The organism is Ideonella oryzae, from assembly GCF_024055665.1.
GTDB classification, from domain to species: domain Bacteria; phylum Pseudomonadota; class Gammaproteobacteria; order Burkholderiales; family Burkholderiaceae_C; genus Ideonella; species Ideonella oryzae.
This window is the reverse complement of record NZ_JAMXMC010000007.1, coordinates 56,436-166,417: the sequence shown is the minus strand read 5'-3', so window position 1 is coordinate 166,417 and position 109,982 is coordinate 56,436. Positions and strand designations below refer to the sequence as shown.

General features: G+C 71.2%; 110 protein-coding genes and 1 pseudogene (2 of these 111 cut by a window edge). 53 read left to right on the top strand and 58 right to left on the bottom strand.

All coding sequences use genetic code 11. From position 1 onward, the window contains the following. The 4 genes from herA to M0L44_RS13415 form a co-directional block, all read right to left on the bottom strand. Positions 1-1,232, bottom strand: the 5' portion of a protein-coding gene (herA, locus tag M0L44_RS13430) for an anti-phage-associated helicase HerA (RefSeq protein ID WP_252770205.1). 538 nt of this gene lie to the left of the window's left edge; the window shows 1,232 of its 1,770 coding nt (coding positions 1-1,232); its start codon is at positions 1,230-1,232; the stop codon falls past the left edge of the window. After that, a complete protein-coding gene (locus M0L44_RS13425; RefSeq protein ID WP_252770204.1) occupies positions 1,229-2,464 on the bottom strand; it encodes a DUF4297 family anti-phage-associated protein in 1,236 nt (411 codons plus the stop codon). Before M0L44_RS13425 ends, herA begins: the two co-directional genes overlap by 4 nt. 30 nt (positions 2,465-2,494) lie before the next feature. Continuing rightward, a complete protein-coding gene (locus tag M0L44_RS13420; protein ID WP_252770203.1) occupies positions 2,495-3,247 on the bottom strand; it encodes a hypothetical protein in 753 nt (250 codons plus the stop codon). 118 nt (positions 3,248-3,365) lie between these two features. After that, positions 3,366-3,713, bottom strand: a complete 348-nt coding sequence (locus M0L44_RS13415; protein ID WP_252770202.1) for a low molecular weight protein tyrosine phosphatase family protein — start codon at positions 3,711-3,713, stop codon at positions 3,366-3,368. Between M0L44_RS13415 and M0L44_RS13410 the strand changes: the two genes are divergently transcribed. From M0L44_RS13410 to M0L44_RS13400, 3 genes are all read left to right on the top strand, one after another. After that, on the top strand, positions 3,712-4,089 hold the full coding sequence (locus M0L44_RS13410) for a VOC family protein (protein WP_252770201.1): 378 nt from the start codon (positions 3,712-3,714) through the stop codon (positions 4,087-4,089). The two genes, M0L44_RS13415 and M0L44_RS13410, sit on opposite strands and share 2 nt — an antisense overlap. A gap of 55 nt (positions 4,090-4,144) precedes the next feature. Then, positions 4,145-4,762 carry a TetR/AcrR family transcriptional regulator gene (locus M0L44_RS13405; protein ID WP_252770200.1) on the top strand — a complete coding sequence of 206 codons (618 nt, stop codon included), beginning with the start codon at positions 4,145-4,147 and terminating at the stop codon, positions 4,760-4,762. Between the two features lie 117 nt (positions 4,763-4,879). Continuing rightward, the gene (locus M0L44_RS13400; protein WP_252770199.1) at positions 4,880-5,767 is read left to right on the top strand and encodes an alpha/beta fold hydrolase; all 888 of its coding nucleotides are present in this window, start codon (positions 4,880-4,882) and stop codon (positions 5,765-5,767) included. A gap of 295 nt (positions 5,768-6,062) precedes the next feature. On the opposite strand, the gene M0L44_RS13395 is transcribed toward M0L44_RS13400, so the two are convergent. Beyond that, positions 6,063-6,566, bottom strand: coding sequence for a hypothetical protein (locus M0L44_RS13395; RefSeq protein WP_252770198.1), 504 nt, complete (start codon positions 6,564-6,566; stop codon positions 6,063-6,065). A gap of 74 nt (positions 6,567-6,640) precedes the next feature. Continuing rightward, positions 6,641-7,570 carry a LysR family transcriptional regulator gene (locus M0L44_RS13390; RefSeq protein WP_252770197.1) on the bottom strand — a complete coding sequence of 310 codons (930 nt, stop codon included), beginning with the start codon at positions 7,568-7,570 and terminating at the stop codon, positions 6,641-6,643. Positions 7,571-7,728: 158 nt separating this feature from the next. Here M0L44_RS13390 and M0L44_RS13385 point away from each other — a divergent pair, with 158 nt between their 5' ends. Together M0L44_RS13385 and M0L44_RS13380 are read left to right on the top strand one after the other, a co-directional pair. Further along, the gene (locus M0L44_RS13385) at positions 7,729-9,162 is read left to right on the top strand and encodes an MFS transporter (protein ID WP_252770196.1); all 1,434 of its coding nucleotides are present in this window, start codon (positions 7,729-7,731) and stop codon (positions 9,160-9,162) included. 2 nt (positions 9,163-9,164) lie between these two features. Further along, on the top strand, positions 9,165-9,986 hold the full coding sequence (locus M0L44_RS13380; protein ID WP_435526421.1) for an alpha/beta fold hydrolase: 822 nt from the start codon (positions 9,165-9,167) through the stop codon (positions 9,984-9,986). A 16-nt stretch (positions 9,987-10,002) separates the two neighbouring features. On the opposite strand, the gene M0L44_RS13375 is transcribed toward M0L44_RS13380, so the two are convergent. Beyond that, a complete protein-coding gene (locus M0L44_RS13375) occupies positions 10,003-10,335 on the bottom strand; it encodes a cupin domain-containing protein (RefSeq protein WP_252770194.1) in 333 nt (110 codons plus the stop codon). 239 nt (positions 10,336-10,574) lie between these two features. On the opposite strand from M0L44_RS13375, the gene M0L44_RS13370 reads away from it, so the two are divergent. Beyond that, entirely contained in the window at positions 10,575-12,572 is a 1,998-nt protein-coding gene (locus M0L44_RS13370) for a putative bifunctional diguanylate cyclase/phosphodiesterase (protein ID WP_252770193.1), read from the top strand. Here M0L44_RS13370 and M0L44_RS13365 read toward each other — a convergent pair. Next, positions 12,503-13,036, bottom strand: coding sequence for a BON domain-containing protein (locus tag M0L44_RS13365; RefSeq protein WP_252770192.1), 534 nt, complete (start codon positions 13,034-13,036; stop codon positions 12,503-12,505). The two genes, M0L44_RS13370 and M0L44_RS13365, sit on opposite strands and share 70 nt — an antisense overlap. A 7-nt stretch (positions 13,037-13,043) precedes the next feature. Further along, positions 13,044-13,490 carry an SRPBCC family protein gene (locus tag M0L44_RS13360; protein ID WP_252770191.1) on the bottom strand — a complete coding sequence of 149 codons (447 nt, stop codon included), beginning with the start codon at positions 13,488-13,490 and terminating at the stop codon, positions 13,044-13,046. A gap of 87 nt (positions 13,491-13,577) precedes the next feature. Here M0L44_RS13360 and M0L44_RS13355 point away from each other — a divergent pair, with 87 nt between their 5' ends. Beyond that, positions 13,578-13,964 (top strand): carboxymuconolactone decarboxylase family protein, encoded by a 387-nt coding sequence (locus M0L44_RS13355; RefSeq protein ID WP_252770190.1) that lies wholly within the window; start codon positions 13,578-13,580, stop codon positions 13,962-13,964. Positions 13,965-13,976: 12 nt separating this feature from the next. On the opposite strand, the gene M0L44_RS13350 is transcribed toward M0L44_RS13355, so the two are convergent. From M0L44_RS13350 to M0L44_RS13340, 3 genes are all read right to left on the bottom strand, one after another. Then, on the bottom strand, positions 13,977-15,356 hold the full coding sequence (locus M0L44_RS13350; RefSeq protein WP_252770189.1) for an MFS transporter: 1,380 nt from the start codon (positions 15,354-15,356) through the stop codon (positions 13,977-13,979). 69 nt (positions 15,357-15,425) lie between these two features. Beyond that, positions 15,426-16,568: an acyltransferase family protein gene (locus M0L44_RS13345; RefSeq protein ID WP_252770188.1), complete on the bottom strand. Its 1,143-nt coding sequence runs from the start codon at positions 16,566-16,568 to the stop codon at positions 15,426-15,428. A gap of 51 nt (positions 16,569-16,619) precedes the next feature. Next, positions 16,620-17,501, bottom strand: a complete 882-nt coding sequence (locus M0L44_RS13340; RefSeq protein ID WP_252770187.1) for an SDR family oxidoreductase — start codon at positions 17,499-17,501, stop codon at positions 16,620-16,622. Positions 17,502-17,610: 109 nt separating this feature from the next. Here M0L44_RS13340 and M0L44_RS13335 point away from each other — a divergent pair, with 109 nt between their 5' ends. The 13 genes from M0L44_RS13335 to M0L44_RS13275 all read left to right on the top strand — a co-directional run bounded on the left by M0L44_RS13335 (position 17,611) and on the right by M0L44_RS13275 (position 32,342). Further along, positions 17,611-18,018: a winged helix-turn-helix transcriptional regulator gene (locus M0L44_RS13335; RefSeq protein ID WP_252770186.1), complete on the top strand. Its 408-nt coding sequence runs from the start codon at positions 17,611-17,613 to the stop codon at positions 18,016-18,018. Further along, positions 18,015-18,668, top strand: a complete 654-nt coding sequence (locus M0L44_RS13330; protein ID WP_252770185.1) for a DsbA family protein — start codon at positions 18,015-18,017, stop codon at positions 18,666-18,668. Before M0L44_RS13335 ends, M0L44_RS13330 begins: the two co-directional genes overlap by 4 nt. Before the next feature lie 43 nt (positions 18,669-18,711). Then, positions 18,712-19,989 carry a D-serine ammonia-lyase gene (gene dsdA / locus M0L44_RS13325; RefSeq protein WP_252770184.1) on the top strand — a complete coding sequence of 426 codons (1,278 nt, stop codon included), beginning with the start codon at positions 18,712-18,714 and terminating at the stop codon, positions 19,987-19,989. An 85-nt stretch (positions 19,990-20,074) separates the two neighbouring features. Next, positions 20,075-21,307, top strand: a complete 1,233-nt coding sequence (locus tag M0L44_RS13320) for an FIST signal transduction protein (protein WP_252770183.1) — start codon at positions 20,075-20,077, stop codon at positions 21,305-21,307. Next, positions 21,304-23,595, top strand: coding sequence for a putative bifunctional diguanylate cyclase/phosphodiesterase (locus M0L44_RS13315; RefSeq protein ID WP_252770182.1), 2,292 nt, complete (start codon positions 21,304-21,306; stop codon positions 23,593-23,595). Before M0L44_RS13320 ends, M0L44_RS13315 begins: the two co-directional genes overlap by 4 nt. 115 nt (positions 23,596-23,710) lie before the next feature. Further along, the gene (locus M0L44_RS13310; protein WP_252770181.1) at positions 23,711-25,810 is read left to right on the top strand and encodes a S53 family peptidase; all 2,100 of its coding nucleotides are present in this window, start codon (positions 23,711-23,713) and stop codon (positions 25,808-25,810) included. A 92-nt stretch (positions 25,811-25,902) separates the two neighbouring features. Then, the gene (locus M0L44_RS13305) at positions 25,903-26,661 is read left to right on the top strand and encodes a DeoR/GlpR family DNA-binding transcription regulator (RefSeq protein ID WP_252770180.1); all 759 of its coding nucleotides are present in this window, start codon (positions 25,903-25,905) and stop codon (positions 26,659-26,661) included. 14 nt (positions 26,662-26,675) lie between these two features. Next, positions 26,676-27,656, top strand: a complete 981-nt coding sequence (locus tag M0L44_RS13300; protein WP_252770179.1) for an ABC transporter ATP-binding protein — start codon at positions 26,676-26,678, stop codon at positions 27,654-27,656. A gap of 43 nt (positions 27,657-27,699) precedes the next feature. Continuing rightward, positions 27,700-28,989 (top strand): ABC transporter substrate-binding protein, encoded by a 1,290-nt coding sequence (locus M0L44_RS13295; RefSeq protein WP_252770178.1) that lies wholly within the window; start codon positions 27,700-27,702, stop codon positions 28,987-28,989. A gap of 17 nt (positions 28,990-29,006) precedes the next feature. Beyond that, positions 29,007-29,903: a carbohydrate ABC transporter permease gene (locus M0L44_RS13290; RefSeq protein WP_252770177.1), complete on the top strand. Its 897-nt coding sequence runs from the start codon at positions 29,007-29,009 to the stop codon at positions 29,901-29,903. Between the two features lie 17 nt (positions 29,904-29,920). Then, complete coding sequence (locus tag M0L44_RS13285) at positions 29,921-30,730, top strand: carbohydrate ABC transporter permease (RefSeq protein WP_252770176.1); 810 nt, start codon at positions 29,921-29,923, stop codon at positions 30,728-30,730. 5 nt (positions 30,731-30,735) lie between these two features. Continuing rightward, complete coding sequence (locus tag M0L44_RS13280) at positions 30,736-31,530, top strand: HAD family hydrolase (protein ID WP_252770175.1); 795 nt, start codon at positions 30,736-30,738, stop codon at positions 31,528-31,530. After that, on the top strand, positions 31,524-32,342 hold the full coding sequence (locus M0L44_RS13275; protein WP_252770174.1) for a phosphodiesterase: 819 nt from the start codon (positions 31,524-31,526) through the stop codon (positions 32,340-32,342). Before M0L44_RS13280 ends, M0L44_RS13275 begins: the two co-directional genes overlap by 7 nt. A 19-nt stretch (positions 32,343-32,361) precedes the next feature. Here the strand turns inward: M0L44_RS13275 and M0L44_RS13270 are convergent, their stop codons facing one another. After that, the gene (locus M0L44_RS13270) at positions 32,362-32,664 is read right to left on the bottom strand and encodes a hypothetical protein (protein ID WP_252770173.1); all 303 of its coding nucleotides are present in this window, start codon (positions 32,662-32,664) and stop codon (positions 32,362-32,364) included. Positions 32,665-32,764: 100 nt separating this feature from the next. Between M0L44_RS13270 and M0L44_RS13265 the strand changes: the two genes are divergently transcribed. After that, positions 32,765-33,991 carry a lanthionine synthetase C family protein gene (locus M0L44_RS13265; protein ID WP_252770172.1) on the top strand — a complete coding sequence of 409 codons (1,227 nt, stop codon included), beginning with the start codon at positions 32,765-32,767 and terminating at the stop codon, positions 33,989-33,991. Between the two features lie 13 nt (positions 33,992-34,004). Here the strand turns inward: M0L44_RS13265 and M0L44_RS13260 are convergent, their stop codons facing one another. The 3 genes from M0L44_RS13260 to M0L44_RS13250 form a co-directional block, all read right to left on the bottom strand. After that, positions 34,005-34,367: a VOC family protein gene (locus tag M0L44_RS13260; RefSeq protein WP_252770171.1), complete on the bottom strand. Its 363-nt coding sequence runs from the start codon at positions 34,365-34,367 to the stop codon at positions 34,005-34,007. A 61-nt stretch (positions 34,368-34,428) separates the two neighbouring features. After that, a complete protein-coding gene (locus M0L44_RS13255) occupies positions 34,429-35,040 on the bottom strand; it encodes a MerR family transcriptional regulator (RefSeq protein WP_252770170.1) in 612 nt (203 codons plus the stop codon). Further along, positions 35,016-35,468 carry a hypothetical protein gene (locus M0L44_RS13250; RefSeq protein ID WP_252770169.1) on the bottom strand — a complete coding sequence of 151 codons (453 nt, stop codon included), beginning with the start codon at positions 35,466-35,468 and terminating at the stop codon, positions 35,016-35,018. The genes M0L44_RS13255 and M0L44_RS13250 overlap by 25 nt, the downstream gene beginning before the upstream one ends. Before the next feature lie 112 nt (positions 35,469-35,580). Here M0L44_RS13250 and M0L44_RS13245 point away from each other — a divergent pair, with 112 nt between their 5' ends. After that, the gene (locus M0L44_RS13245) at positions 35,581-36,813 is read left to right on the top strand and encodes an MGDG synthase family glycosyltransferase (protein ID WP_252770168.1); all 1,233 of its coding nucleotides are present in this window, start codon (positions 35,581-35,583) and stop codon (positions 36,811-36,813) included. 3 nt (positions 36,814-36,816) lie between these two features. Here M0L44_RS13245 and M0L44_RS13240 read toward each other — a convergent pair whose 3' ends face one another. Beyond that, positions 36,817-39,177 (bottom strand): hypothetical protein, encoded by a 2,361-nt coding sequence (locus M0L44_RS13240; protein ID WP_252770167.1) that lies wholly within the window; start codon positions 39,175-39,177, stop codon positions 36,817-36,819. Then, complete coding sequence (locus tag M0L44_RS13235; protein ID WP_252770166.1) at positions 39,132-39,968, bottom strand: hypothetical protein; 837 nt, start codon at positions 39,966-39,968, stop codon at positions 39,132-39,134. The genes M0L44_RS13240 and M0L44_RS13235 overlap by 46 nt, the downstream gene beginning before the upstream one ends. Before the next feature lie 173 nt (positions 39,969-40,141). Between M0L44_RS13235 and lplT the strand changes: the two genes are divergently transcribed. Continuing rightward, positions 40,142-41,362: a lysophospholipid transporter LplT gene (gene lplT / locus M0L44_RS13230; protein WP_252770165.1), complete on the top strand. Its 1,221-nt coding sequence runs from the start codon at positions 40,142-40,144 to the stop codon at positions 41,360-41,362. Here lplT and M0L44_RS13225 read toward each other — a convergent pair. Further along, positions 41,342-42,595, bottom strand: coding sequence for a glycosyltransferase family 4 protein (locus M0L44_RS13225; RefSeq protein WP_252770164.1), 1,254 nt, complete (start codon positions 42,593-42,595; stop codon positions 41,342-41,344). The genes lplT and M0L44_RS13225 overlap by 21 nt on opposite strands. 130 nt (positions 42,596-42,725) lie before the next feature. Here M0L44_RS13225 and M0L44_RS13220 point away from each other — a divergent pair, with 130 nt between their 5' ends. Next, on the top strand, positions 42,726-43,376 hold the full coding sequence (locus M0L44_RS13220) for a hypothetical protein (RefSeq protein WP_252770163.1): 651 nt from the start codon (positions 42,726-42,728) through the stop codon (positions 43,374-43,376). An 81-nt stretch (positions 43,377-43,457) separates the two neighbouring features. Here M0L44_RS13220 and M0L44_RS13215 read toward each other — a convergent pair whose 3' ends face one another. Genes M0L44_RS13215 through M0L44_RS13205 form a run of 3 tightly spaced genes read right to left on the bottom strand, consistent with a single transcriptional unit; the run spans position 43,458 to position 46,225 of the window. Next, the gene (locus M0L44_RS13215) at positions 43,458-44,042 is read right to left on the bottom strand and encodes a nucleotidyltransferase family protein (RefSeq protein WP_252770162.1); all 585 of its coding nucleotides are present in this window, start codon (positions 44,040-44,042) and stop codon (positions 43,458-43,460) included. Between the two features lie 10 nt (positions 44,043-44,052). Continuing rightward, positions 44,053-44,535 (bottom strand): GFA family protein, encoded by a 483-nt coding sequence (locus M0L44_RS13210; RefSeq protein ID WP_252770161.1) that lies wholly within the window; start codon positions 44,533-44,535, stop codon positions 44,053-44,055. A 34-nt stretch (positions 44,536-44,569) separates the two neighbouring features. Beyond that, positions 44,570-46,225 carry an aminotransferase class III-fold pyridoxal phosphate-dependent enzyme gene (locus M0L44_RS13205; protein ID WP_252770160.1) on the bottom strand — a complete coding sequence of 552 codons (1,656 nt, stop codon included), beginning with the start codon at positions 46,223-46,225 and terminating at the stop codon, positions 44,570-44,572. A 65-nt stretch (positions 46,226-46,290) separates the two neighbouring features. Between M0L44_RS13205 and asd the strand changes: the two genes are divergently transcribed. Beyond that, the gene (gene asd / locus M0L44_RS13200; RefSeq protein ID WP_252770159.1) at positions 46,291-47,157 is read left to right on the top strand and encodes an archaetidylserine decarboxylase; all 867 of its coding nucleotides are present in this window, start codon (positions 46,291-46,293) and stop codon (positions 47,155-47,157) included. 21 nt (positions 47,158-47,178) lie between these two features. Here the strand turns inward: asd and M0L44_RS13195 are convergent, their stop codons facing one another. Continuing rightward, complete coding sequence (locus tag M0L44_RS13195; protein WP_252770158.1) at positions 47,179-48,645, bottom strand: PKD domain-containing protein; 1,467 nt, start codon at positions 48,643-48,645, stop codon at positions 47,179-47,181. A 314-nt stretch (positions 48,646-48,959) separates the two neighbouring features. Here M0L44_RS13195 and M0L44_RS13190 point away from each other — a divergent pair, with 314 nt between their 5' ends. Further along, positions 48,960-49,904 carry a CysB family HTH-type transcriptional regulator gene (locus M0L44_RS13190; RefSeq protein ID WP_252770157.1) on the top strand — a complete coding sequence of 315 codons (945 nt, stop codon included), beginning with the start codon at positions 48,960-48,962 and terminating at the stop codon, positions 49,902-49,904. Between the two features lie 22 nt (positions 49,905-49,926). Here the strand turns inward: M0L44_RS13190 and M0L44_RS13185 are convergent, their stop codons facing one another. The 4 genes from M0L44_RS13185 to cysT all read right to left on the bottom strand — a co-directional run bounded on the left by M0L44_RS13185 (position 49,927) and on the right by cysT (position 55,314). Continuing rightward, positions 49,927-52,284 carry a PAS domain S-box protein gene (locus M0L44_RS13185; RefSeq protein WP_252770156.1) on the bottom strand — a complete coding sequence of 786 codons (2,358 nt, stop codon included), beginning with the start codon at positions 52,282-52,284 and terminating at the stop codon, positions 49,927-49,929. A 193-nt stretch (positions 52,285-52,477) separates the two neighbouring features. Further along, a complete protein-coding gene (locus M0L44_RS13180) occupies positions 52,478-53,494 on the bottom strand; it encodes a sulfate/molybdate ABC transporter ATP-binding protein (protein ID WP_252770155.1) in 1,017 nt (338 codons plus the stop codon). Beyond that, positions 53,491-54,390, bottom strand: a complete 900-nt coding sequence (gene cysW / locus M0L44_RS13175; RefSeq protein WP_252770154.1) for a sulfate ABC transporter permease subunit CysW — start codon at positions 54,388-54,390, stop codon at positions 53,491-53,493. Before cysW ends, M0L44_RS13180 begins: the two co-directional genes overlap by 4 nt. 18 nt (positions 54,391-54,408) lie before the next feature. Then, positions 54,409-55,314 carry a sulfate ABC transporter permease subunit CysT gene (cysT, locus tag M0L44_RS13170; RefSeq protein WP_252770153.1) on the bottom strand — a complete coding sequence of 302 codons (906 nt, stop codon included), beginning with the start codon at positions 55,312-55,314 and terminating at the stop codon, positions 54,409-54,411. 187 nt (positions 55,315-55,501) lie between these two features. On the opposite strand from cysT, the gene M0L44_RS13165 reads away from it, so the two are divergent. Further along, entirely contained in the window at positions 55,502-56,152 is a 651-nt protein-coding gene (locus M0L44_RS13165) for a glutathione S-transferase family protein (RefSeq protein ID WP_252770152.1), read from the top strand. Then, positions 56,149-56,637: a glutathione peroxidase gene (locus tag M0L44_RS13160; RefSeq protein WP_252770151.1), complete on the top strand. Its 489-nt coding sequence runs from the start codon at positions 56,149-56,151 to the stop codon at positions 56,635-56,637. The genes M0L44_RS13165 and M0L44_RS13160 overlap by 4 nt, the downstream gene beginning before the upstream one ends. Positions 56,638-56,646: 9 nt before the next feature. On the opposite strand, the gene M0L44_RS13155 is transcribed toward M0L44_RS13160, so the two are convergent. From M0L44_RS13155 to M0L44_RS13135, 5 genes are all read right to left on the bottom strand, one after another. Next, on the bottom strand, positions 56,647-57,672 hold the full coding sequence (locus M0L44_RS13155) for a sulfate ABC transporter substrate-binding protein (protein WP_252770150.1): 1,026 nt from the start codon (positions 57,670-57,672) through the stop codon (positions 56,647-56,649). Between the two features lie 130 nt (positions 57,673-57,802). Continuing rightward, positions 57,803-58,063, bottom strand: coding sequence for a hypothetical protein (locus M0L44_RS13150; RefSeq protein ID WP_252770149.1), 261 nt, complete (start codon positions 58,061-58,063; stop codon positions 57,803-57,805). 110 nt (positions 58,064-58,173) lie between these two features. Beyond that, positions 58,174-58,563: a thioredoxin domain-containing protein gene (locus M0L44_RS13145; protein WP_252770148.1), complete on the bottom strand. Its 390-nt coding sequence runs from the start codon at positions 58,561-58,563 to the stop codon at positions 58,174-58,176. Positions 58,564-58,591: 28 nt separating this feature from the next. Further along, positions 58,592-59,590, bottom strand: a complete 999-nt coding sequence (locus M0L44_RS13140) for an SLAC1 anion channel family protein (protein ID WP_252770147.1) — start codon at positions 59,588-59,590, stop codon at positions 58,592-58,594. A gap of 3 nt (positions 59,591-59,593) precedes the next feature. Further along, complete coding sequence (locus M0L44_RS13135) at positions 59,594-60,472, bottom strand: MBL fold metallo-hydrolase (RefSeq protein ID WP_252770146.1); 879 nt, start codon at positions 60,470-60,472, stop codon at positions 59,594-59,596. Positions 60,473-60,540: 68 nt separating this feature from the next. Here M0L44_RS13135 and M0L44_RS13130 point away from each other — a divergent pair, with 68 nt between their 5' ends. Together M0L44_RS13130 and M0L44_RS13125 are read left to right on the top strand one after the other, a co-directional pair. Beyond that, the gene (locus M0L44_RS13130) at positions 60,541-61,146 is read left to right on the top strand and encodes a class I SAM-dependent methyltransferase (protein ID WP_252770145.1); all 606 of its coding nucleotides are present in this window, start codon (positions 60,541-60,543) and stop codon (positions 61,144-61,146) included. 5 nt (positions 61,147-61,151) lie between these two features. Further along, positions 61,152-61,790: a DUF599 domain-containing protein gene (locus tag M0L44_RS13125; protein ID WP_252770144.1), complete on the top strand. Its 639-nt coding sequence runs from the start codon at positions 61,152-61,154 to the stop codon at positions 61,788-61,790. Between the two features lie 7 nt (positions 61,791-61,797). Here the strand turns inward: M0L44_RS13125 and M0L44_RS13120 are convergent, their stop codons facing one another. The 3 genes from M0L44_RS13120 to M0L44_RS13110 form a co-directional block, all read right to left on the bottom strand. After that, positions 61,798-62,229: a Fur family transcriptional regulator gene (locus tag M0L44_RS13120; protein ID WP_252770143.1), complete on the bottom strand. Its 432-nt coding sequence runs from the start codon at positions 62,227-62,229 to the stop codon at positions 61,798-61,800. Between the two features lie 14 nt (positions 62,230-62,243). After that, positions 62,244-63,242, bottom strand: coding sequence for a cytochrome-c peroxidase (locus tag M0L44_RS13115; RefSeq protein WP_252770142.1), 999 nt, complete (start codon positions 63,240-63,242; stop codon positions 62,244-62,246). 228 nt (positions 63,243-63,470) lie between these two features. Then, positions 63,471-64,082 (bottom strand): Spy/CpxP family protein refolding chaperone, encoded by a 612-nt coding sequence (locus M0L44_RS13110; RefSeq protein ID WP_252770141.1) that lies wholly within the window; start codon positions 64,080-64,082, stop codon positions 63,471-63,473. Positions 64,083-64,254: 172 nt separating this feature from the next. On the opposite strand from M0L44_RS13110, the gene M0L44_RS13105 reads away from it, so the two are divergent. Continuing rightward, positions 64,255-65,013 (top strand): response regulator, encoded by a 759-nt coding sequence (locus tag M0L44_RS13105; protein ID WP_252770140.1) that lies wholly within the window; start codon positions 64,255-64,257, stop codon positions 65,011-65,013. Then, positions 65,010-66,494: an ATP-binding protein gene (locus tag M0L44_RS13100; protein WP_252770139.1), complete on the top strand. Its 1,485-nt coding sequence runs from the start codon at positions 65,010-65,012 to the stop codon at positions 66,492-66,494. The genes M0L44_RS13105 and M0L44_RS13100 overlap by 4 nt, the downstream gene beginning before the upstream one ends. 18 nt (positions 66,495-66,512) lie before the next feature. Here the strand turns inward: M0L44_RS13100 and M0L44_RS13095 are convergent, their stop codons facing one another. The 7 genes from M0L44_RS13095 to M0L44_RS13065 form a co-directional block, all read right to left on the bottom strand. Continuing rightward, complete coding sequence (locus M0L44_RS13095; protein WP_252770138.1) at positions 66,513-66,794, bottom strand: rhodanese-like domain-containing protein; 282 nt, start codon at positions 66,792-66,794, stop codon at positions 66,513-66,515. After that, positions 66,791-67,237 (bottom strand): OsmC family protein, encoded by a 447-nt coding sequence (locus M0L44_RS13090; protein WP_252770137.1) that lies wholly within the window; start codon positions 67,235-67,237, stop codon positions 66,791-66,793. The genes M0L44_RS13095 and M0L44_RS13090 overlap by 4 nt, the downstream gene beginning before the upstream one ends. 37 nt (positions 67,238-67,274) lie before the next feature. Continuing rightward, a complete protein-coding gene (locus tag M0L44_RS13085; RefSeq protein ID WP_022980753.1) occupies positions 67,275-67,565 on the bottom strand; it encodes a metal-sensing transcriptional repressor in 291 nt (96 codons plus the stop codon). Positions 67,566-67,683: 118 nt separating this feature from the next. Then, complete coding sequence (locus M0L44_RS13080; RefSeq protein WP_252770136.1) at positions 67,684-67,914, bottom strand: YgaP family membrane protein; 231 nt, start codon at positions 67,912-67,914, stop codon at positions 67,684-67,686. Between the two features lie 34 nt (positions 67,915-67,948). Further along, entirely contained in the window at positions 67,949-69,238 is a 1,290-nt protein-coding gene (locus M0L44_RS13075) for an NAD(P)/FAD-dependent oxidoreductase (RefSeq protein ID WP_252770135.1), read from the bottom strand. Between the two features lie 35 nt (positions 69,239-69,273). Beyond that, positions 69,274-72,555, bottom strand: a complete 3,282-nt coding sequence (locus M0L44_RS13070; RefSeq protein ID WP_252770134.1) for an efflux RND transporter permease subunit — start codon at positions 72,553-72,555, stop codon at positions 69,274-69,276. A gap of 26 nt (positions 72,556-72,581) precedes the next feature. Further along, the gene (locus M0L44_RS13065) at positions 72,582-73,619 is read right to left on the bottom strand and encodes an efflux RND transporter periplasmic adaptor subunit (RefSeq protein WP_252770133.1); all 1,038 of its coding nucleotides are present in this window, start codon (positions 73,617-73,619) and stop codon (positions 72,582-72,584) included. A 212-nt stretch (positions 73,620-73,831) separates the two neighbouring features. Between M0L44_RS13065 and atpD the strand changes: the two genes are divergently transcribed. The 14 genes and pseudogenes from atpD (at position 73,832) to M0L44_RS12995 (ending at position 87,450) form a co-directional block, all read left to right on the top strand. Then, positions 73,832-75,262 carry a F0F1 ATP synthase subunit beta gene (gene atpD, locus M0L44_RS13060; protein ID WP_252770132.1) on the top strand — a complete coding sequence of 477 codons (1,431 nt, stop codon included), beginning with the start codon at positions 73,832-73,834 and terminating at the stop codon, positions 75,260-75,262. 16 nt (positions 75,263-75,278) lie between these two features. Continuing rightward, positions 75,279-75,722: an ATP synthase subunit epsilon domain-containing protein gene (locus tag M0L44_RS13055; RefSeq protein ID WP_252770131.1), complete on the top strand. Its 444-nt coding sequence runs from the start codon at positions 75,279-75,281 to the stop codon at positions 75,720-75,722. Continuing rightward, complete coding sequence (locus tag M0L44_RS13050; RefSeq protein ID WP_252770130.1) at positions 75,719-76,000, top strand: AtpZ/AtpI family protein; 282 nt, start codon at positions 75,719-75,721, stop codon at positions 75,998-76,000. The genes M0L44_RS13055 and M0L44_RS13050 overlap by 4 nt, the downstream gene beginning before the upstream one ends. A gap of 19 nt (positions 76,001-76,019) precedes the next feature. Beyond that, positions 76,020-76,742, top strand: a complete 723-nt coding sequence (locus tag M0L44_RS13045; protein ID WP_252770129.1) for a F0F1 ATP synthase subunit A — start codon at positions 76,020-76,022, stop codon at positions 76,740-76,742. After that, a complete protein-coding gene (locus M0L44_RS13040; RefSeq protein WP_022980745.1) occupies positions 76,739-77,005 on the top strand; it encodes a F0F1 ATP synthase subunit C in 267 nt (88 codons plus the stop codon). The genes M0L44_RS13045 and M0L44_RS13040 overlap by 4 nt, the downstream gene beginning before the upstream one ends. A gap of 31 nt (positions 77,006-77,036) precedes the next feature. After that, positions 77,037-77,825: a hypothetical protein gene (locus tag M0L44_RS13035; RefSeq protein WP_252770128.1), complete on the top strand. Its 789-nt coding sequence runs from the start codon at positions 77,037-77,039 to the stop codon at positions 77,823-77,825. A 1-nt stretch (position 77,826) separates the two neighbouring features. Continuing rightward, entirely contained in the window at positions 77,827-79,263 is a 1,437-nt protein-coding gene (locus M0L44_RS13030; RefSeq protein WP_252770127.1) for a F0F1 ATP synthase subunit alpha, read from the top strand. A gap of 6 nt (positions 79,264-79,269) precedes the next feature. Then, positions 79,270-80,163: a F0F1 ATP synthase subunit gamma gene (locus M0L44_RS13025; protein WP_252770126.1), complete on the top strand. Its 894-nt coding sequence runs from the start codon at positions 79,270-79,272 to the stop codon at positions 80,161-80,163. A gap of 100 nt (positions 80,164-80,263) precedes the next feature. Next, positions 80,264-80,722 carry a MarR family winged helix-turn-helix transcriptional regulator gene (locus M0L44_RS13020; RefSeq protein WP_252770125.1) on the top strand — a complete coding sequence of 153 codons (459 nt, stop codon included), beginning with the start codon at positions 80,264-80,266 and terminating at the stop codon, positions 80,720-80,722. 24 nt (positions 80,723-80,746) lie between these two features. After that, positions 80,747-82,801 carry an FUSC family protein gene (locus M0L44_RS13015; protein WP_354004130.1) on the top strand — a complete coding sequence of 685 codons (2,055 nt, stop codon included), beginning with the start codon at positions 80,747-80,749 and terminating at the stop codon, positions 82,799-82,801. Beyond that, a complete protein-coding gene (locus M0L44_RS13010) occupies positions 82,798-83,007 on the top strand; it encodes a DUF1656 domain-containing protein (protein WP_022980739.1) in 210 nt (69 codons plus the stop codon). Before M0L44_RS13015 ends, M0L44_RS13010 begins: the two co-directional genes overlap by 4 nt. A 10-nt stretch (positions 83,008-83,017) precedes the next feature. Beyond that, entirely contained in the window at positions 83,018-83,965 is a 948-nt protein-coding gene (locus M0L44_RS13005) for an efflux RND transporter periplasmic adaptor subunit (protein ID WP_252770124.1), read from the top strand. Positions 83,966-83,970: 5 nt separating this feature from the next. Beyond that, entirely contained in the window at positions 83,971-85,473 is a 1,503-nt protein-coding gene (locus M0L44_RS13000; RefSeq protein WP_252770123.1) for a TolC family protein, read from the top strand. Positions 85,474-85,748: 275 nt separating this feature from the next. Beyond that, positions 85,749-87,450: pseudogene (locus M0L44_RS12995) on the top strand (2-isopropylmalate synthase). Positions 87,451-87,457: 7 nt separating this feature from the next. Here the strand turns inward: M0L44_RS12995 and M0L44_RS12990 are convergent. The 7 genes from M0L44_RS12990 to cydP all read right to left on the bottom strand — a co-directional run bounded on the left by M0L44_RS12990 (position 87,458) and on the right by cydP (position 91,938). After that, positions 87,458-87,820, bottom strand: a complete 363-nt coding sequence (locus M0L44_RS12990; protein WP_252770122.1) for a carboxymuconolactone decarboxylase family protein — start codon at positions 87,818-87,820, stop codon at positions 87,458-87,460. Between the two features lie 72 nt (positions 87,821-87,892). Next, positions 87,893-88,516 carry an MBL fold metallo-hydrolase gene (locus M0L44_RS12985; protein WP_252770121.1) on the bottom strand — a complete coding sequence of 208 codons (624 nt, stop codon included), beginning with the start codon at positions 88,514-88,516 and terminating at the stop codon, positions 87,893-87,895. Positions 88,517-88,562: 46 nt separating this feature from the next. Next, complete coding sequence (locus M0L44_RS12980; RefSeq protein WP_252770120.1) at positions 88,563-88,862, bottom strand: cyd operon YbgE family protein; 300 nt, start codon at positions 88,860-88,862, stop codon at positions 88,563-88,565. Beyond that, complete coding sequence (cydX, locus tag M0L44_RS12975; protein WP_022980732.1) at positions 88,859-88,984, bottom strand: cytochrome bd-I oxidase subunit CydX; 126 nt, start codon at positions 88,982-88,984, stop codon at positions 88,859-88,861. Before cydX ends, M0L44_RS12980 begins: the two co-directional genes overlap by 4 nt. A gap of 32 nt (positions 88,985-89,016) precedes the next feature. Further along, on the bottom strand, positions 89,017-90,159 hold the full coding sequence (gene cydB, locus M0L44_RS12970) for a cytochrome d ubiquinol oxidase subunit II (RefSeq protein ID WP_252770119.1): 1,143 nt from the start codon (positions 90,157-90,159) through the stop codon (positions 89,017-89,019). Between the two features lie 19 nt (positions 90,160-90,178). Beyond that, the gene (locus M0L44_RS12965) at positions 90,179-91,750 is read right to left on the bottom strand and encodes a cytochrome ubiquinol oxidase subunit I (RefSeq protein WP_252770118.1); all 1,572 of its coding nucleotides are present in this window, start codon (positions 91,748-91,750) and stop codon (positions 90,179-90,181) included. Further along, a complete protein-coding gene (gene cydP / locus M0L44_RS12960) occupies positions 91,747-91,938 on the bottom strand; it encodes a cytochrome oxidase putative small subunit CydP (RefSeq protein ID WP_252770117.1) in 192 nt (63 codons plus the stop codon). The genes M0L44_RS12965 and cydP overlap by 4 nt, the downstream gene beginning before the upstream one ends. A gap of 171 nt (positions 91,939-92,109) precedes the next feature. On the opposite strand from cydP, the gene M0L44_RS12955 reads away from it, so the two are divergent. Continuing rightward, a complete protein-coding gene (locus M0L44_RS12955) occupies positions 92,110-93,498 on the top strand; it encodes a sigma-54 interaction domain-containing protein (RefSeq protein ID WP_252770116.1) in 1,389 nt (462 codons plus the stop codon). Positions 93,499-93,650: 152 nt separating this feature from the next. Beyond that, the gene (locus tag M0L44_RS12950) at positions 93,651-94,349 is read left to right on the top strand and encodes a fumarylacetoacetate hydrolase family protein (RefSeq protein WP_252770115.1); all 699 of its coding nucleotides are present in this window, start codon (positions 93,651-93,653) and stop codon (positions 94,347-94,349) included. Between the two features lie 60 nt (positions 94,350-94,409). On the opposite strand, the gene M0L44_RS12945 is transcribed toward M0L44_RS12950, so the two are convergent. The 6 genes from M0L44_RS12945 to M0L44_RS12920 form a co-directional block, all read right to left on the bottom strand. Next, entirely contained in the window at positions 94,410-95,597 is a 1,188-nt protein-coding gene (locus tag M0L44_RS12945) for a serine hydrolase domain-containing protein (protein ID WP_252770114.1), read from the bottom strand. Positions 95,598-95,617: 20 nt separating this feature from the next. Next, entirely contained in the window at positions 95,618-97,243 is a 1,626-nt protein-coding gene (locus M0L44_RS12940; protein WP_252770113.1) for a flavin-containing monooxygenase, read from the bottom strand. Between the two features lie 231 nt (positions 97,244-97,474). Next, a complete protein-coding gene (locus tag M0L44_RS12935; RefSeq protein WP_252770112.1) occupies positions 97,475-99,487 on the bottom strand; it encodes a sigma-54-dependent Fis family transcriptional regulator in 2,013 nt (670 codons plus the stop codon). A 120-nt stretch (positions 99,488-99,607) separates the two neighbouring features. Then, positions 99,608-101,173, bottom strand: a complete 1,566-nt coding sequence (locus M0L44_RS12930; RefSeq protein WP_252770111.1) for a tetratricopeptide repeat-containing sulfotransferase family protein — start codon at positions 101,171-101,173, stop codon at positions 99,608-99,610. 48 nt (positions 101,174-101,221) lie between these two features. After that, a complete protein-coding gene (gene ssb / locus M0L44_RS12925) occupies positions 101,222-101,737 on the bottom strand; it encodes a single-stranded DNA-binding protein (RefSeq protein WP_252770110.1) in 516 nt (171 codons plus the stop codon). A gap of 109 nt (positions 101,738-101,846) precedes the next feature. Continuing rightward, a complete protein-coding gene (locus M0L44_RS12920) occupies positions 101,847-102,767 on the bottom strand; it encodes a LysR substrate-binding domain-containing protein (RefSeq protein WP_252770109.1) in 921 nt (306 codons plus the stop codon). Positions 102,768-102,877: 110 nt separating this feature from the next. Between M0L44_RS12920 and M0L44_RS12915 the strand changes: the two genes are divergently transcribed. Both M0L44_RS12915 and M0L44_RS12910 read left to right on the top strand, forming a co-directional pair. Continuing rightward, entirely contained in the window at positions 102,878-103,975 is a 1,098-nt protein-coding gene (locus M0L44_RS12915) for a YeiH family protein (RefSeq protein ID WP_252770108.1), read from the top strand. A 144-nt stretch (positions 103,976-104,119) separates the two neighbouring features. After that, positions 104,120-104,536 (top strand): hypothetical protein, encoded by a 417-nt coding sequence (locus tag M0L44_RS12910; protein WP_252770107.1) that lies wholly within the window; start codon positions 104,120-104,122, stop codon positions 104,534-104,536. Here the strand turns inward: M0L44_RS12910 and M0L44_RS12905 are convergent. Next, the gene (locus M0L44_RS12905; RefSeq protein WP_252770106.1) at positions 104,515-105,009 is read right to left on the bottom strand and encodes a cupin domain-containing protein; all 495 of its coding nucleotides are present in this window, start codon (positions 105,007-105,009) and stop codon (positions 104,515-104,517) included. The genes M0L44_RS12910 and M0L44_RS12905 overlap by 22 nt on opposite strands. Positions 105,010-105,089: 80 nt before the next feature. Between M0L44_RS12905 and recQ the strand changes: the two genes are divergently transcribed. The 3 genes from recQ (at position 105,090) to M0L44_RS12890 (ending at position 108,343) form a co-directional block, all read left to right on the top strand. Then, the gene (gene recQ / locus M0L44_RS12900) at positions 105,090-106,976 is read left to right on the top strand and encodes a DNA helicase RecQ (protein WP_252770105.1); all 1,887 of its coding nucleotides are present in this window, start codon (positions 105,090-105,092) and stop codon (positions 106,974-106,976) included. Positions 106,977-107,141: 165 nt separating this feature from the next. After that, positions 107,142-107,357, top strand: a complete 216-nt coding sequence (locus M0L44_RS12895; RefSeq protein ID WP_252770104.1) for a hypothetical protein — start codon at positions 107,142-107,144, stop codon at positions 107,355-107,357. 8 nt (positions 107,358-107,365) lie between these two features. Further along, positions 107,366-108,343: a DUF6976 family protein gene (locus M0L44_RS12890; protein ID WP_252770103.1), complete on the top strand. Its 978-nt coding sequence runs from the start codon at positions 107,366-107,368 to the stop codon at positions 108,341-108,343. Positions 108,344-108,352: 9 nt separating this feature from the next. Here M0L44_RS12890 and M0L44_RS12885 read toward each other — a convergent pair whose 3' ends face one another. Together M0L44_RS12885 and mgtA are read right to left on the bottom strand one after the other, a co-directional pair. Further along, complete coding sequence (locus M0L44_RS12885; protein WP_252770102.1) at positions 108,353-108,841, bottom strand: hypothetical protein; 489 nt, start codon at positions 108,839-108,841, stop codon at positions 108,353-108,355. Positions 108,842-108,949: 108 nt separating this feature from the next. After that, a protein-coding gene (gene mgtA / locus M0L44_RS12880) for a magnesium-translocating P-type ATPase (protein ID WP_252770101.1) crosses the window boundary here: on the bottom strand, positions 108,950-109,982 show its 3' portion. 1,679 nt of this gene lie beyond the right edge of the window; 1,033 of the gene's 2,712 nt are visible here — the last part of the coding sequence; its start codon lies beyond the right edge, outside the window; it ends in the stop codon at positions 108,950-108,952.

The window sequence follows — 109,982 nt, the reverse complement described above, 5'->3', positions numbered from 1 at the left end:
ATCAATGACACGGTGATGCTGAGAACCTCGAAGGGGACGCCGCTCAAGTCGATGATCGTGACATTGGCCTGCTTATCGCCGTAGCCAATCAGGCGCTTCAGGGTTCCTTCGAGCGTGGCCGTGTCCGCGGATGGTCCGAAGAGGAACTGCAGGCGGTCTTGCGCTACCTTGGCTTCGAAGCGCGCGAAGAACTTGTCCAGTGACTTGTCAGCATAGCTGCCCGCAGTGATGCTCTGCGGCTTAGTCGCGTGGAACTCCAGTCGCTTGGTGAAGTACAGACTAAGCCGCTCGTCAGCGGAAAGCTGCAAGCCGTGGCTGGTGTCGGTCTTTCCGTCAGTTGGCAGGGTGTAGCTACCGTCCGCCACCATGTACCGCGCCTCGTTTTTCGAGTTCACGGTCTCGTTTTTGATGTTGTACAGCGCGTTGAGCACCTCATGGATGTTGAACTTCAGCGGGCTGTCGTAGAAGACGTTCTTCGCGCCTGTGTTGTGGCGCTTCTTGTTCTCTGTGACCAGTTGGCGGAACACGGCCGACTGGTTGTAGTTGTCGCGCTCGCCCGTATCCAGCAGCACCTCTTCAAGTTCCTCGCTGTTGAGCAGCCAGTAGGGCAAGGTCAGGGTGCTGGCGTCGAGAAAATTCGCATCAGGGAATGCTGTCCGATACTCAGAATGAATGTCAAAAATGATGACGTGGGAGTTGTTGAGCGCGTACTGTCCATCTTTCGCGCTCACCGCCGTTTGGATGATCTTGGCGATCGTGTGAGATTTGCCCGCTCCGGTGGAGCCCACCACGGCCAAATGCTTGTTGAAGAATCGGTTTCCATCTACCGGCACGGTGATCTTGTCGTTGGATACCAAGGCGCAGAAGGCGAATTTCTTGGCCGGCTCCACGGACTCTTCGAAGATCTTCTTGATGTCGGCATCCGTCGCCGGTGTCACGCCAGTCGGCGGAATGGTCAGCGTGTCGCCGCCGCGAATGAACTTGCCGTTAGCGATGATTCCCAGCGGGAGTGCCTCGATGATTTGGCGGCGCTCGGCCTTGTCGTTCACCTCAATGCAGAAGTTCTCGATGATGGCAATGAGTGCGCAGTCCTCGCTGTCGGTGATTCGCAGGTATGAGCCCACCTTGAGGCTCTTGTCGTTGGCGAACGCCGAGATGTTGCCCACCGAGATCTTCACCTTGTCCGGGAAGACGGCGATCACTTCGGCCCTGATGTCTTGAGAATCGCTCATGACTGCATCACCTCCTGAAGCAGATAGGCACTGTTGCTCTTGATTGAATGGAGCCCGCGGGCCTTTGGCACGAAGGTGCTGTCAAGCGGCGAGTCCTTATAGAAGTCGTAGACGTCGACGACCGATCCGGTGCAGGCGGCTATGGTCGGCGCGAGTTGTTGCTCACTGGGGACGAACTTGATCGTCCAAAGCTTTTCCTTGGTCGGGTCAGCCGCCAACATGGTGGGCAAGAACTCGGCGCCTTGGTAGGGGTAGCCATCGTTGAAGACCACGCCCTGCGCCCACAAACTGGCCTTAAGCTCGATCAATTGGTCGGGCGTCATGCCTCGCAGCAGTACGTAGGGGCAGAACCGGTCGGCCGCAGGCGTTCGCTGGAGTTCCTTGTGCGAGAAAAATTGACCGATTCGAACGAGCATGTGTGTGGCCCGTCCCACCTCGTACTCATTGGTCATGTCGATCACGAAGAACCTCGCGGCCTTGGGCATCTTTGTCCTGCCGAAGTAGAAGTACTTGCGGCGGACCATCCGAGCGAAGTATTCGCGCCCGAGATGTTCCCGTAGCCATGCACTGAAGACCACATCTTTGCGGTTGATGGCCTTCAAAAACTGATCTTTGGTGATCCTTCTCTTGACCTCATCCGCCTCGATGGCCAAACCCTGAACGACGTTGATCGCCATTGGGTAGAAGAAGATCAAGGCGTCATCGGAGGTGCATTCAGGGATCGCGGACGCCAGGAGATTGAGTAACTTGGCCTGCTGATCGCTGTAGGACAGCGCATTTAAGTCGATGTCCAGCAAGCCGCGAAAGTCGGCAAGCTGCGCATTGGTTATCTTCAGTTCCTCGTGTACCTGGTGGACCTTCTTTTCCTTCGTGTAGGTCAGGAAGTTCTCTTTCAGGAACTCGTCCGTCAGCGGGAGCGTGAGCTTGTGCTGACCGCCGCGGTAGTGGCCATGCAGCTTATACCTGAACGCCTGGTCGCTGGGGCAGCCTGCGGCATGGAAATGCCGCAGCATGTAAATGACCGCCTCCTTGATCACCGAGTGGTTGTACTCCGTGCCTTCGTAGTATTTGCACTGCACGAAGGCGCTCTCATCTCCATCGTCGAGATCGATGTCTTCCACCCCTTCGACCGTGACACTCCCGTGCTTGGTCGCCTCCAGCAATCGCACAATCGTCTGATCGAACTGGTAGAAGTAGCCTTTGATCGTCGTGGTTGCGCTGCGGTCAGTCACTTTCGGTCCTCGGACTCTTCTAGGCAGACATCAGTCATTGCTATTTGCCTTTAATATGAAAATCGCTTCCGCCCCCTCCCTCGCGAGGGAGTGAACCTTTCGCTCTTCTGGATCAAAGATCACAATGTGACTTACTGAACTGTCCAGCACATAACCGTTGGAAACGGTCTGTTCACCCTTTCGCAGAATCACGCATTTGGACTTGGATTTCTCGCATCCCTTTGCATAGTCCTCTTTGGCGCTCTCGGCCGTGGCCAATCCTGCAGTTTCGCCAACGACGCCAATGAAGACGGTGGCCAGCCAAACCAGGAGCAGGGCTACCACGCTGACCCAGACCGCAAGCCACGACAGGATGAGGCTCAAAATCAATCGCTTGGCCCAGGCACCCTTGCGCTTCAGCCACAACGTGATCGGGCCAGGTTCTCCTTCGCCAACCGGCGTCTTCAGTACGAAGAGGTACAGGCCCAGCGCTATCCAGACCACAGGCAACCAATACCAGTGCTGCCTTAGGAAGATCAGTCCCCAATTGGCGCGGTTGAACACACCATAGAAGCCGTACAGCATTAGCCAATCCGCTGACTTGGGAAACAGATCGGCATCCATGCCGAACTGCGCCAGAAAGACGTTGTGGCGGATGCTGCCAATGGCGTGCAGCAGCACGGCGCCCACGCCGACCGATGCGGTGGCAATGGCGGCGGCGGTTTGCCAGCTCAGCAGGGGTTTGGATGGCGGCTCTGCCGCAGGGACCGCCGCGGTGGCGGCCAAAGAGTTTTCTTCTGTCATGCCCGGGTTTCCCAACGGGCTGAGTTTGCGCGTGTATCGAATTGCAAACGAGGGGGTGCATCCTCTCTCGGGAGGATGAATCACCCAGGGGCCGTCAGGGTTTCCTTTTGGCGGTGCTTCAGCCCTTCGGCAAATGCCGCGTCACCCTGGCGCGCAACAGCGCCACCAGCGCCGAGTCCATGTAGCGGTAGCGGTCTGGAATGCCCAGGCACACCACCGTCTTGCCGGCCAGCTGCGGGCGAAAGCGCGCCTTCAGCCGCGCTTGATGGTCGCGCTCCATCACGAAGATCAGGTCGGCCCAATCCACCAGTTCCGCCGTCAGCGGGTTTTCGGCGTCGTGGTTCAGTCCGGCCGAGAGGCATTCCACGCCTGGCGCGTCGGCAAACACCGCCTCGGCGGTGGGGCTGCGCCACTGGTTGCGGCTGCAGATGAAAAGGACGCGGGTGGGGGCACACTGCGGGGTCATGTTCCACCATCTTTCCATCGCGGTATCCAACCTGCAACTCAGCGGCACCTTCTACGACGCCGCGCTGGGCGCCTTGGGCTACCGGCGTGTGTTTGAAGACGACATGGCCATTGGCTACGGGGTGGCGGACGGCCAGGACAAGCTCTGCCTGAAGCTGCGCACGCCGGTCATCGCGCCGGGGCCGGGCTTTCATGTGGCGTTTGCAGCGCCCAGCCGCGCGGCGGTGGACCGCTTCCACGCCGCCGCGCTGGCGGTGGGCGGGCAGTGCAACGGCGTGCCGGGCCTGCGGCCACACTACGGGCCGAACTACTACGCAGCTTTTCTCATCGACCCGGATGGGCATGCCATCGAGGCGGTGATCAACGGTCCGGCATAGCCACACGGGCCGGCAGGTCTGATGTTTGGAACCGATGTGTTCCATAATCGACGTCATGCCCGCATCCTTGTCCAAGCCCTCTGCCTCGCGCGGCCGCCCGCGCGAGTTCGATTACGACGAAGCGGTGGACCAGTTGGTGGATGTCTTCCGGCAACGCGGCTACACCGGCACGGCCATCACCGATCTGATGGCCGGCACCGGGCTGACTCGGGGCAGCTTCTACAAGGCTTTCGTCGACAAGCCCTCGGCCTTTGCACTGGCCTTCGAGCGCTATGTGACCCGTGGCCAGCGTGTGCTGGCCGACATCGTGAACGGCCCCGGCACGGGCAAGGAGCGGCTGCGGCAGGTGCTGCAGCACTACCTGGGCCAGGCCACCGGGGCGCAAGGGCGGCTAGGCTGCCTGGTGGTGGCCACCGCGGCCGAGGCCACGGTGATCGACCGGGACGCCGCGCAGCGCGTCGATCAGGCCCTGTCGCATGTGGAGGGGCTGTTCAAGACGCTGGTTCGCGCCGGTGTGGCCGATGGCTCGCTGCCGCGCACGCTGGATGCCGACGCCACGGCAGCGGCCTTGCTGTGCCTGGTGCAGGGCTTTCGGGTGGCGGGCAAGAGCCCGGCGTTGCGTAAGCGCCTGGGGGCCAGCCTGGTGGAAGCGGGCATGAAGCTGCTGGACTGATGCGGCCGGCGTGACGCCGCGAACACGGGGCGGGCAACCGCCCTCTTCTTTGACAATTTAGGAACCGATATGACTCTAAAAAGCGAATGCTGCGCTGAGGCCGACCAAGGTGACGCCGTGGCGGGCCTGGGCCCGGCCTTCCGCCACGGCATGGCGACGGTGCGCGGCGTGCGCCTGCACTACGTGGAAGGGGGCCACGGGCGCCCGCTGCTGCTCATTCCGGGGTGGCCGCAGAGCTGGTACGCCTGGCGTGCCGTGATGCCCGCGCTGGCGGCGGCCGGCCACCGCGTCATTGCGGTGGACCCGCGTGGCATGGGCGATTCGGACCACCCGCCCACCGGCTACGACACGGCCACGGTGGCGGCCGATCTGCATGCCCTGGTGCAGCACCTGGGCCTGACCGAAGGCGGGCCCATCGACGTGGTGGGCCACGATGTGGGCGGGTGGATTGCCTTTGCCTGTGCGGCGGATTGGCCGGCCGATGTGCGCCGCCTGGGTTTGATGGAGGCGGCGCTGCTGGGGGTGTCACCGCCCCCGCCGGCCGGCATTCCACCGGATGCGGTGAACGTGCGCACCTGGCACTTCGCCTTCAACCGCCTGCCCGATTTGCCGGAGATGCTGGTGGCGGGCCACGAGCGCGAATACCTGGGCTGGCTGTTCGCCCAGCGCGCCGCCAAGCCCTGGGTGTTCACACCCCAGGTGCTGGACGAATACACCCGCGTCTTCACCCAACCGGGCGGCGCGCGCACTGCCTTTGCCTACTACCGCGCCGGCGCCAGCGAAGAAGCCCTGGCCCAGAACCGCCAGCGTGCGGCCCGGGGCCTGCCCATGCCGGTGCTGGCCATCGGCGGGGAGCTGAGCGTAGGCGCCGCGCTGAAAGACACCCTGCGCCCCCTGGCACCTCAGCTGCAGGGCGAAGTCATCTCGGGCTGCGGCCACTTCGTCATGGAGGAATGCCCGGACGCGGTGCTGGCCCAGTTGCTGCCGTTTCTGGCGGGGGCTTGAGCACGCCTGTCGGCCTCAAGGCCGATGGTCTTCCACGCGCTGGTGCCGTGCGGCATCGAGAGCCTGTCCGCGTGCCTTGGCGCGGTCCAGTCGCTGTTGCAGTTCAGCGAGGATTTGATCCACCTCGTGACCACCGCCTTCCTGCCTCCAGCGATGAATGGCGGCTTCACCTCGGGCCACAAAGGCCGCTGCTTGAGGCGTGTTGTTCGCCCCGACTGGGGCTCCTGGGGCCATGGGGACGGCAGGCTTCTTGGCGGGGTGCATGGGCAGAGCGTATCGCGGGCCAGACAAGCTTCTACCGCCGAGCCAGAGCTTCCAGGCCCTTGATCAGCGCTTCGCGCTTGGCCTCGAAGTCATCGTCGTCTTGCCACTTCTTCACCCTGGCCAGCACATCGTCCACGCTGTGCTGCTTCGCCTTGATCTCGGAGATCTTGTCCGCCATGGCGAGGAAGTCATTCAGCGCATCCTGCTCCTTCGACCCCTTGAACTCGTCCTTGTGCTTGTCCAGGTACGGCTTGAGCACTTCCACGATACGCCCCAATTGGCGCCCGTAGCTGTAGTCGCGGCCAATGCGCTGTTCGGTCTGTGGGTCGGACGACCCGGCGATGTTGAAGTTGACCAGCCCCACCTGCCCGACGATCTCGCCCCAGGTCTTGATCCATTGGGTGACGTCGCCCGACAGGGGCAGGCGGTTGCCCTGCAGCAGCGCAATCTGCCAGGCCAGCCAGGCATCGCCCAGGTCGGCAAAGGTCTTGTGGCCGCTTTGGGACGAGTCCTGCTGCGTGGTGGCTGTCGCCATGGTGCTGCTCCCGGGCTGGGGCCCACGGGCGTGGGCGCTGCCCGCCATCGTGCATGAGGCTGGTGCAGGCGCCATCAGCAGTTCGAGGGGGGCGGCGCCTCACGGCACACCGCCAGCACCAGACCCCGCAGCCAGCGGTGGCCCGGGTCCCGCTCCAGCCGGGGGTGCCACATCTGGGAAATGACGATGGGCTCGGTGCTCACCGGCAGGGCAAAGGACACCAGCGTCTCGCTCTGCCCGCCCAGATGGGCGAAGAACGATGCGGGCACCAGGGCCACCAGGTCCGTCACCGCGGCAATGGACAGTGCGGCCCGAAAGCTGGGCACCATGGCCGCCACGGTGCGGCTCAGGCCGCGTTCGGCCAGGGCGTCGTCCACCGGCCCGGCGCCATGGCCCCGGCGCGAGGCCACGATGTGGCCGCAGGCGGCATAGCGTTCGGGGGTGAGGGGGCCGCCCTGCAGCAGCGGGTGGCCCGGGCGCACGGCACCCACAAAGTGGTCGCGGTAGATGGCCTGCACCCGCACCTCGGGCCCGGTGGCGGCGCCCAGCACGCCCAGGTCCAGGTCGATCAGGCCTTCGCGCAGGGGGCGCACGTCCTTGTCGGGCTTGGGCGCAAAGCGCAGGCGCACGCCGGGGGCCTCGCGGGCGGCGCGGGCCACCAGGGCGGGGGCAAAGGCTTCGATGAAGCCGTCGTTGGCGCGCAGGGTGAAGGTGCGTTCCAGCGTGGCCAGGTTCCAGTCTTCGCCCGCGGGCTGCAGCACGGTGGCGGCGTCCCTGGCCAGGGCCTGCACCTGCTCGCGCAGGGCCTGGGCGTGCGGGGTGAGCACCATGGCGCGGCCGGCGCGCACCAGCAGCGGGTCGCCGGTGGCGGCGCGCAGGCGGGCCAGGGTGCGGCTCATGGCCGATTCGCTGAGCTGCAGGCGCTCGGCGGCGCGGGTCACGCTGGCTTCGGAGAGCAGCGCGTCCAGCGCGGGCAGCAGGTTCAGGTCGGGGGCGGCGGGCATGGGTGCAAAGCTAGCATGGCGTGCCACGCCGGGGCTGGGTTTCAACCCTGGCGTGGTGTGCATGAATGACCTGCGCGCCACGCGCTGGGCAGGCGGGCGGCGCCTGCCTAAGCTGGCGGTGCCCTTCTTGCCGACCTTGTTGCTGAGCCTTGCCACCCATGTCCTCACCTGTTGCCGCGGCGTCGCCCGCCCTGCCGCCCGCTCCCTCTGCCGCCCCGGCCCCGGCCGATGGCCTGCCCACGCCGCGCCGCTGGGTGGCCATGGCCGCGCTGCTGGGCGGCATCGTGCTGGTGGTGCTGGACATGACCATCGCCAACGTGGCCTTGCCCCTCATCGCCCAGACCCTGCATGCCACGCCGGCCCAGGCGGTGTGGGTGGCCACGGCCTACCAGCTGGCGGTGGTGATGTGCCTGCTGCCGGCCGCCGCCCTGGGCGAGCGGGTGGGCTACCACCGGGTGTTTGCCGGCGGGCTGGCGCTGTTCATCGCGGCCTCGGCCCTGTGCGCGTCGGCGCCGTCGCTGCCCTGGCTGGTGGCCGGGCGCTGCCTGCAGGGCCTGGGCAGCGGGGCGGTCATGCCGGTGGGGCTGGCGCTGCTGCGCTTCACCTACCCGCGCCGGCTGCTGGGCCAGGCCATCGCCTGGAACGCGCTGACGGTGGCCGCGGCCTCGGCCGCCGGCCCGGCCGCGGGGGCGGCGCTGCTGACGGTGGCCAGCTGGCCCTGGCTCTTCGCCATCAACCTGCCGCTGGGGGCGCTGGTGCTGGCCGCCTGCGCCGGCCTGCCCCGGGTGCCGGGCACGCACCGGCCGCTGGATGTGGGCAGCATCGCGCTGAACGCCGGGCTGTTCGCCAGCTTCGTGCTGGGCTGCGACTGGCTGATGGACCGGCCCGCCCAGGGCGCCGCGCTGCTGGCGCTGGCCCTGGTGTGCGGCGTGGGCCTGGTGCGGCGCGAGCTGCCGCGCGCCGCGCCGCTCATTCCGCTGGACCTGCTGCGCAGCCACCCGTTTCGCATCTCCATCCTGGCCTCGGTCTGCTGCTTCACCGGGCAGATGGGCGCCACCGTGGCCATGCCCTTCTACCTGCAGCAGGGCCTGGGCCAGAGCACCCTGGCCACCGGCCTGCTGATGACGCCCTGGCCGCTGGCGGTGATGCTGGCCGCCCCGCTGGCCGGCCGCCTGTCGGACCGGCTGCCCACCGCCTGGCTGTGCGCGGGCGGCGGCGCGGTGCTGGCCCTGGGCCTGGCCCTGTGCGCGGCGGTGCCGCTGCAGGACCACCCCTGGCTGGGCGTGGGCCTGTTCACCGCGCTGGCCGGCGCGGGCTTCGGCTTCTTCCAGACGCCCAACAACCGCAACATGCTGCTCAACGCCCCGCAGGAGCGCAGCGGCGCGGCCGGCGGCGCCCAGGGCACGGCCCGCCTCACCGGGCAGACGCTGGGCAGCCTGATGATGGGCATGCTCTTCCACGCCCTGCCGGCCGGGCCGGCGGCCCGCTGGGGCCTGGCGGCATCGGCCGTGCTGGCGCTGGCGGCGGCGGGCATCAGCCTGCTGCGCAGCCCGGGGCGGGGTGCGGCCACAGCGCCTAGCATGGGGGCATGATGCTGCCGCAACTGCCCACCCACGACCACTGGATCCCCACGCCGCAGGGCCGGTTGTTCGCCCGCCGCTGGACGCCGCCACAGGCCGAGGGCGGGGTGCGCAGCCCCATCGTGCTGCTGCATGAATCGCTGGGCAGCGTCTCGGTCTGGCGGGATTTCCCCGCGCGGCTGGCGCGGGCCACCGGGCGTGAAGTGATCGCTTACGACCGCCTCGGCTTCGGCCGCTCGGACCCGCACCCCGGCACCCTGGCGCTGAGCTTTGTGCAGGACGAGGCCCGCGAGGGCTTTGCGGCGCTGCGCGCGCAGCTGGGCATCGACCGCTTCGTGGCCCTGGGCCACAGCGTGGGCGGCGGCATGGCGCTGGGCTGCGCCCACGCCTGGCCGGACGACTGCGAGGCCCTGGTGCTCGAATCGGCACAGGCCTTCGTGGAGCCGCTGACGCTGGCCGGCATCCGCGCGGCCGAAGCGCAATTCGCCGCCGTGGGGCCGGACGGCGCCTCGCCCGCCATGGCCCGGCTGGCGGCCCACCACGGCGACAAGGCGCCCTGGGTGCTGCGCGCCTGGGTGGACACCTGGCTGTCCCCGGCCTTTGCCGGCTGGAACCTGGACACCCTGCTGCCCGGCCTGCGCTGCCCGCTGCTGGTGCTGCACGGCGAGCAGGACGAATACGGCTCGCCCGCCCAGCCCCAGCGCTTCATCGCGCTGGCCGGTGGCCCCGCCACGCTGGCCCTGCTGCCCGGCTGCGGTCACGTGCCGCACCGCCAGCACCCGCAGCGGGTGCTGGACGCGGTGGCGGACTTTCTGGCCGGGCGGCCGGCGGCCTGAGCCGGGGGGAGGGCGTTCAAGCCCCGCAGTGCACCACCGTCAGCAGCAGCAGGCAGTCGCTGCGGGCGGTCACGGCATGGGGCTCGCCGCCGGGCACCACCACCAGCTGGCCGGCTTCCAGGCTGCATTCGCGCTCGGGGGTGGACACGTCCACCTCGCCGCGCAGGCACTGCACGGTGATCTCGCCGGGCACCCGGTGCTCGCGCAGCGTGGCGCCGGCTTTCAGCACCAGGCGCATCAGCTGCAGGTGGGGGGTGCGCAGCAGGCTGGCGCTCACCCCGATACCCAGTTCATCAATGCCGGCGTAGGGGTCGATGACCTCGTCGTGACAGGCGTGCTTGAGGGCCATGGCCATGCTCCTTGCATTCAGCGGACGCGCATGACGGGTTGATGCCACGGGGCGCCGTGCGAGTCAACCGGGTTGCTCCGGGGGAACCCTGGCCCGGGAGCCGCTGCCGGGCAGGATGCGGCACATGAGACGCCACGGCACCCAAGTCCCCATTAAGTCCCCCGGTCGGCGGTCGATACCGGGCCAGAGGGAGCAGCGCCACCGCTCGAAGTGGCCCGTTGAACCGCAGCAGTACCCGCATGACAGAAGACGAGAAGCGCTTGTGGCGCCAGACGCTGGTGCACCACCCCCGGGGGATGGTGGTCACCGTGGCTGCGGCCGTCGGGGTGGCGGTCAGCCTGGGTCACCAGGCCACCGAAGCCGTCTGGCTGTGGCTGGTGGGCATGCTGGGCTTCACGCTGGTGCGCGCGCTGTTGCACGTGCTGTGCATGGCCGACTTGCGCCAGGACGCGGCGCGCAGTCACTGGCGCGCGTTTCAGCGCTGGCATGCGGCCGGCATGCTGGTCACGGGCCTGCAGTGGGCCGGGCTGGCCTGGTGGGGCGTGCCGCACTACCAGGGCGTGGAGCAGTTCACCATCCTCATCGTGCTGTCGGCCCTGGCCGGTGGGGCCACGGCCACGCTGGCGCCCATGCGGGTGGTGGGCAAGCTGTACATCCTGCTGGTGCTGCTGCCGGCCTGCTGGCAGCTGGGTCAGCTGGGCGGCACCGCCCACACCGTGTTTGCGGTGCTGGGCTCCGTCTTCGCGTGGGTGATGGTGTCCAGCCACGAATCCACCCACCAGGTGCTGCGCCAGATCGTGGCGCTGGACCAGGAGAAGGACGCGCTGGTGGTGGCGCTGTCGGCCCGCTCCAACGAGGCGATGCAGGCCAACGCCGAGCTGGAGCGCCGGGTGGCCGAGCGCACCCGGGCCCTGCTCTACAAGACCCAGCACGACACGCTGACCCGGCTGCTCAACCGCCGCGGCCTGACCGAGGCCCACCGGCAACCGGCCGGGCAGGAGGGCGATGTCTGGGTGCTGGCGCAGATTAGCCTGGACCACTTCAAGCGCATCAACGAGGCCCTGGGCCACGACTGGGGCGATTTGTTGCTGCGCGCCGTGGCCCGGCGCCTGGCCGAGCGCGCGAGCCGGCTCGCGCCTTGTGCCGAGGGCCCGCCCCCGGTTTTGTGCCGCTGGGGCGGTGATGAGTTCATGCTCAGCCTGATGTGGCCCCAGGCCCACCCGGACGCGGTGCTGCAGGCCATGGAGACGCTGCGCCAGGCCCTGGCCGAGCCCTATGCCCTCAAGGGCCGCAAGCTGGCCGTGGGGGTCAGCCTGGGCTTCAGCGCCCGCGCCTGGCGGGCCGACGCCACGCTGGCCGACGCGGTGCAGCAGGCCGAGCTGGCCCTGACGGAGGCCAAGCGCACCGGGCGCGGCCGCACCGCCGAGGCCACGCTGACGCTGCAGCTGCTGCACGCCCGCCGCACCTGTCTGGTGGAGGCGCTGCGCACCGCCACCGCGGACGGCAGCCTGTCGCTGCTGTTCCAGCCTATCGTCTCGGCGCACACCTGCCGGCCCGAGGCTTACGAAGCCCTGTTGCGCTGGCGCTGTGCCGGCATGGGGCCCATCTCGCCGGTCGAGTTCATTCCGCTGGCCGAGGACACCGGCCAGATCTGCGCCATCGGCCATTGGGTGCTGCAGACGGCCTGCCGCCAGGCCGCCGCCTGGCCGGCCGGGCCCGAGGGCCAGGCGCCCAAGGTGGCGGTCAACACCTCGCTGCGGCAGCTGCTGCAGGCCGATTTCGCGGGGGAGGTGCGCCAGGCCCTGGCGCAGGCCGGGTTGGCACCGCAGCGCCTGGTCGTCGAGGTGACCGAGAGCGTCTTCAACGAGGGCGACATCGACCGCGTGCTGGCCACCCTGCTGGCGCTGCGCCAGATGGGCATCGAGGTCCATGTGGACGATTTCGGCACCGGCTATTCCTCGCTGTCGCGCCTGCACGAGTTCCCGCTGACCGCGGTGAAGGTGGACAAGAGCTTCGTGCTGACGGCCGACGAACGTGCGCTGGCGGTGATCGAGGGCACGGTGCTGATCGCCCGGCGCTTTGGCCTGCGGGTGATCGCCGAGGGCGTGGAGACGGCCGAGCAGGCCCGGGTTCTGGCCCGCCTGGGCGTGGACGAGCTGCAGGGTTATTACTTCGGCCGGCCTGCGCCGCTGCCCGTGGCCTGCGGCTCGGCCGAAGCGCTGCCGCTGCCGGCCTGAGCCGCGCCGCCCACGGGCGCATTCGGCCAGGTGCGGTAGGGCGCCGGGCCCTGACCATCGAACACCGCCGCCACGGCGGCGAGCACCTGGGGCACCTGGCGGGCCAGCCGCTCGGCCTCGGTGGCTGTGGCCTGGGCGGCGGGGGCGCAGCCTTCGATGAACACGTCCCGGCCCTGCACCGTCACCCACAGCGTGCCTTGCGCCACCCGGGGGCTCTGCCGCAGGGCCTGCACCACGGCACGGGCGATGTCGGCGTCGTAGCGGTAGGCGCTGGGCTCGCTGCACTGGCCCTGCAGAAAGCAGGTGGTGCCCCGCTCCGCGCGGTGGTGCGACTGCGCCAGCCGTTCGGCCGGGGTGGCGCGCGGCCCCAGCGGCTCGGGGCAACCCGCCACCGCCGCGGACACCTGGACGAACGGGTCGCCGAACCAGTTGGCGGGTGCGGGTGCAGACTCGGGCAGGGGCACGGCGGCCTCAGCCGGTGATCTCGGGCTCCACCAGCGCGGCCAGCTGGTCCAGCGATTCCTGCCAGCCCAGGTAGCACATCTCCAGCGGGATCAGGGGGGGAATGCCTTCCTGCGTCGCGGTCAGCTCGGTGCCGCAGGACACGGTGCGCAGCGTCACCGTGGTGATCATCTCGCCGGGCAGGCTGGGGTCGTCGAAGTGGTCGCTGTAGCGGATGGTCTCGTCGGGCACCAGGCGCAGGTAGGTGCCGCCGAAGGCGTGCATCTGCCCATTGCCGAAATTGCGGAAGGACATGCGGTAACGGCCGCCCTCGCGGGCGTCCATCTCCTGCACCTGTCCGACGAAGCCCTTGGGCGGCAGCCACTTGCACATGGCCTCCGGTTCCAGGAAGGCGCGGTAGACGCGCTCGGGCGGCGCCTTGAGCACGCGGTGCAGGGTGATGGTGCGTTCGGCCATGGTGTGTCTCCTGGAGGGGTGAACGTCCGGCAAGCGGCGTTCCTAGAATCCGGTCGATTGCACCACCAACCCGCCAGGAGCCCCACCATGACCACCTCGCCCGACAAGGATTTCGAACAAGGCCTGGCCATGCGCAAGCAGGTGATGGGCGAGGCCTTCGTCGAGAAGGCCTTCAGCGGCCTGACCGAGTTCACCGCGCCGCTGCAGGAATACATCACCCGCAATGCCTGGGGCGACACCTGGCAGCGCGAGGGCCTGGACCTGAAGACCCGCAGCCTCGTCACCATCGCCATGCTGACCGCGCTGGGCAAGTCCAATGAGCTCAAGGGCCATGTGCGTGGCGCACTCAACAACGGCGCCACCGTGCAGGAGATCCAGGAGGTGCTGCTGCACGCCAGCATCTACTGCGGCATTCCGGCTGCGGTGGAAGGCTTCCGCTCGGCGGCCGAGATCATCGACGGCCCCAAGGCCTGAGCGCCGGGGGGCTCAGCGGGCCGGCGCGAAGGCCCGCGGGGCCAGCGCGGCGCCCAGCAGGGCCAGGCCGGCGCACAGGCCCAGCACCGCCAGAAAGGCGGGGCGTCCCGTGCTGCCCGCGGCATTGAACAGCACGCCCGCCAGGGCCAGCGTGGTGCTGCAGGCCAGGGCATCACCCAGCTGCAGGGCCGAGGCGGCGCGCCCCTGGGCCTCGGGGGCGGCCAGTTGCAGCGTCAACACCGACAACATCGGAAAGCCCAGGCCGATGCCGAAGCCCGCCGCCGCCCAGCCGGGCAGCAGCCAGCCCCAGGGGCCCAGGCCGGCGGTGGCCGCCATCACCAGCCCCAGGCCGGCCGCCACCGACAGCAGGCCCGCGCCCAGCCCGCGCCGCCGCGTGGCGGGCGCCTTCAGCCGGGCCTGGCACTGGCTGCCGAGGCTCCAGGTCACGGCGCCCAGGCTCAGCGCCAGGCCGGTCTGGGCCAGGCTCCAGCCGGCCTCCCGGGTCAGCAGCAGGGGCAGAAAGGCCTCGGCGCCGGCGAAGGCCGCGGCCAGCACGGCCCGCACCGCGATGACGGCCGGCAGGCCGGCGCGGGCCTGCAGGCTGCCCGGTGGGAGCAGGCGCCAGGCCCCCAGCAGCACCGCCCCGCCCGCGGCGCCCAGGGCCAGTGCGCGCGGCGCGGTCAAGGGGCCGCTGCCCGCCTCGTGCAGGGCCAGGGCACCCGCGGCGGCCAGCGCGGCCCAGGCCAGTGCGCCCAGTGAAGGCGTCGGGCTGGCTCCGTCGGCTGGGGCCGGGTGCGACGCCAGCGGCGCGAAGGCCGAGCGCAGCAGCAGGCCGGCCACCGGCACCAGCGCTGCCACCGCCAGGAAGACCGCGCGCCAGCCCAGCTGGTGCACCAGGGTGGCGGCCAGGGCCGGCCCCACGAGGCCGGGCAGCACCCAGGCGGCGGCGAACAGCGCGAACAGCCGCGGGTGCAGGGCGGGCGGCACCACGCGGCCCATGCCCACATACAGCGCCACGCCCAGCAGGCCGCTGCCCAGGCCCTGCACCACGCGGCCGGCGGCCACGCCGGCCATGCTGCTGGCGCCGCCGGCCAGCAGCAGCCCCGCGGTGAAGAAGGCCAGGCCCAGCACGGTGGCCCGCCAGGGGCCGCGCCGGTCGCACAGCGGGCCGGCCCACACCATGCCCAGGGCCGAGGTGGCCACCATGCCGCCGAAGCTCAGCGCATAGAGCGACAGGCCGCCCAGCGCATCGGCCACGGCGGGCATGGCGGTGGCCACGGCCAGGGCCTCGAAGGCCAACAGGGAGATCAGGGCCAGCGCACCCACGCTGGCGCTGGCGCGGCCCGGGGCGAAGAGCCCACGGTCGTCGTCGGAGGAGGGGGTGTCGTGCATGGCAGGCGAGCGTGTCGGTGTGCGCACCTTAGAACTTCAAGTGCACTGGAGGTCAAGCGCGACCGCGGCTCATCGGCCGGGGACGTGCCGCTCGCGCCACCGCAGCGCAGGCCGCTCCACCGCGTGGTGCAGCAGGGCGGCCATGGCGGCGCAGGCCAGGGTGATCAGGCCCAGGCGCAGCCCGGGCGAGGCGGCCAGGGCGGGGCCGCCCTGCGTGGCCAGCCAATGCGCCACCGGCTTGTGCGACAGGTACAGCGGATAGGACACCGCCGCCAGCCACGCCGCGCCCGGCACCCGGGTGCGTTGCAGCCGGCTGCCCGGGCGCAGCGCGGCGGCCAGCAGCAGGCCGAAGCTCCAGGCGATGAGCGAGTAGCCGGCGATGCTCATGAAGCCGCCGTAGCCGTACCCGTCGATGTAGAACCATGTGATCACGCCGTAGCCCATGGCGGCGCAGGCCGCCAGCGCGGCCGGCAGCAGCCAGCGCCCGCCCGGGCCCATCAGGCGCTGCCAGGTGGCCGGGTGGCGGTGCTGCAGCAGGGCCAGGGCCACGCCGGGCAGGAATTCGTCGAAGCGGCTCAGGCTGCCGTAATAGACCCAGCGGTAGTACAGCTCCAGCTGGCCCTGGGCCTCCAGGCCGTAGCGCTGCCACAACCAGGCGCGGCTGCCCACGCCGGTGGCCAGCAGCAGGGCCAGGCCGGCCCAGGCGGCGCCCACGCCCCAGCCCCGGCGGCGCGCCAGCCAGCCGCCGCCCAGCACCGCCAGCGGCAGCAGGGCGTAGAACTGCTCCTCGATGCACAGCGACCAGGCGTGCGAGAACGCCGTGCCGGTGGGCAGGTTCCAGTTCTGCGTGAAGGTGAGGAAGCGCCACAGCGGTGGCGGGGTGCGCCCGCCCAGCGCGTCCGGCCACAGGAAGTAGGCCGCCAGCACCACCCAGAACACCGGCCAGGTGCGCAGGATGCGCCGCGCGTAGAAGCTGCCCAGCGTCAGCCGACGGCCGGCTGCCAAGCCGCGCAGCAGGCCGTCGGTGATCAGGTAGCCGCTGAGCACGAAGAACAGGTCCACCCCGACCCAGCCCACCTCGCTGAGCCAGCCGAAGGTGGGCTCGCGCGAGACGAACACCATGTAGTGGTACATGAACACCAGGCCGATGGCCAGGGCACGCAGGGTGTCCAGGCCGGCCTGGTGTCGGGCGTGTTCGGTGGGGGCGGGCATGGGCGCGGATTCTCGCCGCGCCCGCCGGCTTCAGAGGCCCGGGGCCGGGCCTTATTTCAGGGCCGCGGCCACGTAGGCGGCCGGGGCCGTGGTGGGCCGGCCGATCAGGGCCGAGAGCTGGTGACCGTCGTCGAACAGCGCGCCCTGGGCCGCGCCCAGGTCGAACTGCGGCAGGGCCACGGCCCAGCCCTCGGGCAGGCCGGCGCTGCGCAGCACGGCGGTGTACTCCTCGGCCGGCAGGTTCTTGTAGGGCACGGCCTTGCCGGCCTGACGGCCGATCTCGTTGGCCAGCTCGGCCAGCGTGGGGGCGGTATCGCCCGCCAGTTCGTAGACCTGGCCGGCGTGGGCGGCGGGGTTGGCCAGCACGGTGGCGGCGGCCTCGGCGTAGTCGGCCCGGGTGGCCAGCGACAGCCGGCCTTCGCCCGCGCTGCCCAGCAGGGCGCCGTGCGCCACCGCGGCCGGGAAGCCGGCGCTGTAGTTCTCGGCGTACCAGCCGTTGCGCAGCACCGTGGCCGGGATGCCGCTGGCACGGATCATCGCCTCGGTGGCCAGGTGCTCGGGCGCCAGCGACAGGGGCGAGCGGTCGGCATGCAGCAGGCTGGTGTAGACCAGGTGCTTGACGCCGGCCCGCTGGGCGGCCTCGATGACGTGGCGGTGCTGGGTCTCGCGCTGGCCGATCTCGTTGCCGGAGATCAGCAGCAGGGTGTCCACGCCGGCCAGGGCCGTGGCCAGGGCGGCGGGGTCCTGGGTGTAGTCGGCCTGGCGCACGCTCACGCCCAGGTCGGCGGCCTTGGCGGGGCTGCGGGCCAGGGCGATGACGGTGGCGCCGGGGGCGCGGGTCTTCAGGCTGTGCAGCACGAGGCGGCCCAGCTGGCCGGTGGCGCCGGTGATGGCGATGGTCGGGGCAGGGGTCGTCGGGACGGAGGTGGTCATGGTCGGCTTCCTTGGGAGTTCGGTTCGGACGGAACGGGGTGTCTGGGACGCGCTTGAAAGTGCGTTGGGGTCACTGTACGATTTGCACTTACTTTTCGGAAGTACGCACATGAAGGTAAGTACCCGGCCCTCCCCGACCCGGCCCTCCTTGTCCGAGGCCGTGCGCCGCGGCAACCTGCTGGCGGTGGACTGCCCCTCGCGCGAGGTGCTCAAGCATGTGACCAGCCGCTGGGGCGTGCTGGTGCTGCTGGTGCTGGAAACGCGCACCCACCGCTTTGCCGAGCTGCGCCGTGCCGTGGGCGGCGTGAGCGAGCGCATGCTGGCCCAGACCCTGCAATGGCTGGAGGGCGACGGCCTGGTGCTGCGCCAGGCCTTCGACGTGGTGCCGCCCCATGTGGAGTACAGCCTGACGCCGCTGGGCCGCGAGGCCGCCGAGCGGGTGCGCCAGCTGGCTGACTGGATCGAGGTGCGGCTGGGCGACGTGCTGGCCCAGCGCGCCGTGCAGGAGGCCGCATGAACGCCACCCTGCACGTCGTCCACGACCCGCTGTGCGGCTGGTGCTATGCGGCCGCGCCGCTGATCGACGCCGCCAGCCGCCTGCCCGCCCTGAGGGTGCAGCTGCATGGCGGCGGCATGTTGGTGGGCGAACGCCGCCTGCGGCTCACGCCCGCCTGGCGGGCCTATGTGATGCCGCACGACCAGCGCATCGCCCAGCTCACCGGCCAGCCCTTCGGCGCGGCCTACACCGACGGCCTGCTGCAGGACGACACCGTGGTGCTCGACAGCGCCCCGCCCACCACCGCCATCCTGGCGGCGCAGGCCCTGGGCCTGTCGGGCCTGGCCATGCTGCACCGGCTGCAGCAGGCGCATTTCGTGGAAGGGCAACGCATCGTGGAGCCGGCGGTGCAGCGGGCGCTGGCCACCGGGCTGGGGCTGGACGAGGCCGCCTTCGCCGACCAGCTCGATGCCCTGGCCGGCGAGCCCACCGAGGCCCATTTCACCCAGAGCCGATCCCTGCTGGATTGGCTGGGTGGGCAGGGCTTTCCGACGCTGGCGCTGGAACAGGCGGGCCGCTGGACCCCGCTGCCGGTGGGCCAGCACCTGGGCCGTCCCGCGGCCTTCGTCGCCACGCTGCAGGCCGCGCTGCAGAGCGCACGGCAGGCGTAAGCTCGGCCGGTCCCGTCCCTGTGGCCTTCGGGCCGGCCCTGCCATGTCCCTGTCCGACCTGCCCGCGCCGCTGCGCGCGGCTAAGCCCTTCTTCTGGCCCCACCCGCAGCGCCGGCCGGCCGCCCAGGTGCTGGCCGACAGCCCGGTGGGCCGGGCCGACGTGGAGGCGGCGGTGGCCCGCTGGCGGCGCTTCGGGCCGCTGCTGGCCCGTCTGTTCCCGCACGAGCTGGGGCCGGACGGTCGCATCGACTCACCGCTGCTGCGCCAGGGCGATGATCACGGCCGCGCGCTGTGGGTCAAGGCCGACCACCAGTTGCCCATCACCGCCTGCATCAAGGCCCGCGGCGGCGTCTACGAGGTGCTGTGCCACGCCGAGCAGCTGGCGCTGGACGCCGGCCTGCTGGCCCCGGGCGGCGACATCGCGCTGCTGGCCGATGCGCCGGCGCGCGCCCTGTTCGCCCGCCACCGGGTGCTGGTGGGCAGCACCGGCAACCTGGGCTACAGCGTGGGCGTGATGGCCCGCGCCCTGGGCCTGGGGGTGGAGGTGCACATGTCGCACGACGCCCAGGCCTGGAAGAAGGACCGGCTGCGCGCGGTGGGCGCCACGGTGGTGGAACACGCGGGCGACTACGCCCAGGCGGTGGCCGGTGCCCGCGCGCTGGCCGCGGCCGATCCGGCGGCCTATTTCATCGACGACGAGGACTCGCTGCTGCTCTTCCTGGGCTATGCCGCCGCGGCCTGGGACCTGGCGCCGCAGCTGGCGGCCCAGGGCCTGGTGCCCACGTCGGCGCGGCCGCTGCGCGTCTACCTGCCCTGCGGCGTGGGCGGTGCGCCCGGCGGCGTGGCCTTCGGCCTCAAGTGCCTGTGGGGCGATGCGGTGCAGGTGGTCTTCGTCGAGCCGGTGGCTGCGCCCTGCTTCCTGCTGCGCCTGGCCACCGGCGACGACGCGGCCAGCGTCTACGACATCGGCCTGTCCAACCACACCGTGGCCGATGGCCTGGCGGTGCCGCGCGCCTCGGCCCGGGTGGCGGCCCTGGCCGGCCCGCTGGTGGATGCGGTGGTGACGGTGAGCGACGCCGATCTGCTGCGCATGCTGCGCTTCCAGCACGAGGCGCATGGCCTGCAGCTGGAGCCTTCGGCCGCGGCCGGCTTCGTGGCCCACGAGATGCTGGCCGGCCCCTGGGCCGAAACCGTGGCGGCCTGGTGCCCCGCGCCGGTCATCCCGCTGGTGTGGACCACCGGCGGACAGGGTCTGCCCACCGAGGTCTTCCAGGCCCTGCTGGCCGGTGGACTTGCTCTGGGTCAAGCCGCTCAAGCCTGAGCGCCGCAGGCCGACAACAAACAGAACAAGCGGGACACAATCGCGCCAGGGAGGTGGGGTTCGTTCGTCCCATCACAACAGAACGATGAAGACCCATGTCGTCACGGGCAGCAGCCCGGCCATGGCCGTGGAGCGGCTGGCCACCTGCCTGCCGCCGCAGACCGCGCCACGGCTGGTCTTCGCCTTCTATGGCGAGGCGGCCGATGACGAGGGCCTGCACCACTGCCTGGCCCAGCGCTGGCCGGGTCTGCCCGTGCTGGGGGGCAGTTCGGCCGGCGGCGTGATGAGCCAGGACGGCCTGGCCGACCACCACCAGATCGGCCTGATGGGCCTGGAAGACCCGGGCGGCGATTACGGCGTGGCCGCGGGCCCGCTGGAAGGCGACCCCCAGGCCTGCGCCACCGCGCTGCTGCTGGAGGCCATGGACCAGGCCGGCTGCGCGGGCGAGCTGCCTGCGCTGGTGTGGATCTACCAGGAGCCGGGCAGCGAGGAGGCCGTGCTGGCCGGCCTGCGCCGGGTGCTGGGCGACCGCTGTCCCATCGTCGGCGGCAGCGCCGCGGACAACGCGGTGGCCGGCCGCTGGCGGCAGCTGGGGCCGCAGGGCCCGCTGCGCGGTGGCCTGGCGGTGGCGGTGCTCTATCCCACGGCGGCGGTGCGGGTGGTGTTCCAGGGCGGGCACGAACCCACGGGCCAGAGCGGGGTGGTCACCGGCGTGGGGGGCAGCACCGGACGGCGCCTGGGCGCCCAACCCGGCGCGCCCATGCAGGGCCGCGAACTGCTCACCATCGACGGCAAGCCCGCCGCGGAGGTCTACAACCAATGGCTGGACGGCGCGCTGCAGCCGCAGCTCGATGGCGGCGGCGTGATCCTGGCGCAGACCGCGCTGCACCCGCTGGCGGTCAAGGTGGGCCAGGTGCATGGCCTGCCGCACTATCTGCTGGTGCACCCCGAATCCGTCACCCCGGGCCACACCTTGCGCACCTTCTGCGACCTGCGGGTGGGTGACCGCCTGCAGGCCATGCGCGGCGATCGCGGCCGTCTGGTCTTCCGGGCCGGCCGGGTGGCGGCCCAGGCGCGCGCCGCGCTGCCGGCCGGCCAGACCCTGGCCGGGGCGCTCATCGTCTACTGCGGCGGCTGCCGCATGGCGGTGGGCGAAGAGGTGGCGTCGGTGGTGCAGGCGCTGCGGCAGCGCCTGGGGCCCGTGCCCTTTTTGGGCTGCTTCACCTTTGGTGAACAGGGCTGGCTGCTGGACCGCAATGTGCACGGCAACCTGATGGTGGCGGCCGTGGTCTTCGGGGCCGAGGAGCTGGTGCGATGACCGGACCCGACGGCGATCTGCAAAGCACCGAGGCCCTGCGCGAGGTGCTGCAGGGCCTGCAGCGCAGCCACGAGGTCCTCAAGGCCAGCAGCGCGCAGACCCAGCGCCTGCTTGATGCGCTGGAATCCCTGCTGACGCTGGACACCGATGCCGACCCCTTCCCGCGGGTCTTCGCCTCGCTGCGCCGGGTCTTCACCTTCACCCATGCGCTGATGCTGATCCAGGACGGCGGGTCCGATGGCGAGGGTCTGAACTGCGCGGTGGCCGAGCCGGCCTCGGAGGAAGGCCAGCGCTGGCCCCTGACACCGCTGCTGCGCAAGGTGCTGGCCGGCCGGGTGGTGGCCACGGTGCCCACCGCCCCGGCGCTGGCCAACGGCGAGCCCGCGCCGCATTGGCTCTACCTGCCGGTGCGGGTGCGCGAGCACCGCGGCATCCTGGCCCTGCGCCGCGGCGCCGGCGAGCCCGGCTACACGCGCGACCATGTGGACCTGGGGCGGCGCTTCGCGCTGCTGGTCTCGCACGCGCTGGCCACCCGCTTTGCCCACCAGACGGTGCTGCGCAGCCGCGAGCTGCACCAGCTGGCCGAGCGGCTGCGCCATAGCGAGCAGGAGGCCCAGCGCAATGCCCAGCTGCTGCACCAGGTGGTGGATCACCTGCCGGTGGGCCTGGTGCTGCGCAAGGGCGACCGCCAGCTGCTGATGAGCAACACCGTGGCCGACCAGATGCTGCATCGCCAGGCGGGCCAGGCCTTCGACGACCGCGCCCGCGCGCTGCTGGACCCGGCGCCGCCGCCGCGCGGGCGCCGACGGGCCGATGGCCTGAGCCGTGCTCCCGGGGTGCAGGAGCGCGAGGTGCCGGTCGACGGCGGAGAGCACACCCTGCTGATCACCAGCAAGCCGGTTCAGGTCTTTGACGAGGCGATGCAGCTCACGCTGCTGAGCGACATCTCCGAGCGCAAGCACTACGAGCGCGAGCTCTCGCTGCGCGCCTATGTGGACGAGCTCACTGGCCTGCCCAACCGGGCCCGCATGCAGGAGATCGTGGCCGAGACGCTGCGCGAGCGCGCCGACGACGCCCTGGTGGCGCTGGCCTTCATCGACCTGGACAACTTCAAGCAGGTCAACGACTTCTACAGCCATGCGGTGGGCGACGCGCTGCTGCGCGCGGCGGCCGAGCGGGTGCGCGCCCTGATCCGCCCCAGCGACACCCTGGCCCGCATCAGCGGCGACGAGTTCCTGCTGCTGATCGACCCGCTGCACCAGCTCGACGATCTGCAGGCCATCGTGGAGCGGGTGGTCGATGGCCTCAAGCAGCCCTTTGCCATCGAGGGCCTGGAGGTGCTCACCTCCGCTTCGGTGGGGGTCTGCGTCTACCCGCTGCACGGCCGCAGCTACGAAGCCCTGCGCCGCTCGGCCGACAACGCCATGTACCGCGCCAAACAGGACCGCAAGGGCAGCGCGCAGTTCTTCACCGCCGCCATGGGCGAGGCCCTGACCGCGCGCATGGAGACGGAGCAGCGCCTGCGCCTGGCCCTGCGAGAGCGCCGCTTCGCCACCCTGTTGCAGCCCAAGGTCAGCCTGGCCGCGGGGACGCTGGTGGGCTTCGAGGCGTTGGTGCGGGGGGTGCGGGTCGACGGCACGCTGGTACCGCCTTCGGAGTTCATCGAGCTGGCCGGCGAGCTGGGTCTGCTCGACCAGATCACCCACATTGTGCTGGAGGACGTGCTGGCCGCGCTGCCGCGCCTGCGAGAGCGCTTCGGCCCCGACGTTCAGGTGAGTCTGAACATCGCTGCGCGCCAGGCCGGCGATGTGGCGTTCATGGACGCCCTGACCCAGGACATCACGCCGGACCAGGCCCGCGGCCTGATCCTGGAGCTGACCGAGGACGCGCTGGTGGCCGCCGAGCGCTTCCAGCGGCGGGTGCTGCCGCTGCTGCGGGCACGCGGCCTGCGCGTGTCCATCGACGACTTCGGCACCGGCTACTCGTCGCTGGCCATGCTCAGCGACGAGATCGCCGACGAGGTGAAGATCGACCGCACCTTCATCAGCCAGGTGCACCAGCGCCCGCGCAGCCAGGGCATCCTGCGGGCCATCGAGTCGTTGTGCGGGGCCCTGGGCATCGCGGTGGTGGCCGAGGGCGTGGAGACCGCCGAGGAGCTGGACTACCTGCGCCGGCACACCGGCATCCGCCGCGCGCAGGGCTACTGGTTTGCCCGGCCGCTGCCGCTGGACGAGCTGCTGACCGGGCCGGACCCGGTGCGCCTGCCGCCGCCGCGCGCACAAACCTGAGAAAAGGGTGACGTAATGCCGCACCAGGCTGCTGGTGCGGGTCGCCCGGCTCAACAGCCTCGGGGTGGGGACGATGCCGTGGGGACGTTGTTCCTCACCTGCGCGACACCCCGCCATGCCCTTGCTGTACCCCCTGCCGCCCTCGCCCTTGCGCCTGCTGCCCGCCCTGCTCCTGGGCGCCCTGCTGACCGCCTGCGGTGGCGGTGACGGCGGCACCGCCACCACCGCGGCCAGCCCGGATGCGGCGACAGGCGGCGACACGGCCAGCACCCTGGCCACGGCTGTGGCCTCGCCCACCTACCATCTGGCGCCGGTGCTGCTGGACGCGCCAGCCGACACCGACATGGCCCGGCCCTCGGCCTCGGCTCGGCGGGCGCCGCACACCACCGCCGTGCCCGAAGCCCTGGGCAGTCTGTCCTCGCGCGGGCTGACCGTGCCGACCCTGCAGGCCGCCGCCGCGGGGGGCGCCGCCGGCGCCCGGGCTCGCATTGCCAGCATCAGCGCCTCGGCTGAGGGCGAGGCCGTGCGGCCCATGGCCGCTGGCAGCACGGTGGTGACCTACACCCCGGCCCAGATCCGCGCGGCCTACAACCTGCCGGTGCTGCCGGACCTGAGCGGCTCCCTCACCGACACCGAGGCCGCCCAGCTGGGCGCGGGCCAGACGGTTTACATCGTCAACGCCTACCACGACCCCAACATCGCCGCCGAGCTGGCGGCCTTCGCCAGCCGCTTCGGTCTGCCGGGCTGCAGTGCCGCCAGCATCGACCCGTCGGCCTCGCTGCCGCTGGCTGCTGCGCCCGCCGATGGCTGCACCTTCTCGGTCGTCTACGCCACCAGCGGCGGCGGCATGGCCGCCAATGCCCCGGCCTACAACGCGGGCTGGGCCACCGAGATCGCGCTGGACGTGCAGTGGGTGCATGCCACCGCGCCGATGGCGCGCATCGTGCTGATCGAGGCAGCGGATTCGGGCATCGCCTCCATCGCCAACGCCGTGGCGCTGGCCAATGCCATGGGCCCCGGTGTCGTCTCGCTCAGCCTGGGCGCCAACGAAGGCAGCTGGGTCAGTTCGGTCGACAGCGTGTTCTACGGCAGCGGCATGAGCTACGTGGCCGCCACCGGCGACAACGGTGCCGCGGTGGAATGGCCCTCGGTCTCGCCGGGCGTGCTGGCGGTGGGCGGCACGACGCTGACCTTCAAGGGCACCGGCGCACGCAGCGAGACGGTGTGGTCCGGCACCGGCGGTGGGGTGAGCAAGTTCATGGCCCGGCCGGCCTACCAGACCAAGGCCGTGCCTGGCCTGGGCACGCCGGTGCGCCGTTCGGTGGCCGACGTGGCCTTCAACGCCAACCCCGCCACCGGCCAATACGTGGCGGTGATGAGCCAGGACGGCGGCAGCACCAGCTGGGTCAGCGCCGGTGGCACCAGCCTGGCCACGCCGCAGTGGGCCGCGCTGCTGGCGGTCACCAACGCCCTGCGCGTGCAGTCCAGCCTGGGGCTGATCGGGGCGCCGCACAGCGCGCTCTATGCCTCGGTGGCCAGCCTGCCCAAGCTCTACGCGGCCGACTTCCTGGACATCAAGGCCGGCAAGGATGGTGGCTGCGGCCTGTGCGTGGCCAAGGCGGGCTATGACAACCCCAGCGGCCTGGGCACCCCGCAGGGCGTGAGCCTGCTCTCCACGCTGGCCGGCGTGACCGTGCCGGCCATCGCACCGGCCATCGCGGCCACGGCCGTCAACGGCCAGGCTGGCGTGCCCCTGTCCTTCAGCGTCTCCGTCACGGCGGCCAATGCGCTGCGCTACAGCCTCGACGGCGCGCCCGCCGGCATGGTGGTGAACGCCGCCGGCGTGGTGAACTGGGCCAAGCCGGTGACCGGCAGCTACAGCGTCACCGTGACTGCCACCGACGCACGCACCGGCCAGACGGCCCAGGGTGTCTATGCGATCACCATCGTCACCCCCGAACCCCCGGCCGTGAGCGACGCCTCGGCCACGGCGGTGGTGGGCAAGGCCTTCAGCCAGGCCATGTCGTACACCGCGCCCAATGCCGTCACCTGGAGCCTGACCAAGCCGCCCGCGGGCCTGGTGATCAGCAAGGCCGGCGTGGTCAATTGGCCCAAGCCGGTCAAGGGCAGCTACAGCGTCACCGTCACCGCCAAGGACAGCAAGACCGGCAAGACCGGCCGCGCGGTTCTGAGCCTGACCGTCAACGCCAGCTGAGCTTTCCCGGCCAGGCGTGGCGGCCCGCGCGGCTGTCACGGCCCTGACACGCCCGCTTCGGACACTTTCATTCGAAAGATCCGAGCGAGCGAATGAACCTCAGCCCCCGTCAGCGCGACATCCTGGCCTGGCTGCACGAGACCCACCAGCTGGGCACCGAGCAGCTGGCCGACCGCTTCCAGGTCAGCCCGCAGACCATCCGGCGCGACATCCACGTGCTGTGCGAGCAGGGGCTGGCCAGGCGCCAGCATGGCGGGCTCGCGCGGGTGGCGGCCCAGCACAACCGCAGCTTCGCCCAGCGCAGCGGCGCGCACGGCGAGCGCAAGCGCCGCATCGCCCAGGCTGCGGTGGGCCAGTTGCAGGACGAGGCCACCGTCTTCCTGGGCTATGGCACCACGGTGGCCGAGTTCGCCCGCGCGCTGCCCCCCGATCAGCCGCTGCGCGTGGTGACCAACAACCTCGACGCGGCCCTGGCGCTGGCCGACAAGCCGGCGGTGGAGACCTGGCTGGCCGGGGGGCGCCTGCGTCCGGCCGACCGCGACCTGATGGGGCTGGCCACCTTCGATTTCCTGCAGCGCTTCCAGGCCCATGTGGCGGTGCTGGGGGCCGGCGGCATCACCGCCGACGGGGTGCTGTGCGAGTTCCAGCCCGACGAGGCTGAACTCAGCCGGCTGCTGCTGGCCCACAGCCAGAACCGGCTGCTGCTGGTCGACGGCAGCAAGTACCTGCGTGCCGCACCCTGCCGCGTGGCGCCGCTCGCCGAGGTGGACCAGGTGTTCACCGACGACGAGGCGCCGGAGGCGCTGCAGACCCTGTGCGCCCGGGCCGGGGTCGCGCTCCACCGCTGCTGAGAAGGGGCCGGACCATGAGCGACCTGCGTCTGGAGGGGATCGAGCAGCACTTCGGCGGCCAGCCGGTACTGCGCGGCATCGACCTTGCCGTGGCGCGCGGCGAGTTCATCGCGCTGTTGGGTGCCTCCGGCTGCGGCAAGACCACACTGTTGCGCCTGATCGCCGGGCTGGACCGGCCCAGCGCCGGCCGCATCTGGATCGGCGGGCGGGACGTGACCGCCCTGGAGCCGGCAGCGCGCCAGCTCAGCCTGGTGTTCCAGTCCTATGCGCTGTTCCCGCACCTGGATGTGGCGCAGAACATCCTCTTCGGCCTGCGGGCCCGCCGCGTGCCGCGCCAGGAGCAGACGCGCCGTCTCGACCAGGCAGTGCAGATGCTCGGGCTCTCGGCCCTGCTGCAGCGCAAGCCCGGCCAGCTCTCCGGCGGGCAGCGGCAGCGGGTGGCGCTGGCGCGGGCCGTGGTGTCGCAGCACCCGCTGTGTCTGATGGACGAGCCGCTCAGCAACCTGGACGCCCAGCTGCGCGCCGAGATGCGTGGCGAGCTGCGCCGCCTGCAACAGACGCTCGGCCTGACCCTGGTCTATGTCACCCATGACCAGGTCGAGGCGATGAGCATGGCCGACCGCATCGTGTTGATGCACCAGGGGCGCATCGCCCAGGTGGGAGCGCCCGCCGAGCTCTACGACCATCCGGCCCATCCGGTGGTGGCCAGCTTCATCGGCCAGCCGCCGATGAACCTCATCCGCTGGCCCGGCGAGGCCGGGTGGCGTGGCATCCGGCCCGAGCACATCACGCTCGGCCAGGGGCCGCACCAGGCCGTCATCGAAAGCACCGAATACCACGGCGCCGACAGCCTGCTGACCTTGCGCCTGCATGGCCAGTCCCTGAAGGTCCGCCATCCCGGCCACCCGGCGTCCGGGGCCTGGACCGTGGGTCAGTCCGTGAGCCTGGGCTGGCCCGCCGAGCGGGAATGCCGCTTTGCGGCGGATGCCGCCTGACCCGTCCCCTTCCTCCCCAACCGATCGAACCAAGGAGTTTGCGATGTCCCTCCAGACCCGTTGCCTGGCCCTGGCGCTGGGCGCGATGAGTGCCGTGGCCTCGTTCAGCGCGGCCGCCGCCGAGCCCGCCCACGTCACCATGTACTACCCGATCTCGGTGGGTGGCCCGCTCACCCAGGTGGTGGACAAGCTGGTGGGCGAGTTCCAGCAGGCCAACCCCGACGTCAAGGTCGAGGCCATCTACGCCGGCAACTACGACGACGCCCGCACCAAGGCGCTGGCCGCGCTCAAGGCCGGCACGCCGGTGCAGACCTCGGTGCTGTTCTCCATCGACCTGCACGAGCTGAAGGACCAGGGCGTCATCCGGCCCTTCGACGACTTCGCCAAGACGCCCGAGGACCGCGCCTGGCTGAACAGCTTCTACCCGGCGCTGATGGAGAACGGCCGCGTGGAGGGCAAGACCTGGGGCATTCCGTTCCAGCGCTCGACCATCGTCATGTACTACAACAAGGACGCCTTCCGCCAGGCAGGCCTGGACCCGGAGAAGCCGCCCCGCACCTGGGACGAGCTGCGCGCCGACGCCGCCAAGCTGGTGCAGAAGGACGGCGCCACGACCAGCCGATGGGGGGTGATGATCCCCTCCACCGGCTACGCCTACTGGATGTTCGGTGCCTTGACCAAGCAGAACGGCCAGCCGCTGATGAACCCGGCAGGCAGCAAGACCTTCTTCAACACACCCAAGTCGGTCGAAGCCCTGAACTACTGGGCCTCGCTGGCCAAGGACGGCCTGAGCCCGCAGGGCCTGATCGAGTGGGGCACGCTGCGCCAGAACTTCGTCGAGGGCAAGACGGCCATCATGTGGCATTCCACCGGCAACCTGACCGCGGTCATGAAGGAGGCCAAGTTCGACGTCGGCGTGGCCGCGCTGCCGGCCCACACCGAGCCCGGTTCGCCCACCGGCGGCGGCAACTTCTACCTGTTCAAGAGCGGCAGCGAGGCCGAGCAGCAGGCCGCCTACCGCCTGGTCAAGTTCCTGACCGCGCCGGAGCGTTCGGCCGAATGGAGCGTGGCCACCGGCTACGTGGGCGTGAGTGCCGCCAGCTACGACACGCCGGCGCTCAAGACCTATGCGGCCAAGGTGCCGCAGGCCCTGGTGGCGCGCGACCAGCTCAAGGTGGCCACCGCCGAGCTGGCCACCCACCAGGCCGGTCGCGTCCGCAAGCTGCTCGATGACGCCCTCCAGTCCGTCATCACGGGCCAGCAGGCCGCCAAGCCGGCGCTGGACGCCGCCCAGGCCCAGGCCGATCGCCTGCTCAAGCCCTACCAGCGCTGAGCGCCGGGGCCCAGACGATGCCGCACCCCGCACCGGCCGCGCCACGGTCCCCGGCACGCCAGACGGCCCTGGCCTGGGCCCTGCTGGCCCCGGCGCTGCTGCTGCTGGGCGGCTTCACCTACGGCCCCACGCTGGCCAGCCTGTGGCAGGCCCTGCACACCGGGGCACCGGGCCTGCCCGCCAGCTTCAGCGGGGCGGACCAGTTCCGCTTCCTGCTGGAGGACCCGGTGTTCCGCCAGGCCCTGCGCAACAACGCGCTCTATGCGGCGGTCACCGTGCCGCTGTCGGTGGGCCTGGCCCTGGCGATGGCGCTGTGGGTGAACGGCCGCTTCGCGGGCCGCGGTCTGCTGCGCCTGGCCTTCTTCACGCCCACGGTGCTGCCCATGGTCGCCGCAGCCAACCTGTGGCTGATCTTCTACGCGCCCGACATCGGCCTGCTCAACCGGGCATTGGCCTGGGCCGGCCTGCACGGGCCCAACTGGCTGGGTGACGCCGGCACCGCGCTGTGGGCGCTGATGGCGGTGACCGTCTGGAAGGAGGCCGGCTTCTTCATGGTCTTCTACCTGGCGGCCCTGCAATCCCTCCCGCCCGAGCTGATGGACGCGGCCCGGCTGGAGGCGCCCTCGGCCTGGACCCGGCTGCGCCGCGTCACGCTGCCGCTGCTGGCGCCCACCACGCTGTTCGTCGGCGTCAACGCGCTGATCAATGCCGTCAAGCTGGTGGACCACCTCTTTGTGCTGACCCATGGCGGCCCCAACAACGCCAGCATGCTGCTGCTCTACCAGCTCTACGAGATCGCCTTCAAGTTCCAGGACCCGAACCAGGCGGCCGCACTGACGCTGCTGCTGCTGGCTCTGCTGAGTGCGGTCTCGGCCGGACAGTTCTGGCTGGCGCGCCGCGTCCACTACCGATGAGCAGGAGGGACCCGACCATGCATGCGCAGACGTCCACCGCCTTGCGGGGCCTGGGCTGGGTCCTGGGGGCGCTGTGGGTGCTGCCGCTGCTGCTGTTGTGCTGGGCGGCGCTGCGGCCCGGCGCCGGCGCGCTGCAGTTCGACCTGGCGGGGCCCTGGGGCCTGGACAACTTTCGCGCGGCCTGGCAGGTGGCGCCCTTCGGCCGCTACCTGCGCAACACCGCGGTCATCGTCGCGCTGCTGCTGGTGCTGCAGCTGGCGGTGTGCACGCTGGCCGCCTACGCCCTGGCGCGCTTGCCGTTCCGGGGGCGGTCGGCCGTGTTCGCCCTGGTGCTGCTGCAGCTGATGGTGATGCCCGAGGTGCTGATCGCCGAGAACTACGCGGCCATCGCCCGGCTGGGGCTGGTGGACACCTGGCTGGGCGTGGCGCTGCCCTATGTGGCCAGCGCCTTCGGCATCTTCCTGCTGCGCCAGAGCTTCATGACCGTGCCCCAGGAGCTGGAGGACGCGGCACGCATCGAGGGCCTGGGCCGCCTGGCCATTCTCTGGCGCGTCTATGTGCCGCTGGCGCGGCCCACCTACCTGGCCTACGCGCTGGTGTCGGTGGCTTATCACTGGAACAACTTCCTCTGGCCGTTGGTCGCCACCAACACCGTGGCCAGTCGGCCGCTCACGGTGGGCATGGCCCTGTTCGCCGCGCCCGAGACGGGGGTGGACTGGGGTGTGTTGTCGGCCGGCACACTGTTGTCCGTCGGCCCCTTGCTGCTGGGGTTTCTGGTGTTTCAGCGCCAGTTCATGCAATCCTTCATGCATGCCGGCTTGAAGTGACGCCCGTGTCCCCTCCTTTGCCTCCTCCGCTGCTGCCCGATCACCCGCTGCCCCGCGTCGTGCTGACCGACGTGGACGACACCCTGACCTGGGAAGGCCGCCTGCCGTCCGTCACCCTGGCCGCCATGGAGCGCCTGGCCACGGCCGGCATCGGCCTGGTGCCGGTCACCGGCGCCTGCGCCGGCTGGTGCGACCAGATCGCCCGCACCTGGCCGGTGGCCGCGGTGATCGGCGAAAACGGCGCCTTCACCATCGAGCGCGAGGGGCGGCACCTGCGCTACCGCGATTGGCAGGACGAAGCCACCCGCCGTCGCCACCAGGCCTGGCTGCAGAAGGCCGCGGACACCCTGCTGCGCAACCACCCCGGTCTGCGCCTGGCCCTGGACAACGCCTACCGGCGCTGCGACCTCGCACTGGACCATGCCCAGGAGGTGGTGCCGCCGGTGCCGGCCGAAACCGTGCGTCAGGCCCTGGCCGACGCCCATGCGCTGGGCGTGCAGGCCACCGCCAGCTCCATCCACATCAACCTCTGGCTGGGCGACTTCAGCAAGAAGGCCGCCTCGCTGGCCTGGCTGCGGCGCCACCACGGCTGGACACCGGGCGAGGCCCCTGGTTATGCGGCCTTCGTGGGCGATTCGCTCAACGACGCCCAGATGTTCGAGACCTTCCCGCGCAGCGTGGGGGTGGCCAACATCCGGCCCCACCTGGCGGCCTTGCCCGTGCCCCCGGCCCACATCACCCAGGCGCCGGGCGGCCTGGGCTTTGCGGAATGGGTGAACGAGGTGCTGCTGCCATGCTGATCGCGCAACTGAGCGACTGCCACATCACCCGCCCCGGCGTGCTGGCCAGCGGCCGGGTGGACACCGCGGCCCTGCTGCAGCAGGCCGTGGCCAGCGTGGCCGCGCTGGCGCCGGCCCCCGATCTGCTGCTGCTGAGCGGCGACCTGGTGGACAGCGGCCACCCAGCCGAATACGCCCGCCTGCGCGCGCTGCTGGCCCCCCTGCGTCTGCCCATGCGCCTGCTGCCCGGCAACCACGACGACCGGGTGGCGCTGCGCGAGGCCTTTCCCGAGCAGCCCTGGGCGGCCGGCGTGCCCTTTGCCCAATCCTTCGCCCAATGGGTGACGGACCTGCCCGAGGGCGCGGCCACCCTGCGCCTGATCGGGCTGGACACGGTGATCCCCGGCCGGCCCGGCGGCATGCTCTGCCGCGAGCGCCTGGACTGGCTGGCCGACACCCTGGCCCAGGCACCACAGCGGCCCACGCTGCTGGTGCTGCACCACCCGCCGCTGCACACCGGCCTGCAGGAGATGGACGGCATGAACCTGGGCGAGGGCCGCGAGGCCCTGGCCGGCCTGCTGGGCCGCCACCCGCAGGTGCAGGCCATCCTGTGCGGCCACCTGCACCGCCACATCCACGGTCAGCTGGCCGGGGTGCCGGTCATCGTCGCGCCCAGCACCGCGCACCAGATCGCGCTGGACCTGCGGCCAGGCCACCCGGCCCTGTTCAACCTGGAGCCACCAGGCTACCTGCTGCACCGCTGGCGCCTGGCCGAAGGCTTGGTCACGCTGGGCGCGGTGAGCGGGGACTGGCCGGGGCCTTACCCGTTCTGAGCCCCCGGCGAAGGCGGGCTCAGAGCAGGTGCTTGTCCCGCAGGTGCTTCACCAGGCCGCAGTAGCCGTGCTGCATCAGGATCTCGTTCTCCAGCTTGGCGGGCAGCAGTTCCTCCTTGACCCGGGCGGCGGCTTCCGGCCCCTGGGTCTGGCGCAGAAAGCCGATGGTCTCCTCGAACTTGGACACCTCGGTGCGGCAGGCCTTGTCATGCGGTGAGGCCGTCACCGCGTCCTGGGCCTGCAGGCCGGTGCACAGCAGGGCCGCCCCGGTCAGCCCGAGCGGGCGCAGGGTGCGGCGAAACCAGAGGGTGGGAGCGGGCATGGCGGACAGCAAAAGGTGACGGGTACGTCACCCAAGCAGGATGAATGCCACCCCCGGCAGGCCCTACCATCGCCCACCGCCTTGCCCACCGGAGATCCCCATGCTCTTCGACCCCGCCCGCCACGAAGCCCTGTGCGACACCCCCTGGGACGCCGGGCAGGCCCAGGCCGCCCTGCAGGACATCGTGGACGACATCGAGCGCAGCCGCGGGCCCCAGGGCCACTGGCCGGTGCACCCGCTGGACGAGGAGGGCGACACGCCGGCAGGTGGCTTCAAGGGCCTCTACCTGGGCAGCGCCGGCCTGGGCTGGGCGCTGTGGCATCTGCAGCAGACCGGGGCCGTGCGGCTGCAGCACACCGACCCGGTGGCCGTGCTGCAGGCGGCCGATGCGGCCTACCGGGCCGGGCCGGACAGCGGCGAGCTCGTGCCCTCGCTCTACCTGGGCGAGGCCGGCATCCTGCTGGCGCTGTGGCGGGCCACCGGCGACGCCGCCGTGGCCGAGCGCCTGCACGCCCAGGTGCTGGCCAACATCGGCCACCCGGCGCTGGAGCCGCTGTGGGGTGCGTCCGGCACGATGCTGGCGGCCCTGCACCTCTGGCGCCTGACCGGCCAGGCGCGCTGGCGCACCGCTTTCGCGCAGAACGTGCAGGCCCTGTGGGCGCGCTGGGACAGCCGTGTGGGCGACGGCGAGCCGCCCGCCTGGGTCTGGACCCAGGATCTGTACGGCCGCCAGGCCCGCTACCTGGGGGCCGCGCATGGTTTTGCAGGCAATGTGCAGCCCCTGCTGCTGGGGGCGGACCTGCTCGAACCGGCGCAGCGCGCGGCCCTGTACACGCGCTGCGCCGACACCCTGGCGGCCACCGCCGTGCAGGAGGGCGACGGCGTGAACTGGCCGCCCCAGGCCCCGGCGCCGGGCGCCGAGCCGGCCTCCACCAAGTGGTTGATGCAGTGGTGCCACGGGGCGCCGGGCATCGTCACCGCGCTGGCCGGCTTCCCGGTGGGGCAGGACCCGCGGCTGGACGCCCTGCTGCGGGCCGCGGGCGAGGCGGTGTGGGCCGCCGGGCCACTGGCCAAGGGGGCTGGTCTGTGCCACGGCACGGCGGGCAACGGCCAGGCCTTTCTGGTGCTGCACCAGCGAACGGGCGACGCCCGCTGGCTGGCGCGGGCGCGGCGCTTCGCCATGCACGCCATCGCCCAGTGCGCGCAGCAGCGCCAGGCCCACGGCATGGGGCGCTACACCCTGTGGACCGGCGACGCCGGCGTGGCCGTCTACCTGTGGCAGTGCCTGCAGGCCCAGGCGGGTCTGCCCACGCTGGACTTCGTCTGAGCCCTGCGCCACCTCAGGGCAGGTGGCAGACGGCCTCGACGTTGTGGCCGTCCGGCCCGATGACGAAGGCCGCGTAGTAGTTGGCGTGGTAGTGCGGGCGCAGGCCCGGCGGGCCGTTGTCCTCGCCGCCCGCGGCCAGGGCCGCCTTGTAGAACGCGTCCACCAGCGCCCGGCTGCTGGCGGTGAAGGCCAGGTGCAGCGGGGTGGGCGGCATGTCGTCCTGGTGCAGCCAGAGCGAGGGCTTGCCCGGCAGCCCCAGGCCCACGCCGTAGTCGCCCTCCATCACCACCCCCACGCCCAAGGGGGCCAGGGCCTGGACGAAGAAGGACTTGCTGGCAGGCAGGTCGCTGGCGCCGAATCCGATGTGGTCGAACATGGTGGCCTCCTGATCTGGGGTGTGTGGCAGACGCCCCAGTGTGCATGGCGCAGGCAGGCTGTCAACGCGGGGCCGCCCCCGGTGGGGCTTTCGCCTGCGGGCCCGGGCCGTGGCGTGCGGCCGTCCGGATGCTGCGGATCTGCGCTGCCGGCAGCCCCAGTGCGCGCAGGAAGTGCGCGTGCCCAGCGGGGTCCTGCTGTTCGAATTCCTGGTGCCAGCGCTGCATCTCGGCCTCGTCGAAGCCCGCGCGCTGCAGCAGGGCCACCCAGTCGGCCTTGCTGCGGCAGGCGGGGGCGTCTGCCAGCGCGGGGTCGGCCAGCAGGCGGGCGAGCTGGCGCTGCTGCTGGCGCAGTCGGGCCAGCTCCTGGCCCAGTTCCAGCAGGCGGTCCTGCAGCAGGGTGTGGGCCACCGGCGGCGGCACCGCATCGTCACGCGGCTGCGCCAGCAGGGCCGCGATGGCGGCGAGCGACAGGCCCGCCTCGCGCAGCTGCCGGATCTGTTGCAACTGTTGCACCTGGGCCGGCCCGTAGAGGCGGTAGCCGGCCGCGCTGCGTGCGCCCGGCAGCAGCAGCCCCAGGGCTTCGTAGTGCAGCACCGAGCTGCGGGCCAGGCCACAGGCACGGGCCAGGCGGCCCAGGGTCATCGGCGTCATGTCGGCTCGGGGGCAGGGCATGGCGGCAAGGGTAGCCGGTCGGGCGGCATGAAGTGCTGGCGGGCGGCCTCGCTGTCCAGCCGCTCGGGCGAGTAGTGCCGCGCCAGCAGGGCCCGGGCGTCGCTGCGCAGGGCCGGTTCGCGCTGCAGGCACAGGGTCCAGGGCTGGCCGGGCGTGCCGGCGCCGGCCGCGGCCATCAGGCGCAGCAGGGCTTCGGTGACGGTGGCGTGCACCTTGCCGGGCACGCCCAGGCGCGTGGCCAAGCCACGCAGGCCCGCCAGGTACAGCGGCAGCGTCTCGGGCAGCGGGTGGCGTTGCAGCAGCAGGCCGGCGGCGCGCAGGTGGCCGGCATGGTCGAAGTCGGCCGCGGCCAGCTCGGCGGCAAGGAAGGCGGCCAGCCAGCGGGCATCGTCGCGCGCGGCGGCCGGCAGGGGAAGGGGCGGGTTCATGGCGGTCCTCTCCAGGCAAAGCCGCAGCGTGCACCTGACGGTCACCGTCAGGTCAAGCGGGCATCACGGGAGCGTCACAGGCGCGTCATGCCGGCGGCCCACGCTGTCGGGGATGACCCGAACCGTGGACTTGGTGTACTTCAACGCGGGCGGTGGCCACCGGGCCGCGGCGCAGGCCCTGCAGGCCGTGCTGCAGCAGCGCCATGGCGCTGCCCTGCAGGTGCGGCTGGTGAACCTGATGGCGGTGCTGGATGCGCAGGACCGCTTCCGGCGCCTGACCGGCATGGCGCCCGAAGATGTCTACAACCGCCGCCTGGCGCGCGGCTGGACGCTGGGCCTGGCGCAGGAGCTCAAGCTGCTGCAGGCCTCGGTGCGCTGGGCCCACCCCTGGTTGGTGCGCCTGCTGCAGGCGCACTGGGCCGAGACGCGGCCGGACGTGGTGGTCTCGCTGATCCCCAACTTCAACCGCTGTCTGTACGAATCGGTGCAGGCGGCGCGGCCGGGCACGCCCTGCGCCACCGTGCTGACCGACCTGGCCGACACGCCGCCGCATTTCTGGATCGAGCCGGGGCAGGATCAGTGGATCGTCTGCGGCACCGAGCGCGCGATGCAGCAGGCCCTGGCCCAGGGCGTGGCCGCGCGCAATGTGCACCGGGTGTCGGGCATGATCCTGCGCCCGGCCTTCCACGACGTGGCCCCGCTGGACGCGGCGTCGCGGGCCGAGGCCCTGCAGGCCCTGGGTCTGCAGCCGGGTCGGCCCACCGGCCTGGTGATGTTCGGCGGCCAGGGGTCCATGCAGATGCTGCGCATCGCCCGCAGCCTGCCGCAGGTGCAGCTCATCCTGGCCTGCGGCCACAACGCCCTGCTGGCCGAGCGCCTGCGGGCGCTGCCCGTGCCGGAAGGCGGGGCGGCGCGCGCGGTGCTGGGCTTCACGCCCGACGTGGTGCGCTACATGCAGCTGGCCGACTTCTTCGTCGGCAAGCCGGGGCCGGGCTCGCTGAGCGAGGCGGTGCAGATGGGCCTGCCGGTCATCACCTTCGAGAACCGCTGGACCATGCCGCAGGAGCGCTACAACGCCCAGTGGGTACGCGAGCAGGGCCTGGGCGAGGTGGTGCCCTCGGTCAAGGCCATCGCCGGCGGCGTGGCCCGTCTGCTGGCCGATCTGCCTGCGGCGCAGGCCCGGGTGCGCGGGGTGCGCAACCAGGCCGTGTTCGAGGTGGCGGACCTGGTGGATCAGCGGCTGATCCAGGCGCGCATGCCGCATCCCCAGCCCCTGGCGCATCCGGCGCCGGCCGTGACCGGCGGCACCGAGCCGGACGCGCTGGCCCCGGCTCCGGCGCGCTGAGGCTCAGCGCCCGCCGTAGTGGTACTTGGTCGTGCGGGCCCAGTCGCTGTCGGGCCAGAGCTTGTGCAGCAGCCGGAAGGCCCCGCGCGAGTAGGTGGGCTCGGGGGCCGGCTGGCCGTTGGCGGGCACCGGCGGTCGGCATTCGTTGCGGGTGCTGGCCACGAAGAAGTGCAGGGCCTTGGGCGCCTCCGGGTCGGCCGGCTTGCCCTGGGCCCAGGCCAGCAGCGTGGGGGCCAGGTAGGCGTTGCGGTTGGGCAGGGCGTCCAGCAGGGCCTGCTCGCGCCGGGCCTCGGCCTGCTGGGCCGGGCTGAGGAAGGCCGGCGGCGTCAGGGCCAGCGCATCCTGTGCGCCCGTGCCCCAGCCCTGGCAGCCCCATTCGGTGTCGTTGCCCTGCGGGTCCACGCGGTGCGGGTGCAGCTCGGGCGTGTTGACGAAGATGACGGTGGCGGCCAGGCGCTTGGCCTCGGGCGTGGTGGCCTGGACGAAGCGGGTGTACAGATGCGCCGTGGTGCCGCGGCCCTGGGCCAGCGTCGGCGCCCAGGTGTCGGCCGTGGCCCAGTCGCCCAGCAGCACCGCGCGGGTCCACAGGGCTTCGATCAGTCCGGTTTTCACCGCGACCGGCAGATCGGGCCGGGTGGGCAGGGTCTTGAGCACCGACAGCGGCAGCGCGCGGTAGAGGCGGCGCGGGAAGTCGTCGTCCAGGCCCATCACGGGCGCTGCCGGTGTCGAGGCGGCGGGCGCCGCACTGGCGGCGTCGCTGCGGGCGATCGGCGTGCCCGCCCCGGTCTCGGCCACTTGGCGCGGTGCGGCGGCCAGGAAGGCTTCCAGCGTGGGCGCGGTCACCAGCTTCAGGGCCAGCCAGCGGTTGCGGGTGGCGGTGTCCATGGGCTGGGGCGGGTGGGCCAGCAGGCGGCTGACCTCGGCATCGGCCGCGGCGGCCTGGCCGCCCTCGATCTGCAGGCGCAGCAGGTGGTAGCGCAGGTGCAGGTACAGCGGCGAGCTGGCGGGCACCGCCTCGGCGGCGCGGCGCTCGGCCTCGCTCAGCTGCAGGGCGGCGGGCCGTGGCTGGGCCTGGGCGACGAGGGCGGCCAGCCACAGCACGGCGCCGGGGCTGCCGGCCGGGGCGGCCTGGGCCTCGCGCCGGGCCAGGGCCAGCGCGGCCGGGCGCTGCTCGTCGCCGGCCTGCATCGCGCCGATCCAGCGGGTCATCGGGTCAGCCGCCTGTATCAGGCCGGGGCGGTCGTCCAGACCGGGCTGTTGCTCCAGGCTGTCGAGCAGCACCAGGTAGTCGCTCAAGGCGCGCACCTGGGCCGCGTCCATCGGCGCCTGGGTCAGCGGGCCGGCCAGCTCGGCGGCCTTCTCGGCCGGGCGCAGCCGGGCGTCCACCCAGCCCAGCAGGGCGGCGGCGGGGGCGAAGCGCGGGGCCTGGGCGCTCAGCTCGTCGCGCGCGGTGCGCAGCCACTGGCGGGTGCGCTCGGGCTGGTGGTCCGGCCCCAGGGCCAGGGTGGCCTGGCGCAGCAGGCAGCGGGCGGCCAGGTAGCGCCCCCAGGGTTGCCAGGGCGAGCCGCCGTCCAGCGCGATGGCCAGGAAGCGCTGGCGCGCGGCCTCGTACTGGCCGGCGTAGAACAGCGCGGCGGCGCTCTGGTAGGCGTGGTCGGCGCGCAGCCAGGCCGGTGCGTCGGCCGGCAGGGCCGGGGGCAGCACGGCCGGCGGCTGGGTGGCCTGGCCGAACTGGATACCCGGGGGCGAGCAGTTGGCGAACACCGCGTCCTGCTGGGCCAGCCAGCGCGCGGCCCACTGCGGCGCGGCGGCGCTCTGGCGCTGGCGCTCGGCCAGGGTCTGGCGGGCGCGTTCGAAGGCGTCCTTCGGGCAGTTCAGGAAGAAGCTGTAGTCCGGCGTGGCCCGCTCGGCCTCGATCTTGACGGGGGCCGCGCCGGCCTGGGCGCGGGCGGCCAGCCAGGCGGCGATGCCGGTGGCGTCCTCGTCGTGGCGGGCCTGCCAGTCGGGCGCGGTGGGGCCCACATGCCAGCCGTCCACGTTGAGCGCCGCGGTCTCGGCCGCGCTGAGCGGGTGGCCCTGGGCCGCGCGCCAGGCCAGCGCCAGGTAGACGCGCCAGTAGCTGCCGGGCAGCACGCCCAGGCGGCCGGCGGCGTAGCCGGGCAGGGCGGCCTCGGTGACATGGTGCTCGGGGGCGTAGGCGTTCTCTTCGTAGCCATCGCCGCCGCTGGCACGGGCGGCCGGCAGGGTGAGCAGGCTGCTCAGGCCGGTTAGCGCCAGGGTCCGTGCCAGGGTCCGTGCCAGGGTGTGGGCCCGCGCGCTCAGCGCGCGGCGGGGGGCGAGGGGGTGTTCAGCAGGGCGGTCCATTGGTCTCGGGTCCAGGGCTGGGGCGCGAAGTGGTAGTGGCGAGGGGCCTGCAGGCCGATCACCGGGGGTTCGTCGGTGGCGGTGCCCGCGGCCTGCCGGCAATCGGGGCGGGGAAAGTGCCCGTCGCGCGCCAGCAGGGCGCGCAGGGCGGTGTCGTCGCGGTCCATGCGAAAGGCCATGGGCACGATCTCGTCGGCGGGCAGGCCGTCCATCCAGGCGTCGCCCGCGCACCAGGAGGCCAGGGCGGTCATCGACAGCGCGACCTCGGCCGGCAGCCGCGCGCGCAGCGCGCGCACCACCTCGGCCAGGAAGGGCCGCTGCGAGCGCCGCACCTCGAAGTCGAGCTGCAGCGCGTGCACCGGCTGGCCTTGCACCAGGCGCAGCGCGGTGGCCACGATGGCCTCGCGCTGGGCGGGGCTGAGGGCGGGGTGGTCGCGCGGGTCGGCGTCCACATGCAGCACCGGCAGCAGCGCGGTGCCGGGCGAGACGCGCAGCGGCTGGGCGCGCGGGCGGATGTCGGCGGCCTGGCCGCGCAGCCGCACCGAGGCGGCCAGCCAGGCCACGCCGGTGTTCGGCGGCAGGCCGCGCAGATCCTCGGGCCGCTCCCAGGCCCACAGCATCTGCGTGGGCAGCTGGGCCAGGCCGGGGTGCGGGGCGGGCCGCAGCGGGGTGCTGGCGCGCAGGCCGGTGGCCAAGCTCAAGGCCAGACCCAGGGCCAGGCTCAGCGCCAGCCCGGCGCTGGCCAGCCGCCACCGGGGCGGTCGGGCAGGGCGAAGGGGCGGGCGCGGCATGGCGGGCACTCTAGCAGCGGGCCCCGGCGCGGCCCATCCACCGCAAGGGGGTGTCGCGCGGCTGTCATCACCGTGGCACGGCGGGCCGGTCTACTGCGCGGTTTTGCGACGTTTCGCGACTTTTGGCGACGTCTCGCAGTGTCGGGCCTCGGCCCAGGAGGACAGACAGCGGCATGCCACGGGGTTTCCTTCTTCTGATCGCGGCGCAGTTCACCTCGGCCCTGGCCGACAACGCGCTGCTCATCGTGGCCATCGCGCTCTTGCAGCAGCAGGGCCTGCCGGGCTGGTGGGCCCCGCTGCTGAAGTTCTCCTTCACGCTGTCCTATGTGCTGCTGGCGCCGGTGGTGGGCCCGCTGGCCGACGCCCTGCCCAAGGCCCGGCTGATGGCCTGGATGAACGCGCTGAAGATGCTGGGCCTGGGCGGCATGCTGCTGCCGCTGCACCCGGTGGCGGCCTATGCGGTGGTGGGCCTGGGCGCGGCCGGCTACGCGCCGGCCAAGTACGGCCTGGTGACCGAGCTGGTGCCGCCGCACCAGCTGGTGGCGGCCAATGGCTGGATCGAGGTCTCCATCGTCTGCGCGGCCCTGCTGGGCACGGTGCTGGGCGGGGGCCTGGTGTCGGCGCCGATGCTGGCGCTGGGTCTGAACGTGTCACTGGGCCTGCTGCTGGGCCTCTACGGCCTGGCCGCGCTGCTGCAGTGGGGCGTGCCCGACAGCGGGGCCCGCTACCCCGAGGCGGCCTGGCACCCGGTGGCGCTGGCGCGGGACTTCTGGGCTGCCCACCGTCGCCTGTGGCGCGATGCGGCCGGTGGCCTGTCGCTGGCGGTGACCACGCTGTTCTGGGGTGTGGGCGGGGTGCTGCAGTTCGCGGTGCTGCGCTGGGCCACCGAACGGGTGGGGCTGGGCCTGGACCGGGCCGCCTACCTGCAGGCGGTGGTGGCGCTGGGCGTGGTGGCCGGCGCCGCGCTGGCCGGGCGCTTCGTGCCGTTGCACCGGGCCCTGCGCGTGCTGCCGGCCGGCGTGGCGCTGGGCGGGCTGATCGCGGCGGTGGCGCCGCTCACCACGCTCGGTCCGGCCCTGCCGTTGCTGGTGCTGACCGGCGCGGTGGGCGGCATCCTGGTGGTGCCGATGAATGCGCTGCTGCAGCACCGCGGCCACCAGCTGCTGACCGCAGGGCGGTCCATCGCCGTGCAGGGCTTCAACGAGAACCTGAGCGTGCTGACGATGCTGGGCGTCTATGCGGGCCTGCATGCGCTGGCCCTGCCCCTGGTGCCGCTGATGATGGGCTTTGGCGGGCTGATCGCCGCCTTCATGCTCGTGCTGATGGCCCGGCGGCGCGCGTTGCGTCGCCAGGCGCGTCTGGGCGCGGGATGCTCAGGCGCGGGCCAGCGGTGAGGCGCTGACGCCGGCGCCGGCCTCCGTGCGCAGCACAGGGCGGCCGGCGATCAGGTCGGCGTAGAGGCGCTCGATCTGGTCGATGATGCGTTCCCAGCCCAGGCTCTCGGCGGTCAGGCGGGCGTTCTGGCCCATCACGCGCAGGCCTTCCGGGTCGCGCGCCAGGTCCACCGCCATGCGCTGGAAGGCCGCCATGTTGCCGAAGGGGGCGAGCATGCCCGAGTGCTGCGGGCGCACCAGCTGGGCCGCGGCCGCGTAGTCGAAGGCCAGCACCGGCAGGCCGCTGGCCATGGCCTCGGGCGTGACGTTGCCGAAGGTCTCGGTCAGGCTGGGGAAGAGCAGCAGGTCGGCGCTGGCGTAGTGGGCGGCCAGGTCCTCGCCATGGCGCATGCCGGCGAAGATGGCCTCGGGCAGGCGTTGCTGGATCTCCTTGCGGGCCGGGCCGTCGCCCACCAGCACCAGGCGGGCACGTGGTTGGGCCTGGCGCAGGGCCTCGTAGGCCTCGACCAGGGTGCCCAGGTTCTTCTCGGCGGCCATGCGGCCCACGTGCAGCACCACCAGCTCGTCGGGGGCCACGCCCCACTGCTCGCGCAGCGCGGCGCTGCGGCGCAGCGGATTGAACAACACCGTGTCCACCCCGCGCGAGACGACGACCACGTTGCGGAAGCCGTAGTCGCTGAGCTGGCGGCGCAGGCCCTCGTCGGGCGTCATCGTGCACTGTGTCAGGTTATGGAACTTGCGCAGGTAGGCCATGATGGGCTTGTGCAGCCAGCCCACGCCGTAGTGCTTGCTGTAGGCGTGGAAGTTGGTGCGGAAGTCCGAGCACAGCGGGATCTTCAGGTGGGCCGCGGCCTGCAGGGCCGACCAGCCCATCGGCCCTTCGGTGGCGATGTGCACGATGTCGGGCCGCTGGGTGGACCAGAGCTTGACCAGCGTGCGCTTGGAGGTCAGGCCCATGCGCAGCTGCGGATAGCGCGGGATGGGCAGGCCGCGCATCAGCACCTCGTGGAAGCTCTCGCCGTCGATGGCGCGCTCGCCCTTCTTCTGCCCCGGGCGGATGAGCTGCAGGTCGTGGTTGTGCGCCCGCAGCCCTTCCACCACGCTGGCGATGGTGCGGGCCACGCCGTTGACCTCGGGCGGGTAGGTTTCGGTGACCACCGCGATGCGCAGCGAACGTCGCTGGGCGGGGTAGTCGTCCACGACGATGTCGGCAACGGTGTTGTCAGGGCGCATGCGCCCATGGTGAGCACGCTTCGCAACAATCCGATGACGGTGCAACCCCACCACACGCAGGGAGATCGTCACGGCAGCTTCATCAAGCCTCGTCATGCTCCGGTCACTCATTTTTCTTGGAGCTGACCCGGTGAACGAGTTCATGAAGCTGCTGCGAGAGCAGCGTTGGGACGACCATCGCTTCTACCACCAGTGCCGCATCAACCAGTCGCTGCACCTGCTCAGCGCACTGAGCTTTCTGGTGGCGTACTTTTTGTTGTTCAAGGACCCGGCCGCGGCCGGCCTGCTGGGCTGGGGCGTGTCGATGGTGAGCCGCCAGGCGGGCCACTTCTTCTTCGAGCCGCGCGGCTACGACCGCGTCAACGACGTCAGCTTCCAGTACAAGGAAGACGTCAAGGTGGGCTACAACCTGCGCCGCAAGGTGGTGCTGATGGGCATTTGGGTGGCGGTGCCGGCGCTGCTGGCGCTGTCGCCCAGCCTGTTCGGTCTGATCGAGCCCGCCGGCGAGACGGGCGGGCTGGTGTCGGGCTACTGGCACGACGTGGGCATCTTCTGGCTGGCCCTGGGCGCCGGCGGCCTGCTGTTCCGCACCGTGCACCTGTTCTTTCTGCAGGGCCCGCTGGCCGGCCTGTGCTGGATGAGCAAGATCCTGACCGACCCGATGCATGACGTGATGCTGTACTGGAAGTCGCCCTTCTACCTGCTGCGCGGCCAGCGCCTGGATCCGATGGCGCATGTGGCCGAGCATGACCATGAGGCCGAGGATGTGTCGCTGACCTGAGGACTGCGAGCGCCCTCTGCGAAAAGGGCCCGCCGGTGCAAGCCGGCGGGCCCTTGCTGCTTCCGTGCGGCAGGGCCCCGCTCAGCAGGGAATGATCCGGACTTTGGACCAGCGCTCGGCGTAGCGCTTGCTTGCGGTGCGCTGGCGATAGGTGGTGACGTTGACCCGTGTCGGGTTGCGTCTCACCACGATGTCGAAGAGGTCCTGAAGCCCGTGCGGCGCGATGACCTGGAGCGTGCCGTCGGGCCGCAGCGTGAGGCCCACCGAGGTGGCGTACTCCGGCCAGGTTCCAACAGCTTCTTCGAGTGATCGGAGGGGGGCGACCGGATGGCCGAAGTGCTGCTCGAACCACAGGTGAACGCCCGCCTGATTGGTCACTTCCCATGGCAGATCGGGGTGGCTCAATGACAGGCTGCGCTGCAGCGCCGCGTCGCGCGCTGGCGTGAGGTCGGCTTCGTCGAAGTAGGCCACGTCGATGTCCGACAAGGCGGATGGGGCGGCGTGCTGGTGCAAGGCATCCCAAACCAGATTGCGCACAGCACCGGCGCCGATGCACCAGGAGGGCAGGCCGAGTGCCCGGACCGCCACAAGCGCTTCCATGAACCACGCCGACTGTCGCACCAGCTCGACGAGCCGGTCGGTCAATGCATTCTGTGACGATGGCATGTGCGGTTCGTCATGACCCAGGCATCGCCGAGGAGGTGTTGCCATGGGCAGCCTGCCACAGGCGAATGAGCTCACCTGGATCGCTGGGCTGCGTGTCGAACCTGGCCACGTCTTCCGGCAGGATGACCCAGGGCAGGGCGCTGCGGACCCACAGGTGTGCGATCGGGCTGAAGCGGTGGGATTCCTTCAGCGTGCCAGGAAACAGGATGGCGAGATCAGGCTGCGCGGCCGGTTCGGCCCACAGCCGGGTGTCGCACGCAGCACAGGCCCGGGCTCGCCGCGGTCGGCCCGGGCTGCCATGAAACGTCAGCAGCACTGCCTCGCCCGCAAGCACCTGCAGGTTTTGCCGGGCCACCCACAGGACCAGTCGCATGGCGCCGCCGGTTCGGCGTTGGCAATCCCGGCAGTGGCAGGCGTAGCAGGTGAGCGGTTCGGCGTTCAACTGGAACTGGACCTGGCCGCAGAGGCAATGACCGAGATAGGGCGGTGGCATGGACGAGGTATTCAGCCACCTCCGCGAGCACGATTCAGCGCTTGCGCCAGTGGGCGATCAGTTCGCGCAGGATACCGCGGCGGATGCCCTTGTCGCTCTGGCCGGGGGCCTGCCACCACCAGCCGTCGGCCTGCATGGCCTGGCCCGCGGCGACGAAACGGCTGGCGATGCGCTCGAAGTCCTCGTCGGTGGTGGCCAGGTTGAAGATCAGGCGGCCGGTGCCCACCCAGCTCAGCAGCAGGCCCTGGTCGCGCAGGTAGAACTGCAGCATCCAGTTGTAGCGCGAGGGCTGGGTGTACATGACGGTCCAGACGCTGGTCATGTTGGCCACCCGCACCGGCAGGCCGGCCACGGCCAGCCGCTCGTTGAGTCGGGCCGCGCGCGCGTCCTGCACGGTGTCGAAGCGGGCGTACATCGCCTCGGCTTCGGGCGTGTCCAGGTAGTCCAGGAAGGCGGCCATCGAGGCCATCACGTAGGGATGGGCGTTGAAGGTGCCGCGGGCGAAGCAGATGTCGGCCGGGTGGGCGTCGTTGAAGCGGCGCATCAGCTCACGGCGGCCGCAGACCACGCCCACCGGCAGACCGCCGCCCAGGGTCTTGCCGTAGGTGACCATGTCGGCCTGCACGCCGAAGTATTCCTGCGCGCCGCCGCGGCCCAGTCGAAAACCCATGAAGACCTCGTCGAAGATCAGCACGATGCCGCGCTCGGTGCAGACCTGGCGCAGCTGCTTCAGCCAGGCGGTGGTGGCGGCACGGTCGAAGTGGGCGCGGCGCGAGCTGTCCACCAGGGACGAGTCGCCCGGCGCGGCCTTGTTGGGGTGCAGGGCCTGCAGCGGGTTGATCAGCACGCAGGCGATGTCGTTGCGGGTGCGCAGCACGTGCAGGCTGCGCTCATCCTGGTCGCGCAGGGTGTAGGTCTCGCGCGGGGGCAGGGGGTTGCCGGGGCCGGGCTGCACGTCCTCCCACCAGCCGTGGTACGCGCCGCAGAAGCGCACCAGGTGGCGTTTCTTGGTGTGGTAACGGGCCAGGCGCACGGCCTGCATCACCGCCTCGGTGCCGGACATGTGGAAGCTCACCTCGTCCAGGCCCGACAGGCGCCGCAGCCGTTCCACATTGCCGGCCACGCAGGGGTGCAGGGTGCCCAGCACCGGGCCATAGTCCTGCACCAGGGCGCTGCCCTGGGCGATCAGGCGCTTGTAGACGTCGTGGCCGAAGAGGTTGACGCCGTAGGAGCCAGTCAGGTCGTCATAGACCTGGCCGTCCAGGTCGGTCAGGGTGCTGCCCTGCGTGGCCACGCCCACATTGCCCAGCTTGATGCGCTGGCGCAGGTAGGGGCTGAACTGGAAGGGCACGCGGTACTGGCTGGTGAACTGCAGGTCCGACAGGCCGGGGCGCAGCGCGTCCGTCCAGGCGATGGAGCGGGCGTGCTGCTCGCCCAGGCGCTGGGCCAGGGCGGCGAAGCCCTGGCGGCGCCGGGCCTGCACGTCGGCGGGGGCGTTGTCGCAGCCGAAGAACTGCTCGGTGTCATAGGCATAGCCGGGCAGCAGCCGGGCCACCCGCTGCGCCATGCGCGAGTGGCCGGTCAGCGAGGGGTGCTTGGCCATCGACAGCTGCAGGCGGCGAACCACCTTCGGTGCCAGGGTCAGCAAGGCGGCCGCGGCCACGGCGCTCAGGGTCAGGGTCTCGTTCATTTGTCACATCGTCCTGGGAGACTGCTCCCAAAGGCGTATCTGTACCCGCTGCTGTTGACATCCCCATGAAAGTGCTGCGTACCTGGCGTGACCGCCTGCTGCAACAGGAGGACCTGAACTTCCTGCTGACCAACCGGATTCCCCGTCTGGCGGCCACCCACGCGATGGGCTGGTTCAGCCAGATCCGCAGCCCGCTGCTGGCGCGGCTGTCCATCGGCGTGTGGCGGCTGTTCACCGAGCTGGACCTGAGCGAGGCCAGGCAGCAGCGCTTCGACAGCCTGCACGACTGCTTTGTGCGGGAGCTGAAGGACGGGGCCCGCACGGTGGACGCGGACCCGGCCGTGCTGGCCAGCCCCTGCGATGCCATCGTGGGTGCCTGCGGCACGGTGCAGGACGGCCAGGTCTGGCAGGCCAAGGGCTTTCCGTACACGGTGGCCGATCTGTTCGGCCACGCCGAGCGGGCGGCGCCCTACCGCGACGGCGTCTTCGTCACGCTGCGGCTGACCTCGGCGATGTACCACCACTTCCACGCGCCGGCCGATGGCACGGTGCAGCATGTGACCCACATCGCCGGCGACACCTGGAACGTCAACCCCATCGCGCTCAAGCGGGTGGAGCGCCTGTTCTGCAAGAACGAGCGCGCGGCCATCCACCTGAGGCTGGACCGCGGTGGCCACCCGCTGGCCCTGGTGCCGGTGGCCGCGGTGCTGGTGGCCAGCCTGCGCCTGAAGTTCATGGACCTGCTGCTGCACACCCGCTACCGCGGGCCGGACGAGCTGCCCTGCGACGCCCACGTCACCAAGGGCCAGGACCTGGGCTGGTTCCAGCACGGCTCCACCATCATCGTGTTCGCGCCCCCGGGCTTCACGCTGGCCGAGGGCATCGCGGTGGGGACGCGGGTGAAGATGGGGCAGGCCTTGATGCGCTGGTGAGCGCGGGGACTCAGGGGAGGCTCAATGGCTGTAGTACGGCCCCACCCAGGAGGCCGGCAAGGCGCCGGTGTGGCCCTGGTCTTCCAGGATGGCGCCTCCGCTGGCGGTGTTGTTCCGGTAGGTGAGCGAGCGGCCGCCCAGCACCAGGTCCAGTGAGGTGCGTGCGTTGCGCACAAAGGTGTTCGACTGCACCAGGACGTTCTGGATGCCTTCGGCCGAGCTGTCGTTTTCCGGGCTGATGGCCACCGTCCATTGGTTGGTGTCGGCCGCGTTGCCGAAGAGGTTGTGCGAGACCACCACCTGGTCTGAATACCAGGCGTCGTCGACATAGGCATCCGTGTAGGGCGTCAGGCCGCCGCTGTGCAGCTTGAGGCTGTGGTAGATGCCCGCCGGGTTGATGCCCTTGAGCTCGTTGTGCGCCACGATGGCCTTGCGCAGCTTGGTGAAGCGGGCGGTGTGGTACTTGGAGATGCCCATCACATTGCCCAGCATGGCGTACTGGGACCCGTCGCCATAGAAGTTGTAGCCGCCGTCGTTGAACGAGCCGGTGACGGTGTTCTCCACCACGAAGATCTGCTGGGCATAGTAGAAGGCGCTGGTGGGCACCACGCGGTAGGGATCGGCCTGGGCCCAGTAGCTCATGCCGCCGGTGTAGATGCTGTGGTTGTCGCTGGCCGAGCTCAGGTCGAGCCGATAGAGCAGGACCTGCTTGCCCAGGCTCTGCGTCACACCGTTGGCCACGGCCAGGTCCATGACGGCGATGTCGGTGGCGAAGTTGGCCGTCTGCGGGCGCGTGTCGCCGATGCCCACGGCGCTGACCACGGGCAGCGCGCCCGTCCCGAAGCTGCCCACCTGCACGCCGGCATTGCCGTCCGGGATGTCGATGTCGCCAAAGCTCTCGCCCCGGGCCAGCAGCACCCGCTTGCCATTCCAGCCGGTGCCGGTGGGCAGACCGGTGGCCTTGGCGGCGCCCGCTGGGCAACCGGTGTAGCGGCCTGCGCCAGAGATGCAGACGGTCTGGGTGCCGCCGTAGGCGCTGTCTGGCGAGGTGACGGTGACCGTCACTGCGGTGCTGGCCTGGTTGCCGGTTGCGGGGTCTGTGGCCGTGACCTGAACGGTGTAGGTCCCCGCCACATCAAAGACATGGGCGGCGATGGGGCCGCCGGTCTCGGTGTTCTTGGGCAGGCCTGACACGGCCCAGGTCAGGCCGCGGTCGTCGCCGAAGTTGAAGGCGTAGTTCAACTCGCGGAAGGAATCCAGACCCAGGGTGGTGGTCGTGCCGGTGGCGTCGAACTGAACGGCCAGCGGGGCGATGCCCGAGACGCGGGAGGCGGCGAGGGCGGCCGTCACGGGGCCGGCGGGCGTGGAGGGTGTCGAAGGCGTCGAAGGTGTGGAGGGCGCCGCGACCGAGGCGCCCGAGCCACCGCCGCAGGCCGTCAAGGTCGTGACCAGCAAGGTCACCAGCGTCGCGCGGATTCCAGTCGACATCACGTTTCTCATCCTGACTCATGAACGGTGGACGCCCTTGAACAAGGGCGGCTTGGCCCGATCGGCAAACGGCTGTGGCGTGCTGCGCTGCCGGACCAGGTGGCTCGAACTGCTGGGCCGGGGACGGCCAGAGGGAAATGTAGCCGTGAATGGCACGAAGCCTGGGGTTCTCGAGCCCGCCGGACGAGGACCCCGCCCTTATGCCCTGCGGGCAGAAGCTAGCGCGTTTTCAATGGTTGGGTTCTCATGTCGCCGTTTTGATAATGCGAAAAACGAGGAACCCGCAGGCGCCAAGTGGCAACCTGATCATCACGATGAACTTTCAGCAACTCAGATCCGTGCGGGAGGCCGCACGCCGAGGCTTCAACCTGACCGAGGTGGCCGAGGCTTTGCACACCTCCCAGCCGGGCATCAGTCGCCAGATCCGCGAGCTGGAGGACGAGCTGGGGGTGGAGATCTTCGTGCGCTCGGGCAAGCGCCTGACCGGCCTCACGCCCGCGGGCGAGCGGGTGCTGCCCTGGGTGGAGCGCCTGCTGCTGGACGCCGAGAACCTGCACCGTGCGGGTGAGGACTTCCGCCATGGCGAGGTCGGGATGCTGAGCATCGCCGCCACCCATTCCCAGGCCCGCTATGCATTGCCCAGCGCGGTGCATGAATTCTGCAACGGCCATCCCAATGTGCAGCTGCAGATGCACCAGGGCTCGGCGGCCCAGATCGCCCGCATGCTGCTGGAGGGCGTGGCCGACATCGGCATCGCCACCCACACGCTGGAGGACCAGCCCGAACTGGTGGCCCTGCCCTGCTACCGCTGGACCCACGTGGTCATCGTGCCGCAGGGCCATGCCCTGCTGGAAGGGCCGCTCACGCTGGACCGGCTGGCCGAGTTCCCGGTCATCACCTACGATGCGGGCGTGACTGGCCGGGGCAGCATCGACGATGCCTTTGCCCGTGCCGGCCTGAAGCCGCAGGTGGTGCTGTCGGCCATGGACGCGGACGTGATCAAGACCTATGTGGCCCTGGGCCTGGGGGTGGGCATCATCGCGGCCATCGCCTTCGACGAGGAGCGCGACACGGGTCTGCGCTCGGTGGACGCCCGCCACCTCTTTCAGGTCAACACCACCACGGTGGCCTTGCGGCGTGGCGCCCTGCTGCGCAGCTACGCCTACGAGTTCATCCAGACCTTTGCACCCCATCTGGCGCCGGACGTGGTGCGCCAGGCCCAGGCGGCGCCGGTGGGCACGCCCTCGGCGCCCCTGTGAGGCGCCGCCACGCGGTGCATGCTCAGTTCGCCGGGCCCGCCGGTTCGCGCAGCCAGCCCGCCAGATCGTGCACCACCTGGTCCAGGCGCAGCGGCTTGGTCCAGTAGTCCACCGCCCCGCCGGCCCGGGCGGCCGCCACATCGCCGGACATGGCGCTGGCCGACACGGCGATCACCCGCAGCCGCCCCTCGGCAATCGCCGGGGCCTGGCGTTGCAGCCATTCCAGCCCGCTCATGTCGGGCAGCTGCATGTCCAGCAGCACCAGGTCGGGGTTCTGTTCCGCCACCGCCTGCAGGCCGGCCGTGCCGGTGTCCACGCACTGCAGCGAGACGGTGGGGCAGCGCGCCAGCAGCTGCTGCATCAGCAGCTGGTTCACCGGGTTGTCTTCGATGTAGAGCACTCGGCCACCCCAGTCGGCGTCGGCGGTGGTGCCGGCGGCAGCGTCGGGGGCGGGGGCCGCGGCCGGGGGGGCCGGCGGCGTGCCCTCGGGCGCGGTGGGCAGCCACAGGTCCACGCGCGTGCCCTGGCCGGGCGCGCTGTGCAGCTGCAACTCGCCGCCCATCAGGCGCATCAGCTCGCGCGAGAGCACCAGGCCGATGCCCGTGCCTTCGGTGTGCGAGCGCTCGCGGCCCAGGCGGTTGAACGGCTCGTACAGGTGCTGCAGCTGATCGGCCGTCAGCCCCAGGCCGTTGTCGCAGACCTGCACCTGCAGTCGCCCGTCGTCCAGGCGCCGGGCCTGCAGCTTCACCTCCCCGTGGGGGCGGTTGTACTTGATGGCATTGCTCAGCAGGTTCAGCAGCACCTGGCGCAGCCGCAGCGGATCGGCCAGGATCACGGGCAGGTTCGCGTCCGGCGGCGGGCCTTCCAGTCCGATGCCGCTGGCCTGGGCCTGGGGCGCGGCCAAGGCCAGGGCCTCCTGCAGGCAGTGGGCCGGGTCGATGGCCCGGGCTTCCACCCGCAGCTGGCCGTTCTCGATGCGCGAGAGATCCAGCACGTCGTTGATCAGGGCCAGCAGGTGCCAGCCGGCCTGTTGCACCAGCTCCACCTGTCGGACCTGGGTCGAAGAGAGCGGATCCTGCCGGCCGGACAGCAGCAGCTGGGTGAAGCCCAGCACGGCATTGAGCGGCGTGCGCAGCTCATGGCTCATGCGGGAAAGAAAGGCCGTCTTGGCCTGGTTGGCCGATTCGGCGGCAATGCGCGCCAGGTGATCCTGCTCGGCCGCCTTGGCCTGAGAGACATCGCGGGCCACCACCGTCAGGCGCAGGCTGTCGCCCTGGCCCACCCGGGAGATCGAGGCCTCGATGGGGAACACCGAGCCATCGGCACGGCAGCCGTGGATGAGCCGGCCGCTGCCCATGCGCCGGGCTTCTGCGCCGCTGTCGATGAACTGCTGCACCAGGGCGGCATGGCGGTTGCGCCACTCACCCGGGATGAAGCGGTCCAGCGTCTGCCCCAGGGCTTCCTCGGCGTTCACCTGGAACATCTGTTCGGCGGCGCGGTTGAACAGGCAGATCCGCTGGTGCGCATCGATGCTGACGATGGCGTCGCTGGCGTTGTTGACCAGGTCGGCAAACTCCTGGTCGCGACGCAGCAGCTGGCGTTCGGCCTGGCGCCAACCCGAGATGTCGTTGAGCAGCACATACAGGCAGGGCTGCCCGCCCAGCGTCACCGGTTCGATGTTGGCCAGCACCTCGCGTGCGTCTTGTGGCCCGCCCTCGCGTCCCAGCGTCACGACCAGCGGGGCGTTGTGCACGCGGCCCTCCCGGTGCAGCCGCTCCAGCAGCGCACTGCGCTCGCCGGCCGACCGCCACAGGCCCAGTTCCAGGGTGCGGCGGCCCAGCAGCGCGCTTTCCTCCCGCGCCATGAAGCTCTGGAAGCTGGTGTTGATGGCCAGCACCGTGCCGTCGGTCATGCGGGTGATGCACATGGGCATCGGCGTGCGGGCGAACAGGCGGGCGAAGTCGCTGGCCTCCAGGGTCAGCTGCCGCACGATGGCGCACTCGTCACCCAGGCGGCGGTAGCGCTTGTCGATGCCCGCCAACTGTCCGTCGGCGGTGCGTCGGGCCCGGGCCGTCAGGCTGACCGGCAGCAGATGGCCGGACTTGTGCCGTCGCCGGGTGTAGAGATGGAGGATGTTTTCGCCCTGCGCCAGCCGGTGGGCAATCCAGAGGGACTCGTGCCGATGCGATTCCGGCAGCAGCAACTCCGCGCCCTGCCCCAGGGCCTCATGCTCGGCATAGCCGAACAGGGCTTCGGCGGCAGGGCTCCAGCGCTCGATCCGGCCTTGCGAGTCCTTGGCAATGCAGGCGTCATCGGGCAGCACGGCCTCGGTGGGGGCCGGTGCCGGTGTCGGACAGGGGCAGGCGGAAGGAAGGGACAACTGCGCGGACATGAAGAAGCCGGCCTGCGCATCCACGTCGATGCGGGCCGACAGATTTCAATGTACCTGCCCAGGGTGGCCCAGGGGAATGTCCTGAGGCCGCCGTCCCGGCGTCATTTGAGATAAGTCAAGTTCTTGTCACGAGACGTATCTGACCTATAGGGGGCTATAGGGCCTCGTCAGGCCGCGCGGCTCAAACCCCGACCTGACCGAAACGGGTGATCCGCCGCGGCTTCAGGTGCACCCGGCTGCCCGGGGCCAGGCCCAGCTCGCGCTGCAGGCCGCGCCAGGCCTCGCGGGAGAGCTCCACGTCCACCAGGCTGCCGTCCTCCTCGCGCAGGAACTCGATGCGGGTGTTGGGCCCCACGGTGAGGGTCTGCGACAGCGTCACCGACCAGGTGTCGGCCTGCGGTTGCGCGACGATGTCCAGCTCGTGTGGCCGCACATAGCTCACCGCCTCGCCGGCTTCGGTGCGGCGGTGGAAGAGGTTCACGTCGCCCAGGAACTTCAGCACGAAGGGCGTGGCCGGCTGGTCGTAGACCTCGTCGGGCGAGCCCTCCTGCTCGATGCGGCCCTGGTTCATCACGACGATGCGGTCGGCCACCTCCATGGCTTCCTCCTGGTCGTGGGTGACGAAGACGCTGGTCACGTGCATCTCGTCGTGCAGCCGGCGCAGCCAGCGGCGCAGCTCCTTGCGCACCTTGGCGTCCAGCGCGCCGAAGGGCTCGTCCAGCAGCAGCACCTTGGGCTCCACCGCCAGCGCACGGGCCAGGGCCACGCGCTGGCGCTGCCCGCCGGAGAGCTGGTGCGGGAAGCGGCCGGCCAGGGTGTCCAGCTGCACCAGGTGCAGCAGCTCCTTGACCTTCTCGCGGATCGCCGCCTCGGACGGGCGGCTGGCACGCGGGCGCACCCGCAGGCCGAAGGCAATGTTGTCGGCCACGGTCATGTGGCCGAACAGGGCGTAGTGCTGGAACACGAAGCCCACGTTGCGCTCGCGCACCGAGACCTCGGTGGCGTCCTCGCCGTGGAACAACACGCTGCCCTCGTCGGGCTGCTCCAGCCCGGCGATCATGCGCAGCAGCGTGGTCTTGCCCGAGCCCGAGGGGCCCAGCAGCGCCACCAGCTCCCCGGAGGGGATGTCCAGGTTCAGGTGGTCGCAGACGGTCAGCGGGCCGAAGCGCTTGACCAGGTGGCGGACTTCGATGCTCATGCGGGGGCTCCTTCAGCGACGTCGTCCGCGCCATGGGACGACAGGGTGTGCTTGACGCGCTGCTCCACCAGGTACTTCAGCACCAGGGTCACCAGGGCCAGACCGGCCAGCAGCGAGGCCACCGCGAAGGCGGCGGCGAACTGGTATTCGTTGTAGAGAATCTCGATGTGCAGCGGCAGGGTGTTGGTGCTGCCGCGGATGTGGCCGGAGACCACCGACACCGCACCGAACTCGCCCATGGCCCGCGCATTGCACAGGATCACCCCGTACAGCAGGGCCCACTTCACATTGGGCAGGGTCACCTTCCAGAAGATCTGCCGGCCATTGGCGCCCAGCACGCGGGCGGCCTCCTCCTGCTCGCTGCCCTGGGCCTGCATCAGCGGGATCAGTTCGCGGGCGACGAAGGGAAAGGTCACGAACACGGTGGCCAGCACGATGCCAGGCACTGCGAAGATGATCTTCAGGTCCTGGTCGCGCAGCCATTCGCCCCACCAGCCCTGCAGGCCGAACACCAGCACATAGATCAGGCCGGCGATGACCGGGCTGACCGAGAAGGGCAGGTCGATCAGGGTGAGCAGCAGGTTCTTGCCGCGGAAGTCGAACTTGGCGATGGCCCAGGCGGCGCAGACACCGAACACCAGGTTCAGCGGCACCGAGATGCCTGCGGCGATCAAGGTGAGCTTGACCGCCGAGAGTGCGTCGGGCTCGACGATGGCCGCGATGTACACGTCCCAGCCCTTCTTGAAGGCCTCGACGAAGACGGCCACCAGGGGCACGAAGAGGAACAGCGACAGGAAGGCCAGGGCCAGCGTGATCAGCGTGAGCCGGACCCAGGCCGGCTCGGCCGTGGCCTGCAAGGCCGAACGGGCGGGCAGGGCGGTGAGGGGGGAAGACATGGCGGGGAGACTCCTGGCTCAGCGGCCCTGGCGCCGACGCGACCAGGCCTGGATGAGGTTGATCAGCAGCAGCAGCGCGAAGGCGGTGACCAGCATCACCACCGCGATGGCGGTGGCGCCGGCGTAGTCGTATTGCTCGAGCTTGGTGATGATCAAGAGCGGCGTGATCTCCGAGACCATCGGCATGTTGCCGGCGATGAAGATGATCGAGCCGTACTCGCCCAGAGCGCGGGCGAAGGCCAGGGCGAAGCCGGTCAGCAGGGCCGGCGCCAGCGTGGGCAGGATCACGTGCACAAAGGTCTGGCCGCGCGTGGCGCCCAGCGTGGCGGCGGCCTCCTCCAGTTCGCGCGAGAGGTCCTCCAGCACCGGCTGCACCGTGCGCACCACGAAAGGCAGGCCGATGAAGGTCATGGCCACGAAGACGCCGGTGGGCGTGAACGCCACCTGGAACGGCAGCCACTGCCCGATCCAGCCGTTGGGCGCGTACAGCGCGGTCAGCGCGATGCCGGCCACCGCGGTGGGCAGCGCGAAAGGCAGGTCCACCAGGGCGTCGATCACCCGCTGGAAGGGAAAGCGGTAGCGCACCAGCACCCAGGCCACCAGCAGACCCGCCGCGGCATTGAGCAGGGCGGCGGCCAGCGAGGCGCCAAAGGTCAGCCGGTAGGAGGCCAGCACCCGTGGCGAGGCCACGGCGGCCCAGAAGGCGTCCGCGCTGAGGGTGAAGGTCTTGAGGAAGACCGCGCTGAGCGGCAGCAGCACGATCAGGCCCAGGTAGAACAGCGTCAGGCCCAGCGACAGGTCGAAGCCGGGCAGCACGCTGCGCTGGCGCAGCAGCAGCCGGGACAGCAGCCCCTGGGGCGACCGGCGTGGCCGGGGCCCGGATGGGGCCAGGGCGGCGTCAAGGGGCGGTGTGGCGGCGTTCATGGTGGGGTGGGCGTGGGCCGCTCATGCGGTCTGCGTGGAAGTACATGCGTGAACAGATGCTAGGCAGCCCCCTGATGACAAGGAACGAATCAAAACGCGCTTCGATATGCGAAAGACGTTGTCTGGTGCAGGGCGGCGTGATCCGCCCCACAATCGCCGGCCTGTCATGACCGACCGAGGAACGACCATGGATCCCCGCCACTGGACCCTCTACCTGGCGCCGGGCACCTGCGCCCAGGCCACCCACATCGCGCTGTGCGAGGCGCAGGCGCCCGTCCAGCTGCGGCGGGTGGACTTTGCCGGTGGCCAGCAGCGCAGCCCGGCCTTTCTGGCCCTGAACCCGCTGGGCCGCGTGCCGGCCCTGGTCACCGAGCGTGGTCCCCTGGTGGAAACGCCGGCCCTGCTGGCCTTCGTCGCCCAGGCCTTTCCCGAGGCCCGGCTGGGGCCGGTGGACGATGCCTTCGCCTGGGCCCGCCTGCAGGCCTTCAACAGCTATCTGGCCAGCACGGTGCATGTGGCCCATGCGCACAAGTTCCGCGGCGCGCGCTGGTCCGACGATCCGGCAAGCTTGGAGCCGATGAAGGCCAAGGTCGGCCCCAACATGCACGAGGCCTTCACGCTGATCGGCCGCGACTGGTGGCAAGGCCCCTGGGTGTTCGGCAGCCAGTGCACCGTGGCCGACCCCTATCTCTACACGATCGGCGAATGGTTGGAGGGCGATGGCGTGGACACCGCCGCCTTCCCCTGGCTGCTGGAACACCGCGAGCGCATGCGCGCGCGGCCGGCGGTGCAGCAGGCCCGGGCCCAGCTGCAGGCCCTGGTGGAGGCGTCCGCATGAGCGCGCTGCCGGACATCCCGCTGACCACGCTGGACGGTCAGGCCGCCAACCTGCGCGACCACGCGGGCCAGGCCCTGCTGGTGGTCAATGTGGCCAGCCAATGCGGCTTCACGCCCCAGTACGAAGGGCTGGAGGCCTTGCAGCGCCGCTTCGGGCCCCAGGGCTTTGCGGTGCTGGGCTTTCCCTGCGACCAGTTCGGCCACCAGGAGCCGGGCGATGCCCAGGAGATCCGCCAGTTCTGCAGCCTGCGCTACGAGGTCAGCTTCCCGATGTTCGGCAAAATCGCGGTGAATGGGGCCGATACGCATCCGCTGTACCGCTGGCTCAAGCACGAAGCCCCCGGGCTCTTGGGCACCGAGGGCATCAAGTGGAACTTCACCAAGTTCCTGGTCGGCCCGGACGGGCGGGTGCTGCGCCGCTATGCCCCGCTGGACAAGCCCGAAGGCCTGGCCGCGGACATCGAGGCGGCGTTGCCCCGCCCCTGAAGCATTGGCTCACTTCTTCGCGTAGATCGCGTCGAAGACGCCGCCGTCGTTGAAGTGGGTGGACTGGGCCTTGGCCCAGCCGCCGAAGGTGTCGTCGATGGTGAAGAGCTTGAGCTTGGGAAAGAGCTTGTCGAACTGGGCGGCCACCTTCGGGTCCACCGGGCGGTAGTAGTTCTCGCCGGCGATCTTCTGGCCTTCGGGCGAGTACAGGTACTCCAGGTAGGCCTGGGCCACGGCCCGGGTGCCGTGCTTGTCCACCACCTTGTCCACCACCGCGACCGGCGGCTCGGCCAGGATGCTGACCGAGGGCACGACGATCTGGAACTTGTCCGGGCCCAGTTCCTTGACGGCCAGGAAGGCCTCGTTCTCCCAGGCGATCAGCACGTCGCCGATGCCGCGCTCGACGAAGGTGGTGGTCGAGCCGCGGGCGCCCGAATCCAGCACCGGCACGTTCTTGTACAGGGCCGCGACGAAGTCCTTGGCCTTGGCCTCGCTGCCGCCGGGCTTCTTCAGCGCATAGCCCCAGGCCGCCAGGTAGTTCCAGCGTGCACCGCCGGAGGTCTTGGGGTTGGGGGTGATGATGCTCACGCCTGGCTTGGTCAGGTCGTCCCAGTCCTTGATGCCCTTGGGGTTGCCCTTGCGCACCAGGAACACGATGGTCGAGGTGTAGGGCGAGCTGTTGTGCGGCAGGCGCTTCTGCCAGTCGGCCGGGATCAGCTTGGCCACGCCATGCAGCTCGTCGATGTCATAGCCCAGCGCCAGGGTCACCACATCGGCCTCCAGGCCGTCGATGACCGAGCGGGCCTGCTTGCCCGAGCCGCCGTGCGACTGCTTGACCGTCACCACGTCGCCGGTCTTGCCCTTCCAGTAGGCGGCGAAGGCCTTGTTGTAGTCCTGGTAGAGCTCGCGCGTCGGGTCGTAGGACACGTTGAGCAGCGTGACGTCCTTGGCGAAGCTGGGCAGGGCGGTGGCGGCCAGGGTGGCGGCCAGCGCCAGATGGCTCAGGCGGGACAGGGCGGTACGGCGGGACGGCATGGGCTTCCTTTGAGGCCGCGGTGCGGCAGATGGGATGTGTCCCATGCTAGGAAGCCCGCCTGCAGCGAGGAACGAATCAAAACGCGCTTCCTTATGCGCGCCGCGCACAAGCCCGGCGGGTCGTGTGCGCTCAGGCCGCCTGCTGCACGTCCAGCTGCAGGGCCAGGCGCATGCGCACCGCGACCCGCTGGCCGCAGGCGTCGGTGGCGTCGGCCCGGCCTTCGTTCAGCAGCGCGGCCGTCAGGTCGGCGGGGTCCAGCCGGTAGCCGGCCACGCGCAACTGCCGGCCCAGGGTCAGCAGCAGGCCCGGGTGCGCCTGCAGGAGCTGGATCGACCAGGCGGTGGGATCCAGGGTGAGGGCCAGCGTGGCAGGGTGCGTCGTGGCGGACATGGCATGGCTCCTTCTGCGGGGGAAGTCAGTCCATGATCTGGCCGGGCCCCGCCAGCGCGAACGACTTCTTTCGCGCAAGCTAGCCCGGTGGGTGCATATCGGCCCGGGCTTCAACCCACGCGCAGGGCCTGGTCTTCGGCCAGACCGGCCACCGCGCGGGCCAGGGCCCGCACCGGTGCGTCGGCCAGCGGCCGCAGGGACGGGGCCTGCTGCAGCAGGCGCTCGGCCACCTGGGCATGCGGCAGCACCGTGCCGTGGAACACTGGCTGTCCGTCGCGCAGCAGCAGTAGCGTGGGGAAGTTCTCGATGTCCGGGATGTCCTCGTCGCCGTCCTCCAGCGCATCGGCGTGGTCCTCGATGTCGATCCACACCAGGTGCGCCTCGGGGTGCTGGGCGGCCAGGGCCTGGAAGGCCTGCTGGTAGCTCACGCAGGTGGGACACCAGGCCGCGCAGAGGCAGGCCAGCAGCAGGGCGGGGGAGGACGACTCGGCGGTGGACATGGCCGGCAGTGTGCCACCGCCGCGGGGCTCAAGGGCCCGAGGGGATGATCTGCGCCACCGGCTCGGGCGCCAGCAGGCTGCCCTCGCGCAGGCCGCGCCAGGTGGCCATCAACAGGCCCAGGATGATCAGCGAGCACAGGGCCAGCAGCACCGGGCCCAGCACGGCCAGCCCGTCGCCGGGCCGGGCCAGGCGCAGGGTCAGGCTGGCCAGGGCGGCCAGCGGGAAGGACAGCGCCCAGTGCATCACCGAGAAGGCCAGGGGCTGCAGCCGGCGCGCCAGCGTGGCGGCCCAGCCCAGGGCGAACAGGGCCATGCCCCAGAACAGCCAGCCCAGCGCCAGCGGGGCGCCCAGCTCCAGCACCGCGCTGCCGCAGACGGCCGGCGGCGCGATCAGGATGAAGGCGGTGGGCAGCAGGCGCTCGGGCATCGGGCCCTGCACCAGGCTGCGGGCCCCCAGCAGGGCGAGCACCACCGGCCACAGCAGCAGGCCGATGCCGAACTGGGCGGTGGCCCAGTCGCCATGCCCCAGCGCGACGCCACCCAGCGGCGCCACCACATTGCCCACCACCGGGATCAGCAGCGCCGGGGTGATGCTCGGCCAGGCCAGGCCGCCTTGTTCCTTGGGCCGCCACCAGCGGGCCATCACCCACAGCGTGACGCCGAACTGCCCCAGCGAGCCCAGCCACCACAGCCCGCGCACGGCCGGGTGCGGCCCCAGGGCCGCCACGCCCACCGTGGCCAGCAGCAGCGTGGCCACCGGCAGGGTGGCCACCAGGGTGTGGCGCACCGGGTGTTTCAGGTCCTCGGCCCAGGCCTGCGGGTGGCGCTGCCAGCGCAGCAGGCTGGCCACCCCCAGGGCCACCCAGGCCAGGGCCGCGGCCAAGCCACAGACCAGGGCGATGCCGGTGGCCATCTCGCCCATCAGCGGGGCGGCCCGCCACCAGGCCAGCGACAGGCCGCACAGGCCCATGGGGATGGCGAACCAGCCGGGGGCCAGGTGCTTGAGCGGGGTGGGGGAGGACGCCATGGGTCAGAGCCGATCGAGGGGAATCTTGAGGTAGCGGGTGCCATTGTCCTCGGCGGGCGGCAGGTGGCCGGCCCGCATGTTGACCTGCACCGAGGGCAGCAGCAGCGTGGGCATGGCCAGCGTGGCGTCGCGCTGGCGGCGCAGGGCCACGAAGTCGGCCTCGTCCACCCCGTCGTGCAGGTGGATGTTGGCCGCCCGCTGCTCGGCCACCGTGCTGCTGAGCTGCGGCGCCTGGCCGGCGGCCGGGTAGTCGTGGCAGAAGTACAGGCGGGTGTGCGGCGGCAGGGCCAGCAGGCGGCGCACCGAGCGGTAGAGCACCGCCGCATCGCCGCCGGGGAAGTCGCAGCGCGCGCTGCCATAGTCCGGCCGGAACAGGGTGTCGCCCACGAAGGCCGCCGGCTGGGCGTCGTCTTCCAGCAGGTAGCTCATGCAGGCGGGCGTGTGGCCGGGGGTGTGCAGGGCGCGCAGGCGCAGCGAGCCGATCTGGAAGACCTCGTCGTCGGTGAAACGGTGGTCGAAAGCCCGGCCGTCCGGCACGAAGCCCGGTTCGGCATTGAACAGCCGCCCGAAGGTCTGCTGCACGGTGACGATGTGCTCGCCCACGCCAACCTGCCCGCCCAGCCGCGCCTTCAGCCAGGCCGCGGCCGAGAGGTGGTCCGCGTGCACATGGGTCTCCAGGATCCAGACCACCCGGGCCTGCAGGGCCTGCACCCGGTCCAGCAGGCGCTGGGCGCTGGCGGTGGATGTGCGGCCCGAGGCGGGGTCGTAATCGAGTACCGTATCGATCAGGGCGCAGTCCCGGGTGACCGGGTCCAGCACCAGGTGGCTGAAGGTGTGGGTCGCCGGGTCGTGGAATGATTCGATCTGTGCCTGGAGGGTCATCGAGAGCCGTCCTCTGGTTTTGATACCGTGGTGGGTATATTAGCCCCCCACCAACAACCGTTCGTGCAATGAGTCAATTCTGGGATGAGCGTTTTGCCGAGCCCGGCTTCAAGTATGGCCTGCAAGCCAATGCCTTTCTGCGACAGCAGGCGCGGGCCTGGCCGGCGGGCCGGGTGCTGCTGCCTGGCGATGGCGAGGGCCGCAACAGCGTCTGGCTGGCCGAGCAGGGTCACTCGGTGCTGGCGGTGGACAGCTCGGCCGTGGGCCTGGCCAAGGCGGCCGAACTGGCGGCCCGGCGCGGCGTGAGCGCGCGTTGGACGGGCGAGCAGGCCGATCTGGCCGACTGGGCGCCGCCGCCCGCAGCCTTCGACGCGGTGGTGCTGGTCTATGTCCACCTGCCCTCGGCCCTGCGCACCGGCCTGCACCGCCGGCTGGTGGCGGGGCTGCGGCCGGGCGGCCGCCTGCTGATCGAGGCCTTCCACCCGGCGCAGCTGGGCCACACCAGCGGCGGGCCACGGGACGTGGACATGCTGGTGACGCTGGCCGCCCTGCGGGCGGACTTTGCCGGGCTGTTGACGGAGCAGCTGGGCGAGGAGGCCGAGGTGCTGCTGGACGAAGGACCCGGCCACCAGGGCCCGGCCCGGGTCACCCGCTATGTGGGGGTGCGCCCGTGAACGGCGTGGACACCTGGAGCACCTGGGCCGGTCTGGTGATTGGCAGCATCATCGTGCTGGCCTACGAGCTGCGCGTGCTGGTGATGGGCCGGCGCGAGCCCGAGCGCGTGGCGCGGGCCGCCCACGCACGCATGCGTGGGGACTGGGTGCGGGCGCTGGCCGAGAAGCCGGGCTTCGAGATCGTCGCGGTGCAGACGCTGCGCAACTCGCTGATGTCGGCCACCATCTCGGCCTCCACCGCGGCGCTGTGCATGATGGGCGCGGTCAGCCTGGCGGGCTCGCAGCTGGCCGCCGGCCTGCACACCCTGCGGCCCAGCTCGGTGACGCCGCTGGACATCCTGGGCCTGGCGCTGATGGTGGTGCTGTTCAGCTCCTTCGTCTGCTCGGCCCTGTCGATGCGCTACTACAACCACGCGGGCTTTGCGATGTCCATGCCCGCGGGCTCGCCCGAGCGCGTGGCCCTGGTCCCGCTGGCCACCGACTACCTGACCCGTGCCGGCTATCTGTATGGCTGGGGCTTGCGCACCTTCCTGATGGTGGCGCCGCTGGTGGGCGGCATCGTCAACCCCTGGCTGATGCCACCGGCCAGCCTGGGCTTGGTCTGGGTGCTCTGGCAGTTCGACCGGCCCGGCGCCATCGACTGACGCTGACTCAGGCCGCCGCTGGGCGGCTGCCGCGGCGGCGCACCCGCACGATGACGTCCACCGCCGCCAGCTCCAGGCCCTCGCCCAGGGCGGGCAGGCCCAGCACCTGCAGCGCCTCGGCGGGCACATCGCTCACCTCGCCGGTGTCCTCGTGGTACAGGTGGTGGTGCGGCGCCAGGTTGGAGTCGTAGACCGTGGCCTCGCCATCGATGGGCAGCTCGCGCAGCAGGCCCTGCCGCACAAACAGCTGCAGCGTGCCGTAGACCGTCGCCCGCGACAGGCTGGGCAGCCACCGCCGCGCGGCGGCCAGAACTTGGTCGGCCGTCATGTGGCAGGGCTGGCGCAGCAGCACCTCGGCAATGGCCAGGCGCTGCAGCGTGGGGCCGATGCCGGCCTGCTGCAGGCGGACCTGCAGGGCGGTGTCGGGTGTGGCCGGCATGGCGTCTCCAGTCTTCAGTCGAAGGGATGGGGACGCGGGGTGGCATCCGTGGAGGGCGGCAGGATGGGCAGCGTGATGTGCGGCTGCTCGCCGGTCAGCGTCTTCAGGAAGGCCACGATCTTGGCGTTCTCGACGTCGCTGAACTGGCGTCCCAGCTGCAGCCGGCCCATGGTGTCCACCGCCTGGGTCAGCGTGGCGGCCTCGCCGTCGTGGAAGTACGGGTAGGTCAGTTCCACATTGCGCAGCGTGGGCACCTTGAAGTTGAAGCGATCGGCGTCCTTACCCGTCACCCCGGAGCGGCCTTCTGCGCCGTTGGCGGTCTTGTACGGAGACACGATGCCGAACTTCTGGAAGGAGTTGCCGCCCACCGCCGGGCCGTTGTGGCAGGCCACGCAGCCGCTGTCCTTGAACAGCTTGTAGCCGGCCAGTTCGTCGGCGGTGATGGCCTTCTTGTCACCCTTGAGCCATTGGTCGAAGCGGGCATTGGGCGTGACCAGGGTCTCCTCGAAGGCTGCAATTGCCTTCGTCACCTCGTCGATGGTGATGGCGTCCTGCTTGAACACCTTCTTGAACTCGGCCCGGTAGCCCGGGATGGAGCTCAGGAACTCCACGGCCAGGCCGTGCGAGAAGGCCATCTCGCCCGGGTTGGCGATGGGGCCGCCGGCCTGGGCCTGCAGGTCCTTGGCGCGGCCATCCCAGAACTGCGCCAGGTTCATGCTGGAGTTCAGCACCGTGGGCGCGTTGATCGGCCCCTGCTTCCAGTGGTCGCCGATGGAGGTCTTGAGGTTGTCCGTGCCGCCCATGCTCAGGTTGTGGCACGAGTTGCAGGAGATGACGCCCGACTTGGACAGGCGCGGCTCGAAGTAGAGCTTCTTGCCCAGTTCCACCATGGCCGGGTTGCCGGGCTTGGCGGCCGGGATGGGCTGGATCGGTTCGGCAGGCGTGGCGGCCAGGGCGGCGCTCAGGGCCAGCGGCAAGGTGGCCAGCAGGGCGGGAATCCTCTTGAGAGTCATGATCGCTCCAACACACCCCCCGCGCGAGGCGGCCCAAGCCGTCAGCCGCGCCGCGGGGAGTGGTGGAGCGAGGCTGGCCCGTCTGGATCCGGCTTGGACTCAGTCCAGACGTTGGACGCATTACAGCCTCGGGGGGAGCCCGTCAGATTGCGCCGCCGCAAGCCGCAGTCTTCCCATTGCGGAACCTGCGTGCGCCTTGCGTTGGCGCAAACCGCGCTGCCGCGGCGCTCAGCGTGGCATGTCGGGGCCGCCGTCACGCGGGCCCGGGCCGCCAGGGCCCATCGGGCCGGGATGGCCCATGCCATGCGCCATGCCATGTCCCATGTGCTCGCGCATCTCCCGGCCCATGCGGGCGAAGTGCTGGTCGGCCAGGGTCTGTTGCGCCGGGGTCAGCACGGCATACAGATCCGCCACCCGGTCACGCAGGGCCTGCATGTCCTTCAGGTGCTCCTGCATCTGGGCCAGCTGCTGGGCCATGCGTTCGGGGGCATGCATCTGGGCCTCGGCCTTCGGGTCGGGGCGCTGGGCGAAACGCTTCTTCATTGTTTCGGCCTGCTGGCTCACCTGGGTGGCAAAGCCCTGCCAGGCCTTGTCCTGGGCGGGGGTGATCTTCAGCTCGGCCTTCAGCCGGGCCAGGTGGTCCTTGGCCCGGGCCACCGGGTCGAAGTTGCCGCGCTCGGCGCGGTGGTGCCAGCCCGGGGCCGGTGCCGAGGCGCCGGGCGGGGGCGCCACCGGGGCGCTGGCGGTCTGGGCCTGGGCGCCCAGCAGGCCGAGGGACAGGGCCGCACCGGCCAGAACGGGCAGCAGGCGGCGGGGAGCAGAGGCGGTGAGTCGGCGCATGGCGACAATCTCCTGGAGTTGGTTCATCACGGTGCCCATTGCACCGCTGCCATGTCAGCCCTGCGTGTCAGGCAAGGCCCTTTTTGTCAATCTGGGTTGCCGGAACGCGGCTTGACATGCTGCGTTACAAAACCGCTGGTCAGCCGGACCGGTTGACGTTGCAATCACGCCCATGAATGCTCCCCTGCTGTCTCCCCAGGATGGCCGTGCCGACGGCCCCGACCATGTGCTGATCGTCGACGACGATGCCGAGATCCGCACCCTGCTGGCCACCTACCTGGGCCGCAACGGCTTCAAGGTCAGTGCCGTGGGCGATGGCCGGGCCATGTGGCGGGCGTTGGAGGCCACGCGCTTCGACCTCATCGTGCTGGACCTGATGCTGCCCGGCGAGGACGGCCTGACCCTGTGCCGCGACCTGCGGGCGAAGTCCGACATCCCGGTGGTGATGTTGACCGCCCGCGGCGAGGAGACCGACCGCATCGTGGGCCTGGAGATGGGCGCCGACGACTACCTGCCCAAGCCCTTCAGCGCCCGCGAGCTGATGGCGCGCATCAAGGTCATCCTGCGCCGGGCGCGCAGCCTGCCCAGCAACCTGCAGCCCGACGGCGCCCGGCGCCTGCAGTTTGCCGGCTGGGTGCTGGACACCCAGGCCCGCCAGCTCGAATCGCCCGACGGGGTGGTGGTGGCCCTGAGCGGCGCCGAATACAAGCTGCTGCGGGTGCTGCTGGCCCACCCCAACCGGGTGCTCAACCGTGACCAGCTGCTGGACCTGACCCAGGGCCGCGAGGCCGATCCGCTGGACCGGGCCATCGATGTGCAGATCAGCCGCCTGCGCCACCGCCTGGGCGACGATTCGCGCGACCCGCGTGTCATCAAGACGGTGCGGGGCGAGGGCTATGTGCTGGCCGCTGCGGTGACGGTGCAAGCATGAGCGGCGGTGAGCGGACCTCCGCCACCCGCCGCTGGCGCTGGTGGCCCCGCACCCTGTACGGCCGCCTGCTGGGCGTGCTGCTGATCGGCCTGGTGGCCGGGCAGGGCCTGAGCCTGTGGATCAACCTGGCCGAGCGCGACCGGGTGGTGCAGCGCAGCACCGGCCTGCAGCCGGCCCGGCGTGTGGCAGACCTGGTGCTGCTGCTGGACACGCTGGATGTGGTCGAGCGCCAGCGCTTCGTGCGCCTGATGGACGCGCCGCCGCTGCGGGTGCGTCTGCTGGAGGCGCCCGAGCCCCTGCAGGCGCCGGGCCCGGCCGCCACCGCCGCGCCCGAGGCCGCGCTGGCGTTCTACCGGCAGGGCCTGCGCCAGGGGCTGGGCGATGAGCGCCCCTTCGAGCTGGCGGCCTGGCAGGTGATGCCACCGCCGCGACCCGGGCCGCTGGCCGAGCCGCCGGAGCCGTCGCCGCTGCCAGCGTCCAGTGCCTCGCCGGCCGATTCGCGGGCCGCCTGGCGGGCCCAGCGTGCCGAGCGCTGGCATCACCACGCCGGCCTGGTCTTCGTGGCCCAGGTGCCGCTGCAAGGCGGGCAGTGGCTGCGGCTGGAGAACCGGCCCCTGGTCGACGACACCCCGTTGCCCTGGCGGGTGCCGGTGTCGCTGCTGGTGCTGGCCGTCACCGTGGCGGCCCTGAGCTGGTGGGCCGTGCGCCGGGTCACCCGGCCGCTGGCCGACCTGGCCCGCGCGGCGGATGGCCTGGGGCGGGACCTGCGGCAGGCGCCCCTGCCCGAAACAGGACCGCAGGAAGTGGCGCAGGCCAACCGCGCCTTCAACCGCATGCAGCAGCGGCTGAGCCGCACCCTGGAGGGGCGCACCCGCATGCTGGCGGCCATGTCGCACGACCTGAAGACGCCGCTCACCCGCATGCGCCTGCGTGCCGAGCTGCTGGACGACGAGGACCTGCGCGCGCGCATGGAGCACGACCTGGACGAGATGGGCCAGATGGTGAGCGATGCGCTGGACCACCTGCGCGGCCTGGAGCAGGCGCAGGAGCGCCGGCCGGTCGATGTGATGGCGCTGCTGGAGAGCCTGCAGGCCGACCAGCAGGCGATGGGGCGCGACGTGCAGCTGGCGGGGGCGTGCGAGCGCCCCTGGCTGGGCGGGGCGGCGGCACTGCGCCGCTGCGTCAGCAACCTGGTCGACAACGCGGTGCTCTATGGCCAGCGCGCGGTGCTGGACGTGCAGGACAGCCCCGAGGCGCTGACCATCCGCGTGCGGGACGCCGGTCCGGGCATTCCGCCCGAGGCGCTGGAGCAGGTCTTCGAGCCCTTCTTCCGGCTGGAGGCCTCGCGCAACCGGGTCACCGGCGGCAGCGGGCTGGGCTTGGCCATCGCCCGCCAGATCGCCGAGGGCGCGGGGGGCACGCTGAGCCTGCGCAACCACCCGGAAGGTGGGCTGGAGGCCACGCTGCGCTTGCCGCGCTGAGGCGTGGCGAAGAGCGCCTCAGAGTCGACGCACAGGCCGCTGGCTGCTCATGGCCAGCATGCCGATGCCGCCACCGTTGCTGACCTGGCGGTAGCCCATCTGCTGCAGCAGCATGCAGCCCATGCCCGAACGACCGCCCGAGGCGCAGTACAGCACGATGGGCTGGCTCAGGTCCGGCGCCACCCGGGCGATGCCGGCCTGCAGCTGGTCCAGCGGCAGGTTCACCGCGCCGTCCAGGTAGCCGCCAGCGTATTCGCCGGGGGAACGCACATCGATCAGCAGGGGGTCGGGAGAGCTCATTTCAATCGGACTCCGGTGGCGTCGAGCACCTGGATTTCCACCGGGAAACCCTGGGCCACGCTTTGGGTGACGGTGCAGTACTGCTCGAAGCTGGCCAGCACCCGGTCCAGGTGCTCCAGCGCGGCCGCGGGCACGCCCAGCGTCAGCGTGGCGCGCATGCCCAGCACCCGCAGGCGGCCCTCGGCGTTGCGGCCCACATCGGCCGAGACCTCGGTGTGCAGCGGCTCGGGCTGCTGCTTGAACTTGCGCAGTGCAAACAGCAGCGAGTCCGACAGGCAGTTGGCCACCGCGGCGGCCAACAGGTGCATGGGCGAAGGGCCCTGGTTCTGGCCCAGCGGCGGCGGCTCGTCGCAGCGCAGCGCCGGGATGCCGGCACCGAAATCCACGTCGAACTGGTAATCCTGCACCTGGGTCAGGCGAACGGTCACGGCATCCTGGCTCATCGGGGTCTCCGGCAACAGGGGATCGGCGGGCGGCTGTTCAACGCACCTTGCCCAGCAGGGTCTGGACTTCGCCCAGCACTTCGGTGAGCTGCTTGCGGCCCTTGGGGTTGGACCCCAGGTGGGCGCCCAGCTCCTGCTCCATGAAGCACACGGTCATGCGCACATAGGTGCTGTCCAGCGCCTTGCGCACCGCCGCCATCTGGCTGGCCACGTCCTGGCAGGGCTGGCCTTCCTCGATCATGCGCTGGATGCCGCGCAGCTGGCCTTCGGCGCGCTTCAGGCGGTTGAGCAGGTCGGTGCGGGTCTTATCGTCGGTCAACATCGACATGGCACAGGGCTCCTCGGGGGGAGTGGATTCCGTTTGAGAAGCTGCCATTGTGAGGTCTTCCTGCAGAGGGGGCATTCGAGGGGGGATCGGACCGGTGGCCCGTCCCCCGAAGGCGGGCTCAGCGGCTGCAGCAGGCAGCGCCGTCGCCCTCGGGCACCCCCAGCTTCTTCAGGATGAGGGCCATCGGACAGACGTTGGTGAAGCCAAACTGCAGCAGGTTCAGGCCAACGAAGGCGGTGAAGGCCAGCCACCACTTGTTCACGAACAGGGGGCTGCCCTCCACGCCCAGGGCCAGGGACAGCAGGATGAACAGGCCGGGGATGATGCGCAGCAGGCGGGTGATGGTCATGGGAAGCTCCCTGTGGACACGAAAAAACGGGGGATCAGCGGTCGGTCAGGCGCACGATGCCCAGGGCCTTGAGCACGTACTTCTCGTAGATGGGTTCGGAGTTGCCGGACTTCATCTTCGAGAGGAAGTACTTCTCGAAGGCCACCTTGGCCAGGTGCACCCACTTGCCCTTCTTGAACCAGTTGACATTGCGCGGCGGGATCTGCGGCAGGGCCACGAAGGCGGCGCCGGTGTCGCCCATGTCGGCCAGGCAGATGGCGTTCCAGGTGCCCTGGGCGGTGGCCGGGCGGCCGGCCAGCTCGTCGGCGATGTTGTGGGCGATGGCCGAGGTCATGGTCTCGATCATGTAGCCCGTCTTGGGCGCGCCGGTGGGCACCGGGGTCACCTCCACCGGCGGGATGGCCACGCAGACGCCGGCCGAGAAGATGTTCTTGTACGCCTTGCTGCGCTGGTACTCGTCGATCAGCACGAAGCCGCGCGGGTTGCACAGGTTGGGCACCGCGGCCACCGGCTCGACGCCCTTGAAGGCCGGCAGCATCATGGCCAGCTGGAAGGGCAGCTCATGCTGCTTGAGCACATTGCCCTGGTCGTCGAGCTGGGTGGTGAAGAGCTTGCCCGCCTCGACCTGGGTGGTCTTGGCACTGGTGATCCACTTGATGTCGTGGTTGCGCAGCTCGCTCTCCAGCATGGACTTGCTGTCGCCCACGCCGCCCAGGCCCAGGTGGCCGATGTAGGGCTCGCTGGTGACATAGGTCATCGGCACCTTGTGGCGCAGCTTGCGCTTGCGCAGGTCGGCATCGACGATGAAGGCGAACTCGTAGGCCGGGCCGAAGCAGCTGGCCCCGGGCATGGCACCGACGATGATCGGACCCGGGTTCTTCAGGAACTCCTGGTAGTCGCGCCAAAAGGCCTCGGCATGGTCCACCGAGCACACCGAGTGGGTGTGGCCGCCGCCGCCATGGGCCGCCGGGCCGGCGCCCGGCACCTCGTCGAAGCTGAGCTTGGGGCCGGTGGTGATCACCAGGTAGTCATAGGCCAGGGTCTGCCCATTGGCCAGCGTGAGCTGGTTGCCCGGCGCATCGATGGCGGAGACGGCCGAAGGGATGAAGGCGATGCCCTTCTTCTCCAGCAGCGGGGCGATCTTGAGCACGATCTCCTCGCGCTGGCGCCAGCCCACCGCGATCCAGGGGTTGGAGGGCACGAACTGGAAGTAGTCCACCGCGCTGACCACGGTGATCCGGTGCTCCTTGGGGAGCATTTCGCGCAGCTCGTAAGCGCAGGGCATGCCGCCGATGCCGGCGCCGATGATGACGATGTGGGCCATGGTTGTCTCCTGAAGTGCCGTTCTGGCGACGGCGGTTACGCAGCTTCATGGCGATGCCGCAGCATCGCGTAGTAGAGGACCGGGATCACCACCAGCGTGAGCAGGGTGGAGACGAGGATGCCGAAGATCAGCGAGACGGCCAGGCCGTTGAAGATCGGGTCGTCGAGGATGAAGAAGGCGCCGATCATGGCCGCCAGCGCGGTCAGGGCGATGGGCTGGGCGCGCACCCGGGCCGACTCGATCACCGCCGTCTGGAAGGGCACGCCCTGGGCCAGCTGCAGCTCGATGAAGTCCACCAGCAGGATGGAGTTGCGCACGATGATGCCGGCCAGCGCGATCATGCCGATCATGCTGGTGGCGGTGAACTGCGCGCCCAGCAGGGCATGGCCCGGCATCACGCCGATGAGGGTCAGCGGGATGGGCGCCATGATGATCAGCGGCGTGCCGTAGCTCTTGAACTGCGCCACCACCAGCAGGTAGATCAGGATCAGGCCCACCCCGTAGGCCGCGCCCATGTCGCGGAAGGTCTCGTAGGTGATCTGCCACTCGCCGTCCCACTTGATCGCGTACTGCGTGAAGGGGTCGGAGGGCTGGTGGATCCAGTACTCGCCCAGCGTGCCGTGGCCGGCTGGCACCGCATCCTTCAGGTGCGGGCGGATGGCGAACAGGCCGTACAGCGGCGAATCCAGCTTGCCGGCCATGTCGCCGAAGACGTAGCTGACCGGGTGCAGGTCCTTGGTGTAGAGCGGCTTGTCGATCACACCGGTCTCCACCCGCACCAGCTCCGACAGCGGCACCAGCTGGCCGTTGGCGGCCTTGAGCGGCAGGGCCAGCAGCGCGTCCAGGCCGATCTGGCTGTCGCGCGGCAGTTGCAGCCGCACCGGCACCGGGTACTTGTCGTGGCCGGTGTGCAGCCAGGCGGCATCGGTGCCCGAGAGGGCGGCTTGCACCGTCTGCGCGATGGTGGCCACCGCGATGCCGGCCGATTCGGCGCGCTGGCGGTTCACCCGCAGGAAGGCGCGCGGGGCGTCCTCCTTCAGGGTGGTGTCGATGCCGACGATGTCCGGCGTGGCGTGGAAGGCCCGGGCCACCTGGGCGGCCACGGCCTGGCGGCCGGCCTCGTCGGGGCCGTAGACCTCGGCCACCAGCGGGCTCATCACCGGCGGGCCGGGCGGCACCTCCACCACCTGGATGCGCGCGCCGTGGGCCGCGGCGATCTTCTCCAGGTCGGGGCGCAGGCGCTGGGCGATGGCGTGGCTCTTCTCCGAGCGGTGGTGCTTGTCCACCAGGTTGACCTGCAGGTCGCCCTGGTCGGCCTCGCTGCGCAGGTAGTACTGGCGCACCAGGCCGTTGAAGGTGATGGGGCTGGCCGTGCCGGCATAGCCCTGCAGGTCGCGCACCTCGGCCTGGCGGGACAGGAAGGCGCCCAGGTCCTGCAGGGTGGAGGCGGTGTCCTCCAGCGGGGTGCCCGCCGGCATGTTGACGATGACCTGGAACTCCGACTTGTTGTCGAAGGGCAGCATCTTCAGCACCACCCACTGCACCAGCGTCAGGCCCACCGAGAGCATCAGCGCCACCAGGATACCGCCCAGCAGCATCCAGCGCTTCTTCGCGCTCTGCAGCAGGGGCCGGAGCAGGGCGGCGAAGAAGTTGCCCAGGCGGGCGCCCACGCCGGCCGCGCCGCTGGGGGTGTGCGGCATGGCGCCCTCACCGGCATGCGGCTTCATCAGCTTCAGGGCCAGCCAGGGCGTGACCGTGAAGGCGATGGCCAGCGACAGCGCCATGCCCAGGCTGGAGTTGATCGGGATCGGGCTCATGTACGGGCCCATCAGCCCGGTCACGAAGGCCATCGGCAGCAGCGCGCCGATCACCGTCATCGTGGCCAGGATGGTGGGGCCGCCCACCTCGTCCACCGCCACCGGGATGATCTCGCGCAGCGGCTTGTGCGGGTCCAGCGCCTGGTGGCGATGGATGTTCTCCACCACCACGATGGCGTCGTCCACCAGGATGCCGATCGAGAAGATCAGCGCGAACAGTGAGACCCGGTTGAGCGTGAAGCCCCAGGCCCAGGAGGCGAACAACGTGACCGTGAGCGTCAGGATCACCGCCGAGCCGACGATGATGGCCTCGCGCCGACCCAGGGCGATGCCCACCAGCAGAATGACCGAGCCGGTGGCGAAGGCCAGCTTCTGGATCAGCTTGTTGGCCTTCTCGGCGGCGGTCTCGCCGTAGTCGCGGCTGATGCTGACCTCCACGCCATCCGGGATCACCGCGTTGCGCAACTCGTCCACCCGGGCGCGAGCGGCACGGGCCACGTCCACCGCGTTCTGGCCCGGCTTCTTGGTGACGGTGAGCGTCAGCGCCGGGTAGACCTGACCGGCCGGGGCCGAGGCCGATTCCTCCGGCGACAGCGGGGCGCTGCCCGGGGTGTACCAGACGAGGTGGCTGGGCTGGGCCGCGCCCGGGGTGATCTGGGCCACTTCGCGCAAGTAGACCGGCTTGCCCGCGTGCACGCCCACCACGATGTCGCCGACCTCGTCGGCGTTGCGCAGGAACTGGCCGGTCTCCACCGTCAACAGCTGGTTGCCCTGGGGCTGCACCACCGCACCGGCGGGCATGCCCTGGTTGGCCGCCTGCAGGCTGGCCTTGAGCGACATCACGTCCACCCCGCGTTCGCGCAGGCGCGACGGGTCCAGCGCCACGTTCACCGCGCGGCCGGGGCCGCCGATGGTCTGCACCTCGCGGGTGCCGGGCACGCGCTTGAGTTCGGCCTCCAGCGTGTGGGCCACCCGCTCCAGCTCCACGCCGCTGCGGGCGTCCTTGGCCCACAGCGTGATGCCCAGCACCGGCACGTCGTCGATGCCCTTGGGCTTGACGATGGGCGCCAGGGTGCCCAGGCCGGCGGGCAGCCAGTCGGAGTTGGCGTTGAGCACGTCGTACAGGCGCACCAGGGCCTCGGTGCGCGGCACGCCGACCTTGTACTGCACGGTCAGCACGGCCATGCCCGGCTGCGACACCGAAGTGGTGTGCTCAATGTCGGCGATCTGCGAGAGCACCTGCTCGGCCGGGCGGGCCACCATGGCCTGCACATCCTCGCTGCTGGCCCCCGGGAAGGGGATCAGCACATTGGCCATGGTGACGTTGATCTGCGGCTCTTCCTCGCGCGGGGTGACCAGCACTGCGAACAGGCCCAGCAGCAGGGCCACCAGGGCCAGCAGCGGCGTGATGGCATTGGCCTGGAAGGCGCGGGCCAGTCGGCCGGAAATGCCCAGCACCGGCTCGGCGCCGGTGTCGGTGGGGTCGTGGGGGTGGCTCATTGGGGGTCCTGTCCTGCGCGCTGTGTTCAGCGCGCCGCGCCGGCCGGGGTGGCACCGGCCAGGCCGGCTTGGACCGCATCGGCGGCCACCTGCTCACCGGCCTTCAGGCCGGCCAGCACCGGCACCTGCTGGCCCGGGCCAGACGTGCCCAGGCGCACCGAGCGCAGCACGAACTGCCCTTGGCGGGCCACGTAGACGGCTTCCAGTTCGCCGCGGCGCAGCACGGCCGCGGCCGGCACGCTCAGCACCGCGGGGGTGGCGGCCGAGGCCGGCGCGTCAAAGCGCACCCGCAGGCTCTGGCCCGGCGACAGGCTCGTGCCGGTCGGCAGGTCCAGGCGCCATTCCACCGTCTGGGCCACCGGGTCGGTGGCGGGCAGCTCGGTGCGCTGCACCGGGCTCACCCAGCGGCCGTCGGGCAGTCGCACCTCGGGGTGGGTGGCGGCGCGGGCCAACGCCGCGCGCGAGGCGGGCACCTGCACCACGGCGCGCAGCGCACCGGGGGCGTACATCGTCACCACGCCGACACCGGCCGCGGCCAGGTCGCCGGTGTCCACCAGCGTGGCCTGCACCACGCCGTCGAAGGGGGCGCTCACATCGGCAAAGCCGCGGGCCAGGGCGGCCTGGCTGCGCGCGCCGCGGGCCTGGTCCAGCGCGGCCTGGGCGGCCTTCAGGCTGGTGTCGGCCTGGTCCACCACCGACTGGCTGACAAAGCCCTGTTGGCGCAATTCGCGCTGGCGCTGGGCATTGAGTTTGGCGTTCTGCAGCTGGGCCTCGGCCTGGGCCACCGCGGCATCGCTCTGCAGCAGGCCGGCGCTGGTGTTGCGGGCGTCGATGCGGGCCAGCAGCTGACCGGCGTGCACCCTGTCGCCAGCCTTGACCGCGAGGCTGGTCACATTGCCGGCCACCTGGGCGGCCACCGTGGCCTGGCGCAGGGCCTCCACCGTGCCGTCCAGCTCGAAGCCGGCACCCGCCGGGCTGCTGCCCACCGTCACGGTGGGCACGGGGGCAGCCATGGCTGCCGCGCAGCCCAGCCACATCGACGCCAACCATGCGACATGCTTCATCGAAGGACTCCCGGCCGTGTGTGTCTTGATACCCATTGGGGTATCGTAACAGAGCCTGTAACACCCGGGCAAGTCAGGGATTTCGCCCTCCCGGGCGAGGTGCGTCCGTCGCCAGTGAACAACCTCACAGCCGGCGCATTCTTGATGTAAAGCAATTCCAGCGGATGCTGCGCCGCGTCAAACTGAGCGCCGAACTTCCGGCAGATCCCCCAATGACCGACGGATTCCACGCCAGCGCGCCGCACCCCGTGGCAGAGGCCGCCCACCGGGTGGTGGCCGTGCATGGCCCCGTGGTGGCGGTGCGGGGGCGGCCTCTGCCCCAGTTGGGCCATGTGCTGACCGTGCCGCTGGACGGTCATGCGGTCACCCTGGTGGTGGAGCAGCACGTCTCCGAGTGCGTGGTGCGCACCATCGCGCTGGAAAGCACCGAGGGTCTGGCCCGCGGCCTGCCGGCGCACGACACCGGCGCGCCGCTGACCGTGCCGGCCGGCGAGGCCTGCCTGGGCCGCCTGCTGGATGTGCAGGGCCGCCCGCTCGATGGTGGCCCCCCCCTGGACCCGGCCCTCAACCGCCCAGTGATGACCCCGCCGCCCCGCCTGTCCGACACCCTGCCCGGTCAGCAGATTCTGCCCACCGGCATCAAGGTGATCGACCTGCTGTGCCCCTTCGTGCGCGGTGGCAAGACCGGGCTGTTCGGCGGGGCCGGCGTGGGCAAGACGGTGCTGATGATGGAGTTCATGCACGCGGTGAGTACGCTCTACCAAGGGGCTTCGGTGTTTGCCGGCGTGGGCGAGCGCATCCGCGAGGGCCACGAGATGTGGCATGAGATGAGCGATGCCGGCGTGATGCAGCGCACCGTGATGGTCTTCGGCCAGATGGACGAGACCCCGGGCGTGCGCTACCACACCGGCTTCACCGCCCTGGCCTGTGCCGAGGCCCTGCGCGATGCCGGCCACGGCGAGGTGCTGTTCCTGATGGACAACCTGTTCCGCTTCGTCCAGGCCGGCTCCGAGATTTCCGGCTTGCTGGGCCGCATGCCGTCCAGCGTCGGCTACCAGCCCACGCTGCTGACCGAGGTGGCCACGCTGGAGGAGCGCATCCTGTCCACCCGGCAGGGGGCCATCACCTCGGTGCAGGCCGTCTACGTGCCGGCCGACGACATGAGCGACCCCTCGATGGCCGCCATCCAGGCCCACCTCGATTCCATCGTGGTGCTCTCGCGTGAGCAGGCCGCCCGCGGCATCTACCCGGCGGTGGATCCGCTGGCCTCCAACAGCCGCATGCTGGACGTGCACATCGTGGGCGAGCGCCACCACCGGGTGGCCGGCGCGGTGCGCGAGCACCTGGCCCGCTACAAGGCGCTGGAGGACATCATCGCCATGCTGGGCCTGGAGGAGCTGTCGCCCGAGGACCAGCGCACCGTGCGCCGGGCCCGCCGCCTGCAGCGTTACCTGACCCAGCCCTTCCAGGTCGTGGCCGACCACACCGGTCTGCCCGGCGTGACCGTGCCGCTGGACACCCTGCTGGCCGACTGTGAGCGCTTCCTGGACGGGGCCTACGACGGCCTGACCGAGGACGCCTGCTACATGCAGGGCGCGATGCCCGCCCCCAAACCCACCGCGGCCCCGGTGGCCAGCGCCTGAACCCCCAGGACGCGCGATGGACCGCCCCGGCTTCACCCTCTGCCTGCTGGACGCCCAGCAGGTCCGCCGCCTGGACGGGGTGGTTCGTCTGGTGGCGGAGGACGCCCAAGGCCAGTTCGCGCTGTGGCCGCGCCACGAGCCGCAGATGACGGTGCTGGAGCCCGGCCTGTTCCGCTACCGCCTGGCCACCGATGCCGCCGACGCCGACTGGCACTGCGGCGCCTGCGCCGGTGGCCTGCTGCGCAGCGGTTGGGAGGCGGGTGCGCAGACGGTGCGCATCGTCAGCAGCCGCTTCCTGGTGGATGCGGACGCGGCGACGCTGCTGCAGCGCCTGGACGCCTTGCTGGCGGGCGACCAGCGCCTGCGCCTGTCCACCCGCGAGGAGCATCTGCAGCTGGACCTGGCCCTGATGCGCCGCCTGCAGCAACTGGCCCAGACCGCCCCCGGAGCCCGCCCATGAGCGATCAGCCGTCCCCCGATCCGATGCGCCGCAACGCCGAGCGCCAGCTCGGCCGCCTGACCCGCGCCCGCCAGGCCGGCTTCCTGGGCCTGCTGGTCACCGGCGGCACGGCCGGCCTGCTGCTGTGCGTGCCCCTGGTGGGTGGCGCCTACCTGGGCCGCTGGCTGGACAGCCTGTCCGCCGGCTACAGCGTGCGCTGGACCGTCAACCTGATCCTGCTGGGCCTGGCTGTGGGCGTGGGCAATGTGGTGTGGTTCTTCCGCAGCCACGGGCGCTGAGGCGCAGGAGACACGAGCCATGGACGAAGGCTTCACGCTGCACCTGGCCGGGCTGGCCCTGTCGGAGACCCTGTGCCTGTCGGTGCTGGTCACGCTGGGCCTGGCCGCGGCCGCCTGGTTCTGGGGCCCGCGCGGCGGGCGGCCGCCCGCCGTCGCGCTGGAGCTGGCCTGGCAGCTGATGCACGACGCGGTGGCCGAGGTGGTGGCCCCTGCGCATGTGGACCGGGTGCTGCCCTTCATCGGCAGCCTGTGGCTGTTCATCGCCGTGTCCAACCTGCTGGGCCTGGTGCCGGGCCTGACCTCGCCCACCCGCGACCTCTCCGTCACCGCCGCGCTGGCGGTCATCGTCTTCTTCGCCGTGCACCTCTACGGTCTGCGGGCGGCCGGCGCGCGGGCCTACCTGCGCCATTACATTCAGCCCAGCCCCATCCTGGCGCCCTTCCACATCATCAGCGAGATCACCCGCACCCTGGCCCTGGCCATCCGCCTGTTCGGCAACATGATGAGCCTGGAGATGGCGGCGCTGCTGGTGCTGCTGGTGGCCGGCGTGCTGGTGCCGGTGCCGCTGCTGCTGCTGCACGTCATCGAGGCCCTGGTGCAGGCCTACATCTTCGGCATGCTGGCGCTGATCTACGTGGGTTCGACGCTGGAGGTCAGCCTGCCCGAGGGCCAGCCACCTGGCCCACCTTCCGCATCCCCTTCGTCTTCCTCGTCCTCCTCTTCCGCACCGGAGTCGCCATGACCGATCTGCACCTCTTTGCCATCGTTTCCACCGTGGTGGCCGCGCTGGCCATCGCCCTGGGCGTGTTCTTCCCCGCCCTGGCCATGGGCCGGGCCATCTCCTCGGCCCTGGACGCGCTGGCCCGCCAGCCCGAGGCCGAGAAGGAGATCAGCCGCACCCTGTTCATCGGCCTGGCCATGATCGAGTCGCTGGCCATCTACTGCCTGGTGGTGGCGCTGATCATCCTGTTCCGCAACCCGCTGCTCGAATACCTGCTCAAGTGAGTCACGGCCTTCGCCGCCGACGGAACCTGCCATGAACCTTGACGCCACCACCTTCGCGCTGGAGATCCTGAACTTCGCGGTGCTGCTGTGGCTGCTGCGCCGATTCCTGTTCAAGCCGGTGCAGGCCGCCCTGGCCGCACGGGCCCAGGCCCAGCAGCAGCAGCGCGACACGCTGGACGCCCGCCAGCAGGCCCTGGACGCCCGCGCCCAAGCCCTGGCCGCCCAGGAAGCCGGGCTGGCCGGCCAGCGTGAGGTGGCCCGTCAGGCCCTGGTGGAGGAGATCGCCGCGCTGCGCAGCCAGCGTCTGGCCGCGCTGGACGAGGAGCTGCGCGCCGAGCGCGAGAAGGCCCAGGCCCGGCTGCAGCGCGAGGCCCGGGCCCGCCAGGAGCAGGCCGACCGTCAGCTGCAGGCCCGGGCGGCCGGTTTCGTGGGCGACTACCTCCAGCGACTGGCCAGCCCTGCCGTGGAGGCCGCGCTGGTCGAGTTGTTCCTGAGCGACCTGGCGGCCCGGGCCGCCGCGCTGGCCCCACAGTTGGCCACGCCGGGTCAGGCCCCGGTGGAGCCCCCCACGGTCAGCAGCGCCTTCCCCTTGCCCGAGGCGCTGCGCCAGCGCATCACGGCTGGCCTGGCCGCGGTGCTGGGTCAGGGTGTCGTCCCCCGCTGGGCCCAGGCGCCGGAGCTGCTGGCGGGCCTGAGCGTGCACCTGCCGGGCCACCAGTTGGAGACCAGCCTGCGCCGCGGGGTCGATGCCTTCAACGGCTTGGACGTCCATGCCGTCCTGCCGGCTGCGGCCCCCGCACAGCCGCAGAAGGAGGCCTGAGGTGGTGCCCCCGCAGCTGGGCGTGGCGCCCGAGGTCGGCCTTTCGGTCGAGGAGGTCGGCACCATCATCGGGCTGGCCGACGGCATCGCCTGGGTCGAAGGCCTGCCCTCGGTGCCGGTGGGCGAGGTGCTGCGCGCGGTCGATGGCAGCCGGGCCTGGGTCTTCCAGCTCGACGAGACCCTGGCCGGCTGCATCCTGCTGGACCAGGCCGAGGGCCTGGCCGCCGGCCTGCGCATGCGCCGCAGCGGGCAGCGCCTGTCCATCGGCTGCGGCGACGCCCTGCTGGGCCGGGTGATCGACCCCCTGGGGCGACCGCTGGACGGCCTGCCCCCGCCCGAGACCGATGCCCTGCACCCGCTGGAAAGCCGCTCGCCGGCCATCATCGAGCGCGACCCGGTCAGCCGCCCGCTCTACACCGGCAACACCGTCATCGACACCCTGCTGCCCATCGGGCGCGGCCAGCGCGAGCTGCTGATCGGCGACGACGGCACCGGCAAGAGCGCGCTGGCGCTGGACGCGGTGATTCACCAGCGCGACCAGGGCGTGCGCTGCATCCTGGTGCTGATCGGCCAGCGCCGTGCCGAGGTGGCCGAGACCCTGCGCCTCCTGGCCGCGCACGACGCCCTGGCCCACACCACCGTGGTGGTGGCCGAAGCCGGCACCCTGCCCGGCCTGCAGTACCTGGCACCCTTTGCCGGCTGCGCACTGGCCGAGCACTGGATGCACGCGGGCCACGACACCCTGATCGTCTACGACGACCTGGGCAAGCACGCCCAGGCCTACCGGGAACTCTCGCTCCTGCTGCGCCGCCCGCCCGGGCGCGAGGCCTACCCCGGCGACATCTTCTACCTGCACTCGCGCCTGCTGGAACGCTCCACCCAGCTCAGCGCCGCGCTGGGCGGCGGCAGCATGACGGCCCTGCCCATCGTGCCCACCCAGCTCGGCGAGGTGGCCAGCTACATCCCCACCAACCTGATCTCCATCACCGACGGCCAGGTCTACCTCAGCACCAAGCTGACCGCCGCGGGCATGTTTCCGGCCATCGACGTGGGCACCTCGGTCTCGCGCATCGGCGGCAAGGCCCAACACCCGGCCATCGCCCGCGAATGCAAGCGCCTGCGGCTGGACTACCTGCAGTTCCTGGAGCTGGAGCTGTTCACCCGCTTCGGCACCCGGCTGGACGAGGGCATGCAGGCCCGCGTGGCCCGCGGCCATCTGCTGCAGGCCCTGTTCCGCCAGGCCCGCCTGGCCACCCGGCCGGCCGCGGTCACCCTGGCCTGGCTGGTGGCCCTGAACGAAGGCCGGCTCGAAGGCCTGCAAGGCCCGGCCCTGCAGGCCCGGCTGGACGCCCTGACCGCGATGGCCGCCAGCGCGCCGCCGCTTGACGCCCCGCGGGCCGACTGGGTGGCCGCCGTCCAGGCCGCGCTGGGCGGCTGACCCTTCATGGCCGCACAGCTGCAACTGCGCGAGCGGGCCACGCTGCTGGCCGACCTGCGGCAGATCGTGCAGGCCATGAAGAACCTGGCCCTGGCCGAGCTGCAGCGCCTGCAGCATTCCCAGCCGGCCCTGGCCGAGGCCCAGCGCACCCTGGAGGCCGCCTGGGGCCAGTTGGCGGCTCCCCCGGCCGTGGCGGGCTATCCCGCCGCGCCGCGCATCTGGCTGCTGATCGGCGCCGAGCGCGGCTTCTGCGGCGCCTTCAATGCCCACCTGGCCGAGGCGGCCGAGACCCTGCAGGCCACGCCGGGCCAGAGCGTCTGGCTGGCCGGCCAGCGTCTGGCCGAGGCCTGGCGGGCCAACCGCCCCGCAGACGCCGCGCCGGCCGGATCCACACCCCGCGTGCTGCCCGGCTGCGGGGCGCTGGACGAGGCCGAACCCGTGCTGGCGGCCTGGTTGCAGGCGGCCACCGACGCCACGGCCGGGGCCGCTGCCGCACCGGTGCCCTCTGTGTGGCTACTGTCCACCGGGCCGGCGGGCCTGCGCAGCCAGCGGCTGCTGCCGGCGCCCGGAGTGCCGCAGCCCTGGGACGGTGCGGTTGCGGGGGATCCGCCGCCGATCCAGCCGCCGCCGCGGGCCGCCGCGCCTCGCCTGGGCTTACCGCGGCCGGTGCTGATGGCCGCGGTGCTGCACCAGACGGTGCGGGTGCAGCTGCGGGCCGCGCTGGAGACCTCGCTGGTGCAGGAGAACCACGCCCGCCTGGCCCAGATGCAGCGGGCCCAGGACCATCTGGACGAGTTGGCCGCCGAGCTGCGCCGCCGCTCGGCCCGGCTCCGTCAGGCCGACATCACCAACGAGCTGGAACTGCTCACCGCCGCGCTGGGGCCTGGCGACGCGGCCTGAGCGCTGCCGTCAGGGGTCGCATGGCCCTGCGTCCGACTCAACAATTAAGCTGGCTAATAATTAGCTTTGCTAACTATTAGCAGACAAAACAAAGCCCGCCATGCTCGACGACGCCACCCTGATGCACCTGACCACCACGCTGACCCGCGTGGCGCGCAGCTACCGCGCGGTGGCCGACGAGGTCAGCAACACCTACGGCCTTTCCCACGCCATGGCCTGGCCGGCGGTGATGATCGGCCGCATGGGCGAGAGCGCCCGCCCGGGTGCCGTGGCCGAGGCCGTGGGCCTGGAGCCAGCTTCCCTGGTGCGGGTGATCGACCAGCTGGTGGCCGCCGGCGTGGTGGTGCGCCATGAAGACCCGCACGACCGCCGGGCCAAGGTGCTCAGCCTGACCCCGCTGGGCCAGCAGCAGGTCGCCCGGGTGGAGCAGGCCCTCCACGTGATGCGGCGTGAGCTGCTGCAAGGCCTGCCCGACGAGGACCTGCAGGCGGCCCTGCGGGTGCTGCTGCGCCTGGAGACCGGCGTGGCCGAGCTGCCCAAGGCCGCCGCGCGGGCCTGAATTCCGACCCCGAGGATCGCGCCCGTGACCTGGCCCACCCGCAGCGAGTGGCTGTACTCGCTCAAATGCTTTGCCGCGTCCATGCTGGCGCTGTACGTGGCCCTGAAGGCCGGTTTGCCGCGGCCCTTCTGGGCCATGATGACCGCCTACGTCGTGGCCAACCCGCTGGCCGGTGCCGTGCGGTCCAAGGCGGTGTACCGCTTCGGTGGCACCTTCCTGGGCGCGGCCGCCTCGGTGGTGCTGGTGCCCAATCTGGCCAATGCGCCGACGCTGCTGGCGCTGGCGCTGGCCCTGTGGGTGGGGGTGTGCCTGTTCATCTCGCTGCAGGACCGCACACCGCGCTCCTACGTCTTCATGCTGGCGGGCTACACCGCGGCCCTGATCGGTTTTCCCTCGGTGGAGCGGCCCGATCAGCTGTTCGACAACGCGCTGGCCCGGGTCGAGGAGATCGGCGTGGGCATCCTCTGCGCCACCCTGGTCCACAGCCTGGTGCTGCCGGCCGGCCTGAGCGCGCCGCTGCTGGGCCTGCTGGACCGCGCCCAGGGCGATGCCCGCACTTGGCTGGCGGACCTGGCGGCCCGGGCCCACCGCCGCGATGCCGGCGGGGCCACCCTGGCGGCCGACCGTCAGCGTCTGGCGGCCGACATCACCCAGCTGCGCATCCTCTCCACCCATGTGCCCTTCGACACCAGCCACCTGCGCTGGACCGAAGGCGCCCTGCAGGAGATGCAGGACCGGCTGGCCGGCCTGACCCCGGCCCTGTCGGCCGCCGAGGACCGCCTGCAGGCGCTGGAGGAGGCGGAAGGCCAGCTGGCGCCGGATGTGGTGGCGGTGCTCGATGCGATGGGCGAGTGGCTGGCGCTCCCGCCGCCGGACCAGGCCGCCGCCTGGCCCTGGCTGCAGGGCCTGCTCGACCGCCTGGGCAGCGACCCGGCCCAGGGCGACTGGTCGCGCGCGCTGCGCATCAGCCTGGCCACCCGGCTGGGGGAACTGCTGCAGGGCTGGCAGGCCTGCGGCGCGCTGCGCGCCGACATCGACACCGGCCTGACCGGCGCGGCGCCCGTCACAGCGCGTCGGCCCACGCTGGGCGCGCGGGTGCTGCACCGGGACCCGGGCATGGCCCTGCTCTCGGCCGCCGCCGCGGTGGTGGCCGTCTCAGGCTGCAGCCTGGTGTGGATCGAGACCGCCTGGCCCATCGGCTCGGTGGCCGCGATGATGGCCGCCATCTTCTGCAGCCTCTTTGCCGCGATGGACAACCCCGTGCCGGCCATCTCGGGGTCGCTCAAGGCGACGGTCTGGGCCATGCCGTTTGCCGCGCTGTACGTGCTGGTGCTGCTGCCGCTGGCGCACGATTTCGCCAGCCTGGTGCTGGTCTGTGCCCCGGTCTTTCTCGCCCTGGGCTGCCTGGCGGCGCGACCAGCCCTGGTCGGTCTGGCCTTCCCGATGATCATGGGCGTGGCCGGCTCGCTGGCCCTGGGGGACATCGCCACGCTGGACTTCCCCTACTTCCTCAACAGCAACCTGTCCATGCTGATGGGCATCGCGGTGGCGGCGCTGGTCAACCAGCTCATGCGCTCCGTGGGCAGTGGCGTGGTGGCCCGGCGCTTGCGCCGCGCGGCCTGGCGTGAACTGGCCGACCTGGCGGGCGCGCGCCGCGGCCTGCCCGACGAGAGCCACGCCGTGCGCAGCCTCGACCGCATCGGCCTGCTGGCCCCGCGCATTGCCCAGACCCCACCGCAGCAGCGTGACGACGCCGCCCGTGCGGCCCTGCGCGAGCTGCGCGTGGGCGCCGACATCGCGGTGCTGCAGACTCAGCGCGCCGCCGGCCGCGCGCCGGGGGCCCGGCTGCTGCTGGCGGGCATCGCCCAGGGCTTCCGGCAGTGGTCGGACCATGGCCCCAGCGCCTGGCCTGATGCCCTGCGCCGCGCGCTGGACCGGGCCCTCTTGCGCGCGATGCGGCCGGCGGCGGATGCGGTCGACCCCGCAGCCCTGGTCACCGCCCTGGTGGGCCTGCGCCGCAACCTGTTTCCCCGGGCCCCACGGACGCTGGGCGCCCCTGTCCAGGAGCCTGCCGCATGACCGGTGAATTCGATCTCGAGGGCCTGTACGTGCCCTGGCTGATGGCCCTGGCCTTGCTGGCCCTGGTGCTGAACTGGGGCCTGCGCCGCCTGCTGGCGGCCGTGGGCGTCTACCGCTGGGTCTGGCACCCGGCCCTGTTCGACATGGCGCTCTACCTGGTGCTGCTCTACGGCCTGCACCGGCTGACCGCGCAATTCCTGCTTTGAGACGGTGGTGATGACTCTGAAAACTCTGTTCACCCGCGAACGGGCCCGGCAGCTGCTGCGCCCGGCGACGACCCTGCTGATGGTGGCGGCGGCCCTGTGGGCCTGCCGCGGCCTGTGGGACCACTACGAGCTGGCCCCGTGGACGCGCGACGGCCGCGTGCGGGCCAATGTGGTCCAGATGGCGCCGGATGTGTCCGGCCTGGTGACGGCCGTGCCGGTGCAGGACAACCAGCCCGTCCATGCCGGCGACGTGCTGTTCGAGGTGGACCATGCCCACTACGCGCTGGCCCTGCGCGAAGCCGAGGCCGCGCTGGCCGCGCGCCAGGTGGCGCTGGCCCAGGCCAAGCGTGAGCGTGACCGCAACAGCGGGCTGGGCAGCCTGGTCTCGCAGGAGCAGCAGGAGCAGGCCCGCACCCGTGTCGAGGAAAGCAGCGCGGCGCTGGAGCAGGCCAAGGTGGCGGTGGATGCCGCGCGCCTGAACCTGCAGCGAGCCGAGGTGCGCGCCCCCACCGACGGCACCGTCACCAACCTGGACATCCGCGTGGGCGCCTACGTCAACGCCGGCCGACCCGCCCTGGCCCTGGTGGATGCCCACTCCTTCTACGTCGAGGGCTACTTCGAGGAAACCAAGCTGCCGCGCATCCACCTGGGGCAGGCGGTGCGGGTGACGCCCATGGGCAGCAGCACCGCGCTGCACGGCACGGTGGAGAGCGTGGCCGCCGCCATCGCCGACCATGACCGCGCCACCAGCGCCAACCTGCTGCCCGCGGTGAACCCCAGCTTCAACTGGGTGCGCCTGGCCCAGCGGGTGCCGGTGCGGGTGCGCCTGGACACACCCTGGCCCGACGGCACCCGGCTGGTGGCCGGGCAGACGGTGACGGTGCAGGTGGAGGAGGGGGCCGCCGCTGCGGGCCCCACCCACACCGCTCAGGCCCCCGCGGCCCGACCGGCGGAGTGAATCCCATGGGCCTGCGCTCTCTGGTTCCCGGCTCCTCGTTGGCCGCCCTCCTGCTGCTGGCCGGTTGCAGCCATGCCCCGGTCGGCCCCGACTACCAGCTGCCCTCCCAGGCGCTGGCCGCGCAGCCCGCCGCCAGCGCCCCCTTTGCCGAAGCGGCGTCCGCGCTCTACAGCCCCGAGCCCCTGCCGGCCGCCTGGTGGCGGCTGTACGAGGACCCGCGGCTGGACGGCCTGGTGCAGCAGGCCCTGGCCCACAACACCGACCTGCGCCAGGCCGTGGCCAACCTGGCCCGTGCGCGGGCGCTGGAGGCCGAGGTGGCCGGCGCCCAGCGACCCTCGGTGGGTGTCAATGGGGGCGTGGTCATGGGCCACAAGTCGGGGCTGGACTACCTGGCACCTGGCTACACGCCCAAGCCCGAATGGGAGACCGCCGCGGGCCTGGCCGTGTCCCTGCCGCTGGACTGGTTCGGCCAGTTGCAGCTCCAGGCCGAGGCGGCGCAGGCCAGCCGCGAAGCGGCCGAGGCCGCCACCGATCTGGCCCGGGTGCAGGTGGCCGCCGGCACCACGCGGGCCTATGCCGAGGTCTGCGCCCTGGGCCTGCAGCTGCGCAGCGCCCGCCGCTCGGTGCAGCTGCAGGACGAGGCCGTGGCCCTGACCCAGCGCCTGCACGAGGCCGGCCGCACCGGCGTGACCGATGTGGCCCGTGCCCAGGGCCAGCTGGAGCATCTGCGCGCGGCCCTGCCGCCGCTGCAGGCGCGCCGCCAGGGCGCGCTCTACCGCCTGGCCACGCTCACCGGCGCGCTGCCCCAGGCCTTGCCGGCCGGGGCGGCCGACTGCGACACACCGCCGCAACTCCAGGGCCTGATCCCGGTGGGCGATGGCGCGGCCCTGCTGCGCCGCCGGCCCGACGTGCGCCAGGCCGAGCGCGAGCTCGCGGCGGCCACCGCCCGCATCGGCGTGGCCACGGCTGACCTCTACCCGCACATCCGCCTGGGCCTGTCGGTGCAAAGCGGCAGCCCGGCCACCGACTTTCTGGGCTCGGACAGCGTGGGCTGGAGCCTGGGGCCGCTGATCTCCTGGACCCTGCCCAACACCGGCGCGGTGCAGGCCCGCATCGCCCAGGCCGAGGCCGGCACCGCGGGCGCGCTGGCGCACTTCGACGGCACCGTGCTGACCGCGCTGCGCGAGACCGAAACCGCGCTGAACGCCTACGCCCGCGAGCTGGACCGCCGCGCCGCGCTGCGTGCCGCCCGGGCCCAGGAGGCCACCGTGGCCGATCAGGCCCAGCGCCTGTACCGGAGCGGCCGCACCGGCTACCTGCCGGCGCTGGACGCCCAGCGCGCGCTGGCCAGTGCCGAGGCCGACCTGGCCGCCAGCGAGGCGGCCCTGGCCGACGACCAGGCCCAGCTCTTCCTGGTGCTGGGCGGTGGCTGGCAGCCGGAGGCGGCCGCGCCCCAGGCGGCGCTCCCGCCCGCATCGGGTTTGACGAGCCCCCGCTCGCCGGGTTAAGGTCGCACCCCATGACCTTGCGCACCCTGCTATCCCGCGAATCCAGCCTAGTGCTGGGCCGGGATCGGCTCGCGTGCACGCGCCGCTGACGGACCGTCCGGTCCCAGGCGCACCACCCCTCCCCTGATCCCGGCCTGCCAGCGTCCCGTCCCCTGACGGGCGCGAGGGAGGGCTGCGCGCATCCACACCCTGTCGTCCTGTCCTGCTGCGGCCGTGTCCGCGGCCGGGAGGGCAGGGTCATGCCCTGAGCCACCTCTGCCGAATCCGGGATCACGATGATCGACCACCCCGCCACCAAGTACCGCCCCTTTCCCGCCGTCGACCTGCCGCAGCGCCAGTGGCCTGCGCGTCAAGTCACCCAGGCCCCCGTCTGGCTGTCCACCGACCTGCGCGACGGCAACCAGGCCCTGTTCGAGCCGATGAACGTCGAGCGCAAGCTGATGTTCTTCGAGCGTCTGGTGGCCTGTGGCTTCCGTGAGATCGAGGTCGGCTTTCCGGCGGCTTCGCAGACCGACTTCGACACCGTGCGCCGCCTGATCGAGGAGGACCGCGTGCCCGAGGGCGTGACCCTGATGGTCATGACCCAGCTGCGCGAGGACCTGATCGAGCGCACCGTGGCGGCCCTGCGCGGCGCGCGGCGCGCCATCGTCCACCTCTACAACGCCACCGCCCCGCTGTGGCGCGAGCGGGTGTTCGGCCTCTCGGTGTCCGAGGTGATGGGCTTGGTGGACCACCATGTGCGCCACCTGCGCCGGCTGACCGATGCGGTGCCCGAGACCGAATGGGTGCTGCAGTACTCGCCCGAGACCTTCTGCATGACCGAGCAGCCGGTGTCGCTGCAGGCCTGCAGCACCGCGCTGGACGCCTGGGACGCGGGCCCGGGCCGCCCGGTCATCATCAACCTGCCGACCACGGTGGAGGTGGCCACGCCCAATGTCTTTGCCGACCAGATCGAGTGGATGGACCGCCACCTGCCGCGGCGCGCGCATGTAGTGCTGTCGGTGCACCCGCACAACGACCGCGGCACCGGCGTGGCCTGTGCCGAGCTGGCCCTGCTGGCCGGCGCGCAGCGGGTGGAGGGCTGCCTGTTCGGCAATGGCGAGCGCAGCGGCAACGTGGACCTGGTGACGTTGGCGCTCAACCTCTACACCCAGGGCGTGCACCCAGGGCGTGCACCCGGGGCTGGACCTGTCGGACCTGCCGGCCCTGGTGCAGGTGGCCGAGCAGTGCACCGCGCTGCCGGTGCACCCGCGCCACCCCTATGCGGGCGACCTGGTGTTCACTGCCTTCTCGGGCTCGCACCAGGACGCGATCAAGAAGGGCCTGGCCGCGCAGCGCCCCGGCGCGCCCTGGGCCGTGCCCTACCTGCCCATCGACCCGGCCGACATCGGCCGCAGCTACGAGGGGATCATCCGGGTCAACAGCCAGTCGGGCAAGGGCGGCATCGCCTACCTGCTGGAGCGCGACCACGGCCTGGTGATGCCCCGACGCCTGCAGGTGGAGTTCAGCGCGGTGGTGCAGCGCCATGCCGACGCCAGCGAGGCCGAGGTGACCTCGGCGGCGCTGTGGCAGCTGTTCAGCCGCCACTACCTGAGCCCGCAGGGGGCCGAGGGCGCGGTGACGGTCTCGTCCTGGGCGGTTCAACCCGGGCCGCAGGGCGGGGTGCAGGTGCGGCTGCGGCTGGCCATGGGCGAGCAGTGCTGGGCCGGCGAGGGCGAGGGCGCGGACCTGCTGCAGGCGGCGGCGCAGGCGCTGGCGCCCGGCCTGCGCCTGGGGGCGGTCAGCCGCTCAAGCACCGGGCGGGGCCGCGCAACCCAGCACTGGGTGCTGGTGGAGGGGGCCGCGGCCGGCGCGGCGGGCACGGCCTTCGGGGCGGGCCACGATGCCGAGGCCGAGCGGGCCACGCTGCAGGCCGTGCTGAGCCTGGCCTGCCGGCTGGGCTGCCTGGCCCAGCCCGCCGAGGCGGTGGACGCCTGAGGCGCGCTCAGCAGACGGCGGGCTCGGGCTGGGCCAGCACGTCCCAGGCCTTCAGGGCCTCGGCCGCGTACATCAGGGCCGGGCCGCCGCCCATGTAGACGCACACGCCCAGGGCCTCTTCCAGTTCGGCCCGGGTGGCGCCCAGGCGCACCAGGGCCTTGACGTGAAAGCCGATGCAGCCCGAGCAGTGCTGGGTGACGCCGATGGCCAGGGCGAGCAGCTCCTTGTGCTTGGCGCTGAGTGCGCCCTCGGCCAGGGCGCCCTGGGCCATGGCGCTGAAGCCGCGCATGGTGGCGGCCTGGGACTGGCGGAAGGGGCCGAGCTGGGCGTTGATGTCCTGCATCAGGCCGGTGTGGTCGAAGGTGCTCATGAAGACTCCGGCGCCAGGTCGGCGCAAAGTCCTCAATATACCCAATAGGGTATTTAGGGAATTCGATCCAGATCAGTGCCCCGCGGGGCCGCTGCGGGAACCCTCCGGCAGGCTGGCCACCCGGGTCAGGAAGGCGTCGCGGCTGGTGTTGCCGAACCAGGGGTGCCAGCGGCGCTGCTCGCCCACCGTGGCCACCATGCGGCCGCGGTGGGCGCAGCCGGCGAACAGCAGGGTCTCGTCGGGCAGGCGGAAGACCACGTCATGCACGCTGTCCCACAGCGACTGGGGCTGGGACGGGCGGGTCTGGTAGTGGCAGCCGTCGACGGCCAGCAGGTCGCCGCAGAACAGCCGGTCGCGCCAGCGAAAGCTCAGGCAGTCCGAGGTGTGGCCGGGGGTGGCCAGCACCTCGATGTAGTCGTCACCCAGCGGCAGCAGGGGCTGGGCCGGCGGGCGCTGCTGCACCCAGGGCGCGGCCAACTGGGCCAGCGCCGCCTGCTCGGCCGCGCTGTGCTGGGCGGCATGGGCATGGGTGCGCAGCACCCAGCGCAGCTGGGCACGCTGCTCGGCCAGCATGGCGCGGATCACCGGCACGTCGGCGGCGCGCGGGTCGATCACCACGGCCTCGCCCGTTTCGGCCTGGGTCAGCAGATAGCTCACCGTGCCGGTGGCCTCGTCCAGCAGCATGCGGAACAGCATGGTCCTCTCCCCCTCGTGGTCTCCTGCTCCGATTCTGGAGGGGGACTCAGCGCAGGAACTTGAGCCAGGCGAAAGCCAGCAGGGCCAGCAGGCTGCTCCAGCCGGAAAACAACCCGCGCCAGAGCCAGAAACGCGGCACGAAGCCCACGCCCCGGACCAGGCCGGCACACATGGCCCACAGCAGCAGCATGGCCAGGCCATGGTCGGCCCGGCCTTGCGCGTCGGTCATCAGCGGCGGGTAGACCGAGCCGGCCAGCATCAGCGCCACGCCCAGCAGCAGGCTGGGCCCATGCAGGCCGGGGCGGGCCGGGCCGCCGTCGCCCGAGGTCTCGGAGGCGGGGTTCACACGCCCCCCTCGTCGCTCAGGCGGGCCGCGGCGCGGCCTTCCTCGTTCTCGCCCCACATCGCGTTCATCACGGCCAGCAGGACCGCGAAGCCCACGCCCAGGATCCAGGCGAAATACCACATGGTGTTGTCCTTTCGGTGTTGAGGGGCCGGGCTCAGTAGGCGGTGTGCTCGTTGGCCTGGATGTGGGCCACGGTCACCTTGCCGCGCATCACGCGGTAGGCCCAGCTGGTGTAGAAGACGATGATCGGCATGAAGATCAGCGTGGCGAAGAACATCAGGCTCAGCGTCAGGTGGCTGGAGACGCTGTCCCACACGGTCAGGCTGGAGTTCAGGTCGGTCGACGAGGGCATGACGAAGGGGAACATCGCCCCGCCCGCCGTGCCGATCACGCCGGCGATGGCCAGCGCCGAGACGACGAAGGCGGTCAGCGTGGCGCCGGCCCGGGTGAGCAGGGCGGCGCCCAGCGCGCCGACGATGCCCAGCACCGGCAGGGCCCACATCGCCGGCCAGCGGGCGTAGTTGGCCCACCAGGCATCGGCGCTGCGCACCACCGTCTTGGCCAGCGGGTCGGGCAGGGCGGCCGGGTCGATGGCCGAGCTGATCGCATAGCCGGGGATGGCGCCGCTGTGCAGCCAGAAGCCCGCGCCCACGAAGGCCAGCACCATCACCACCGCCGCGCCCAGGGCCGCGTTCTGGGCCCGGGCCTGCACGGCCCCTTCGGTACGGTGTGACAGGTACACCGCGCCGTGCAGCGTGATCATCGCGCTGCTGACCACGCCGCTGAGCAGAGCGAAGGGGTTGAGCAGGGCCCAGAAGCTGCCGGTGTAGGTGGAGATCAGGTAGTTGTCGAAGTGGAAGGGCACGCCCTGCAGCAGGTTGCCGAAGGCCACGCCGAAGATCAGCGGCGGCACGGCGCCGCCGACGAACAGGCCCCAGTCCCAGGTGCTGCGCCAGGTGGGGTTGTCGATCTTGCTGCGGTAGTCGAAGCCCACGGGGCGGAAGAACAGGGCCCACAGCACCGCCAGCATGGCCCAGTAGAAGCCGCTGAAGGCGGTGGCGTAGACCAGCGGCCAGGCGGCGAAGATGGCGCCGCCGCCGGTGATGAACCAGACCTGGTTGCCGTCCCAGTGCGGGCCGACGGTGTTGATCACGACGCGGCGTTCGGTGTCGTTCTTGCCGACGAAGGGCAGCAGCGTGCCGACGCCCATGTCATGGCCGTCCATGATGGCGAAGCCGACCAGCAGCACGCCTACCAGCAGCCACCAGATGATCTTGAGGGTGGGGTAGTCCAACATGATGAAGTGACTTTCTCGTTCAGGCGTGGGCGTGCGCAGCGTGCACGGGTTCGTCCAGATACCGTCCGGTGCCCAGGCTGCCCGGGCCCAGGCGGGCGAACTTGACCATCAGGTACATCTCCACCACCAGCAGCACGGTGTAGAAGCCCACGAAGCCTGCCAGCGAGCCGTACAGGCTTTCCACGCTCAGCGTGGAGACCGACAGGTGGGTGGGCAGCACGCCGTAGATCGTCCAGGGCTGGCGGCCGTACTCGGCCACGAACCAGCCCAGCTCGCAGGACAGCCAGGGAATCGGCAGCATCACGAGGGCCGCGCGCAGCAGCCAGCGCTGCTTGCCGCACTGGCCCTTGAGCGTGCTCCAGAAGGCCAGGGCGAAGAGCAGCAGCATCGCGAAGCCGAAGCCCACCATCAGGCGGAAGGCCCAGAACATCGGGGTGACGTGGGGCACGGTGTCGTTGACCGCCTGGTCGATCATGGCGGGCGTGGCCTGGCGCACATCGGCCACGTACTTCTTGAGCAGCAGGCCGAAGCCCAGGTCGGCCTGGAAGCGGTCCAGCGTCACGCGGGCGGCCACGTCGTCGCGGTGGGCCCGCAGGGTCTCCAGCGCGATCACCGCCTGGATGCCGTTGACGATGCGTTCGCGGTTCTTCTGCTTGATCTCGTGGATGCCCGGGATGGTCTTGCTGACCGAGCGCGTGCCGATCAGGCCCATCAGGTAGGGGATCTCGAGCTCCCAGTCGTTCTTCTGGGCGGCCTCGTTGATGCCGGCCACCAGCTTCAGGCCGGCCGGGGCGGGCTCGGTCTCCCACATGGCTTCGATGGCGGCCATCTTGGTCTGCTGGGCCTCGCCCACGGTGTAGCCGGATTCGTCTCCCAGCACGATCACCGAGCAGACGCTGGCCAGACCGAAGGCGGCGGCCACGCGGAAGCTGCGCTTGGCGAATTCCACGTCACGGCCGCGCAGCAGGTACCAGGCGCTGATGGACAGCACGAACATCGCGCCGGTCACATAGCCGGCCGAGACGGTGTGCACGAACTTGGCCTGGGCGTCCGGGTTGAAGACCACGGTCCAGAAGTCCGTCATCTCCATGCGCATGGTCTGCCAGTTGAACTCCGCGCCCACCGGGTTCTGCATCCAGCCGTTGGCGATCAGGATCCACAGCGCCGAGAGGTTGGTGCCCACCGCCATCAGCACGGTCACCAGCAGGTGCTGCGTCTTGGACAGGCGGTCCCAGCCGAAGAAGAACAGGCCGATGAAGGTCGATTCCAGGAAGAAGGCCATCAGCCCTTCGATGGCCAGCGGGGCACCGAAGATGTCGCCCACATAGTGCGAGTAGTAGGCCCAGTTGGTGCCGAACTGGAACTCCATCGTGATGCCGGTGGTGACACCCAGCGCGAAGTTGATGCCGAAGAGCTTGCCCCAGAAGCGGGTCATGTCCTTCCAGACCAGCTTGCCGGTCATGACATAGACCAGCTCCATGATCACGAGCAGCCAGACCATGCCCAGCGTCAGCGGCACGAAGAGGAAGTGGTAGAGGGCTGTCACGGCGAATTGCAGCCGGGACAGGTCGACGAGATGATCCGAGATCACGGGCGGACTCCTTGGGGGGCGGTCGGACTGGCCACCGGGGCAGGGCCCGGGGCGATGTGCGCGGCCGCCATGTCGGGATGGACGGGCACCTGGACAGGACGGAAGAACACCCACCACAGCCCGCCGAGCAGGGCGAGCTTGAGCAGCACGATCCAGCTCAGGTGGCGGAGGAGGGGCCTGTCGTTCATGGCCGGTGAGGTATCAAGATGTGTGCCCGTTGCGTCACCCTGCGCAAGTCCTTGTCAATCAAGGGTTTGCATCCCCATGGTGGCATCCGGGTGGGCGCCGGACTGACGTTTCTGGCGGGTGTGACATAGTGCGTGGCAGTCGCTGTCATGACTTTGGCAGCGGCGCCTGCCATGAGCACCGACCAGTCTGCCCCATCGCCCCCTGCGCGCCTGGACGTCCCGGCCGAGCTGGTGTCCTTCATCGAGGGCCTGCCCGAGCCCCACATCCTGTTCGACCGCCAGTACCGCATCGTGGCGGCCAATGCGGCCTACCGCGCGGCCTTCGCCCCGCGGGGCACGGTGATCGGGCGCACCTGCTACGAGGTCTCCCACCACTTCAGCGTGCCCTGCGACCAGGCCGGCGAGAGCTGCCCCCTGGCCCTGTCACGCCGCAGCGGCCAGCGCGAGCGGGTGCTGCACCTGCACCACACGCCGCGGGGCGAGGCCTACGTCAACATCGAGCTGGTGCCGCTGCGCGATGCCCAGGGCGAGCAGGCCTTCTTCATCGAGAAGATGGAGGCGCTGCCGCTGGCGCGGGCCCAGCCCGCCCGCCAGGGCCTGATCGGCAGCGCACCAGCCTTCCGCGACATGCTGGGCCTGGTGGCGCGCGTCGCCCCGTCGGAGGCCAGCGTGCTGCTGCTGGGCGAATCGGGCACCGGCAAGGAGCTGGTGGCCCGCGCGGTGCACGAGGCCAGCGCCCGCGCCAACAAGCCCTGGGTGGTGGTGGACTGCGCCAGCCTGCCCGAGAGCCTGTTCGAGAGCGAGCTCTTCGGCCACGAGAAGGGGGCCTTCACCGGGGCCCACATGGCCCATGTGGGCCTGGTGGAGGCGGCCAGCGGCGGCACCCTGTTCCTGGACGAGGTGGGCGACATCCCGCTGGCCATGCAGGTCAAGCTGCTGCGCCTGCTGGAAAGCGGCACCTACCGCCGGGTGGGCAGCACCGAGCTGCGCCACGCCGATGTGCGCCTGGTCAGCGCCACCCACCGCGACCTGTGCGCCATGGTGGCCCAGGGCCGCTTCCGCGAGGATCTGTATTACCGGCTCAGCACCTTCCCCATCGCCCTGCCGCCGCTGCGCGAGCGCCTGGGCGACCTGCCGCTGCTGGCCAGCGCCCTGCTGGAGCGCCTGACCCCCGGCCGGCCGCTGAGCCTGGACGCCGGGGCGGTGCAGCAGCTGGCTCGCCACCCCTTTCCCGGCAATGTGCGCGAGCTGCGCAATGTGCTGGAGCGGGCGGTGCTGCTGACCGATGGCGACCACATCACCGCCGAGACGGTGGACCGGGCGCTGTCGGTGGGCCTGCTGCGGCGGTCGGCCCCCCTGCCGCCGCCGGGGCCTGTCGCCCAGCCCAGGCCAGCGACCGAGGGCGCCTCGCTGCGCCAGTCCGAGGCCCAGGCCCTGCGCGCCGCGCTGCAGGCCCACCAGGGCAGCCGCGAGGCCCTGGCCGCGGCCCTGGGCATCAGCGTGCGCACGCTGTACCGCAAGCTGCGGGCGCTGGACGAGGACGGCACGTCCGCGGGCTGAGTGCCGTGGTGTGCCGCCACCCTGCGGTCGCTCGGGACTTCTCCGGATCGGACAGGCCATGGACGGCCGGCGCGGCTATCCTCGTGGGGCTGGGCCGATGGGCGTCCCGGCATCCCGTTGGGCTTTCCCTGGCCACCGCAGAAGACACACACATGCCATCCCTGATCTTCCCCGCACCCGTTCCCGCCATCGCCCCCATCCAGGGCAGCGAGCAGGGCTTCCCGATCCGCCGCATCTTCTGCGTCGGCCGCAATTACGAGGCCCATGCCAAGGAGATGGGTTCGGTGGCCGACCGCGAGGCGCCGTTCTACTTCAACAAGGCCTCCGAGGACTATGTCGCCTCGGGCAGTACCGTGCCTTACGCCCCCGGCACCAAGAACCTGCACCACGAGATGGAGCTGGTGGTGGCCATCGGCGTGACGGGCTTCTGCATTGCCGAAGGCGAGGCGCTCAAGCATGTCTACGGCTATGCCTGCGGCCTGGACATGACCCGGCGCGACCTGCAGAACGCTGCCAAGGACAAGCAGCGCCCCTGGGACCTGGGCAAGGATTTCGAGAACGCCGCGGTGCTCTCGCCCATCGCGCCGGCCAGCGCCATCGGCCACCCGGTCAGCGCCGCCATCGAGCTGCGGGTCAATGGCCAGACCAAGCAGTCCTCCAACATCGACCAGATGGTGCACCCGGTGGCGGCCATCATCGCCCACCTGTCGCAGTACTACCACCTGCAGCCGGGCGACCTGATCTACACCGGCACGCCCGAGGGCGTGGGCCCGGTGGTGGCCGGCGATGTGCTCGAAGGCTCGATCGCCGGCGTGGGCACGATCGCGCTGACGATCGGCGCGGCCGAGTGAGCGCCTGACTGCTGGAGGGCGAGGGCGGCCCCGGCACCTGGCCGGCGCCGCCACCCGCTTTCAGCGGTGGTGATAGACCGTGGTCTCGAACTCCACGAAACCCGGGTAGGACACCGCGTCCTGGAAGGGCAGGATCTGGGTGGCCCAGTAGCCCCCGATGCCCGTTGTGCGGTCGATCCAGAAGTAGCTGTTGGCCAGCCCGGCCCACATCAGCGAGCCCGGCGTGCGGCCCGAAGGCGTGGCCTCCCGGTTCACCAGGAAGCTGTAGCCCCAGCCCTTGGGCGTGCCGGGGAAGAAATCCCCGGTGTTGGACAGCGCGGGGATCGAGGTGCTCCAGCCCCCCACCGACAGGCCCAGCGCGCGCAGCCCGTCCACCGACATCGCATCCACCGTTTCCGCCTTCAGCACGCGGCCGTTCGGGCCCAGGCCGCCGTTGAGGATCATGCGGATGAACTTCATGTACTCGCCCACGGTGGCATAGAGGCCGTGGCCGCCCATGTCCATCGGCGGCGGGTCGGGCAGCACGAAGTCGCTCAGCGGCGTGAGCTGGCCGCTGGCCGCGCGGTCATGGATCACCGCGCGCCGCGTCTTCATCGACGGGCTCATCTGGAAGCCGATGTCGGCCATGCCCAACGGCTCGAACAGGCGCTGGCGCATCACCTCGCCCAGGCGCGCGCCGCGCAGCCGCTCGACGATGCGCCCCAGCCAGTCGATGTTGACGCCATAGGTCCAGGCCGCGCCTGGCTCGTGCAGCAGCACCGTGCGGATCGACTCGAAGCTGCTGGAGACGATGGTCGGGATGTCGCGTGCGGTGCGGAACTTCAGGTCGTCCTCGCTGAAGAACTCGTAGCACAGGCCCGAGGTGTGCAGCAGCAGGTCGTTGACCGTGATGCGCCGCTTGGGTGGACGCAGGCGCGGCTGGCCGTCGGCATCGAAGCCCTCGAGCACCTGCAGCGCGTCGATCTCCGGCACATGGTCACCGGCCGCGTCGGCCAGGTTCAGCCGGCCTTCCTCGATCAGCTGCAGGGCCAGCGTCGCGGTCATCGCCTTGGTGGTCGAGAAGATCGCGAACACCGTGTCCAGCGTCATCGGGTCAGGCTGGCCCAGTTCCCGCACGCCGGCGGCGCCGGCATAGATCTCGGTCAGGCGGTCGGTGACCATCGCGACGACGCCGGGCACGCCGCCGTGGCGGTGCACGGTCTGGTGCAGCAGCCCGTCGAGGGCGGTCTGGAGTGTGTGGTGGGTCATGGTGGCAGGTCTCCTTGCGCTCAGCGCATCGCGAAGCCGGGGTAGCCCTGGGCGGCCTGTTCGTCGCACTGGCGGTGATAGTTGCCCACGCCGCCGATGTAGGACAGCAGCCGGCGCGGCTTGCCCTCGACGTTGGAGCCCATGTACCAGGAGTCGGTCTTGACCACCAGCGTCTTGTTGGCAGTCTCGTCGTGATGGGCCACCCACGCATCCTCGAATTCCCGCGTCGGCTCGATCACGGTCTTGCCCTGCGCGCGGGCATAGGCGATGCAGTCGGTCACCCAGTCCACCTGGGCCTGCAGGCAGGTCGTCATGTTGCACAGCGCGGCGGTGGGCGCCAGCGGTGACGCGGTGCTGAACAGGTTGGGATAGCCGTGGATCTGCATGCCCATGGCGGTGCGGATCTCGCGCTGCCACTCCTCCTTCAGCGAGCGGCCGCCGCGCCCGCGGATGTCCACCCGCGTCAGCGCGCCGGAGCCGGCGTCGAAGCCCACGGCCATGATGATGACGTCGAAGGGATGGACCGTGCCGTCGGCGGTCTGGATGCCCTCGGGCACGATGCGCTCGATCGGCGTCTTGCGGCAGTTCACCGTGTGCACGTTGTCCTGCAGATAGGCTTCCAGGTAGCCGTTTTCCAGCGGTACGCGGTGGGTGCCGAAGCCGTAGTCGGTCGGGATCAGCAGCTCGCACAGCGCCGGGTCGTGCTTCAGGCGGTCGCGCATCTTGCGGCGCACGAACTCGGAGACCACCTCGCTGACCGCCTCGTCGAAGAACATCTCCGGGAAGGAGGACAACCACAGCGACAGCGAGCCGTCGTCCCACAGCCGCTCCAGCACAGCCTCGCGCTCGGCCGGCGTCAGCGAATCCCAGGGGGGCGCGTCGAAGTCGTAGTCGAAGCCGGCGAAGGTGCTGCGCACGCGCTGCTTGAGCTCATGGAAGCGTTCGCCCCAGCCCGCCCAGTCCGCCGCGCTGTACTTGGGGTTGCGCATCGGGATGACGTACTGCGGCGTGCGCACGAAGACCGTCATCTCGCCGACCTCGCCCTTGATGGTCTGGATCACCTGGATGCCGGTGGCGCCGGTGCCGATGACGGCCACGCGCTTGCCCTTCAGGTCCACGCCCTCCTGGGGCCACAGAGCGGTGTGCAGGATCTGGCCCTGGAAGCTGGACTGGCCCGGGAAGCGGTCGGTCAGCGGGGCCGAGAGCATGCCCATGCAGCACACCAGGTACTGCGCGTCGATGCGCTCGCCCTGGCGGGTGGTGATGTCCCAGCGCTGGGTGGTCTCGTTGAAGTGCGCGCTGTCGATGCGGGTGTCGAACTGGATGTCCTTCTTCAAGTCCATGCGGTCGGCCACCCAGTTGAGCCAGCGCTCGGTCTCGGGCTGGGCCGGGAAGCGCTCGCTGGGCTGCCAGGCCTTGTACATGGCCTCGTCGAACCAGTACTGGTAGATCTCGGCCTGCGAGTCGAAGCGCGCACCGGGGTAGCGGTTCCAGTACCAGGTGCCGCCGACACCGGAGCCGGTCTCGTAGGCGCGCACGTCCAGGCCCATCTCGCGCAGGCGGTGCAGCTGGTACAGGCCGGCCACGCCGGCGCCGATCACGGCGGCGTCCAGGCGGGTCACGGGAAGGTCGCGGGGTGCATTCATGGCTGTCTCCTTCAAGTCCTCTGGGGGATGGTGGATGCCGGTGGCCTGCGGCCCCGGCGGATCCCTCCAGCGCAAGCCCCGGGCCAGCGCGGCCGGCGGGGTTTTCCTGGGGCGGACTGGTCGAAAACGGCGCAGAAGCGGGCGCCAGAGAACGTTGGAGACAGCCGGCGGGCGGAAGGTGTCCGGACAGGCTGTCCCGGCCGCGGGACAGCCTCGCGCCTTCAGGCGCCTTCAGGACAGATGCGATCCCTCGTCGCCGCCCAGCACCTCGGCCTGCTGGATGCCCAGCTCGGCGAACTTGCGGTACAGCGTGGAGCGGGCCAGGCCCAGCGCATGAGCCACCTGGCTGACGTTGCGGTACTTGCGCAGCATGCCGACGATGAGCTGGCGTTCGTAGTCCCGCACCGCGGCCATGCCATCGGGCGCATGCTGCGGGCCATCGGGCTCTTGCGGGGCGGCGGGCGGCGGGGCCTGCGTCAGTTCGGGCGGCAGGCAGTCCAGGTCGATCGTGCCGCTGGCGCACAGCACCGCGGTCTCGATCGCATTGCGCACCTCGCGGGCATTGCCTGGCCAGGCGTAGCGGCGCAGGGCGTCCATCGCCGCCTGCGTGAAGCGCACGCTCTGCAGGCCATGCTTGCGCCGCATCAGCTCGGCGAACTGCTCGACCAGCAGGGTGATGTCATCCGGCCGCTCGCGCAGCGGCGGGATGCAGCGCTGGGCCACCTTGAGCCGGTAGTACAGGTCGCGCCGGAAGCGGCCCTCGGCGATCAGCTGGGTCAGGTCGCGGTGGGTGGCCGCGATGATGCGGCAGCGGGCCCGGCGGGGCTCGCAGGAGCCCACGCGCTGGAAGCTGCCGTCCTCCAGCACGCGCAGCAGCGCGGCCTGCATGGCCGGTGGCAGCTCGCCCACCTCGTCGAGGAAGAGCGTGCCGTCCTGGGCCGATTCGAAGTAGCCGGCGCGGCCGCGTGGGTCGGCCCCCGAGAAGGCGCCCTTCACGTAGCCGAAGAAGGTGCTCTCCATCAGGTGCTCGCTGATCGCGCCGCAATTGATGGCCAGGTAGGGCTGCTGGCGCCGCGGGCTGCAGGCGTGCACGTGACGGGCCAGCAGCTCCTTGCCGGTGCCGGTCTCGCCGGTGATCAGCAGGTTCACGTCCGCCTCGGCCAGGCGCCGCAGCGCCTCCAGCATGCGCTGGGTGGACGGGTCGCAGGAGACGAAGTCGCCAAAGCGGGTGACCGGCCGCTCGGGGCCGGCTGCGGGCTGGGGTGCCGGCCAGGCTGGGCGCGCCTCGGACCGGAAGACCTTCTGGTAGCCCGCCGGTTTGGCCAGCAGCAGCACCGCGCCGATGGGCGCGCCGGTGCTGGGCGCGGTCACGGCGAGGCTGTCGCACACCAGCTCGCGCACCGCCGCGGCCTCGGTCGGCCAGCGCTCGGCCAGCTGGCGGCAGCGTTCGCTGGGTGTGTGGGCCACCGGCCGCCCGGCCTGGTCCACGGCCAGCAGGTCATCGTGCGGATAGTGGCGGCTGGCGTCGCTGAAGGCGGTCAGCAGCAGACGCCGTTCCAGCTCGCGGTGCAGGGCCATGCGGGCCTGGATGGAGTTGGCCACCGAGACGGTCAGGCCCAGCGCCTGGTCGCGGAAGTCGGCGTCGATGGTGGTGAAGTCCACGATGCCCAGCACCGTGTGGCCATCGGCATCGAAGATCGGGGTGGCCGCGCAGGACCAGCTGTGCCAGCCTTCGCAGAAGTGCTCGGCCGCCAGCACATGCACCGGCCGACCCTTGGACAGCGCGGTACCCACGCCGTTGGTGCCGGCGGTCAGCTCGTTCCACTGAGAGCCCTCGACGATGCCCGAGTGGGTGGCCGCCCGCTCGCGCACCGCCGGGTCGCCCGTGATGTGCAGCACGGTGCCGGTGCGCTCGGCCAGGATCATGATGCCCGGCACGTCCACCAGGAAGTTGCTGACCTCCCGCACGATGGGCACCGAGGTCTCCAGCAGCAGCTGCTCGGCCTCCTGGCGGCGGCGGAACTCCTCGCTGCTCAGCAGCCGGCCGCGGGTCATCGCCACATCCACGCCCAGCGCGGTGCAGCGCTGCCACTCGCCCAGCAGCAGCTCGTGGTAGGTGGTGCGCCGCTCCTCGAGGTCGAGCATGCCGGCGTGGAAGCGCTCCCACAGGCTGCGCACGCCGCGCAGGTCCTTCTGGAAGCCCACATAAGGACTGGCATGGGGCGGACTGGCATCGGGCCTCATTGCGAGCCCTCCTTTCTGTCTCCAAGCCGGATTGGAGCCGAGGGCTTGCGCCGGATCAAGCCGGCCCGCACCCTGATGCCGTGGACGGTGCTGTCCCGAAAACGGGACAGCCGCGGTGGCTCAGACGGGGCCTCTGCGGCCCAGCGCGTCGGCCAGGGGCTGCAGTTGAGCGGCATGGGGCGCCCACTTGGGGGTGCTGCGTGCCACGATGCCCTGGCGCACCGACACCGCGCTGGCGGTGGACACGCCGCGCCGGCTGCGGGCGATGTCCAGCATCGCCGGCTCGAAGTCCAGCCCACAGAAGGCCGTGACCTCGCGCATCACCGCCTCGGGCTGGCGCACCAGGGCCGCATAGTCCACGTCCAGGATGCGCCCGGGCAGCACCCGCTGCCAATGGGCCATCAGCCGCTCGTACTGACGGTGGAAGCTGCCCAGCTCCTGCAGATCGTAGGAATAGGGCGCCGCTTCGTGGAACAGCTCGCGCAGGTTGGAGAAGCCCACCTCCATCGCATCGCGCCGCAGGTGCAGGATGCGCGCCTGCGGCAGGGCCTGGGCGATGAAGCCGATGTTCAGGAAGTTCGAGGGCAGCTTGTCGGTGAAGCAGGCCTCGGGGCCCAGGCGCCAGGCCAGGCCCTCCAGGTAGTGGCGGCCCACCGCGGCAAAGTCCACCCCGGCGGCGGCGCGTTGCACCAGCGTCAGGTCGATGGGGCCGCGGCAGGGGTGGTCGGTGGCCTCGCGCATGGCCACGGTGACGTCGTAGAGCTCGCCCAGGCCCTGCACCTGCGGATGGCCGTGCAGCAACTGCTCCAGCAGCGTGGTGCCCGAGCGGTGCATGCCGACGATGAAGATGGGCACCGGGCCGTCGGCCGGCCGCACCACGGCCGCAGCGCCGGGGATGGGCAGGGCCGTCAGCGCATCCACCAGAGCCACACTGTCCTCGGGGCGGTAATCCAGCAGGGCGCGCTTGGCGCGGCAGGCCAGCATCAGGGCCTGCCAGGCCTCGTCGTGGCGGCCCAGGTCGTCCAGCACCTTGTGCAGCGCAAAGGCCAGCTCAATGGCTGCCTCGCGCGGCACCTGGGGCCGGGTCAGCTGGGCGTGGATGGCGCCGAGGTCGTTGGTCTCGGTCGTCTGGGTCTTCAGCCCGGCCAGCAGCCACCAGGCGCGCGAGACCTGCGGCGCCCGCGCCACGCAGGCCCGCAGCTCGGCCTCGGCCTCAGCAAAGCGGCCCAGGTAGACCAGGGCCTGGCCCCGGGCCACCAGCACCGAGGGGTGGGCGGGCTCGCGGCGCCGCGCCTCGTCCAGCAGGGCCAGCGCCTCTTCGTGCAGGTTGAGGTGGCTGTACTGACCGGCGAAGGCCAGCAGCAGTGGCACCGGCACCCGCGCGGGCGGGCCCAGGCGCGCCAGACAGTCGCGCAGCGCGGGCACCTCGTTGAAGGTGCGCAGCCGGGAGACCAACTGGGCCACCTCGTCCGGCCGGGTGGGGGCGGCCTGGGCGGCCGCCAGTGCATGGGCGTGGGCGTCCCGGTAGCGGCCGGCCAGCGAGGCGATGTAGGACAGCTGCAGCAGCACGTCCGCATCGCCCGGGTGGCGCGCCCGCAAGGCCTCGAAGCAGGCCGTGGCCTGGTCCCACTCCTGCCGGTCCGCGTGGCGTTCGGCCTGCTGGCGCAGGGCCGCGTCGGAACTCATCGCGCGCGCAGGGACCGTGGGGACATCAGGCCGGCGTGTCCGGATCGGTCAGAACGGAATGTCGTCGTCCATGTCGTCGAAGCCGGTGGACGACTTCGGCGCGGGACGGGGGGCGGGGGCCGGGGCCCGCGGCGGGGCGGCGGGGCGGGCGGGCGGACGGCTGTAGCCGCCACCGCTGCCACCGCCCATCTCTTCGTCCATGCCACCGCCTTCGCCGCCGCCCATGCTCTCGCGGCCACCCAGCAGCTGCATGGTCTCGGCCACGATCTCGGTGGTGTAGCGGTCGTTGCCGTCCTTGTCCTGCCACTTGCGGGTCTTCAGGCGGCCTTCGATGTAGACCGGGCGGCCCTTCTTCAGGTACTCGCCGGCGATCTCGGCCTGGCGGTCGTAGAGCACGACCGAGTGCCATTCGGTCTCTTCCTGGCGCTCGCCGCTCTCGCGGTTCTTCCAGTTGCGGGTGGTGGCCAGGCGCAGGTTGCAGACGGCGGCGCCGCTGGGGGTGTAGCGCACTTCCGGGTCGCGGCCCAGATTGCCGATGATGATGACTTTGTTGACGCTGGCCAAGGTGGGGCTCTCCTGTGGGGACGGGCACGGGCAGGGCGTGCAGGCACCCCGGAATTCCCGTCGCTGAAGGGGCGAGATTATCGCCGATCGGCCCGGCCGGCCACCCCTGTCAGGGGGGAGTGTCGTCCGCCTGGGCCAGGGTGGGCAGCAGGGCGATCAGCGCGGCCAGCGCGGGCGTGGGCTGGCGCCCGGCCTGCAGCACCCAGTGCCACTGGCGGCTGATGCGCGGCAGCGGGGCGGCCACGGTCTGCAGCTGGCCGCGGGCCAGATCCTCGGCCACCACCTGTCGCGACAGGCAGGCCAGGCCCAGGCCGGCCAGCGCGGCCTGGCGCAGCGCGGCGTTGCTGCCCAGTTCGATGCGCCGCCGGTAGGGGCCGATGCGCGGGGCCAGGGCCTGGTCGCTGATCTCCCGGGTGGCCGAGCCGGTCTCGCGCAGCAGCCAGACAGCCTCGGCCAGGTCGGCCAGCGTGCTGCCCTGGGCGGCGGCCACGGCGGGCGTGCCCACCACCACCAGCTCGTCCTCCAGCCAGGGCTGGGCCACCAGGCTGGCGTCGTGGTGCGGGCCCTCGATCAGGCCGATGTCCAGCGCGTGGCTGGCCACCGCGGCGCAGATCTGCGCGGTGTTGCCCACCATCACCGTGGTCTGCCAGTGCGGTGCGGCGCGGGGCCGATCGCCCAGAAAGGCGGCCAGCACCGCCGGCACGCCGTGGTCGGCCACCGTCAGGCTGGCGCCAATGCGCAGCGCGGCGCGCTGGGCGTCGCTGTCCTGGGCCAGGCGTTCGATGTCACCGGCCCCGGCCAGCAGGGCCTCGGCCCGGGGCAGCAGGGCGCGGCCGTTGTCGTTGAGCAGCAGGCGCTTGCCCACCCGGTCGAACAGGCGCAGCGACAGCAGGCGCTCGAGCTCCTGCAGCGCAGCGCTGGTGGCCGACTGCGACAGCGCGATGGCCTCGGCCGCCGCGGTGGTGCTGCCGCTGCGGGCCACGGCCACGAAGATCTGCAGCTGGCGCAGGGTGAGGTGCAACACGTCCATGGCGGCACTTTATAACGATTGGATCGATTGATATGACTGAAACTATCTGTTGGACGGGTTGATTCGGCCCCGGAACACTGGCGCATCGCTGTACCGAACCGGAGATCGCCATGTCTTCCCCTTCCTCCACCCTGCCGCTGGCGCCCGGGCGCCTGCACCACGGCCGACGCTGGCTGGGCCGCCATGTCGGCGGCCTGGCCCTGTGTGCCTTGCTGGCCCTGGCGGCCCAGGCCCTGGGCCACTGGCCGGTGTTCGACCACCACGGCATCGGCACGCTGACCCTGGCCCTGCTGCTGGGCATCGTCGCGGGCAATGGCTTGCCGCAGCGCTGGCTGGGCCCGGCCGAACATGGCGCGGCCCTGTCGCGCCAGCGCCTGCTGCGCGCCGGGGTGATGCTGTTCGGCCTGGGCCTGACGGTGCGGGACCTGGCCCATGTGGGCCTGACCGGCGTGCTGCTGGCGGCGGTCATGCTGACCTCCACCTTCGCCTTGGCGGCCTGGGCGGGGCCGCGCTGGCTGGGTCTGGACCGGCCCACGTCCCTGCTGATCGGCGCGGGCAGCGCCATCTGCGGGGCGGCGGCGGTCATCGCCACCGAGCCGGTGGTGCGGGCCCGCAACGGCGAGGCCACGGTGGCGGTCAGCACCGTGGTGCTGTTCGGCACCTTCTCGGTCTTCCTCTATCCGTGGCTGGGCGAGGCGGCGGCGCACTGGGCGGCCCTGCCCCAGGGCGGCACCGGCCTGGGCCTGTACCTGGGCGCCACGGTGCACGAGGTGGCGCAGGTGGTGGCCGCCGGCCGGTCCATGGGGACGGACGTGGCCGGCGTGGCGGTGATCGAGAAGATGGTGCGGGTGATGCTGCTGGCGCCCTTCCTGCTGCTGCTGGCTTCGTCCCGTCTGGTGCGCCAGCCGGGCGAAGGGACCGAGGCCACCGTCCGGCGCGGCCGCCACACCCCCTGGTTCGCCTGGGGCTTCCTGGCCATGGTGGGTCTGCATTCCACCGGCTGGCTGCCCGCGCCGCTGGAGGCCGCGGCCAGCCAGGCCGGCACGGTCATGCTGGCCATGGCCATGACCGCCCTGGGGTTGAACACCCGCTGGGCGGGTGTGCGGGCCGCCGGGCTGCGGCCCCTGGCCCTGGGCACGCTGCTGTGGGCCTGGCTGGTGGTCGGGGGGGCCTTGCTGGTGCGGGGCGCCGAGCTGCTGGGCGGCTGATGGGCCGGGCGGGTCGAACACGCCGGACACACGGTCGGCGACAAGCCCGGCTACAGTCGGGCGCAGAGACCACCGTCACTGTTGACGATGTCGGTGGCCGTCGCGTTCCGACCTTTCCCAGAACGGCCATCCGCCCGCACCGCCATGCTCGCTCGTCTGCACGCCCGCCTGTCCCTGCTCCGCCTGTCCGCCGCGCTGGGCGTCGCCGTCCTGGCCGGCTGCAGCAGCGCCGCCCCCGAGCCGCCGCTGCTGCAGCTGCAGGAGCTGACCAGCGCGCCGCGCTGCAGTGCCGACATGCACTGCCGCACGCTGCCGGTGGGCGCGCGGGCCTGCGGCGGGCCCTCGCGCTACCTGGTCTGGTCCACCCTGGTCAACCGGGAGGAAGAACTGAAGGCGCTGGCCGCCCAGGTGACCGAGCAGGAAAAGGCCCGCAACGCGGCGTCCGGCCGCATGTCCACCTGCCAGGTGCTGGCCGACCCGGGCGCCCACTGCGACTTCGCCATCGGCCAGTGCATCGTCGGAGGCGGGGCGCCGGTCCGTCAGGGCTCGCCGTCCCAGTAATCCAGCGCGTCGGCCGGGCGCTGCACTACCTTTACCCCCGGCGCCCAGGCCATCGCCTTGCCGGAGTCGGGGTACTCGCACAGCTCGGGCCGCTGCTTGGTGCTGATCGACAGGTACTTCAACGGCGCGTCCGAGCTGTTGATCAGGTGGTGCGGGTACTCGGGCCCGGCCGGGATGAAGATGACGTCGCCGGCCTTCACCGGCAGCCGCTCGCCGGCCACCCGCAGCGTGCCGCTGCCCTCCAGGATCACGAACATCTCCTCCTGGGCGTGGTGCAGGTGGTAGGGGCAGCTCTGCGCGCCGGGGGGCACCACGTCCACGCCGCAGCCCAGCTGCAGCGCGGCCGTGCCGTCGGACAGACCGGCGAAGTGCGATTGATACAGCGGCGGGCGTGAGAAGGTCTGGGCGGCGGGGCCAGCCAACGCGTCGTCGATGGAGCGGATCAGTTGCTGGCGCAGGGTGGTGGCATCCATGGCGTCTCCAGGTGAGGGTTCGGCCAGCATAGTCTGATCATCCGCCGTCGGGCAGGGCGCAGCAGGTACCATGACGGGCGATGCCCGCCCCGCTCTCGACCGCTCCCCTCGACATCCTGCAGGAAGTCTTCGGCTACACCGCCTTCCGCGGCCACCAGGCCGCCATCGTGCAGCAGGTGATCGACGGCGGCGATGCGCTCGTGCTGATGCCCACCGGCGGTGGCAAGAGCCTGTGCTACCAGATTCCCGCCATTGCCCGCCACCGCGCCGGCCTGGGCGTGGCCGTGGTGGTCAGCCCGCTGATCGCGCTGATGCAGGACCAGGTCGGTGCGCTGGAAGAGGCCGGCGTGCACGCGGCCTTTCTGAACTCCTCGCTGGACCTGGAGGGCGTGCAGCACGTCGAGCGTGAGCTGCTCTCGGGCCGGCTGGTGACGCTCTATGCCGCGCCCGAGCGCATCACCCACCCGCGCTTCCTGGCCATGCTCGACTCGCTGCAGGAGCGCGGCAAGCTCAGCCTCTTCGCCATCGACGAGGCGCACTGCGTGAGCCAGTGGGGCCACGACTTCCGCGAGGAATACCTGCAGCTGGGCCTGCTGGCCGAGCGCTACCCCGGCGTGCCGCGCATTGCCCTGACGGCCACCGCCGACGAGCACACCCGGGCCGACATCGTCGAGCGCCTGGCGCTGCACAGCGCGCAGACCTTCATCAGCAGCTTCGACCGGCCCAACATCCGCTACACCATCGTCGAGAAGGACAACGCGCGGGCCCAGCTGCTGCGCTGGCTGCAGGACGAGCACGCCGGCGAGGCCGGCATCGTCTACTGCCAGAGCCGGCGCAAGGTGGAGGAGACGGCCGAGTGGCTGCAGGACCAGGGCATTGCCGCGCTGCCCTACCACGCCGGGCTGGACGCCGAGGTGCGCCGCCGCCACCAGGATCGCTTCCTGCGCGAAGATGCGCTGGTGATGGTGGCCACCGTGGCCTTCGGCATGGGCATCGACAAGCCCGATGTGCGCTTCGTGGCCCACCTGGACCTGCCCAAGAACATCGAGGGCTACTACCAGGAGACCGGTCGCGCCGGGCGCGACGGCGAGCCGGCCCAGGCCTGGATGGCCTACGGCCTGGCCGACGTGGTCAACCAGCGCCGCATGATCGACGAGAGCACGGCCGAGGACGAGTTCAAGCGCCTGCAGCGCGGCAAGCTCGACGCCCTGCTGGCCCTGTGCGAAAGCCTGGACTGCCGGCGCGTGCGCCTGCTGCAGTACTTCAGCGAGGAGCGCCCCGAGGGCTGGCGCTGCATGAACTGCGACAACTGCCTGGAGCCGCCCGCCCGCTGGGACGCCACCGAGGCGGCGCGCATGTCCCTGTCCTGCATCTACCGCTGCCACCAGCACTCGGGTTTCGGCTTCGGCTCGGGCCACCTGATCGACGTGCTACGCGGCCAGTCCACCGAGAAGACCCGCCAGCGCGGCCACGAGCAGCTCTCCACCTGGGGCATCGGGCGCGACCTTAGCGAGGCCCAGTGGCGCGGCGTGATCCGCCAGCTGATCGCCCTGGGCCATGTGCTCAGTGAGGGCGAGTACAACACCCTGGCGTTGGGCGAGAGCGCCCGCGCCGTGCTGCGCGGCGAGGTAAAGATCGAGCTGCGCGAGCCCAAGGCACCGACGCCGCGCGGCCGCCGTTCGCGCAGCGGCACCGGCAGCAGCCGCAGCACCGCCGCGCCGGTGCTGGCCACGCTGGACGCCGAGGGCCAGGCCCGCTTCACGGCGCTCAAGGCATGGCGGGCCGAGGTGGCGCGCGAACACAACCTGCCGGCCTACATCGTCTTCACCGACGCCACGCTGCGCCAGATGGCCGAGCAGGCCCCCAGCTCCCTGGCCGAGCTCGGCCAGGTCAGCGGCGTGGGCGCCAAGAAGCTCGAGGCCTATGGCCGCCAGATCCTGCGGGTGCTGGAGGCACAGCCGGGCTGAGTCCTCAGGCACTCCGCCGGCAGGCCGGGTGTGCAGTTTTTGGCGTGTCAGTTAAATCTGATTGTCAATGAAGGTTTGGCTTCTTCATCGCCGGGAGGCGAGGTCGATAGCGGGGCCGTGTGCTGCTGGAGACCGGCGGCACAGACCCGACCGGAGACAAGCCCCATGACCCTTCCTGCCGCCAACCATCCCTGCTGGCAGCGCCTCGCCAGCGGCGGACTGCAGAAGCTCAAGACCCAGCACCTGGGCACCCAGCTGCTCATCAAGCGCCTGGAGCGCAGCCCTGATCCCGTGCCGACCAAGGCGGCCGAGCTCCACGCGTTCTTCACCAAGTGGGAGCGCATTCTCGGCAACGAAGTCCAGCAACTGGCCACCCTGTGAGGCACACCATGAACCAACTGATGTCCATCGAGGCCGCCAGCGAGATGATCCGCCGCGGCCTGCCCCTGAGCGTGGCGGGCCCTGAAGCCGTGCTGGACCGCCTGCCCCACGGCAACTGGATCGGCGGCACCATTCCCTACTTCATGGTCGAGACCGGTGGCGTGGTGGTGCAGGACGAGCGCCTGTTCGTCACCGACCTGTCCGGCCTGGGCCAGGTCCACATCGGCAGCTACGGCCCGGACGAGCTGGCCCGCATCAGCGGTGAGGCGCCCGACAACGGCGTGTCGCTGACCATCATCCCGGCGGCCAGCCCCACGCTGCGCCGCTTTGCGGCCGAGGCCGCCAGCTACGAGGAAGCCTTCGTCAAGCCCACCGTGGGCTGGATCGCCGGCGTGCACCTGAGCGAGCTGGGGCGGGTGTCGCCCAAGGTCTACGAGGGCAGCACCGGCCAGAAGTACGAGGACCGTGCGGTGGTGGCCCATCTGGCGCTGCCGGAAGGCCGGCTGGCGCTGGTCGAGATCGTCAACCTCTTCGAGCCGGATGGTGGCGATCTGATCCGCTTCGACAGCGTGGGCGACCAGGTCGAGACCTGCCAGGTCAATGGCGAGACCGTGCGCCTGGCCGACTACCTGCGCAGCCGCGGTCTGGCCCATGGGCGCTTGCCGCTGGTGGGCGACTTCGCCGGGGCGCACATCAATGTCTCGTTGCAGAAGGTGGGCGAGCACCGCGTGAGCCTGTACGCCCCGGTGTTCCCGGGGGTGGACTACCACGTCGCCAGGCCGGTGGACGACTATGCGGCCGCCTTTCGCGCCGCCCTGGCCGATCGCCAGTTCGACGGCGCGGTGATGTCCTGCAACTGCATCCTGAACTTCCTGTTCGGCGAGCTGGAGGGCAAGGCCATCGGCGGCGTGCAGGGTCCGGTGACCTTTGGCGAGATCGCCTACCAACTGCTCAACCAGACCCTGGTCGTGCTGCGGGTGGTCTGAGCGCGCTGCTCAGGGCGGTGTGGGCAGGGCCCGCATCGCGCAGGCCGAGCGGTCGGCGAACGCGCCACCGGGCAGACCCCAGGCATGGGCGTAGTGCAGTTCGCCCGCCGGATCCAGCACCAGCCGGATCTCTTCGCGGAAGCGCGCGGCCTCTTCGCTCAGTCCGGTGGTGAAGCGCACTTCCCAGCGGCCCTGCGTGTCGGGGGCCGCGTCATGCCTCCCCGCGGGCAGCACGATGCGGTGGCACCAGATGCCGGGCAGCTCGCTCATCACCGGCCACAGGCACAGCTGACCCTCGGCGTCGCGGGCCAGCAGCGTCGCTTCCTCGTGCACTTGGCGACCGTCCGGCAGCCGCAGCGCGCGGTAGCGCAGCAGCACGCCGCGCTCCTCCATCAAGGGCTGCAGCGCCAGCCGTCCGGTGAACTCCTCGTCCTCGTGGTTGCGCCCCAGGCCGCGCCATTGCTGGGGGCCTCGGCTCAGGGCCTGGATCAGGTCCATGTCCTTGTTTCTCCCTCGGTCTGCCGTTCTCTGTTTGGGGGCAGTCTTGAGGCGGCGCGTGGCCGCGGCAACCTCAGCCCTGAGGATGCGGTGCGCCTGCAGAGCGGGTCACTGCCAGCCGTGGCGGCGCACCCAGGCGCGCTTGGCCCATTGCACCCCGGCCATGTAGCCCAGCAGCAGCACAGGCAGCAGCGTGAAGTAGCTGGCCGGCAGGGGCTGCAGCTTCAGCCAGGGGGCCAGCGGCCCCTGGGGCAGCCACAGGGCCAGCACCGCCAGCGCGCCGGTGGTGGCCAGCAGGGCCGGTGCGGCGCGGCTGCCGATGAAGGGCAGGCGCGGGCTGCGGATCAGGTGCACCACCAGGGTCTGGGTCAGCAGGCTCTCGACGAACCAGCCGCTCTGGAACAGCGTCTGCTGGGCGACTGTCTGAGCGCCGTAGCCCCACCACATCAGCGCGAAGGTGGCCAGGTCGAAGATCGAGCTGATGGGGCCGAAGGTCAGCATGAAGCGGCCCAGCTCGTCGGGGTTCCAGCGCTGCGGGCGGTCCAGCAGGTCCGCGTCCACCCGGTCGAAGGGCACGGCCGCCTGGCTGAAGTCGTACAGCAGGTTCTGCACCAGCAGGTGCATGGGCAGCATGGGCAGGAAAGGTAGCAGCAGGCTGGCCGCCAGCACCGACAGCACATTGCCGAAGTTGCTGCTGACGGCCATCTTGATGTACTTGAGCATGTTGGCGAAGGTCTTGCGGCCCTCCACCACGCCGGCGTCCAGCACCAGCAGGCTCTTTTCCAGCAGGATGATGTCGGCCACTTCCTTGGCGATGTCCACGCCCGAGTCCACCGAGATGCCCACGTCGGCCGCGTGCAGGGCCGGCGCGTCGTTGATGCCGTCCCCCATGAAGCCCACCACATGGCCCTGGGCCCGCAGCGCCTTCACGATGCGCTCCTTGTCCTGCGGGGCCAGCCTGGCGAACACGTTGGCCTCTTGCACTGCAGCCTGCAGTGCGGTGTCGTCCAGGGCGGCCACCTGCGCGCCCAGCAGCAGGCCCGTCACCGGCAGGCCCACCTGCTGGCAGACCTGGCGGGTGACCGCATCGCTGTCGCCGGTCAGCACCTTGACCGTCACGCCGTGCGCGGCCAGGGCCTGC

Coding starts and splice junctions, on each gene's coding strand:
- M0L44_RS13165 (WP_252770152.1), top strand. CDS start 55,502: ATGGATCCCCGCCACTGGACCCTCTACCTGGCGCCGGGCACCTGCGCC.
- cydX (WP_022980732.1), bottom strand. CDS start 88,984: ATGTGGTATTTCGCCTGGATCCTGGGCGTGGGCTTCGCGGTCCTGCTG.
- M0L44_RS13070 (WP_252770134.1), bottom strand. CDS start 72,555: ATGAGCCACCCCCACGACCCCACCGACACCGGCGCCGAGCCGGTGCTG.
- M0L44_RS13350 (WP_252770189.1), bottom strand. CDS start 15,356: ATGCACGACACCCCCTCCTCCGACGACGACCGTGGGCTCTTCGCCCCG.
- M0L44_RS13275 (WP_252770174.1), top strand. CDS start 31,524: ATGCTGATCGCGCAACTGAGCGACTGCCACATCACCCGCCCCGGCGTG.
- M0L44_RS13005 (WP_252770124.1), top strand. CDS start 83,018: ATGACTCTGAAAACTCTGTTCACCCGCGAACGGGCCCGGCAGCTGCTG.
- M0L44_RS13085 (WP_022980753.1), bottom strand. CDS start 67,565: ATGTCGATGTTGACCGACGATAAGACCCGCACCGACCTGCTCAACCGC.
- M0L44_RS12990 (WP_252770122.1), bottom strand. CDS start 87,820: ATGAGCACCTTCGACCACACCGGCCTGATGCAGGACATCAACGCCCAG.
- M0L44_RS12905 (WP_252770106.1), bottom strand. CDS start 105,009: ATGGATGCCACCACCCTGCGCCAGCAACTGATCCGCTCCATCGACGAC.
- M0L44_RS13150 (WP_252770149.1), bottom strand. CDS start 58,063: ATGTCCGCCACGACGCACCCTGCCACGCTGGCCCTCACCCTGGATCCC.
- cydB (WP_252770119.1), bottom strand. CDS start 90,159: ATGTTGGACTACCCCACCCTCAAGATCATCTGGTGGCTGCTGGTAGGC.
- M0L44_RS13290 (WP_252770177.1), top strand. CDS start 29,007: ATGCCGCACCCCGCACCGGCCGCGCCACGGTCCCCGGCACGCCAGACG.
- M0L44_RS13000 (WP_252770123.1), top strand. CDS start 83,971: ATGGGCCTGCGCTCTCTGGTTCCCGGCTCCTCGTTGGCCGCCCTCCTG.
- M0L44_RS12910 (WP_252770107.1), top strand. CDS start 104,120: ATGCTCGCTCGTCTGCACGCCCGCCTGTCCCTGCTCCGCCTGTCCGCC.
- M0L44_RS13360 (WP_252770191.1), bottom strand. CDS start 13,490: ATGGCCGAACGCACCATCACCCTGCACCGCGTGCTCAAGGCGCCGCCC.
- cydP (WP_252770117.1), bottom strand. CDS start 91,938: ATGAACGACAGGCCCCTCCTCCGCCACCTGAGCTGGATCGTGCTGCTC.
- M0L44_RS13375 (WP_252770194.1), bottom strand. CDS start 10,335: ATGGCCCTCAAGCACGCCTGTCACGACGAGGTCATCGACCCCTACGCC.
- M0L44_RS13310 (WP_252770181.1), top strand. CDS start 23,711: ATGCCCTTGCTGTACCCCCTGCCGCCCTCGCCCTTGCGCCTGCTGCCC.
- M0L44_RS13155 (WP_252770150.1), bottom strand. CDS start 57,672: ATGCCGTCCCGCCGTACCGCCCTGTCCCGCCTGAGCCATCTGGCGCTG.
- M0L44_RS13140 (WP_252770147.1), bottom strand. CDS start 59,590: ATGGCGTCCTCCCCCACCCCGCTCAAGCACCTGGCCCCCGGCTGGTTC.
- M0L44_RS13235 (WP_252770166.1), bottom strand. CDS start 39,968: ATGCCGCGCCCGCCCCTTCGCCCTGCCCGACCGCCCCGGTGGCGGCTG.
- M0L44_RS13330 (WP_252770185.1), top strand. CDS start 18,015: ATGAACGCCACCCTGCACGTCGTCCACGACCCGCTGTGCGGCTGGTGC.
- M0L44_RS13295 (WP_252770178.1), top strand. CDS start 27,700: ATGTCCCTCCAGACCCGTTGCCTGGCCCTGGCGCTGGGCGCGATGAGT.
- M0L44_RS13205 (WP_252770160.1), bottom strand. CDS start 46,225: ATGAACGAGACCCTGACCCTGAGCGCCGTGGCCGCGGCCGCCTTGCTG.
- M0L44_RS13035 (WP_252770128.1), top strand. CDS start 77,037: ATGAACCTTGACGCCACCACCTTCGCGCTGGAGATCCTGAACTTCGCG.
- M0L44_RS12895 (WP_252770104.1), top strand. CDS start 107,142: ATGACCCTTCCTGCCGCCAACCATCCCTGCTGGCAGCGCCTCGCCAGC.
- M0L44_RS13145 (WP_252770148.1), bottom strand. CDS start 58,563: ATGTCCACCGCCGAGTCGTCCTCCCCCGCCCTGCTGCTGGCCTGCCTC.
- M0L44_RS13270 (WP_252770173.1), bottom strand. CDS start 32,664: ATGCCCGCTCCCACCCTCTGGTTTCGCCGCACCCTGCGCCCGCTCGGG.
- M0L44_RS13370 (WP_252770193.1), top strand. CDS start 10,575: ATGACAGAAGACGAGAAGCGCTTGTGGCGCCAGACGCTGGTGCACCAC.
- M0L44_RS13195 (WP_252770158.1), bottom strand. CDS start 48,645: ATGTCGACTGGAATCCGCGCGACGCTGGTGACCTTGCTGGTCACGACC.
- M0L44_RS13225 (WP_252770164.1), bottom strand. CDS start 42,595: ATGCGCCCTGACAACACCGTTGCCGACATCGTCGTGGACGACTACCCC.
- M0L44_RS13095 (WP_252770138.1), bottom strand. CDS start 66,794: ATGAGCTCTCCCGACCCCCTGCTGATCGATGTGCGTTCCCCCGGCGAA.
- M0L44_RS13120 (WP_252770143.1), bottom strand. CDS start 62,229: ATGCCGGCCACACCCGACACCGCCCTGCAGGTCCGCCTGCAGCAGGCC.
- M0L44_RS13240 (WP_252770167.1), bottom strand. CDS start 39,177: ATGGACCGCCCTGCTGAACACCCCCTCGCCCCCCGCCGCGCGCTGAGC.
- M0L44_RS13115 (WP_252770142.1), bottom strand. CDS start 63,242: ATGACTCTCAAGAGGATTCCCGCCCTGCTGGCCACCTTGCCGCTGGCC.
- M0L44_RS13305 (WP_252770180.1), top strand. CDS start 25,903: ATGAACCTCAGCCCCCGTCAGCGCGACATCCTGGCCTGGCTGCACGAG.
- M0L44_RS13105 (WP_252770140.1), top strand. CDS start 64,255: ATGAATGCTCCCCTGCTGTCTCCCCAGGATGGCCGTGCCGACGGCCCC.
- M0L44_RS13010 (WP_022980739.1), top strand. CDS start 82,798: ATGACCGGTGAATTCGATCTCGAGGGCCTGTACGTGCCCTGGCTGATG.
- M0L44_RS12985 (WP_252770121.1), bottom strand. CDS start 88,516: ATGCTGTTCCGCATGCTGCTGGACGAGGCCACCGGCACGGTGAGCTAT.
- M0L44_RS13025 (WP_252770126.1), top strand. CDS start 79,270: ATGGCCGCACAGCTGCAACTGCGCGAGCGGGCCACGCTGCTGGCCGAC.
- M0L44_RS13065 (WP_252770133.1), bottom strand. CDS start 73,619: ATGAAGCATGTCGCATGGTTGGCGTCGATGTGGCTGGGCTGCGCGGCA.
- M0L44_RS13420 (WP_252770203.1), bottom strand. CDS start 3,247: ATGACAGAAGAAAACTCTTTGGCCGCCACCGCGGCGGTCCCTGCGGCA.
- M0L44_RS13355 (WP_252770190.1), top strand. CDS start 13,578: ATGACCACCTCGCCCGACAAGGATTTCGAACAAGGCCTGGCCATGCGC.
- M0L44_RS13210 (WP_252770161.1), bottom strand. CDS start 44,535: ATGCCACCGCCCTATCTCGGTCATTGCCTCTGCGGCCAGGTCCAGTTC.
- atpD (WP_252770132.1), top strand. CDS start 73,832: ATGACCGACGGATTCCACGCCAGCGCGCCGCACCCCGTGGCAGAGGCC.
- M0L44_RS13335 (WP_252770186.1), top strand. CDS start 17,611: ATGAAGGTAAGTACCCGGCCCTCCCCGACCCGGCCCTCCTTGTCCGAG.
- M0L44_RS13390 (WP_252770197.1), bottom strand. CDS start 7,570: ATGCCCGCCGCCCCCGACCTGAACCTGCTGCCCGCGCTGGACGCGCTG.
- recQ (WP_252770105.1), top strand. CDS start 105,090: ATGCCCGCCCCGCTCTCGACCGCTCCCCTCGACATCCTGCAGGAAGTC.
- asd (WP_252770159.1), top strand. CDS start 46,291: ATGAAAGTGCTGCGTACCTGGCGTGACCGCCTGCTGCAACAGGAGGAC.
- M0L44_RS12915 (WP_252770108.1), top strand. CDS start 102,878: ATGTCTTCCCCTTCCTCCACCCTGCCGCTGGCGCCCGGGCGCCTGCAC.
- M0L44_RS12930 (WP_252770111.1), bottom strand. CDS start 101,173: ATGAGTTCCGACGCGGCCCTGCGCCAGCAGGCCGAACGCCACGCGGAC.
- M0L44_RS13080 (WP_252770136.1), bottom strand. CDS start 67,914: ATGACCATCACCCGCCTGCTGCGCATCATCCCCGGCCTGTTCATCCTG.
- M0L44_RS13090 (WP_252770137.1), bottom strand. CDS start 67,237: ATGAGCCAGGATGCCGTGACCGTTCGCCTGACCCAGGTGCAGGATTAC.
- M0L44_RS12885 (WP_252770102.1), bottom strand. CDS start 108,841: ATGGACCTGATCCAGGCCCTGAGCCGAGGCCCCCAGCAATGGCGCGGC.
- M0L44_RS13405 (WP_252770200.1), top strand. CDS start 4,145: ATGCCCGCATCCTTGTCCAAGCCCTCTGCCTCGCGCGGCCGCCCGCGC.
- M0L44_RS13180 (WP_252770155.1), bottom strand. CDS start 53,494: ATGAGCATCGAAGTCCGCCACCTGGTCAAGCGCTTCGGCCCGCTGACC.
- M0L44_RS13055 (WP_252770131.1), top strand. CDS start 75,279: ATGGACCGCCCCGGCTTCACCCTCTGCCTGCTGGACGCCCAGCAGGTC.
- cysT (WP_252770153.1), bottom strand. CDS start 55,314: ATGAACGCCGCCACACCGCCCCTTGACGCCGCCCTGGCCCCATCCGGG.
- dsdA (WP_252770184.1), top strand. CDS start 18,712: ATGTCCCTGTCCGACCTGCCCGCGCCGCTGCGCGCGGCTAAGCCCTTC.
- M0L44_RS12950 (WP_252770115.1), top strand. CDS start 93,651: ATGCCATCCCTGATCTTCCCCGCACCCGTTCCCGCCATCGCCCCCATC.
- M0L44_RS13410 (WP_252770201.1), top strand. CDS start 3,712: ATGTTCCACCATCTTTCCATCGCGGTATCCAACCTGCAACTCAGCGGC.
- M0L44_RS13050 (WP_252770130.1), top strand. CDS start 75,719: ATGAGCGATCAGCCGTCCCCCGATCCGATGCGCCGCAACGCCGAGCGC.
- M0L44_RS13130 (WP_252770145.1), top strand. CDS start 60,541: ATGAGTCAATTCTGGGATGAGCGTTTTGCCGAGCCCGGCTTCAAGTAT.
- M0L44_RS13340 (WP_252770187.1), bottom strand. CDS start 17,501: ATGACCACCTCCGTCCCGACGACCCCTGCCCCGACCATCGCCATCACC.
- M0L44_RS13285 (WP_252770176.1), top strand. CDS start 29,921: ATGCATGCGCAGACGTCCACCGCCTTGCGGGGCCTGGGCTGGGTCCTG.
- M0L44_RS13300 (WP_252770179.1), top strand. CDS start 26,676: ATGAGCGACCTGCGTCTGGAGGGGATCGAGCAGCACTTCGGCGGCCAG.
- M0L44_RS13385 (WP_252770196.1), top strand. CDS start 7,729: ATGTCCTCACCTGTTGCCGCGGCGTCGCCCGCCCTGCCGCCCGCTCCC.
- M0L44_RS13265 (WP_252770172.1), top strand. CDS start 32,765: ATGCTCTTCGACCCCGCCCGCCACGAAGCCCTGTGCGACACCCCCTGG.
- M0L44_RS13215 (WP_252770162.1), bottom strand. CDS start 44,042: ATGCCATCGTCACAGAATGCATTGACCGACCGGCTCGTCGAGCTGGTG.
- M0L44_RS13395 (WP_252770198.1), bottom strand. CDS start 6,566: ATGGCGACAGCCACCACGCAGCAGGACTCGTCCCAAAGCGGCCACAAG.
- M0L44_RS13110 (WP_252770141.1), bottom strand. CDS start 64,082: ATGCGCCGACTCACCGCCTCTGCTCCCCGCCGCCTGCTGCCCGTTCTG.
- M0L44_RS13135 (WP_252770146.1), bottom strand. CDS start 60,472: ATGACCCTCCAGGCACAGATCGAATCATTCCACGACCCGGCGACCCAC.
- M0L44_RS12920 (WP_252770109.1), bottom strand. CDS start 102,767: ATGGACGTGTTGCACCTCACCCTGCGCCAGCTGCAGATCTTCGTGGCC.
- M0L44_RS13045 (WP_252770129.1), top strand. CDS start 76,020: ATGGACGAAGGCTTCACGCTGCACCTGGCCGGGCTGGCCCTGTCGGAG.
- M0L44_RS13020 (WP_252770125.1), top strand. CDS start 80,264: ATGCTCGACGACGCCACCCTGATGCACCTGACCACCACGCTGACCCGC.
- M0L44_RS12940 (WP_252770113.1), bottom strand. CDS start 97,243: ATGAATGCACCCCGCGACCTTCCCGTGACCCGCCTGGACGCCGCCGTG.
- M0L44_RS13100 (WP_252770139.1), top strand. CDS start 65,010: ATGAGCGGCGGTGAGCGGACCTCCGCCACCCGCCGCTGGCGCTGGTGG.
- M0L44_RS13160 (WP_252770151.1), top strand. CDS start 56,149: ATGAGCGCGCTGCCGGACATCCCGCTGACCACGCTGGACGGTCAGGCC.
- M0L44_RS13260 (WP_252770171.1), bottom strand. CDS start 34,367: ATGTTCGACCACATCGGATTCGGCGCCAGCGACCTGCCTGCCAGCAAG.
- M0L44_RS13415 (WP_252770202.1), bottom strand. CDS start 3,713: ATGACCCCGCAGTGTGCCCCCACCCGCGTCCTTTTCATCTGCAGCCGC.
- M0L44_RS13320 (WP_252770183.1), top strand. CDS start 20,075: ATGAAGACCCATGTCGTCACGGGCAGCAGCCCGGCCATGGCCGTGGAG.
- cysW (WP_252770154.1), bottom strand. CDS start 54,390: ATGTCTTCCCCCCTCACCGCCCTGCCCGCCCGTTCGGCCTTGCAGGCC.
- M0L44_RS13245 (WP_252770168.1), top strand. CDS start 35,581: ATGACCCGAACCGTGGACTTGGTGTACTTCAACGCGGGCGGTGGCCAC.
- M0L44_RS13345 (WP_252770188.1), bottom strand. CDS start 16,568: ATGCCCGCCCCCACCGAACACGCCCGACACCAGGCCGGCCTGGACACC.
- M0L44_RS12890 (WP_252770103.1), top strand. CDS start 107,366: ATGAACCAACTGATGTCCATCGAGGCCGCCAGCGAGATGATCCGCCGC.
- M0L44_RS12945 (WP_252770114.1), bottom strand. CDS start 95,597: ATGACCCACCACACACTCCAGACCGCCCTCGACGGGCTGCTGCACCAG.
- M0L44_RS13040 (WP_022980745.1), top strand. CDS start 76,739: ATGACCGATCTGCACCTCTTTGCCATCGTTTCCACCGTGGTGGCCGCG.
- lplT (WP_252770165.1), top strand. CDS start 40,142: ATGCCACGGGGTTTCCTTCTTCTGATCGCGGCGCAGTTCACCTCGGCC.
- M0L44_RS12955 (WP_252770116.1), top strand. CDS start 92,110: ATGAGCACCGACCAGTCTGCCCCATCGCCCCCTGCGCGCCTGGACGTC.
- M0L44_RS13190 (WP_252770157.1), top strand. CDS start 48,960: ATGAACTTTCAGCAACTCAGATCCGTGCGGGAGGCCGCACGCCGAGGC.
- M0L44_RS13250 (WP_252770169.1), bottom strand. CDS start 35,468: ATGAACCCGCCCCTTCCCCTGCCGGCCGCCGCGCGCGACGATGCCCGC.
- M0L44_RS13255 (WP_252770170.1), bottom strand. CDS start 35,040: ATGCCCTGCCCCCGAGCCGACATGACGCCGATGACCCTGGGCCGCCTG.
- M0L44_RS12935 (WP_252770112.1), bottom strand. CDS start 99,487: ATGAGGCCCGATGCCAGTCCGCCCCATGCCAGTCCTTATGTGGGCTTC.
- M0L44_RS13315 (WP_252770182.1), top strand. CDS start 21,304: ATGACCGGACCCGACGGCGATCTGCAAAGCACCGAGGCCCTGCGCGAG.
- M0L44_RS13075 (WP_252770135.1), bottom strand. CDS start 69,238: ATGGCCCACATCGTCATCATCGGCGCCGGCATCGGCGGCATGCCCTGC.